The sequence below is a fragment of the Pseudomonas sp. BCA17 genome, assembly GCF_004519405.1.
Lineage (GTDB): Bacteria > Pseudomonadota > Gammaproteobacteria > Pseudomonadales > Pseudomonadaceae > Aquipseudomonas.
Map to the genome: position 1 here is coordinate 56,520 of NZ_SGWI01000010.1, position 115,343 is coordinate 171,862.

The 115,343-nt window shown below is 60.5% G+C and carries 43 protein-coding genes, 1 tRNA gene and 1 pseudogene (2 of these 45 cut by a window edge); 31 read left to right on the forward strand and 14 right to left on the reverse strand.

The features are described from left to right. Nucleotides 1-719, forward strand: the 3' portion of a protein-coding gene (locus EXW71_RS27495) for an MFS transporter (RefSeq protein WP_134660696.1). The gene continues 475 nt to the left of window position 1, outside the view; only the last 719 of its 1,194 coding nucleotides appear in the window; its start codon lies off the left edge, out of view; it ends in the stop codon at nt 717-719. Here the strand turns inward: EXW71_RS27495 and EXW71_RS27500 are convergent. Both EXW71_RS27500 and EXW71_RS27505 read right to left on the reverse strand, forming a co-directional pair. After that, nucleotides 682-954: a DUF1652 domain-containing protein gene (locus EXW71_RS27500; protein WP_123717711.1), complete on the reverse strand. Its 273-nt coding sequence runs from the start codon at nt 952-954 to the stop codon at nt 682-684. The genes EXW71_RS27495 and EXW71_RS27500 overlap by 38 nt on opposite strands. A gap of 103 nt (nt 955-1,057) precedes the next feature. Further along, nucleotides 1,058-2,554, reverse strand: coding sequence for a PAS domain S-box protein (locus tag EXW71_RS27505; RefSeq protein ID WP_123717710.1), 1,497 nt, complete (start codon nt 2,552-2,554; stop codon nt 1,058-1,060). Between the two features lie 173 nt (nt 2,555-2,727). Between EXW71_RS27505 and EXW71_RS27510 the strand changes: the two genes are divergently transcribed. Beyond that, complete coding sequence (locus tag EXW71_RS27510; RefSeq protein WP_134660697.1) at nt 2,728-3,696, forward strand: hypothetical protein; 969 nt, start codon at nt 2,728-2,730, stop codon at nt 3,694-3,696. Nucleotides 3,697-3,774: 78 nt separating this feature from the next. Continuing rightward, complete coding sequence (locus EXW71_RS27515) at nt 3,775-4,395, forward strand: hypothetical protein (RefSeq protein ID WP_123717708.1); 621 nt, start codon at nt 3,775-3,777, stop codon at nt 4,393-4,395. A 63-nt stretch (nt 4,396-4,458) separates the two neighbouring features. Here the strand turns inward: EXW71_RS27515 and EXW71_RS27520 are convergent, their stop codons facing one another. The 3 genes from EXW71_RS27520 to EXW71_RS27530 form a co-directional block, all read right to left on the reverse strand. Next, nucleotides 4,459-5,625, reverse strand: a complete 1,167-nt coding sequence (locus EXW71_RS27520; protein WP_177421609.1) for a hypothetical protein — start codon at nt 5,623-5,625, stop codon at nt 4,459-4,461. A gap of 14 nt (nt 5,626-5,639) precedes the next feature. Then, a complete protein-coding gene (locus EXW71_RS27525; protein ID WP_123717706.1) occupies nt 5,640-6,527 on the reverse strand; it encodes a nitrilase family protein in 888 nt (295 codons plus the stop codon). Between the two features lie 121 nt (nt 6,528-6,648). Further along, on the reverse strand, nt 6,649-8,592 hold the full coding sequence (locus EXW71_RS27530; protein ID WP_134660699.1) for an FAD-dependent oxidoreductase: 1,944 nt from the start codon (nt 8,590-8,592) through the stop codon (nt 6,649-6,651). Between the two features lie 261 nt (nt 8,593-8,853). Between EXW71_RS27530 and EXW71_RS27535 the strand changes: the two genes are divergently transcribed. The 6 genes from EXW71_RS27535 (at nt 8,854) to EXW71_RS27560 (ending at nt 16,106) form a co-directional block, all read left to right on the forward strand. Further along, nucleotides 8,854-9,198 (forward strand): FKBP-type peptidyl-prolyl cis-trans isomerase, encoded by a 345-nt coding sequence (locus EXW71_RS27535; protein WP_060756432.1) that lies wholly within the window; start codon nt 8,854-8,856, stop codon nt 9,196-9,198. A gap of 11 nt (nt 9,199-9,209) precedes the next feature. Further along, a complete protein-coding gene (locus EXW71_RS27540; protein WP_134660700.1) occupies nt 9,210-9,803 on the forward strand; it encodes an N-acetyltransferase in 594 nt (197 codons plus the stop codon). Nucleotides 9,804-10,286: 483 nt separating this feature from the next. After that, complete coding sequence (locus EXW71_RS27545) at nt 10,287-11,003, forward strand: MgtC/SapB family protein (protein ID WP_134660701.1); 717 nt, start codon at nt 10,287-10,289, stop codon at nt 11,001-11,003. A gap of 303 nt (nt 11,004-11,306) precedes the next feature. Next, complete coding sequence (locus EXW71_RS27550; RefSeq protein ID WP_134660702.1) at nt 11,307-11,933, forward strand: response regulator transcription factor; 627 nt, start codon at nt 11,307-11,309, stop codon at nt 11,931-11,933. 1 nt (nt 11,934) lies between these two features. Beyond that, nucleotides 11,935-15,549, forward strand: a complete 3,615-nt coding sequence (locus tag EXW71_RS27555; RefSeq protein ID WP_134660703.1) for a transporter substrate-binding domain-containing protein — start codon at nt 11,935-11,937, stop codon at nt 15,547-15,549. Nucleotides 15,550-15,683: 134 nt separating this feature from the next. Continuing rightward, entirely contained in the window at nt 15,684-16,106 is a 423-nt protein-coding gene (locus tag EXW71_RS27560; RefSeq protein WP_134660704.1) for a chemotaxis protein CheY, read from the forward strand. Here the strand turns inward: EXW71_RS27560 and dkgB are convergent. Together dkgB and EXW71_RS27570 are read right to left on the reverse strand one after the other, a co-directional pair. After that, nucleotides 16,103-16,921 carry a 2,5-didehydrogluconate reductase DkgB gene (gene dkgB, locus EXW71_RS27565; protein ID WP_134660705.1) on the reverse strand — a complete coding sequence of 273 codons (819 nt, stop codon included), beginning with the start codon at nt 16,919-16,921 and terminating at the stop codon, nt 16,103-16,105. The two genes, EXW71_RS27560 and dkgB, sit on opposite strands and share 4 nt — an antisense overlap. Before the next feature lie 263 nt (nt 16,922-17,184). Further along, the gene (locus EXW71_RS27570) at nt 17,185-18,264 is read right to left on the reverse strand and encodes a 3-deoxy-7-phosphoheptulonate synthase (protein ID WP_134660706.1); all 1,080 of its coding nucleotides are present in this window, start codon (nt 18,262-18,264) and stop codon (nt 17,185-17,187) included. Between the two features lie 604 nt (nt 18,265-18,868). Between EXW71_RS27570 and EXW71_RS27575 the strand changes: the two genes are divergently transcribed. The 6 genes from EXW71_RS27575 (at nt 18,869) to EXW71_RS27600 (ending at nt 23,471) form a co-directional block, all read left to right on the forward strand. Then, on the forward strand, nt 18,869-19,618 hold the full coding sequence (locus EXW71_RS27575; protein ID WP_134660707.1) for a carbon-nitrogen hydrolase family protein: 750 nt from the start codon (nt 18,869-18,871) through the stop codon (nt 19,616-19,618). A 19-nt stretch (nt 19,619-19,637) separates the two neighbouring features. After that, complete coding sequence (locus EXW71_RS27580) at nt 19,638-20,072, forward strand: GNAT family N-acetyltransferase (protein ID WP_134660708.1); 435 nt, start codon at nt 19,638-19,640, stop codon at nt 20,070-20,072. A gap of 203 nt (nt 20,073-20,275) precedes the next feature. Continuing rightward, the gene (gene uvrY, locus EXW71_RS27585) at nt 20,276-20,917 is read left to right on the forward strand and encodes a UvrY/SirA/GacA family response regulator transcription factor (RefSeq protein ID WP_003190387.1); all 642 of its coding nucleotides are present in this window, start codon (nt 20,276-20,278) and stop codon (nt 20,915-20,917) included. A gap of 1 nt (nt 20,918) precedes the next feature. Continuing rightward, nucleotides 20,919-22,742: an excinuclease ABC subunit UvrC gene (gene uvrC, locus EXW71_RS27590; protein WP_134660709.1), complete on the forward strand. Its 1,824-nt coding sequence runs from the start codon at nt 20,919-20,921 to the stop codon at nt 22,740-22,742. A 32-nt stretch (nt 22,743-22,774) separates the two neighbouring features. After that, nucleotides 22,775-23,335, forward strand: coding sequence for a CDP-diacylglycerol--glycerol-3-phosphate 3-phosphatidyltransferase (gene pgsA / locus EXW71_RS27595; protein ID WP_123717694.1), 561 nt, complete (start codon nt 22,775-22,777; stop codon nt 23,333-23,335). A gap of 60 nt (nt 23,336-23,395) precedes the next feature. After that, nucleotides 23,396-23,471, forward strand: a tRNA-Gly gene (locus EXW71_RS27600). 593 nt (nt 23,472-24,064) lie between these two features. Here EXW71_RS27600 and EXW71_RS27610 read toward each other — a convergent pair. From EXW71_RS27610 to EXW71_RS27620, 3 genes are all read right to left on the reverse strand, one after another. Continuing rightward, entirely contained in the window at nt 24,065-24,310 is a 246-nt protein-coding gene (locus tag EXW71_RS27610) for a phosphopantetheine-binding protein (RefSeq protein ID WP_134660710.1), read from the reverse strand. Between the two features lie 34 nt (nt 24,311-24,344). Then, entirely contained in the window at nt 24,345-25,394 is a 1,050-nt protein-coding gene (locus EXW71_RS27615) for a MupA/Atu3671 family FMN-dependent luciferase-like monooxygenase (RefSeq protein ID WP_134660711.1), read from the reverse strand. A gap of 76 nt (nt 25,395-25,470) precedes the next feature. After that, on the reverse strand, nt 25,471-31,089 hold the full coding sequence (locus EXW71_RS27620) for a non-ribosomal peptide synthetase (protein WP_134660712.1): 5,619 nt from the start codon (nt 31,087-31,089) through the stop codon (nt 25,471-25,473). 562 nt (nt 31,090-31,651) lie between these two features. Here EXW71_RS27620 and EXW71_RS27625 point away from each other — a divergent pair. The 10 genes from EXW71_RS27625 (at nt 31,652) to EXW71_RS27670 (ending at nt 48,458) form a co-directional block, all read left to right on the forward strand. Next, nucleotides 31,652-32,908: an MFS transporter gene (locus EXW71_RS27625; protein WP_256657142.1), complete on the forward strand. Its 1,257-nt coding sequence runs from the start codon at nt 31,652-31,654 to the stop codon at nt 32,906-32,908. Between the two features lie 83 nt (nt 32,909-32,991). Continuing rightward, complete coding sequence (locus EXW71_RS27630; protein WP_134660714.1) at nt 32,992-33,213, forward strand: MbtH family NRPS accessory protein; 222 nt, start codon at nt 32,992-32,994, stop codon at nt 33,211-33,213. Beyond that, nucleotides 33,213-39,728, forward strand: coding sequence for a non-ribosomal peptide synthetase (locus EXW71_RS27635; protein ID WP_134660715.1), 6,516 nt, complete (start codon nt 33,213-33,215; stop codon nt 39,726-39,728). The genes EXW71_RS27630 and EXW71_RS27635 overlap by 1 nt, the downstream gene beginning before the upstream one ends. A 43-nt stretch (nt 39,729-39,771) precedes the next feature. Then, the gene (locus EXW71_RS27640; protein WP_134660716.1) at nt 39,772-42,066 is read left to right on the forward strand and encodes a lantibiotic dehydratase; all 2,295 of its coding nucleotides are present in this window, start codon (nt 39,772-39,774) and stop codon (nt 42,064-42,066) included. Nucleotides 42,067-42,091: 25 nt separating this feature from the next. Further along, the gene (locus tag EXW71_RS27645; protein WP_256657143.1) at nt 42,092-43,447 is read left to right on the forward strand and encodes an aspartate aminotransferase family protein; all 1,356 of its coding nucleotides are present in this window, start codon (nt 42,092-42,094) and stop codon (nt 43,445-43,447) included. 47 nt (nt 43,448-43,494) lie between these two features. After that, nucleotides 43,495-44,541 (forward strand): 4-hydroxyphenylpyruvate dioxygenase, encoded by a 1,047-nt coding sequence (gene hppD, locus EXW71_RS27650; RefSeq protein WP_134660717.1) that lies wholly within the window; start codon nt 43,495-43,497, stop codon nt 44,539-44,541. Next, nucleotides 44,538-45,620, forward strand: a complete 1,083-nt coding sequence (locus tag EXW71_RS27655; protein ID WP_134660718.1) for an alpha-hydroxy acid oxidase — start codon at nt 44,538-44,540, stop codon at nt 45,618-45,620. Before hppD ends, EXW71_RS27655 begins: the two co-directional genes overlap by 4 nt. Before the next feature lie 42 nt (nt 45,621-45,662). Next, complete coding sequence (locus EXW71_RS27660; RefSeq protein WP_134660719.1) at nt 45,663-46,952, forward strand: PLP-dependent aminotransferase family protein; 1,290 nt, start codon at nt 45,663-45,665, stop codon at nt 46,950-46,952. 82 nt (nt 46,953-47,034) lie between these two features. Then, nucleotides 47,035-47,679, forward strand: coding sequence for a Qnr family pentapeptide repeat protein (locus EXW71_RS27665; RefSeq protein WP_134660720.1), 645 nt, complete (start codon nt 47,035-47,037; stop codon nt 47,677-47,679). Between the two features lie 479 nt (nt 47,680-48,158). Further along, nucleotides 48,159-48,458, forward strand: a complete 300-nt coding sequence (locus tag EXW71_RS27670) for an Arm DNA-binding domain-containing protein (protein WP_134660721.1) — start codon at nt 48,159-48,161, stop codon at nt 48,456-48,458. A gap of 208 nt (nt 48,459-48,666) precedes the next feature. On the opposite strand, the gene EXW71_RS27675 is transcribed toward EXW71_RS27670, so the two are convergent. From EXW71_RS27675 to EXW71_RS27690, 4 genes and pseudogenes are all read right to left on the reverse strand, one after another. Then, entirely contained in the window at nt 48,667-49,023 is a 357-nt protein-coding gene (locus EXW71_RS27675; RefSeq protein ID WP_134660722.1) for a type II toxin-antitoxin system RelE/ParE family toxin, read from the reverse strand. Nucleotides 49,024-49,025: 2 nt separating this feature from the next. Beyond that, complete coding sequence (locus EXW71_RS27680; RefSeq protein WP_034097264.1) at nt 49,026-49,316, reverse strand: type II toxin-antitoxin system ParD family antitoxin; 291 nt, start codon at nt 49,314-49,316, stop codon at nt 49,026-49,028. Nucleotides 49,317-49,530: 214 nt separating this feature from the next. Further along, nucleotides 49,531-49,737 (reverse strand): annotated as a pseudogene (locus EXW71_RS29190) (hypothetical protein); the annotation flags it as partial. A gap of 30 nt (nt 49,738-49,767) precedes the next feature. After that, entirely contained in the window at nt 49,768-50,085 is a 318-nt protein-coding gene (locus EXW71_RS27690; protein ID WP_218569379.1) for a hypothetical protein, read from the reverse strand. 730 nt (nt 50,086-50,815) lie between these two features. Here EXW71_RS27690 and EXW71_RS27695 point away from each other — a divergent pair. From EXW71_RS27695 to EXW71_RS27720, 6 genes are all read left to right on the forward strand, one after another. Continuing rightward, nucleotides 50,816-70,786: an amino acid adenylation domain-containing protein gene (locus EXW71_RS27695; protein WP_134660723.1), complete on the forward strand. Its 19,971-nt coding sequence runs from the start codon at nt 50,816-50,818 to the stop codon at nt 70,784-70,786. A 58-nt stretch (nt 70,787-70,844) separates the two neighbouring features. Next, entirely contained in the window at nt 70,845-85,712 is a 14,868-nt protein-coding gene (locus tag EXW71_RS27700; RefSeq protein ID WP_134660724.1) for an SDR family NAD(P)-dependent oxidoreductase, read from the forward strand. Further along, on the forward strand, nt 85,709-97,771 hold the full coding sequence (locus EXW71_RS27705) for an SDR family NAD(P)-dependent oxidoreductase (RefSeq protein WP_134660725.1): 12,063 nt from the start codon (nt 85,709-85,711) through the stop codon (nt 97,769-97,771). Before EXW71_RS27700 ends, EXW71_RS27705 begins: the two co-directional genes overlap by 4 nt. Next, nucleotides 97,768-99,177: a cytochrome P450 gene (locus EXW71_RS27710; RefSeq protein ID WP_134660726.1), complete on the forward strand. Its 1,410-nt coding sequence runs from the start codon at nt 97,768-97,770 to the stop codon at nt 99,175-99,177. Before EXW71_RS27705 ends, EXW71_RS27710 begins: the two co-directional genes overlap by 4 nt. 65 nt (nt 99,178-99,242) lie before the next feature. Then, entirely contained in the window at nt 99,243-111,575 is a 12,333-nt protein-coding gene (locus EXW71_RS27715) for an SDR family NAD(P)-dependent oxidoreductase (protein WP_134660727.1), read from the forward strand. A gap of 80 nt (nt 111,576-111,655) precedes the next feature. Next, nucleotides 111,656-115,343 carry the 5' portion of a type I polyketide synthase gene (locus EXW71_RS27720; protein ID WP_134660728.1) on the forward strand. The gene runs 3,899 nt beyond the window's last position, so the window shows 3,688 of its 7,587 coding nt (coding positions 1-3,688); its start codon is at nt 111,656-111,658; the stop codon falls past the right edge of the window.

Below are 115,343 nucleotides of genomic sequence, written 5' to 3' on the forward strand. Positions count from 1 at the left end.
CCAAGCTGGATATCAGCCTGCCGTTTATGCTGTCGGCGCTGTTGGGGGTGGGGTTTTTCCTGCTGTACTGGCGCTGGGGCGATCGCACGCTGACCACCATCGACGCCGCGCAAAAACCGGTGTCGTTCATTGCGGTAGGCCGAGTCCTGCTGCGCGACTATCGCCTGGTGTGCTTCACCCTTGGCGGCGTGCTCAGTGCCGTGGTGTTCGGCCAGTTCACCGCATGGCTTTCGCAGTACCTGGTGACAACCACGACGGCGCAATACACCTACACCGTGATCAGCGCGGTACTCACCACCAATGCCGTGGGAGTGATCGCCTTGCAGTACGTGATTGGCCGGCGTATCTCGCACCGCTACCTGAGCCAGTGGCTGGTCGCCGGCCTGGGCATGTTCATGTTGGGCTTGATTGGCTTTGCGCTGTCCACCAGCGTGCTGTGGTGGGTACTGGCAATGGCGGTGTTCACCGTGGGGGAAATCATCGTGTTCCCGGCCGAGTACATGTTTATCGACCGGATCGCCCCGGACCATTTGCGGGGCATGTATTACGGGGCGCAGAACCTGTCCAACCTGGGCGCTGCCGTGGGGCCGGTGTTGTGCGGGATGGTGTTGGCCAGCCTGCCGGCCCACACCATGTTCTACATGCTGGGGGCGTTTATCGTGGGTGGCGGCGTGTTCTATTTCATTGGGGCGTCGCTGAAGGCAAATCATCCAGCGTAAGCTTGCCCACATTGTTGCATTCCAGTTCGTAGCGCAGCTCTTCGACCATCTTTGCGACTTCTTGCGCGGTCTGCAGTCGATTGGTGCTGATCCCGGTGACCACCAGATCGACTCGACCCGTTTCGGCATCGAAGACCTTGAGGGTCAGGGACGCGTCCCGGCACAGGGTGAATTCACAGGTCAGCGGCGACAGGCCTTCTTCGATGCAGTTTCGCAGTTGAGAGAGACTAAACATGCTGGTTCCTTCAAGACATTAGTACGATGCCTTAAAGGTTATGGCTTAGCCTGGGCCGCAATAAGGTGAGTTCGCACTAGTCGCACTAGTGCATTTGCACTTTTTAAGACCTGTTTGCCAGGCGCAGTTCACCGGCAAACAGCCCGCGTTCACGGGCCCAGACAATCGCCGCACTGCGGCTGTGCACCCCCAGTTTGGAGTACACGGTGGCCACATGGTTACGCACGGTATTAGGCGCCAGCTTCAAGCGTGATGCGATCTCCTTGTCGGCCAGCCCCTCACAAATCAACCCCAGCACATCGCGCTCACGGGCGGTGAGATCAGTAAACGCCACAGTCGGTGAATTGGGACTCTTGACGCTCTTGGCGTTGGCCAGTTTCTCGATCAGGGTCTGGCTGAACCAGGAGGCGTCCTGCATCACTTCTTCGATCGCCGCCACGAGTTCAAGCTCCGTGCGTTTGCGTTCGGTGATGTTCATCAGCACCAATAGGTAGCAGGGCACGTCTTGAATGATCACGGTGTCGGCGGAGACCACGCAGTCGATCAATTCATTGCCCTTCTTGCGCACCTTGATGTCCTGGCCTTCCAACTGGCCGGCTTTTTCCAGGCAGGCAAACAGGTGTTCGGCCGCTTGGGGACTGTCGATAAAGTCGATTTCCTCGATGGCTTTGCCAATCAATTCCTCGCTGGTATAGCCGGTGATGTTCATGAAGGCTTCATTGACATCCACTACCTGGCGGTTATCGGCGCTGCACATCAGGGTTGGCACCGGCGTCAGTCGGAACGACTTGGCGAAGCGCTCTTCACTCTGGCGCAAGGCGATCTCCGCCTTGCGCCGTGGCTCCAGGTCCATGAACGAGAAGAGCATGCAGTCTTCTTCGTTCATGTCCAACGGCTGACCGGCGACGATCACCAGCTTGCTGCCGCCTTTGGGCAGCCTCAGTTCGGCCTGCATCTGCGGGATGGTTGCGCCTTCGCCCAGACGCTGAATGGCCAGGTCCTTACGCTCGGCCTGCTCCAGCACATCCAGTTCATACACGGATTTGCCGATGACCTGCTCGCGGTTATAGCCGGTCATCTCCAGAAAACCCTGGTTGACCTTGATGTAGCGCAGGTCGCTCAAGCGGCAGATCACCGCGGGTGCCGGGTTTGCATTGAAGGTTTTTTCGAAGCGCTGCTCGGCGCTGGCCCATTCGGTGGCGTTGCTGAGGATCAGCACCAGCAGTTCGGGGTTACCCGATGCGTCGTTGAGGACCAGGCTGCGCAGGCGGTGCACCCAACTGCGCTCCTCGTCGGCGGCAGGCATGACTTCCACGATGACATCGCTGAACTCTTCGCCTTCGGCCACACGGGCGAGGGGGTAGCTGTCCAGTTGCAGCGGATGGTTATTGCGATAGCGCAAGGCAAAGCGCTTGGCGTATTCCTCGGTGTTCGCCCCCAGGTCCTTGACCTCGCTGACACCGTGCATGTTCAGTGCGGCTTCGTTGGCCCAAAGAATGGTCTGGTCAACCTCGGCCAGAATCACACCGTCGGACAGCCCGGAAATGATCTGCTGCAGTTGGCGGCGGTTGGTTTCTTTGGCGAGAACGTCCTGAGTCATGATTTCTCCTGGTTTTGAGCGCATGGAAGTACGACATCCAGGCTTCAGAATAGTGCAGAACAATTTCCCGGGATGGGGTGCGAATGCACCAGGTTTACTGGTGCATTTGAACGGGGAATTCTGGCAGTGCGCTCGCCAGACTGAAACGGTCAATCACTGTCAAAGGATCGAATATGACCACTGTCTATGAAACCAATCGTTCTGCGTTTCGGGTGTCCTGGAGCGCTGTCCTGGCCGGTAGCGCGATTGCGCTGGTGACTTACCTGGTGCTCAGTGTGTTGGGCACTGCCATTGGCGCAAGTGCGGTCGACCCGATGGAGGCGGGTAACCCGTTGCGTGGTTTTGGTACGGGCGCCGGTATCTGGTTGTTTGTCTCCACACTGCTGGCAATCGCCGTTGGTGCGTTCGTCGCGGGGCGTACCGCACCGGATCGCGGTGGCCTGCATGGCGTGCTCACCTGGACGCTGACCACCTTGTTTACGACCTGGTTGTTGGCGGCACTGGCTTCCAGCGTCGTTGGCACGGCGGGCAATGTGGTGGGCAAGGGCCTCTCCGCTGCCGGCAGTGGCATTGCCGCTGTGGCGCCGGGTATCAGCGACAGCGTCAAGCAGCAATTGGACGAGCAGGGCATCCGCCTGGATTGGAACAGCCTGCAAGGTCAGCTCGACACCTTGCTCAAGCAAAGCGGCAAGCCTGAACTGGACCCGGCCCGCATTGAGCAGAAAGCTGATCAGGCTACGCAGGATGGCAAACAATCGGCGACGGCTGCCGCGACTGACCCTGCCCAGGCACCGGACGCCTTGAAACAATGGTTCGATCGGGTCAAAGCCTCCGGCGAGCCCGCTTTGAATGCCGCGGATAAAGACGCCCTGATCAACATCGTTGCGGCCCGCACCGGCAAGAGCAAGGCTGAGGCGACCCAGATCGTCGACAACTATGCCCAGGCGTACCAGCAAGCCGTGCAAAAGGTCGATGAGCTGAAACAACAGGCTGAGCAAAAGGCCCGTGAAGCCGCTGAAGTGGCGGCCAAGCAAGTGTCCCGCGCGGCGTGGGGCACCCTGGCGATGCTGTTGCTGGGCGCGGCCTTGAGCTTCTTTGTGGGACGCATGGCGCTGACTACACGTCGAGTACCTTTGGCTTAAAGCGGTTTGCGGCAAGGACGCCGCTTCGCTGAGCGCGTAAAATGCCGGCTTTTTACGCGTATCACGCAAAGGTGCCCCTTGAGCGCAGGCAAAGCCGTCGGACTGTTGTTACTCACCTCAATGCTGGCTGCTTGCGGCACCTCACCGCCACGCACACCCAATGATATCTGCGGTATCTTCCGCGAAAAGGACGACTGGTACGACGCCGCCAAAGTCACGCAAAAGCGCTGGGGCGTGCCCATCCAGGTGCCGTTCGCGATCATGTATCAGGAGTCCGGCTTTCGACAGAACGCCTTGACCCCGCGTAAATATCTGCTGTGGATCATCCCCTGGGGCCGCGTCTCCACTGCCGCCGGCTACGCCCAGGCCAAAGACGAGGTGTGGAACGATTACCGCAAAAGCACCGGCCGCAGCGGTGCGAGTCGCCAGGACTTCGACGATGCCATCGACTTTGTCGGCTGGTACATGGACAAGACCTACACCATCAACGGCGTGTACAAATACGACGCCTACGGCCAATACCTGAACTACCACGAAGGATGGGGCGGCTACCGCCAACGCACCTACGCCGCCAAACCCTGGCTGCCGCCGGTGGCCAGCAAAGTGCAGGCGCGTTCGCAGATGTACGCGGCGCAATATGCCGGGTGCAAGGATGATTTGGGGCGGGGGTTCTGGAGTCGGTTCTGGCGGTGGTTGTAAGGTCGAACGGTTTGACTGCCCCCACGCTGTCTCAACAGCACAGCGTGGGCACAGTGCTCAGGCTCAGGCCACCCAGCCCACGAGTGGCACCACCATAAGTGTGCTGAGCGCCATCGCTATTACATTGCCGATATAGGGATGAAAGTGCGCAGGCAGTCGCCCGGCAATTGCACAGGCCAGTGGCGGTGCAATCAGTGCGCCCAGTAATGCGCTTGAACCTATCACCGTCCAATTGCCTCCGTGTGTGAGCACCGCTGCGGGCACCACCGATACCAACGGAACGTAAGTTGGGTACCAGCCCCGCTTGATCCACTGTTGCCGCCAGATCACTACACCCAGCGCCGATGTCAGGGCCTGTGCGACGATTATGTGCAAGAGCAGGCCCGACCCATAAGCCGGACTGAGCGGGTTCAGGGCGTATGCGAGTAATACGCCGGCCAATAGTCCAAGGCTGGCCAGTTCATTTCCGAAAAAGGGCGCTTCAGAAAAGTCCGCCAACACTCGACGCAGGCTCCACACCATGCCGTAGGTGGGCGTCCTGGCAGGCATGGGCCTGATGGGCGCGACGTAGTCCGACCGCACCAGTGAAGGCATGCGATGGCACAGTACGAACGCTATGACACTCCCTATGGCCATGCCCAGCACATTGCCGATTACCACCGGCAAGCCCAGTGGCACGCATACGAGGTTCACGATCAAAATACACAGCGGCGTAACCAGCAGAGCCCCTGCTAACGCACCAGTGAGCGTGACCTTCCAGCCGCCACCGAACATCAGCACCATGGCCGCCGGCAATGAGACGAATGCGGCAAACGTCGGTTGCCATGTCTGGGAGTTGACGCTCCAACCCCACAACAAGTTGCTCAGCAACAGCCCCAGCAATGAGCTGGTGACCAGCCAAGGCCACAGCCCGGTACCATAAGAAATTGAAAAGCCTTGCCAGGTTTTCCCGCGCTTGCTTGCCCACCAGGCCAGGTAGGCACCGCTCAGCAAACCGAGCGAAGCAAGCTCGTGCTTGTAGAAGGCAACTTCACTGATATCCCCCAGTATCCAGCGCAGCCAGGCAGCGGGGTGGGGCAGGCTGTCGGTCATGTCGCCATAGCCTGGCCAGGAACCTTGATGACTCAGTGTTACCCAGAGCACCAGTGACGCACTCAATACACCCAGGATAAAGACCGCAGTTTCTGCTCTCGATCGGATGAGTGTTGCCTTGGTAAATAACGTTCCCATGAATTGCCCTCCGATCAGCGTGGCAGGGCAGGGTGTTGGGAATACCCGAGTATTTGATCGTAGAGATCCGTGCGTCGGTCGCGTTGCAGGTCATTGAGGTTGTTCCAGATGGGCGCACTGCGGGCGCTGGTGATATCGATATCTGCGAACAGGATTTCCTGGCGATTGGGCGAAGCTACAGCACCGATGGGCCAGCCATTGGTTCCGGCAATCAGCGAGCAACCGAGATAACGCGCGTCGCGCTCTTCACCAATACGGCTGGCAGCTGCGATAAATACGTTGTTCACATGGGCCGCAGTCATCGTCAGGTACGAAGCCATGCACTTGCCGGCGTCATCGAATAGCGGGGGTGGCGTCCAGACCCAATTATTCAGACTGCAAATGATATCGGCGCCTTGTTGGCTGAGAATGCGCGGTACTTCTGGAAACCAGATGTCCCAGCAGATCAATAAACCGATGCGGCCAATGGGCGTTTCAAACACTGGAAAACCTGTATCTCCGGGGGAGAACCAGAGTTTTTCCAGGTTCCACAAATGAGCTTTGCGATATTTGCCGATGAAGCCATCGGGACCTAACAGAACCGCTGTATTGAACAACCGCGCAGCGTCGATTTCGCTCAAGCCCGCAACCAGATACACCTGATGCCTGCAGGCAAAATCAATCCACGCCCGAACACTGACGCCGTCCGGCACCGTCTCGGCATGATCAAAGGCATCCTGGCGACTGCGAAAGAAGTATCCACAATTGGAAAGCTCCGGCAGCACGATCAGGTTGGCGCCACCATTCACCGCTTCGGTTGCCAGTGCAAGGCTTTGCTGCAGGTTGGTGGCTCGGTTGTCGATACCGACTTGAGGGTCAAACTGGATGACCGCTACGCGGGCGGGGCTGGTGGGTTCGCTCATGAAGATAGCCTCTTATTGTTATACAACCAGGAAGTGGTTGAATGTTTATAAGAAGCGGCAATTTGTTTAAATGAAAGTCAGACGGTTCCTGTTAAGCGGTAGTCTATTTCTCTTGTGCTATTTAAGTTTTATACTCTGGATAGTCTTGAATGCTAAATCCCCCATTAAAGCGTGCTTGGGTTTTATTGCAGATGTGGATAACCGTATCCAGCGCGCCTCTGAAGCAGGGCTCAGTCCAGCCGGCATCGACAGAGAATGATTCGCCGCAAAGATAAAGCCCCGAGGCGTAAGAGAAGTCTCTGTTGTATTTCATTAAACGCACCGCCTCGTAATAGGTTCCCGCGCGATAAAGCTTTGCACAACCCAGTGAGTTCTTATCATTCATCCATCGCTGGACGATCGCTTGTTCACGGCCTATATAAGGAGATATTTTTTGTTTTATGTTGCTTGATTTTAAAAGAATCCTATCAAGTTCCTCTATGCATTTGTCTACGAGTTCTTCATTGCTGAATATTGAAAGTTTTGTAGCATCATCTTCCCATGTGTAGCTGAGCAGTATGCAGTCGTAGGTGTTGCTTTCATTATAGCGATAAGTGTAAATGTCGTGGACTAAGCTGTCGGTCACGATAGTTTGTGGAATGGTTTTGTTATGTGACAGAAAGGACTTTTTAAGAGGGGCATACACTTTGCAGCTGGTTTCCCAGTGAGCTGTTTTATAGGCTGCGACTATCTCGAATGGGAGCATTTTCTGATCAAAGTTTTCGAGAAGGATTTGTGTCTCTATCAGCCAGGAAGGAAGCGTCATGACGACAGAGTCAGTATCGATAAATTTCCTCTTTACTATCTCTGGCTGTGTGGTGTTCCAATCATAATAAACTCGTGTTTTACCATTTTTAAGTTTTTTTATTTTTGTCACTGAACTATTGGTAAGCAAACCGGATGGGCTTTTTATTAAGTGTTCATACAAAGACTCATGGGTATCGTCTGATTTTATGAATAAGAGAGATTCTGCGAGCGCACCTAACCCAACGTACTTGGGTGTGTTGAAGTGAAGCCCGCCAGAGTCAACGATTTCCGTCGCATTCAGATAGGGCGAGGCTATTGGTGTTCCATCCGCATTTACACGTCCGTGGATCAATTGCAAATGACTACTGAATCCAAATATCGCGGTGCGTATGGGGTAAATTGAGCAAACGTCATAGAAAGCTCCCCAACTGCCATCACCAATCCCAATAGAATAGAAAACCGCTGACTCCTGAGCAGTCATGCCCATTCCGCCAAAATTGCCTGGGTCACTGGGGCTCCATCTGTCAATAGCTGGCATTTTCACTAAGCCGCGAAATGAAACACTTTCGTATTTTTTGACAATGGAGGCCCACATGTCTTCCCAATGTTCGGAACCATAATGCTCCGAAACGTGTAGCGTCATGCGCTCAGCAAATATTTTCCATTTTGCGAATACAGCCCCTAACATTTCACCAGGTGGCGCGGTCTTTCCGTCAGTGTTTTTCCATATGAGCATGGTGGGCTCGTTGTTACCTTCTATGCTGCCTTCTCGTAGGTATATACCAGTTGATCGAACGGCAGGACTGCCCGGGTTGGGAAAGTCTGAATGAACTAATTCAAATGCGTCAGCGTAATAGGCCATGAGTGAGCGGCCTTCTTTAGGGGGCTCATCTGACATATTGAAAAATGGCATTCTCATCGCGCCCATTTCAAAAGGGGGGCGACCGACTGTGTTGGTATTGTTGCTCCCAAGTGCTGTGAGGTGTCTGCCGCCAATGCGCTTGGATTTTTCAATTAACGTAATATTTGTGAAGCCGCACCTATGCAGTTCCCGTGCGGTTGTTAAACCTGTAATGCCTGCTCCAATAATGCAGATTTTATGACCGGTTTGAGTGGCTTGGGCAATGCCATTCTCTTGCTCTACCAATGCACGATAGTCAAAGCACAAATCTGGTGGGTTAGGGAATCTGGCTTTCCATTTATGATTGGAAGAGCGCTTCTTTCGATGATGTTCCCGGGCCACGTCCGCAGGGTAGTTGAAGTTTGAGCCTATTGTCATGGTGATAATCCCTGATCCGATATGATTGTCTGTCCATAGGTTGTATGTAGCCACTGGTGCCTGAGAATAAGCAGGAAGTGATTTTTGGCTGGGGAATATCGTGTTCTTTCGTAGGGCAATCGCAAACCGTTAAGGTGGCCCAGCACTTCCTCGCGGCTCTCTGGTCCCGTATCTCGCTCGGTGAGCTGGCCGCGTTCACACTTGCCAAACCCCGTCAATTCTGGGAAAACCCCCAACCTTTGCGTCTACAACGAGAACGCCATGAGCACTGATGAACTTCAGATCACCGACATCCGCCCCGGCACCGGCAAGGCCGTCGTCAAGGGCGCGTTGATCACTACCCAGTACACCGGCACCCTGGAAGATGGCACGGTGTTCGATTCGTCGTGGGAGCGGGGCAAACCGTTCCAGTGTGTGATCGGCACCGGTCGAGTGATCAAGGGCTGGGACCAAGGGCTGATGGGCATGCAAGTGGGAGGCGTGCGTACGTTGTTCGTGCCGGCGCACCTGGCATATGGCGAGCGTTCCATCGGTGCGCATATCAAGCCCAACAGCAATCTGCGCTTTGAAATTGAATTGCTGGAAGTGCTGACGCGGGATGACTGAAAGAGGTGGGCATGGTTGCTCAGGTGATACCGGACTGCTCCATTGAGGGCGTTCGCGTGGTTGAGTTGGGCGGTCGCGATGAAGCCGAGTTGCAACGGTTTTTTGAGCGGGCGCCGGATTACTTCATCGCCGTGAATGGCGAACCGGCGACGCCGACTGAGGCACATGACGAGTTGCAGGACTGCCTGCCCGCAGGCTGGACCTGCAGCCGGATGTACTGGCTGGGTTATCGCGATGTTGATGACCAACTGGTTGCGGTGGTGAATATTGCCGCGGATGTGCCGGCAGTCGGTGTATGGCATATCGGGTTGTTGTTGGTCGATAAGCGCCTGCATGGCACCGGCCTCGCTTACCAGTTACATGAGGACCTTGAAGCGTGGGCGGTAGAGCGCGGTGCCCGATGGCTGCGGCTGACGGTCGTCATCGGCAATATCAAGGCCGAGCGTTTCTGGCCGCGGCTGGGCTATAGGCAGGTGCGTATCCGTGACGGGGTCACGATTGGGCAGCGCGTGAACCGCGTGTCGATACAGATCAAGGCGCTGGCCGATGGGCAGGTTGATGATTACTTGGCTGTGGTCGCCAGGGATCGACCGGATGCCCCCTGAAATTGACCTGTCTGAACTTACCCTGAAGAATTGTCTCATTCACCATGTAGATACTTTCCTACGGTTTACTCCCCGGTAAACGGGGCGTAAGCTTCGCGCGTTTTCATCAATAGCGGAGACCCTCAGTGGGTACTTGTTCGAGTGACAGTTGTCGGCCGGTTTCGGTAACCGGTACATACTTGGCAAGGTAACGCGCATGCTTTCGATGCCGTTGTCTCGCCTCAGATAGCGAGAAGCGGCATCCCGGCAGCGGCCAGTCCTGGCCCTGCCCGATCCCTCTCATAGACGCTGATCAGCACCTGGCTCACCCCGGGATGCCACGCCTGCGCCCGTCTTTTGCGGTGGGCGCCCGGTGCTGCTCGATCCTTGACATCACCCTGTTCCACGCCTGTGGTATGTGGTTGATGCCAACACGCCGTACCCCGGTGCTGAAGGGTTTCCACATCCGTAAATTTGGCGGGTAATGAGCAGGGAAGAATCCTTATGCAAGCAATCAATAACATCAACCTCAACTCCCTCGTCGACACCGTGGTCAGCCTCACCGCGGCGTTTATCCTCGGCGGCCTGATTGGTTTCGAACGGCAGTACCGTCAGCGTACGGCGGGTCTGCGGACCAACGTGTTGGTCGCCGTAGGGGCGGCGATTTTTGTCGACATGGCCAACCGCCTCGGTGGTGCGGAAGGCGCGGTGCGCGTGGTGGCGTATGTGGTGTCGGGCATCGGCTTTCTGGGTGCGGGTGTGATCATGCGTGAAGAGGGCAATGTGCGCGGGCTCAACACCGCCGCGACCCTCTGGGCCTCGGCGGCGGTAGGTGCCTGTGCCGGTGCCGACCTGATCCTCGAAGCGCTGCTGGGCACGCTGTTTGTGCTGGCGGCCAACACGCTGTTGCGGCCGATCGTCAATAACATCAACCGCCAGCCGTTGGATGTGGTGTCGGCCGAAGTCACCAATATCCTCTATGTCATTGCGCGGCGTAGCCAGCAACAAGCCGTGATGGTGTTGCTGGAAGCCGAGTTGGCGCGGTGCAACTACCCGGCCAGTGATGTCGACGTGCGACCGTTCGGCAGCGAAGAAGTGGAAATCGAGGCCACCCTGGCCGCAACGTCGGTCGATGGTGATGAGCTGGATGCGCTGGTGGCGCGTATTTCCATGTCGACTCTGGTGGTGCAAGCCTTCTGGAGTCCGAGCACCACCGACTGACTCTCCCTATGAAAAACCCGCTTAATCCATGGATGGGGTCGGCTTTGTGAGGATAAGTCCTACACTCACTCAGGATTACTCCTTCAATTTGAGCATCATTACGTTGTTAAGGTTGCGCACTTACGACTGGTGGGCCCTTCGGCCCGGCTTCACAGGCTCGTGGTGTTTTCAATCGAAGGGGCCCGGCAGCGCTTGGTGATCGCCTTGGGTGTGCTCAGTGCCGTTCGTCGGCACTGTCATTTCTCACAGGTATCGAGGTCCTGCGTAATGTGAAAGGGTGCAGTGTTCGCTTAGGGGAGTTTTATGATCAAGGCGTTAATTGTGGATGACCATCCGTTTATCCGTGAGACGGTCAAGCATCTGTTGAAGCTGGAAGGCTTCGGTGAGATCTACGAAGCGGGTAATGGTGCCGATGCCATGCAAATGGCACGGGAGAAGTGCCCCGACCTGATCATCCTGGACTTGGCGATGCCCAAGTTGGGCGGGCTGGAAGTGATCAGCCGGATCAAGGCGCTGGGCTTGCCGTGCAAAATCCTGGTGCTCACGTCCTACCTGGCAGTGTTTTTTTCTACCCGCTGCATGCGTGCCGGGGCGATGGGGTTTGTTGCCAAGACCGGTGAGTTGGACGAGTTGCAGAAGGCGATCAAGGCGATCATGTCCGGTTACAGCTGCTTCCCCAGTATTGCAACCAGTTCGGTGCGCCGCGACGACTTGCAAGTCACGGAAGCGGCAATGGTGGATGCACTATCGGATCGCGAGTTGACGGTGCTGCAAAAACTCGCCCTGGGCCTGTGCAACAAGACAATCGCCGAAGACATGCTGCTGAGCCACAAGACCATCAGTACCTACAAGACCCGGCTCAAGGAAAAGCTGCGCATGTCATCGGTGGTGCACCTTTCCAAGTTTGCCCAGCGCAATCATCTGATCTGAAATGACCACCACCACGTTCACGAGGTTCGCCGCGATCTGGCTGGTGAGCCTGTTGCCCCTGTGCGCGGTCGCTCTCGATGAACCGCGCACGCTGCGGCTGTTGGGGCACTCGCACGTGGAGCACGTCAACGTGGTGTTGGATGAGGCGCAATGGCGCTGGCTGCGCGAGCGGCGAACCCTGGTGATGGGGGTGTCCGCCCCCGATTACGCGCCTTTTGACTTGACCAATAACAACGACGAACTTGAAGGGATCACACCCGATTATGCCGCCCTGATCGGGCAGCTCCTGAATGTCCTCATCGAGGTACGGCGCTACGACACCCGTGACGAAGTCATTGCGGCCCTCAAGCAAGGCGCCGTGGATTTCCTCGGCTCAGCCAATGGCTTTGAAGCGGCCGACCCGCAACTGCGCCTTTCCCGTTCCTACGCCAATGATCAACCCACACTGGTGACTCGCACCAGTGACAGCCAGGCGCTGAGTGATGACCTGGCCGGCAAGCGCGTGGCGATGCTCTATCACTATATGCCGCCCGCTGCGGTGCAGGCCTTCTACCCGCGTGCCCAGTTGGTGCTGTTTCCCTCAACCGTTGAAGCCATCGGCGCCGTGGCCTTTGGTAACGCCGATGTGTACCTGGGCGATGCCGTCAGCAGCAGTTACCTGATCAACCACAACCATATGAATAACGTACGGATGGCGGATTTCTCCGGGCTGGAAGTCAACCCATTTGCCTTTGCCGTCAGCCGTGAAAATACCCGGTTGCTGCCTATTCTGGACGCAGCACTGGCGGTGATTCCGGCGAGCGAGCAGATGGAAATCCTGCGCCGCTGGAGCGTCGGCAACCTGGGGATTGTCGGTACCGGCCGGCTGCAGTTGAGTGCCAGTGAACAACGCTGGTTGCACAAACATCCGCGGGTCAAGGTGGCGACGCTCGACAAATTCGTGCCGTTGTCGTTTTTCGATGAGCAAGGGCAATTCGAAGGGTTGAGTGCCGAAGTCTTGTCGCGTATCAGCTTGCGTACCGGCTTGAAATTCGATGTGGTGCCGGGCAGCTCAATGCCGCAACAGATCGATCAGGTCAGTATGGGCGCGGCGGATATGCTGGCGGTGGTGACCCCCAGCGTCGAGCGTGCCGAGAAGCTACGGTTTACCCGGCCTTACCTCACCAACCCCTTTGTGCTGGTTACCCGTAGCGATGAGCGTAGCCCTGTCACCCTGGAAGAGATGGTGGGCAAGCGCTTGGCGCTGATCCCGGGCAATGGCCTGCGGGATGCGATGACCCAGAACTTCCCGGGGATTGTGTTCGTCGACGTTGAGAACCCGGAGCAAGCCATGGCATGGGTGGCCAAGGGTGACGTAGACGGCGCGGTCAATTCGCTGATCAGCGCGCGCTACCTGATCGCGCGGTATTACCGCGACCGCTTGCGTATCTCCAGCACGGTCGGCTCCGAGCCTGCTCGCGTCACGTTTGGCGTCAATCGCAGTCAGTTGGAGTTGTACTCGATCCTCGACAAGGCGTTGCTCAGCATCCCGCCCCAGGAGATGGATGAATTGATCGGTCACTGGCGCAGGGAAATCCTCATCGAGGACAGTTATTGGCTGCGCCACCGCAATGCGATCATTCAGGCGTTCGGGTTGGCCGCAGTGTTGCTGGCGGTCACGCTGGGGTGGGTTATCTATCTGCGTAGCCTGATTCGCAAACGTTTCCAGGCCGAGCGGGCGTTGAGCGATCAGATCAGCTTCATGAACGTCTTGATCGACGGCACGCCGCACCCGATTTATGTGCGTGACCGGCAAGGGCGGTTGATGGCCTGCAACAACGCTTACCTGGACGTGTTTGGTTTCAAGCTCCAAGACGTGATCGGCAAGACCGTGGTGGAAACCGACACCGGCAACCTTCCGCAGGCCCAGTCTTTTCATGAAGATTACTTGCGGTTGATGGCCGACGGCGAGCCACAGATCCATGACCGCATACTCAAGGTGCCCACGGGTGAGGTGCTGACTATTTACCAGTGGATGCTGCCGTACCGCGACGGTGATGAGAAGGTGGTCGGTATGATCGCCGGCTGGGTGGATGTGAGCGAGCGTCAACGGCTGCTGGGCCAGTTGCAGGAAGCCAAGGACGATGCCGATGCCGCCAACCGGGCCAAGACCACTTTTTTGGCGACGATGAGCCACGAAATCCGCACGCCGATGAACGCGGTGATCGGCATGATCGAGCTTGCCCTGAAAAATGCCGAGCAGGGCCGGGCCGACCGCGATGCGCTGGAAGTGGCCTCGGTGGCCTCGCGCGGCATGTTGGAGTTGATCGGCGATATTCTCGATATCGCACGGATCGAGTCCGGGCATTTATCACTGGCGTTGCAGCCGGCCAGTCTGCATGAGTTGTTGGCATCGGTGGTGCGCGTGTTTGAGGGGCTGGCGCGAGCCAAGGCGCTGGTGCTGCAGGTTGAACTGGACGCGCTGAAGGGGCACAGCGTGATGGTTGACCCGTTGCGCTTCAAACAGGTGATCTCCAATTTGCTCAGCAATGCGATCAAGTTCACCGCACAGGGCCAGGTAACGCTCGGTGCCCAGGCGGTAGCTGAGGGGGAGCATTTAAGGCTGCAGTTATGGGTGCAGGACACGGGTGTCGGCATCAGTGCCGTGGATCAACAACGGTTGTTCAACCCTTTCGTCCAGGGCGGCAACAGTGAGCACTCCGCCCGCAGCGGGTCTGGACTGGGGTTGGTCATCAGTCGCAGCCTGTGCGAAATGATGGGCGGACAGTTGCACCTGAGCAGCGTGCTGGGGCAGGGCACTCGTGTGGATGTGATGTTGACGCTGGCCAGCACTGTTGCATTGCCGGCCCAGGCTGTACCGCTGGATCCGCAGACTCCGCCGGCCCGAGCACTGAGCATTCTGGTGGTGGACGACTACCTGGCCAACCGCCTGCTGCTGGCCCGGCAGTTGATCTTCCTGGGGCATCGAATCACCACGGCCGAAGATGGGGTCAAAGGCTTTGAACAGTGGCAGGCCGGGCACTTCGACGGGGTCATCACTGATTGCAATATGCCGCTCAAGAACGGCTATCAGTTGGCACAGGACATTCGTGCACAGGAGCGCGCGCAGGGCTTGGCCCCATGCCTGCTGCTGGGATTCACCGCCAATGCCCAACCCGAAGAAACCGAGCGCTGTCGGCAGGCAGGCATGGATGGGTGTCTGTTCAAGCCCACGGGGCTTGAGGATCTACGCACCGCGTTGGCGTCGCGCACTGCCGGCCTTTCTGCGCCAGAGGTGGCAGCGTTTGATTTGAGTACCCTGGCCGCATTGACGGGCGGCGATCCACGGGTCCTTGAAGAGCTGCTGATACCGTTGCTCGACAGTCTGGAGGCTGATCGCGCGCTGTTGGCGTCGCTGCAACGCAACGCCGACTTCGCCGGGTTGCACGACCTGGCCCATCGTGCCAAGGGCGGGGCGCGGATGGTCAAGGCGCATGCGGTGATTCGTGCTTGTGAAGCGTTGGGGGCGGTGTGTGAGCAGCGTGACCGTGAAGCGCTGGAGCCGGCGCTCAAGGATCTGGATGACGCGATCGATGATTTGCAGCGTGGCTTGAGTGCGTATTGCAAGCGGCCTTGACTGCAGTTGATCGTCATTCGGTGGATTTGGGATAACTCCTACGTGAAGTAGGAACATGCCTGATTTTGTCGTCGAGTTATGTCTGGAAAATGGGCGGCACTCACTGACGAGTACTGCCAGCCCAGGGGCTTGCCATGCCAAACAAAGCACTGACCATCCTGATTGCCGATGAACAGCACCTGCAACGGTTGTACATCGAAAAAATGCTCAACCAGTTGGGGTATCACCGGATCGTGCCGGTGCAAACCTTCGAAGAGGTCCAGATTCTAACGGCCATCCCGGCCGAACCCTTCGATGTGCTGATCATCAATGCCGGCTTGGCGGCCTGTGCCGACGGGCCGAACCCACAGGTCCGCCATGTACTGGTCTACGACCAGCTCGACATGGGTTCATTCGCCGGTGCAACGCCGGCGGTGCTGGTTCGCCTGCCGGGTGCGCCGGACAACGTCAACCTCGAACACTTCATGGACATCATCGATCCACCCGCGTCCCCCCAGGGGCTGCGGGTGTTGCCGTGGCTGCGAGAGTTATCCCGCCGTCCTGTGGCCGGGGTCTAGTCCCACTTCGGTGCGATGCCTTTGGGGCTGGTCAGGCGGTGACCGCGTTCGAGGCCGGCAATCTGAGCCATATCGGCAGCGCTCAAGGTCAGTTGCATGGCCTTGAGATTGCTTGCCAGGTTGGCACGCTGGGTCGATGACGGGATCACCGCGTAGCCCAGCTGCATGGCCCAGGCCAGGGCGACTTGCGCCGGGGTGGCCTGATGGCGTTCGGCAATCTGTTGGATCACCGGGTCGTTCAACACTTCGCCGTAGGCCAGGGTCATGTACGACGTGATCTGGATGCCATGGGCGCTGGCGAACTCCACCACCTTGCGGTTTTGCAGGTAGGGATGCAGTTCGATCTGGTTGGTGGCGATGTTCTCGGCGCCCACTGCGGCAATAGCCTGCTTCATCAGGTCGATGGTGAAGTTGGAGATGCCGATCTGACGTGTCAGGCCCAGGCGCTTGGCTTCCAGCAACTGCCCCATGAATTGGGCAACGGGCACCTGGTTTTCCGGCGATGGCCAATGGATCAGCGTCAGGTCCAGGTAGTCGGTCTGCAGTTTGCGCAGGCTTTCCTTGAGGCTCGGGATCAACTGGCCTTCAGCGAAATTGGCGATCCAGATCTTGCTGGTGATGAACAGCTCTTCACGCAGTACGCCACTGTCGGCAATAGCCTGGCCGACTTGCGCTTCGTTCTCGTAGATCTGCGCGGTGTCGATGGCGCGGTAACCCAGTTCCAGGCCCGTGCTGACGGAGTCGATGACCACTTGGCCTTGCAGGCGGAAAGTGCCGAGGCCGAAGGCCGGAACATGTTGTGTGGGAATAGACATCGGTAGCTCCTGAAGGGTGATAAGCAACGACGTCGAGTATCCGCCCGTCGTCCCTTCGGAAACACCGCTCGATCCGAAAAGGACTCTTGACTGCAAATCACGAATCGCCGCGTCAGCCGACTCCAGGCGTTGGCGTTAATGTCGGTAGTTAGGACTTGCTGTAGGAGCGAGCTTGCTCGCGAAAATCTCACCGGCGACACGTTCTTTCAGGCAACACGCGTTATCGTTGGCGTTTTTCGCGAGCAAGCACGCTCCAGCAGGCGTCAGCTGGCTTTGCGGTGCAGGCGCAAACGTTCGGCGGCGCTGCGCAATAACTGCTCGGTGCCGCCCCAGCCCAGGCAACCATCAGTCACCGACACGCCGTATTTCATGGCCGGGCTCAGCGGTTGGCAGCCTTCGAACAAGTGGCTTTCGAGCATCATGCCGATCAGCGCTGTATCGCCTTGCAAGCGCTGCTCCAGCACTTCGTTGAATACGGCCGGTTGACGCAGCGGGTCTTTGCCGCTGTTGGCGTGGCTGCAGTCAACCATGATGCGCGCCGCCACCTTGGATTTGGCCAGGTCGTGCTTCACCTGCGCCACACTTTGAGCATCGTAGTTCGGCCCACGGTGACCGCCGCGCAGCACCAGGTGCGTGTCAGGGTTGCCGGGTGTCTGGATAATCGCTGGATGGCCCTGGCTGTCGACGCCGAAGTGGCGGTGTGGGTGAGAAGCCGAGCGCATCGCATCACAGGCAATCGCAACGCCGCCATCGGTGCCATTCTTGAAACCCACGGGCATGCCCAGGCCGCTGGCCATTTCCCTGTGAATCTGTGATTCGGTGGTACGTGCGCCAATCGCGACCCAACTGAGCAGGTCATCGAAGTAGCCCGCAGCCATCGGCTGCAGCAGCTCGGTGGCGACCGGCAGGCCCAGGCGCAGCATTTCGCGCATCAGCTCGCGGGACAGGGTCAGCCCGGCAGCCATGTCATCGCTGCCATCCAGGTGCGGGTCGTAGGCCAGGCCTTTCCAGCCGATGGTGGTGCGCGGCTTTTCGACGTAGGCGCGGATCACCAGCAGCATCTGGTCGCTGACTTCCAGGGCCAGCTTCTTCAGATTGCGCGCGTATTCCATGGCCGATTCCGGGTCGTGGATCGAGCATGGGCCGACAATCACCAACAGGCGTGAGTCGTCGCCATTGAGAATGGCGCGCACGGCTTGGCGATGTGCGTGGACCTGTTCATTGAGGAACGGGCTGAGGGGCAACTGGTGTTTTAAATCAAGGGAGCTGGGCAGGCGCTGAGTCAGGGCTTCATTGGCGCTGTTGAGGTTCGAAACGGGCAGAGCGGCGACGGAGGAGTTCATATTCAAGGCTTCCTGGGCAAGCGGCGGGCTGTTCCCGCGCGCTGTGCCCTACTGGGGTGTTCGACAATTGGCCGTATTGGCTACGTGTGTTGGCTTGCCACCAATAGGTGACCGATCGGAGGCGGCAGGCTGTCCCGAGCGGAGCTTGCTAAATCGCCATGCGGTGGAGATGTCGTAGCGGTAATAGGTGGCGTAGTTCATGTCGTGATTCCTTTAAGTGTTCCAGAAAAGGGTGGGGCCTGAAAAAACAAAACCCCCGGTCGGGGAGCCGACCGGGGGTTAGATTTCTCTGGCAGGCGACCCCTTGAGTAGTGGGCGCCGATTTCAGGTATCAGGCGCGCCAGTGGCTAAACCAATACCCAAAATAAAAACTGACAGCTGCGCTCGAACCGCTCAAACGGGCAGCCGACACCGAGCGCTGGGCGCTGGCGGCAGGGCAAACCTGAGTGTGGGTGAGTTGCAACATGGTCTGTCTCCAAAAGATGGAGGGAGCTTACTAGAGGCGTACGGGTGGATTCAATCAGTAATTTCTATGGCGTGGGGGTAGTCACGGCTATGGGGCGCGATATGCTGATGGAACCTCGATGACTGCCCGGACGCAACCATGACTGCCTTGACGCTTGCTGCTGCTCAATCCATTTCGATTGCGGGCGATGTACCGGCCAATATCGAACGGCACTTGGCGTTCATGCAGGCGGCAGCCGAGCGGGGCGTGCAATGGCTGATATTTCCGGAGCTGTCGTTGACCGGTTATGAGCCGTCGTTGGCGGCAGCATTGGCGATTGACCCGCAGGACAGTGTGTTGGCACCGCTGCGTGACAAGGCCCGTGAACTGCGGTTGACGGTGGTAGTCGGGATGCCGATCTGGCTGGCACCGCAAGCGGGCGTGTTGATTGGTGCACTGGTGTTGGCGGCAGAGGGCTCATTGACGGTCTACACCAAGCAGCATTTGCATCCTGGCGAAGAGGTGGCGTTTGTTGAGGGGCAGGGTGGCGGGGTGTTTGAGTGTGGAGCTGAGCGGATTGCGTTGGCGGTGTGCGCGGATTTTTCCCACGCCAGCCATCCGCGCCACGCGGCGCATGCCGGCGCCAGTGTGTACGCCGCCGGCGTGTTGATCAGCGAAGGTGGCTACGCAACGGACAGTGCCTTGCTCCAGGGCTATGCTGTTGAACATGGCCTGCTGGTGTTGATGGCCAACCACGGCGGCCCTTCTGGGGGCTGGGCCTGCGCCGGTCGCAGCGCCATTTGGGACGCCGAAGGGTGCCTGGTGGCTGCGGCGCCAGGCGTTGGCGATGCACTTGTGGTTGCCCAGCGCACCGACGGCGGCTGGAGCGGCTACGCAGTAGGTCTTTGAGTTGAAGGAGTGCGACCCTATGGGGTTTCACCTGCGCGAAGCGACATCTCACGACTGCTCGTTCGCCCGAACCCTGACCTATGAGGCGATGAACCACTATTACCTGCAGTACGGTTTATCGTGGTCGGATAATGGCTTTGATACAGCCTGGGCGTGTCGAGAAAATTGGCTGGTTTGCCGAGACGAGCATGTCATCGGCTTCATCAGCCTGAGTCGCGACAGCACGGCGCTGTACATCCGCGAACTGCATATGCTCGCCGTTTCGCGTGGGCAAGGTGCTGGAGGTTGGGTGTTGGAGCAGATGACCCTGAAGGCACAGGAGCCGGGTTTACTGCGATTGACCGTGTTCAAGACAAATCCGGCCAGGCGGCTCTATCAGCGCATGGGGTTGAGCATTGTCGGTGACGAAGGCTGTTTTTGGCTTATGGAACGGGTCTGCCGGTTGCCTCGTTGATCGCACCTCTTGCCTGGGTGGCAAAACCACGCCGCACCCCCGGAAATCCTGACCATTTACCCAGCAAACTGCGCCATTTGTCTCGCACTAGACAGCGGCTATGTAGCCAAACTCTATATATATGACGCTTGCAGCTAGGTCTGCGCCTTGGTTTTTTGCTAAGGTGTTCAGCAACCTATAAGACCATATCGCGAGGTGTCTGCTTGATTAGGGTGCTAGTAGTCGATGACCATGATCTCGTTCGTACAGGCATTACACGAATGCTGGCTGACATCGATGGCCTGCAAGTAGTCGGCCAGGCCGAATCAGGGGAGGAATCCCTGATCAAGGCTCGGGAGTTGAAACCCGATGTGGTTTTGATGGACGTCAAGATGCCCGGGATCGGCGGTCTTGGTGCCACAACCAAATTGTTGCGCAGCCATCCGGACATCAAAGTCGTGGTGGTGACCGTGTGCGAGGAAGACCCGTTTCCAACACGCCTGCTTCAAGCAGGGGCGGCGGGTTACCTGACCAAGGGCGCGGGCCTGGCGGAGATGGTGCAAGCCATTCGCCTGGTGTTTGCCGGCCAGCGCTATATCAGCCCGCAGATTGCCCAGCAGTTGGCGATCAAATCATTCCAGCCCACCAGTGATTCGCCGTTTGACGCCCTGTCGGAGCGGGAAATCCAGATCGCCTTGATGATCGTGGGTTGCCAGAAGGTGCAGACCATCTCCGATAAGTTGTGCCTGTCGCCCAAGACCGTCAACACCTACCGCTATCGTATCTTCGAGAAGCTTGCCATCAGCAGTGATGTTGAATTGACCTTGCTCGCGGTGCGCCACGGCATGGTGGACGCCAGCGCCTGACATGACCACACCGTTTGATCCGAGCGCCTTTCTCTCGACCTGTAGTGGCCGCCCCGGCGTCTACCGCATGTTCGACAGCGAGGCACGACTGCTTTACGTCGGCAAAGCCAAGAACCTGAAGAACCGTCTGGCGAGCTACTTTCGCAAGACCGGTCTCGCGCCGAAAACCGCTGCCCTGGTAGCGCGTATTGCCCAGGTCGAAACCACCATCACCGCCAACGAGACTGAAGCGCTGCTGCTTGAGCAGACGCTGATCAAGGAATGGCGCCCGCCCTATAACATCCTGCTGCGTGACGATAAATCCTATCCCTACGTGTTTTTATCTGACGGCGCCTTCCCACGCCTGAGTATTCACCGGGGTGCGAAGAAGCAGAAGGGCAAGTATTTCGGCCCGTACCCCAGCGCCGGCGCTATTCGTGAAAGCCTGAGCTTGCTGCAAAAGACCTTTTTTGTGCGTCAGTGCGAAGACAGTTTTTACAAGAACCGTACGCGGCCTTGCCTGCAATATCAGATCAAACGCTGCAAGGCACCCTGCGTGGGCCTGGTTGAGCCGCAGGAGTATGCCGAGGATGTTCGCCATTCCGTCATGTTCCTTGAAGGGCGCAGTAATGCACTCACCGATGAACTCTCGGTTTCCATGGAGCAAGCCGCCAGTACCCTGGATTTCGAACGCGCCGCCGAGCTGCGTGATCAGATCTCTCTGCTGCGTCGCGTCCAGGACCAGCAAAGCATGGAAGGCGGCAGCGGCGATGTCGATGTGATCGCCGCTTTCGTCAACCCGGGCGGTGCTTGTGTGCACCTCATCAGCGTGCGCGGCGGGCGGGTACTGGGCAGCAAGAACTTCTTCCCGCAGACCGGCATCGACGAAGACGTCGCCGAAGTCATGGCCGCGTTCCTGGGGCAATACTATGTCAGCAGTCCGGAGCGCGACCTGCCGGCGGAACTGATCGTCAACGTAGTGCATGAGGACTTTCCCACGCTGATTGAAGCCATCCACGAACTGCGCGGCCGTGAGCTGGACATCAGCCATCGCGTACGCGGCACCCGTGCGCGATGGCAGCAATTGGCCGTCACCAATGCCGAACAGGCCCTGGGCGCACGTCTGGCCAATCGTCAGCACGTTGCCGCACGCTTTGAGGCCCTGGCCGAAGTCCTCAACCTGGACGAGCCACCGCAGCGCCTGGAGTGCTACGACATCAGCCACTCCAGCGGTGAGGCCACCGTGGCCTCCTGCGTGGTATTCGGGCCGGAAGGGCCGATCAAGTCCGATTACCGACGCTACAACATCGAAGGCGTCACCGCCGGCGATGACTACGCCGCCATGCACCAGGCGCTGACACGACGCTTCAGTAAATTGAAGGACGGCGAGGGCAAGCTGCCGGATATCCTGCTGGTGGACGGCGGCAAGGGCCAATTGTCCATGGCGCGTGACGTGCTCAACGAACTGGCGGTGCCCGACCTGATCTTGCTCGGCGTGGCCAAGGGTGCGACGCGAAAGGCCGGTTTTGAAACGTTGTACTTGAATGATGCCGCCCATGAGTTCACTTTGAAGGGCGACTCACCTGCACTGCACCTGATTCAACAGATTCGCGACGAGGCCCACCGTTTCGCCATTACCGGTCACCGTGCCCGGCGCGGCAAAACCCGGCGAACCTCAACCCTGGAAGGGGTGGCGGGGGTTGGCCCGACGCGGCGTCGCGACCTGCTCAAACATTTTGGTGGCTTGCAGGAGCTATCCCGTGCCAGCATTGACGAAATAGCTAAAGCACCCGGTATCAGTAAAAAGCTCGCTGAGTTGATTTATGCCAATCTGCATAGCGAATAGAATGCCTTCTCACCTCGTAGCCAGTTGTGCCGATGAATATCCCTAATCTGATCACCGTTCTACGCGTCCTGCTTATTCCGATTTTTATTTTGCTGTTCTATTTACCTTACGAATGGAGCTATGCGGCCTCCAGTTCGGTGTTTGCTTTTGCTGCCGCCACCGACTGGCTCGATGGTTACCTGGCCCGCCGCCTGGAGCAGAGCACGCCGTTTGGCGCGTTCCTCGACCCTGTGGCAGACAAGCTGATGGTCGCTGTCGCCCTGGTCCTGCTGGTGCAGGAGCACGGCAACCTGTGGCTGACCTTGCCGGCCGCGGTGATCATCGGCCGCGAGATCGTCGTCTCGGCCCTGCGCGAATGGATGGCCGAAATCGGCGCCCGTGCCCACGTCGCCGTGTCGAACATGGGGAAATGGAAAACCGCTGCGCAAATGCTCGCCCTGGTGATCCTGCTGGCCAACCCTTCGGACTTTTCGTTCTGGGTGTTCATTGGCTACGCTTTGCTGCTGATTGCGGCCGGCCTGACCCTGTGGTCCATGCTCCAATACCTGCGTGCTGCCTGGCCTCATCTGCGCACCACCGTTGAAAAGAAATAAAACTTTTTTGAATCAAGAGGTTGACGGGTTCTGATAAATCTATAGAATGCGCAACACCAAGCGGGAATAGCTCAGTTGGTAGAGCACGACCTTGCCAAGGTCGGGGTCGCGAGTTCGAGTCTCGTTTCCCGCTCCAATTATTTTTCTATAGACTTCCATTGGAGTATGTAGAAATCAAAAAAAGAGGCTTCGGCCTCTTTTTTAGTTCCATTAAAGTCTACTCTGATACATCGATAGCCACGATTTTTTAGTACATTTTTTAGTACATCAATTCGACGCTTGGTAAATCAGTTTTTAGAGATGCTTGGCACTCTGAAAACCGTACAACATTCCTTCATTCGCATGAAATGGAGTTAGTACAATGGTCCTTACCAACACGGCGGTCCGACACGCCAAACCTCGCACCAAAAACTACACCCTTCCTGACTTTGATGGGCTCGCGCTTTTCGTGCTTCCGTTATTCTTGGGCGGGCGGGCAACGTCGGATTTCGCTCGGTACCTATCCTGAGACAGCCTACGAGATGCTGGCGCTCTGCGTGATGTTGCCAGGCGGTCGTTGATTGCTCGAGAGCACGATGTTAATACCGGTATGGTTTTGCGCTGGCAACAGCATTACCAAGACAGGGCCTTTGGCCCGGTTAGTCAGGGTGCCCTGCCGATCTCCATCCAATTCCGCCTCGCCCGAGCAGGTAGACGTAGTTCTGCGCTCGGAGCGAGGGAAAGTATAGGTTAGGCTGCCAAGTACTGTTCTGATACTGCAACCGCGCAGGTGGATGCGGTTGTAAATACAAAGATCACCATTGGGTCCACCTCTTGGTCAATAATCTGGGAGATTTGAAATCCGGCTTCCACCGCCAGTAATGAATCGCCGCCGGAGTTAAAGAAATCGTCGTCTGCGGTCAGTGATGGCACTTGAGTTACTGAGCGAAAGATTTCTAATATTTTGTCTTCCAGGATCTGGATCTCGATGGTCATAACCACTTCCTTTGGTTGGTATCACGAAGTTTCGTTACAAATGGTCCATGTGGGCAACGGGTTGCTCTAACTCGGACATGTACTTTCGCAAGATGCTCAGTTGGTCAAGGCCTTCCATGACGCTTTCGTGCTTGAGGCCGAAGTCGATAAGACAGGCAATTTCATCAACACCCGCCGAATGGCAAAGATCAACCACTTGTCTTGCATAGTTCAAATCACCGATCAGTCCCGCCTCACATAAGTATCGCTGCGCGCTGTCCTTTATTTGAGCACGCACCGTTTCATGGGTTTCAGGGGCCACCCGTTGGCTGGTGCCTGCCCGATAGGGCGTCAAGGAGCCGATTAGGTAGTCTTCCAGCGCAGTTTGAGCGTCCCGCAGCGCCTGTTCACGGCTAGGTGCCAGGTAGGTATGAAGCATCAAAGTGACGTGTCCACGCCAGGCACTGCCGGTTTGCGCCAGTGCCGTACGATAGGCGCTGATTTTTTCCGCCAACTCGGGAATGTCCTGCTTGACCAGATGGGTCAAGACACTTGCTTGGGCGCGACCGGCTTCTTCAAAGGTGTCCAGAGTGCCCGACGACGAGATCCACAGTTGGAGAGGTGCGACAGGAGGAGGGAAGGTCGCGACCTTCGAAGCCCCCTCCCCAAAGGGCTGGCCCGACCATAGGTTTCTGAGCGTCTGCACGGTTTCAAATGTTGAATCGCGTCTGTGTTCATAAGCCCCGGGAGCCAGCACGAAGTCGCGAGGATTCCAGCCGGAAGCCAGCGAAATACCCACTCTGCCGTTCGACAGATTGTCGACGACGGACCATTCCTCGACCAAGCGCAAGGGGTGATGCAAAGGCACGACGACACTACCGGCGCGGATATGTACCCGCTCAGTCACCATGGCTACCGCCGCACCGAGTACCGCCGGGTTCGGGTAAAGCCCCCCCACGGGGTGAAAGTGCCGTTCTGGTATCCACACGGCGGCGAAGCCATGGGCGTCAGCGTAGCGAGCTCCATCCAGTAACAATTGATAGGTATTGCCGGTGGATTTTTTTCCGGTTGCCGCATCCGCAAAGTAAAACAGGCTGAGTTGCATGTTCAGGTCATCCTTAACGTGTTATGAGCAGCGAAATTTCAACGGGATTGCCCAGCGTTCGAGTGGTCGGTGAACGTCAACGAGCACCGCCTGCGGGCGGGAAAAATCCCTGCTCCACCCCATGGGCCACGAAGTCTGCAATCCATGATTTCGTCGGCTTGAAGTACTGGAAGCCCAATTTTTCGAGCCAGGCGTCAGTCACGGCATGCTTGAGCGCAACCGGGCGACCAGCGCCTCGGTAGGTCATCGGCAGAATCCGGCCGACGTCTTCAACCCGTGCCTTGTCGCGCCCCAATATCGGCAGCGTCTCCTCGAATTCCTGTGCTGATACCAGATCGATGTCGTACCCCAGCTCATTGAGGGTCTGGATGAACTCACCATAGGGCAGTGCGTTGGGGGTCTGGATATGGAATGTGCGACCTGCTGCCAGAGGCTGGCCGCCGAGCAGCAGAACCGCCTGGGCCATGGTGTCGGCCGGTATGAGTTGAATACGTCGCTCCGTCCAGTCGGCGGCAACGCCCAGGCCCATGACGGCGCGTACGTAGCGGCTGAAAAAGTGTGCATCGATATTTCGCTGGAATTTGCCGCTCACGGAGTTAGGTGAAACCGTGCCCACTCTGAAGACGGTCGCGTAGTCGCCTGATTTATTGAAGTCGGCGATCAAATGCTCCGCGAAAATCTTGCTGGCCGAATAGGCTTCGGTCGGTGTTTGCCCGACTTCAAGCTGATACTCGTTGATGGACCTCGCCACGCCATCCAGGCTCCGTCCCGCCACGCCGATAGTCGAAACGTGGCACAGGTTGGGCTTGGCGAGCTGTGAGCACAGCTCGATCACGCGCTCTGTGCCATCGGTGTTGACGGCAAAGAAGTCGCGCTCCAAGCCAACATGACGCACGTCCGCCGCCGCGTGTATCACTCTGTCGCACGTCGCTGTCAGTACCGAGCGTGCCTCGTCGCCAAGCCCCAGGTTCCTTTCTCGCAAGTCCCCCCTGATGCACCGTACTCGTCGGGAAAATACCGACGCATCGATCTCGGACTGGGAGAAGTACCAGGCATATTGACTGGCAAGCCGATCCTGGGCGGCCTGGTCATTCTGGCCACGCACCAGGCAAACAATTTCCAGCTGCGGATAGTTGCAAAGAAGCTCATGCAGAATATGGATGCCGAGCATGCCGGTGGCCCCAGTCAACAGCACTTGCCTGCAATGACGCCAGGTGTCGAGGCCAGCATCAATGCGCGTGAAGTCGATTTCGGGCTCGGCGGCAGCGGGCTCCACATGGGTGATGGCTTGCGGTTGCTCGTGGTGAGATTGCACGGTGTCGATCCAGCGGGCCAGCAGCTCCACGGTTCTGTGTTCGAAGACCACCTGAGGCATCAAACTGATGCCGGCCTGCCGCAAGTGAACGGTAATGGAGATCGCCAGTAACGAGGTTCCGCCGACCTCGAAGAAGTCATCGGCGACCGACTCCACTTTATAGGCCAGTACGTCCTGCCAGATTCGTGCGATCAACAGCTCCGAAGGGCTTTTGGGTGGCCGACTGTCGGTGGTGGTGCTGAAGACCGTTGGTATTCTTTTTCTGTCTATTTTTCCGTTGGCGGTGATCGGCAAGGCGTCCAGGACGGTTATCACCGAAGGCAGCATGTAGCTGGGCAGGCGTTTGGAGAGCGCCTCCTTGATGAGGTTGGACAGCTGAACCTTCTTCAGCCGTGCCCCCGGATTGTTACCGTCGGCCGACGGCTCTGACCGGAAGCTGCGCCCGGCAAGCGTGGCGAACAGATTGGCCGGATGCGCCGCTGTTGACAACACCATGTCGTAGTACCCGTCCGGATGATCCGAGCAGTTGAACGAGACGGTATAGCCACACTCGGTAGCAAGTTCACGAAGCGCTTCAGGGATGACACTGTCAGGCAGCGTCGAGGGAGTATCAGTTGAGTAGAGTTCATCGCGCCGGCGCAGATCGTCAATCAGCAGGCCGTGAGGTACACCGGTGAATGCGAAAGCAGCGTTTGTCCGTAAACGTAGATGTTTGGCCAGCTTCTCAAACGTCCAGTTTCCTGCACGCCATTCCTGCCAGTTCAACGCTGGCAAGTCATCGTTGCAAGCGGCCGAGGGTCGACTGAGCGTGACGTCATATCGATACTTGTTCATCTCCGTGGCGTGCCGTCCGCGACGGGGTTCGATGCGCGGCATCAGCCCGGTTTTTTTCGCGTAGTTGTGGAAGAAGCACGGATTGACGTTCAGTTCCGGCTCATCCTGGACAGCCTTTGCAATTCTGGGCAGCAACTCATCGTTCGTCAGTTGCGGCGCCCGAGCAGACTGTACCGAGGCGTGGAACATTTCCAACAGGCAGTAATTCCGGACATCTCCCAGGTAGATCACGCCGTCTGGGGCGAGCCGGCTGAGCAAGGCGTCCAGCACCTCGGTCAAATAGGCCATGTCGGGAAAGTACTGGCTTACCGAGTTGACCACGATGACATCGAACAGGGCCTCAAACTCAGGCAGGTTCCTGGCTTCGGCCACTGACAACTCGATGTTCGTGAGTCTGGACAGCCGGAGTTTCTGGCGCAGCTTGAGAATGACCGAGGTGGAGAAATCTGCGCCAACATAGCGCGCGCAGTGCGGTGCGAGTTCTTGAGCGAGCAATCCCGTGCCGACCCCGATTTCAAGAACATTGGGTGGCGTTGAGCGCTGCTCTGGAAGATAACGCAGGATGTTCTCAACTGTTCCGTCCAACCATTCGTCCATGACTGATGGCGCAATGGGTTGCTGATCGTAGCTGGAGTTCCAGCCGGTAAAGTCCCTCTTTCCGGACGCAGAAATTTCGTGGGTCTGGTCGAAGAGGGTGCGCCAATGCGCGACAACATCGGCGTCGAACGCATTCCGGTCCTGTTCGAGAGGTGCATCCTGTGCTGTCACACAGGCCACGAGCCGGCAATTGCTCCCGGGATCGCCGACTGCCAGCACCACGGCATTGTGAACGCCGGGCAGGCTGGTCAGCACTGCCTCGATTTCGCCTGGCTCAATGCGAAACCCGCGGACTTTCACCTGGCTGTCCAGGCGCCCGCGGAACTCGAAGGTTCGTTGCGCCCTGTTCCAGCGGCCCCGATCACCGCTGCGGTAATACTTGCGTCCACTCAACTCGATGAAGCTGGCGCGGGTTTCTGCCTCACGATTGATGTAGCCGGTGGCCACGCCTCGACCGCCAATCCAGATTTCGCCGGTTACGTCATCGGGCAGCACATTGCCGTGCTCATCTGCGATGACGACTTCAACGCCGTCCAGCGGTTGCCCTATCGGATAACCGGTGACCGGGCGTTGTTTGTCGTACAGATACAACGTGGAAAAAATGGTCGCTTCGGTGGGGCCATACGCGACGAAGACCCTGGCCTTGGGGAAGGCGTGGGACAAGGTGGCCAGCAGGTCGGCAGGTACGATGTCGCCACCGGTGATCACCACTCGAAGCGATTCATGACTGTGTGAGGCGGATTGCGACATGGACGTCAGCAGGTTTTCCATCAGTCCGGGAACGGCCTGAAAGATCGTCGCGGTCTTCAGCAGCTCGTCAATCGCCTGCAGCGAGAAGATTTCCTCCTGGGTCACAATTCGGCTCTGTCCGCCGGCCAGCATGGCGATAAACAGCTCGAAGTAGAAGACATCAAAGGTGCTTGCCGCGAGTACCAGCCCGACATCCGAAGGCGAGCATTCATGCAGCAACTGACAGGCGCGCATCGTATTGACGATATTGCCGTGGGAAACTATGACGCCTTTTGGCCTGCCGGTCGTACCGGAGGTATAAAGGATGTAGCAAGGCGATTCGGGCACAACCGCCGCGTCAATCGCGCGCAGTTGTTCTGGCGTCGGCTGGTCGTGGGCTTTACCGATGACGATACTGGGGATCGTATCGCAGCCTTTGTCTACGCAAGACACAATGATCGCCCGGGCATTGGAGTCCGAGGTAATAAAGGCACGTCGATCGTCGGGATCCGCCGGATTGATCGGGACAAATGCCGCACCCGCTCGCAGGACGGCCAGTGTGGCTACAGCAATATCGACGCTGCGCTCGACACATATTGCGACGGTGTCGCTCTGGCGCACGCCACTTTGCAGTAACTGCACGGCCAGCGCGGCTGACTGGCGGCTGAGTTGGTCAAAGGTCAATAGGCCGTGCTTGTCCGAGACCGCACCGGCGTTCGGTGAGATTTGCGCCGCGTCAAGAAACAATCCATGCAGCCCGCAGTCTGGCCAGACCTGCTCGTCTGGCGTGCCGTTCGTGGAGGACAGCTTGTGGAAGAGGGGGAGTTGGGAGATGTCCTGTTGCGGTGTCTGCACGATGCAATTGAGCAAGCATTCGTAATGGCTGGCCATTTCCCGGATCACCTGCTCGTCGAACAGGTCCAGCGCATAGTTGATCCGCAGGCGCGCGTCTGTCGGGCGCCGCCACAACGTCCATTCCAGGTCGACCCGGGCAACGTCCAGATCGACCTTCAGGAGCTCGGTTCGCGTACCTTGCAACTCAATTTTTCCGGCCTCGACGTTCTGCAGAGTGAAAAGCACCTGAAACAACGGGTTATGACTGAGCGAACGCTCCGGGTTCAGGTCTTCCACCACCTGTTCGAATGGCGTTCGTTGATGCTCCAGCGCGAGCAACGTCGTGTCTCTGAATGCCTTGAGGACGGTAGTGAAGCTGGCCTGTGGAAGAATGCGGGTGCGCAGCACGACCGTATTCACGAATAACCCTAGGACATTCTCCAGCTCCTCGACCGGTCGGTTGGCGACAGGGGTGCCGAAGACAATGTCAGTCTGGCCTGAATACCGATGCAACAGCACCTTAAGTGCGGCGCCCAGGACCATGTAGAGCGAGCTGTCATATTGCTTGGCCAAGGCTTCCAGTGATTGCACCAACTCCTGTGGAAGTGTCAGGTCAATATGATTGCCCCGGAAGTTGGCGATGGCCGGCCGGGGGGTTGCCATTGGCAATTCAATTTGTGCGAGGTCGTGGAGCTGGGTCTTCCAGAATTGCCGGCTGCGGATACCCGCTTCGCTGGCAAGCCAGGCTTTTTCGGCCGCGACGAAGGTACTGAAATCGATATTGCCGGTGGCAGGTAACGCTTGCGAGGCAAGTGCGGCGGCATAAAAGCGTTGCAGGTCTTCATGCAGGATACCCAGCGACCAGCCATCGGCGACGATGTGGTGAATCACCAGGGCCATCAGGCAGGATTCATCGTCAGTGCGGATGACAACGGCCTTGAGCAGGGGGGCGCGGCTCAGGTCAAATGGCTGCCAGATAAAACTATCCAAGCATTGCTCTGCCGATTCGGGATTGTCGATGACGGACACGTCAGCGTCGACGGCGTCATGGACTACCGACTCAGGCTGGCCGTTGTCATTGGCCTGGAAAGAAGTGCGCAAGCTGGGGTGCCTGTTGATCAACGCTTGAAATGCCTGGCGTAATGCATCCAAGTTAACGTGGCCATGCAATTTGGCGATGCTGAAAATATTGTAGGCCGCACTGTTCGGATCCATCAGGTGCAGGAACCACATGCGTTTCTGGCCGTAAGACAGGGCGGATGTATCAATATCGAGTTGCGTGTGCGGCTCAGATGTTTTCTGTGCGCTCTTTATATGCTGGGCGAGAATTCTCTCGGCCGCTGATCTTTGGTCTTTATGTGCATTAGCCTTAGAACAAAAATCCATTCGATATACCATCCATAGTCGAGTAGCTCCTGCGAATTACCATAGAATCTCATTTGCGCTAGGGTCAAGCGCAAAAAATCAATTTCATCAGCCGAGCCGGTAGTGGCGTATCGCCAAGGCTCACCGCAAGCCCCATATTACTTAGCGTTGCGGCTGTAGCAGAGCATAAAAAATAATTGAGGTTATTCGCTGATGTTCAGGTATGGGTTTGTAATGACGTTGTAACGGTAATGGGGGCATGGCAGCAAAATCAGCGCTTGCATTATAATTTTTGTGATTGAAAACAATGGGTAAGTGCTTTGTCGGGGGAGGGTGGTGGTAGTTTTGTCGCCGATTTCAGCAGCAACCGCACAGCTTGTGTGGACGTTAAAGCGGTTGTTGCCGATCGCGAAAAAAATCTTTACGCCTCCGTTTTTCCTGTGTTACCAATAAAAAATGCTGAGGAAGCTGTTGGATTCAGCCTACAAGTAAAAGCCGACGCTTGGATGAACTAAAGTTTGCCAGCGAAATAAGGGAATATAACTCCGCCTGTTAAAGCGGAAGAATGTCGGAGGCTAATTGCTTGAGTATTGAAAAAGGGTCCCTCTGGCGGGACAGAAACTTCATGTGTCTTTGGATGGGGCAGTCCGTCAGCGAGATGGGCTCGTCTATCACCAATATTATTCTTCCACTGCTCGCCATTACCACGTTGAGTGCAACTCCGGGTGAGATTGGCTTACTTCGCGCTATGGCCTCCATTGCTGTATTGCTTGCGTCAATACCTTCGGGTGTCTACATCGACAGATTCAACAAGCGAAGTTTGATGATCGTGTGCGACTTCGTGCGAGCGGCGATATTGGTTACCGTCCCGCTATTTGCATTTTACGATCAGCTTTCGATGTACTGGCTGTATGCCGTGTCCTTCTTGTGTTCCGTGTTCTCGGTCGCCTTCGGAATCGCCTATCACTCCTACTATCCGATTTTTGTGCCGCGCAAGGATTTGCCCGAGGCGAACAGCAAGATCGAAACCACGGAATCAGCCGCGCGGGTCGGTGGCCCGGGGATCGGCACGTTCATGGCGGGCTGGATCGGAGCCCCGCTCACGCTGTTATTCGATGTCGTTTCCTATATTGCCAGCGCTGTTCTCCTGAGTTTTACCAAGACTGACGAGTCGAGCAAGGTGAAGGTAACCAAAAGGCCGCCCTTGCTGCAGGAAATAGGTGAGGGATTCAAGCTGCTATATGCCAATTCGGTATTGGCGCGAACTGCGATGACGACCATTGGCTCGATGTTCTGCCTGGCCATGATGAATGCGGTTTTTTTATATTACTTGATTAGCGATTTGAAGCTTTCACCGCAAATGGTCGGTATTGTCTTTTTTATCGGTGAAGGTGGCGGGCTGTTGGCAGCTATCCTCGCGAGTGCTTTGATGCGTTCAGTCGGTAGTGCAAAAATAATGTGGTGGGTAGTCTTTCTTAGTCCGGCAGGTTTCCTTTTGGGTGGGGCACAAAGTCATCCGCTATTGCTGCCGACACTCTATCTATGTTTGACGTCTGTTCGCTTTGTATTGTTTGACATTGCCCAATATTCCTATCGGCAGTCCTCTTGTCCGCTGGAAAGTCTCGGCAAGGTGACTGCAAGTATCAGAACCTGTATCGGCATTGCGGCGGCAAGCGGGGCAATTTTCGGTGGGTGGCTGGGCAGTATTGTAAGTCCAGTCGCGAGTATATTCATTGCAACGGTATTGATGTGTGTTTCATCCCTTCCTGTAGTGTTTTCGGCGTTACGGCATACCAGAGATATTGAAGACCTTCCCGCGCTGACCCATGTAGATCGTTGATAGAGGTCGGGTCTGCAGCAAAGTTTTCCTCGTGTCGTTTTAGTTGCCAGGTTTTCCTTGGTAAAAAAGGGAGTTGAACAAGCATGGATAGCAAAAGCGTATATGGCGTTGTCATCAATCAACAAGAACAGTATTCCTTGTGGAATAACGACCGGCCGGTACCGGGAGGATGGACCTCCATTGGCGTAACCGGTTCTCAGGATTTTTGTTTGAACTGGATTCAAAATAACTGGCTGGATCAGCGCCCCGGTTTCTTGCGCGAAAACATTGCGCCGACAAAGGCACCGCCGGTCGAGGAGCTGTAATGAACAGCACCTTTGAAATAACTAATCATGTGCTCGATCTCTTGTCCCGTTATCTTGAGAATGGTGTTTGCTTGCACCTTGCCAACGAAGGATTCGAGCTGCAAACCCTTGAGTCGTCGGCCTCGCAGCCCCTGGAAGCACTGACACCGGAACTTCAGACGCACTTGCAGAGCCTGCTGCAGGAGGAAATCGGCAGGCCTTTGCAGGGCGGCACGCTATTGCCGTTGTCCTGGATTCAGCGCCGGCATTACTTCGTCACCCGGCACGAAGGCGCCGAAGTTTCATCAACAGTGCCTCATGCGTTGCGCTTCAGCGGCAAGCTGGATCGAGCGGCACTGCGTGACGCTTTGCTCCACCTTCAGCGAGTTCACCCGATGCTCCGGGCGTCCGTGCATGAAATGTACGGAGTGCTCTTTCAATGGATCGCGCCAACGGCTCAACTGACCATTGAATTCGAGGACCTTTCGCACACGCCGGTCAGTTCCCGAGAAGCACAATTGGCAGCGTTTTCACTTGACGTCATGCGCCGACCTTTTCAACTCGACCGCGGCGTGCTGATGCGCCCGGTACTGGTCAGGCTCAGTGACGAAGAGCATGTTCTGCTGCTGCCGTTGCATCATCTGATTGCTGACGGCTTGTCTCTACGCGTGATCAACGACAGCCTGTTATCGGCTTATGAGGGTTACCGTACTTCTGGTCACGCTGACCTGCCGGCGCCGAGTTCAACCTATGCCGACTTCATCCGCTTTCAACATTCTGAGCGGTCCCTGACGGAGAACGAGCGGCACCTGGACTACTGGATCAAACGCATGGCCGGCAAGCCCGTCATGCTCAGCTTGCCCACCGACAAGGCACGGCCTGCGACGCCTTCCTACAAAGGCCGTTACGTCGAACGTGTGCTTGATGAGGCTCTGACCAACGCGCTCAGTGACTTTGCAAAGAAGCAACACGTGACGCCGTTCATGCTCTACAGCGCGGCGTTTCATGTCCTGCTGGCGCGGTATTCGGGTCAGAGTGAAGTGACCTTGGGCTACCCTTTCGGCAATCGTATTCGGCGAGAGGACACCGATACCGTCGGGCTGTTTGTCAACACGCTGCTGCAACGCGTTGACGTGAGTGATGATCCCGTTACGAGTGTGTTCCTGACTCGGGTAAAGCGCGAGATCCTGCTGGGGACGGGGCATCATCGATTGCAATTCGACAAGCTGCTGGATGCATTGGACGTAGATCGCAGCGCCAGTTACCACCCGCTGTTTCAGGCGTTCATCGGTTATTACGGCCAACAGGCAAACGGGGTAAAGCCCACCAGCGTTGCGGTCAATCCCTACATTGTGGACACCGGGGCGGCGCGTTTCGACCTGGAGTTGTTCCTTCGCCCGCAAGGTGGCGAAACCGTCATGATGCTCTGGGCGCAAGATGATCTGTTTCGACCGGAAACATCCGCCAGGATGCTCGCACACCTGGACAATATCCTGAAGGGCATGCTCGCGGCTCCCGAAGAAAAGATTTCCTCGTTGTCGCTGCTTTCCGAGCAGGAATCCGGGGACCTGTTGAGGCTGGCGAGGGGAGGCGACCCGCTGCTGCCGGGCACCACGATTCTTGAACAGATCGCCGATACGTGCCGCGCTTTTCCAGACCGGGTTGCCGTGCGATTTGAGGGACAGTCGATCTCTTACCGCGAGCTGGACGCGGCTTCGTGGCATGTGGCGCGATCCCTGGCAGATCATAGGGTAAAGGCGGGCGATGTTGTCGCGGTCCAGTTGCAACGCTCAAGGGAGTTGCCGATCTGCCTGCTCGGGATTCTCAAGGCGGGCGCCGCCTACATGCCGCTGGATCCCCAGGCGCCGCAGAGTCGAGTGATGGAGATGCTCGATGATTGTTCCCCACGTGTCTTGATTGTCGAAGACAGCGCTATGGCGCCTCCCGGGGAGCTGCCTTGGGCCACCCTTTCTTCCTTGTTCACCCAGGAGCAGGCTGGTCCGGGCGATGCGGCCATTGCGCAGAGGCCGGCGAGCAAGGACCTGGCCTACGTGATCTTCACCTCGGGCTCCACGGGACGGCCCAAAGGGGTGATGAATACCCATGAGGCGTTGCTGAACCGTCTGGCCTGGATGCAAAAGGCTTTCCCTCTGCAAGCCAGCGATGTCGTTGTGCAAAAGACACCGCTGACGTTCGACGTCTCTGTGTGGGAAGTGTTCTGGCCGCTCATGTATGGCGCCACGTTGTTGATGGCCAAACCCGAAGGGCACAAGGATCCCGAGTACCTGGGGGCACTGTTCTCAAGGGAGCAAGTGAGCGTCGCTCATTTTGTCCCTTCCATGCTGATTGCGTTCGTGGCTGCCGAAGTGTTGCCGTCCTGCACTCATCTCAGACAGGTGATTTGCAGCGGTGAAGCGCTGCCGCTGCGCTTGGCCAACGCCGTCAAGCAAACCAGTGAAGCCGAATTGCACAACCTTTATGGGCCTACCGAGGCGGCCATTGACGTCACCTGGTACACGGTGACCGAAAACAGTTTGAAGGCCGGTAGCGTACCGATCGGGCGTGCCATTGATGGGCTTGAGATATTCATCCTGGATAAAAACCTCAATCTGGTCCCCCCCGGCGTTGTTGGAGAAATCCATATCGGCGGCATCGGGCTGGCACGTGGCTACATCAACCAACCGGCACTGACTGCACAGAAATTCATTCCCTCACCCTTCAGTGAACAGGGCGCGCGGTTGTACCGGACTGGTGATCTGGGAAAACACCGCTGGGATGGTCAGATCGAGTATCTGGGCCGGAACGACAATCAGGTCAAACTGCGGGGCTTTCGCATCGAGTTGGGTGATATCGAAACGGCCCTGATGCGCCTGCCGGCCATTCGCGAAGCGGTAGTGACACTCAATCAGGACATCCATGGCCACGCGACGCTGGCGGCATTCCTGGCGAGCGATGACGTCAGCGCGCAACTGATACGCCGTGCTCGCGAGGCGCTTTCATCCTCCTTGCCGGAGTACATGATTCCCTCCCTGTGGTCGGTCGTTGACGTGTTCTCGAGATTGCAGTCAGGCAAGGTCGACCGGTCCGCTTTGCCAATACCTGTCGCGTATGCCGACGCAGTTGGCGCTGCGGGGCCGCTTGAGCAAGCGACGTTGAGTGGCATCGAGCAGAGATTGGCAGCCGCCTGGGCGCTCGTGCTGGGCAGAGTGGTCACCCACGGTGACGAAGACTTCTTTCATTTGGGCGGAGATTCAATTCGCAGTATTGAACTGGTCGTGGCAGCCCGGCGAGCAGGCTTGCAACTGAGTGTGGAGAAGATTTTCCAGAACTCCACGCTGAGCAGGATGGCCCTGGTTGCCACGCCGCTGAGTGGCCCCGTGTTGATGGCCATTGCGCCATTCGGACTGATTTCAGCGGCCGTCCAGGAAGGCCTTTCCCAGGACATCGAAGACGCCTTTCCCTTGTCCCGGCTGATGACCGGACTTTACTACGAGTCGGTGGCCAGCCCGGATTACCACATCTATACAACGGCAGTGGAGTTGGAGGGGGCGTTTGTCGAGCCAATGTTCAAGCGTGCTGTCGCGCTGTTGATGAAACGCCATCCCTTTTTGAGAAGCTCCATTGATGTGTCTTCTTACCATCAACCTCTGCAGTTGATTCATCGCGACGCCGAGGTGTCGTTGGCAGTTGTCGATATCAGCGACATCGATCCGGCAGCCCAGGCCGCTTCGTTCAAGGCATGGTTCGATGAGCAGCGGACTGTCAGGTTCCAATGGGACAAGGCGCCGTTGTTTGCCATGACCGTGCATCGTTACAGCGCCTCGCGGTTCACCCTGACACTCGCCGAACCCTATCTTGATGGGTGGAGTGTCACGCTGGTCATCAGTGAATTGCTGGAGTTGTATCAGCAGCTCCTGGAGCACGCTGTGCCCGTCGTCGAGCCCGTGCGCGCACAAGGCGAGTTCTTGCTCAGGGAGGCCGAGGCGCTGGATGACCCGGACCACAAGGCGTTCTGGGCCCGACAGCTCGCGTCGCCTCATCAGGGCCAATTGCCGCTTGCCAAAGGCAGCGATTACCGCACGTTCAATGTGCCGGTCTCCAGCGCGACGTCCGATAACCTCAAGCGTCTTGCGCAATCATTGGGCGTGTCGATCAAGGCGGTCCTGCTCAGCGCCCATTTGCAAGTCATTGCCTTCATTAGTGGCCGTACTGAAGTCATCACCGGCCTGATGTCCAACAGTCGTCCGGAAACGACAGCGGGCACGTCGGCAGTCGGCATGTTCTTGAATACGTTGCCGTTGCAAATCAACGTCGCGGGCCTGACGCGCCGCCGGCTGATTCAAGCCGTGCACGCTTTCGAGGCGCAGGCGCTGCCATTCAGGAACTACCCGTTTGCGCAGATGTTGAGTGATGCCGGTATCGATAACGTCATCGATTCCACGTTCAACTACACCCATTTCAGACCTTACGAGCAGTTCGCGAACAATCAGGGGCTGAAGCTCAAGTCTATCAGGGCCACTGACCAGACTTATCACTCGTTGACCGCTCAATTCAGACTCGATGTGTTAACCCAGGGCGTCGGTCTGTTTGTTGAGTTCTCCAACACGGCGCTGTCGGAAGCCGCGATGGGGCGAATCGCTTCGTACTATGACGCGGTGTTGTCACAGCTGGCGACCGACCCTGAATCCAGTGTCTGCCCTCTGGACAGGCTGGCAGGCAGCAACGCTCATGCACTTCTGGTGTCGCCACCGGTGGAACTGGAAGTCTCCCGTCTGATCGTCGCGTTTGATCAGCAATGCGAGGCTTCACCGCAGTCATTGGCATTGCTCTGTGAGGGGCGCTCGATCAGCTATGCGTGCCTGTCTCAGTGGGTCGACAGGTTCGCCGAAACACTGCGTGAACAGCAGGTGGTGCCAGGTTCCGTCGTCGGCATCTGCGTCGAGCGATCTGCCGAGTATGTCGTCGCAGTGCTGGCATCGTTGCGCCTCGCTGCCACCTACATGCCGCTGGATCACGCCAGCCCGACCGAACGGCTGGGGATGATCCTGCATCAATCACAAGCCCGGCTGCTGATCGTGTCTGAGTCGACCCGGGGCAAGGTACCCGGTGAGATTCGTGCCGTGGCGGTTGAAGCGATGCCGGTCGATGAGCGGCGTTCCACCGCCAGCTGGCCACTGAATGCGCGGCATCCAGCGGTCTTGATGTACACCTCTGGCAGTACGGGAACCCCTAAAGGTGTCCTGTTGCACGATGAGGCCATTCTGACGCGCCTGCAGTGGTCGCGATGCCAGGAACCGAGTAAACCCTCGGACGTTTTCGTGCTGAGAACGCCAGTCGGCTTTGTCGACGGCATCGCCGAAATGTTCGATGGACTGCTCAGAGGCGTGCCTACGGTGATCTTGCCGGAACGCATCAAAGACCCGGTGGAGCTGATGAACTTCATCCAGACCCACCGAATTACCAAGTTGACCTGCGTGCCCGCCCTGGCAACCGAGATGCTCGAGTCGGGCGCCGAAGCGCGCGCCAGGCTGGCCACGCTCGATTGCCTGCACTTGAGCGGTGAATTGCTCAAAGGGGAGTTGGTGGAACAGATCCGGCAACACCTGCCGGGCGTCAATCTCATCAATTTGTATGGTTCGACAGAGGTTTGCGCGGACGCAACGGTGTTCGAGGTCCGGGAGGCTGCGGCGCTGCTGACTCCGGTCGGTCTGCCGATTCCCGGTGCACAGGTAATGGTGGAGCATGAGGGGGGCGGTTACGCACCGATCGGGACGCCCGGAGAACTGCTGGTGGGCGGTCAGATTCTTGCCCTCGGCTACTTCGGCGATGCGAAGCAGACGGCGCAGCGATTCACGCCCTCTTTGTTCAATGATGGCGGACGGGTCTATCGCACGGGTGATATTGCCGTGCTCAGTGACAGTGGCGATTTGAATGTGTTGGGCCGCGCCGACCGGCAGATAAAGATTCGAGGCATCCGCATCGAGCCCGCGGAAATCGAAGCGGCGCTGAAAACCCACGCGCAGGTTGCCGAAGCATTGACCGTGCAGCGTGTGCTGGAAGGGCGAAAAGTGCTGGTGGCCTATGTCCGCCCGGCGGCGCAGTCTGATGCGGTGGCAACTGATTCGTTGATCGAGCATTTGTCGTCGCGCGTCCTGGTGGCGGCTATCCCGGATGTGTTCATCACCGTTGAAAGCTGGCCGTTGTTGCCGTCCGGGAAGGTCGATATCAACGCACTCCCGGTTTATGGACCGCAAAGGGCCGAGGGCCGCCAGCCCGAAGGGCTTATCGAAATGGAGTTGGCCGCGCTCTGGGAGCAGCGGCTCAAGACAGCGCTGGTCAGTGTTGAGGATGACTTCTTTCAACTCGGCGGCAATTCGTTGTCCGCCATTATTCTGGCCGGCATGATCGGGCGCCGATTCGGCGTCTGCGTGAATGTGGCAGATATTTTCGACCACAGAACCCTGGCGAAACAGGCGCATCTGCTTGAGGTGAAACTGCTCGAGACCGAGGCAGCAGAACTGGCGGATGAACAGTGATCGCCGGGCAGCTGGCATCGTTTAGATAAGGATGTGAAACGACATGGAAAACTCCAAAAGTTGGCGTTGGTGGGACGATGTGCTGGTACGCGGCGCAGGCTTTGGCGCCGGTGGCGTATTGCGTCTGGCGAGTACGAGCCTAGCGGCGCAGGCTGATCGGATGGGGAGTACGCCTTTTTCCGAAGCCGACTTGAGCGACTACCGCAGGTCATTTGCGAAGGTGTCTGTCGAGCTCTCCCGGGAGCTGCAAGACATTGCCCGGCAGGACGACTTTCTACGGGCCGTCTCCTGGCAGAACCATCGTCTGCTGGACGGTGCCGTGCGTCCATTTTGCGAATGGGATCCGGCCACTCAGACAAGGCATTCCAAGCATCGCCAACGTGAAGAACTGATCGCCAACTATTGGCAACGATACTGTGTGAAGAATGACACCATCGGTTTCTTTGGCCCGTCGGGATGGGGCACCTTCAGCGACGACTCGGCCACCCGCTACACGCCGGGTGAAACGCTGATCGAGCGCCGAGAAGTGTTCTTCGAGTCCTGGGCGATCGATTGCCTGGCGGAATCATTCGAAGTGCTTCCCGCAATTCGCGAATGGTTGAAGCCGCGCCGGCTGACATTTGTAAAGATCGAGGGCGACATCAATTTCAACGGCCCCGGCCTGAAGGTCAAACTGCCGGCTCTGGAAACGGCCGTGCTGTCGATGTGTGACGGCAAGACGTCCGTTTACGATATCGAGCGCGAGTTGTCAGGCAGTTATTCCGTCTCGTTGATGGATATTCTTGGCATTCTCGATACGCTCAAGGCCAAGCGCTGGATCGTGTTGAAGATCGAATTGCCAGCCGGGGCCCACCCGGAAATATGCCTGCGCCAGTTCTTGCTGGGCATTGGCGATACGCAGTTGCAATCCTTGTTGCTGGCCAGGCTCGATGCCATGGAAGCCGCGCGCGACAAGATCGAATCGAGCGGTGACGCTACCGAGCTGACCCTGGCGCTGTCTGAACTGGATGCGCTTTTTTCCGGGTTTACCGAGACCAGCTCGACGCGGAACGAAGGCCGTACCTACGGCGGCAGGACGCTGGTCTACCACGATAGTCGACGCAATATGGCGCTATCGGTAGGCGAGGATATCAAGCAAGGTCTGGCGCCGCTGTACCTGCTGGCCAAGAGTGCGCGCTGGATTTGCTGGCGGCTGGGGACTGAGGTTCGGCAACTGCTCAGGCAAACCTATCAACGCTGTGTCGAAAAGCACGGGGCGCAATTTGACCTGACCACCATGTGGCTGGAATCGCTGGGCCCCTTGTCAAAAGTCATCGATGCGGCGCTCGACAACATTGATCAAGTCTTCCGGGCCAAGTGGGCGAAAATCATTGCAGTCGAGGATAGCGAGCGACGGGTCGAGTTCACGTACGCGCAGCTGGAGGAGCGGGTCAACCAGGAGTTTGACGCCCCAGGGGCCGGTTGGGAGGGCGCGCGCTACTTTTGCCCGGATGTGATGCTTTCCGCCGTCGACATCAATGACCTGAAATCAGGTGACTTCAAACTGGTGCTAGGGGAAATCCACCTGACAATCAACACCATGAGAAGCTCATGTTTCGTCACACAGCATCCCGATAAATCAGCGTTGCTCAAAGAGGTGGACAAGGACTTCCCCAAACCGCAGTTGCTCAATGTCCTTCCCAAGGAAAGTCCACCTCGTCTGTCGGTCCGCACCCACCCGGTGCTGTCGCGAGACTGCGATTACATGATCGAACTCAACTATCACACCGTGGATGCGGGCCGCGATCGCCTGGTGAAAAGTCGAGACACCACCATCCTCGAAGAGGACGGGCTGATCAAGATCAGGATTCCCAATGGCGAAACGTTTGATCTGGTCGACGTTTATGCTGAGCTGCTGATGGGCCGTGTGATTGATAAGTTCCAGTTGTTCTCGGACCGCGCGCACATGCCCAGAGTCAGTATCGATAAATTGGTGATTGCACGAGAAAGCTGGCGCTTCCAGGCGCAAGACCTGGAGTTCGCCAATGAAAAAGATGAGGCGCTGAGATTCATGAAGGCGCGCAGCTGGTGGAAATCTCAAAACATTCCGCGCTTTGTCTTCGTCAAGTCGAAAACCACTGAAAAGCCATTTTATGTGGATTTCGAAAGCCCGATCTTCATCAACATCCTTTCCAAGTTGATACGACGTAATCAAACCTCTGAGGCAATCAAGAACAAAGAGGTGACATTCGTTGAGATGCTGCCGGACCACCAGGATCTCTGGTTGACCGATCATGCCGGTAATAAATACACGTCGGAACTCAGGTTTACCTGGGTCGATAATTACCCGATCAAATGACCGGTGACTGACGCCAGGTCCGGGTTTGGAAAATGACTTTTACACGGAGGTGATGGGTATGCGTATTCATGAAGACGCAGGACAGGCTGACACTCAAGAGTCGTTGTTGCGAGAGGATGCTGCCTACGTCTGGCATCCTTGGGCGCCTAACCGCATAAGCACCAGTACGGTCATTGCCGTCGCCGGGGAGGGCAGCCACATCACGGATGCCAAGGGTGATCGATACCTGGATGCCAAGGCGTCAGGGATGAATGCCACGCTGGGGTACGCCAACCAGAAGATCGTCAAGGCCATAACGGCTCAGCTGGAAAAGCTGATGACCTACGACATGGTCGAAGGGGGCAATGCGCCCGCCATCGAGCTGGCGCGGGCGATTGCCCAGGTGACCGCACCGGGCTTGACCAGGACGTTTTTTTGCAACAGTGGCTCGGAGGGCATCGAGACGGCGCTCAAGGTATCGCGCCGCTATCACAAGTTGCTCAACGACCCGCAGCGATCACTGATTGTGTCGCTGAAAAACTGTTATCACGGCACCACCCTGGCCGCCTCTACGTGTGCGACATCTTCTGCCGGCGACGAACAAGGGCTGCTTCCCGCAGGGTTCGTTTCAGTGCCCGGGCCCGACTGGGAGGCCGTGCGCCGCGAAGGCCTGGCTTTGTCGCGTTCTGGGGTCGAGGCGCTCGAAGGTTTTTTTGCCGAGCATGGGAAAAACATTTCGGCATTCATCGTCGAGCCTGTCCAAGGCATTGGCGGCTACATCGTGCCGGACAACTATCTGCGGGCGGCGCGAGCGCTCTGCACCCAGTACGGTGCGCATCTCATCCTGGATGAAGTTCTGACCGGGTTTGGGCGTACCGGCAAGATGTTCGCCTATGAATATGCGCACATCACCCCCGATATCCTGATCACCAGCAAGGGCTTGACGGCCGGTTACATGTCGCTGGCGGCGGTGACCACCCATGACACGATTTTCGATGTGTTTGAACGCGAAAAGGAAATGTCCGGCTTCAGCCACGGGCACACGCATTCCGGGCACGCTTCGGCCTGTGCGGCAGGCCTTGCGGTACTGGATATTCTGCAACACGATGGCGTGTTGGCGCGAGTCCATCAGTTATCGACGGTGTTGCACGAAGCGGTCGGGGCGTGCGCCGAGACGGCAACGGTCCGGGAGATCAGATGCCGCGGATTGCTCATGGCGGTCGAGTTCGACAGTGTCCAGCGCGCCCTCTCGATCAAGAAGCACCTGCAGGACAACAAAGTACTGATCCGCCGCAGTGGTCGGAACATCATTTTTGCACCGCCGCTCAATATCGACCTGGCTGATATCGAGTACCTCGCTGCGCAGTTTCTCGACGCTGTCAGCGTCGCGTCAGCGCAATGAACGTAACAGGTTGAGTGTTGTAATCAGCAATCGGGAGGTGTCGCAACATGGATGAAGCTTTGTTTTTCGATGACGTCAGCGTCGATCATATACGCCTGTATGTGCATGATCTTGAGTCGGCCTCACTGACTCTGGGCGAGAAATACGGTCTTGCGTCATGTCATTTCGATCTTCCGGCCTGCTCTCGGGAGGCAGAGCGTTCGCGCTGCTTTTACAAGGAAGATATCTGCATTGTCCTGACCCAGCCGCTGGTGCCGTCGCATCCGGGCAGCGAGTTTTTGCGACGGCATGGCGAAGGAGTTGCGGACATTGCCTTGGCGGTGCCGGATGCCACGCAGGCCTTCACGCTGTCAGTGTTGCGTGGTGCGGTGCCGCACCTGGCTGCGCAGCAGAAAGACGGCATCGTCAGCGCTTCGATTTTTGGCGCGGGGAACCTCGTTCACACGTTTGTCCAGCGAGAAGCGTCCGGACATCGGCGTGCGCCGGGTATGCCAGGGAGAACAGTCAGCGGATTGCATGCCTTCGATCACTTTGCCGTGTGCCTGCAGGCCGGTGATCTGGCGGCAACCTGCGCCTTCTACATGCTGGCGCTGGATTTCTCCGTTCTCTATGAGGAGAAAATCGTCGTGGGCAAACAATCCATGAACTCCAAGGTGGTACAGAACAGGTCCGGTCGGGTGACGTTGACCTTGATAGAACCCGACCTGAGCTATGAAGCAGGGCAAATCGACAGTTTCATTCAGAAGAACAATGGCGCAGGCGTGCAACATATCGCCTTGCGTACAACGAATATCGTCAAGTCGGTCCAGGCCCTGGCTGAAAAGGGTGTCGACTTCTTGAAGTCTCCCAGCGCCTATTATCAGCAGCTGCCGGAGCGTCTTGAGAGCCTCAAATACGATGTCGACAAACTGATGGAGTTGAGCTTGCTGGCTGATCAGGACCATGCCGGCCAGCTATATCAGATATTCGCCAAACCCTCTGATCCCGATTGCCATTTTTTCTTTGAAATTATCGAGCGTGTCGGGGCCAAGACCTTTGGCAGCAGCAATATCAAAGCGCTGTACGATTCTGTAGAAATGAGTAGGGCGTCATGATCTCGACTCCCGTAAACCTTGCCGATTATTCGGAACTGGCGCGCCTGGCCTTGTGCGACTCGATCTGGGATTTTCTTTGCGGTGGCAGTGGCGAGGAGATCGCGCTGAGGGCCAACCGGACGGCACTGGATCGCATTTCCCTGTTGCCGCGTGTCTTGACGGGCCTGACCGGGCACAGCACGGCTTGCACCTGGTTCACACATGCCAGCGCGATGCCCGTCGCCATTGCACCGATGGCCTACCACAAGCTGTTCAATCCGCAAGGCGAACTGGCCACCGCACGAGCTGCAAAAGTCAGCGGTGTGCCGTTGATCGTCAGTACCCTGAGCAGTGTTTCGATCGAGGACATCGCCGCAGTGGGCGCTGATCTCTGGTTCCAGTTGTATTGGCTCAAGGATCAGGCTCAGGTCCGGTCCCTGATCAAGAGAGCCGAGGATGCCGGCTGCAAAAGCATCATGGTAACGGCCGATGTGCCGCTGATGGCGCGGCGTAACCGTGACTTGCGTAACGGATTCGCCTTGCCCGCTGATGTGCATGCCGCCAATCTAACGCCGAGTGCGCATCTGCATGCTGTTTCGCATACCGGCAGTGCCGCCACTTCCGCTGTGGAGCGGCACACCCGGGAAGCCTTTCTTGCGGGCTTGAGCTGGCGTCACATCGAGCAACTGCGCGGCATGACGACCTTGCCCATTATCGTCAAGGGGGTCATGGACCCTCGTGATGCGCGCCAGGCTTTCGAAAGCGGTGCTGATTGCGTCGTGGTTTCCAACCACGGCGGTCGACAGTTCGATGCTGCCCCCGGAGCGCTGGAGAGTCTGGCGAATATTGTCGAGGTGACCCCGAACGAATGTTCCGTACTGTTTGACAGTGGAGTCCGCACCGGTAGCGATGTTCTGAAGGCCATGGCACTGGGCGCTGATGGTGTATTGCTGGGGAGGCCGGTCCTGTGGGGCCTGGCCGCGCAAGGTCAGCCTGGCGTGGAGCAGGTTCTCGCGTTGCTCAAGGATGAACTGCTGGACGCCATGGTCCTGGCCGGATGTCATTCACCCGCTGACGCCAAAGCGCTGGTTGTAGGGTAAGTCGGCTTTTTGCGTTCAATTTCAAAGGATGGAATCTGCACAATGAATCTGAATCTGGACGATCTGCACACCAGCGTCACTGACCCGGCGCTCAACTCCATGAACTTCCTCAATGAAGTGGCCGAGCGATATCCTCAAGCCATTTCCCTTGCCGCTGGCCGTCCTCACGAGGATTTCTTTGAACTGGAGACAGTTCATCGAGCCATTCGTGTGTTTACCCGTTATCTGACTGATGACTGCCAAATGAGCGAGGAGAAAGTACGGCGAACCATTTTCCAGTACGGACCTACCGCTGGCATCATCCAGGGACTGATCAGCGAGCACCTGGCCATCGACGAAGACCTGCAGGTTGACCCGCACGCGATTGTGATCACGTCGGGATGCCAGGAAGCAATCCTGCTGACATTGCGCGCACTCTGTCGTGACCCCGGTGATGTGCTTCTCGCCATCAATCCGACCTATGTCGGACTGACGGGAGCTGCCCGCCTGCTCGATATTGAGGTAGTGGCGGTTGCCACCGACGCGACCGGCGTTGATTTCGCTGACTTCAAGGCAGTCGTCGCGGGCTTGCGTGCTCAAGGACGCAAGCTCAAGGCCTGTTATGTGATGCCCGACTTTGCAAACCCCTCTGGGGCGAGCATGAGTCTGGAAACGCGTCAGGCGTTACTGGCATTCGCGGCTGATGAAGCGCTGTTCCTCATCGAAGACAACCCCTACGGCTACTTCCACGGGGATGGCATCAGACTGCCGACGTTGAAGGCGTTGGATAAAACCCGCCAGGTTGTCTACCTGGGGTCTTTTTCGAAAACCATATTTCCCGGGGCAAGAGTTGGCTTCGTGGTCGCCGACCAGCTCATTGAGCCCGCGGGCACAGCCGGTTTGCTGGCTGATCAAATCGCCAAAGTCAAAAGCATGGTGACGGTCAACACGTCCCCGATTGTGCAAGCCATCATCGGCGGGCAATTGATCGAGCATCGGCTCAGCCTCTCTACCGCGACACGTGATCTGCGCGGCATCTACGAGCGCAACAGGATGGCCGTGCTGGCTGCCCTGGCAGAAAAACTGGGGGGGCATGATTTACCCGTCAGTTGGAACATCCCAGCGGGCGGATTTTTTCTTGTGCTGACGGTACCGTTCGCGGCTGACGAAGCAGCCCTTGCGCAATGTGCGCATGAGTTCGGCGTCATATGGACGCCCATGACCCATTTCTATCTGGGAGAGGGCGGGGCGAACCAGATACGTTTATCTATCAGTGCCTTGAGCCCCGAGCAGATAGAGGATGGTATCGAGCGTCTGTCGCGTTTTATTCGGATGAGGATCGAACGTGGGTGAACGTTGTGTTGGACAAATTATTAATCGCTCGTTTTCGATCCTATAAGGGGTTGATTTTAAAAGATAAGGATTGAACGTCATTATGAATGGTTTTATCCATCGGGACAGAAAGATGGAAAAAAATGAATACAGTGGCATCAAGGTTGTCGGTGCTGAATTTTATAATTGTGATTTTTCACAAGCTGACTTGAGTGAGGCGCAATTTATCGACTGTAAATTTTATGATTATGACACTGAGTTGGGTTGCAATTTCAGAAGTGCATCTTTAGCGAGAGCTGTGTTCACAAAGTGTGATCTTACAATGTGCAGCTTTAATTTTGCAAAGGCGCTAGGCATAGAGATGTCTGGTTGCAAATTGCAAGGTGCCGATTTTTCCAATACAAGTTTTATGAACATGATTACAGACAAGAGCTGGTTCTGCCATGCTACGATTACGGACTGTAACCTCTCATACGCGATTTTTTCGAAGGTGATACTGGAAAAGTGTGAGTTGTGGGGCAACAGATGGGTTGGAACAAATATTAAAGGTGCGAGTTTTAATGGCTCAGATCTGTCAAGTGGGGAGTTTAACTCGTTTGAGTGGGAGCATGCGGACTTTAGAGGGTGCGATCTAAGGAACTCAGAGCTAGGGGTGCTTGATATTAGAAGAGTAAGTCTTGACAGGGCAAAGTTGGATGTTGAGCAAGTTTGCAACTTGGCCAGAGCGCTTGGGGTTGAGGTGGTGTGAGCACTTGAAAGCGTGGAATATCTCGGCTAATGGAAGCGTCATTTATGGAAACGATCTTTTCTCAAATCAGCGATCGTCTGAACAATCGTCGATTTACGAAATTCGTCAATTGGCCACGGATAGAGTCCAGTGGCTTGGCTACTTTTTTCGCCATTGATACACGCTGAAAACAAGTCCAGAATTAAGTCTTTTCCTGCTCCAGCAAGAAAAGAAACCCCTTAGATTACCAGATGCGAGTCTCGTTTCCCGCTCAAATTATTGTTCTACAGGCTTCCATTGAAGTATGTAGAAACCCAAAAAAGAGGCTTAGGCCTCTTTTTTCGTTCCAGTAAGTTCTTCTTTAAGCCACTAGCAGCCACGATTTTTTAGTACATTTGTTAGTACATTAATCCGGCGCTTGGTAGATCATTTTTTCGTGGGACTCGCCTCTCTGGAAACCGTACAAATTTCCTCTATTTAAACGAGACGGAGATTGTACGATGGCTCTCACCAATACGGCTGTCCGGCACGCCAAACCCAGAACCAAGGACTACACCCTCCCAGACTACAACGGCCTCGCTCTTTTCGTGAATACGAAAGGCGCCAAGTGCTGGCACTTCCGCTTTTTCTGGGCGGATAAGCAACCCCGTATTTCTCTCGGTACCTATCCTGAAATTAGCTTACGAGATGCTCGCGCTCTACGTGATATTGCCAGGGCCCTGGTCGCCAGAGGCATCGATCCGCGTATCTATCGGCAGCTGGAGCGTAATGTTAGGCGCCTGGCCACGGAAAACGCCTAAGAATCGGTTGTTCAGCATTGAAGGTGGTACGCAAAGTTGAACATCGTGTTTCTGGTCGTGGGTCTCGATAGTCCGGTCGGACCCAGCACCTCCCGCTTCAATTGGCCGCCGAGTCGGCTGACAGCGAGGGCGCTCAGGTTGAGATGTAGAGGGGGGCGCCTTGCCTTCGCTGTTCATGGCCAGTTAAGTCGTTGGGCCAGGTCGGTGATCAGTCATTAGGCAAGTGCAACTGCACTTCCATGGCGTCATGAAGGAGTCTGACGACCTCGATCACGTCGTCGATTGCCACACGATAGAACACGATATGCCGTGGGCTTTTGACCGTTCCATGGGTTTGTTTGGCCTGCTGGCGTGAATAGATGAGGTGATAGCTGCGAAGGCCCGATGCAAGCTCATCGCGGTCGTGGCTGCCAATGCGGTAAGGCGTGTCGGCAATCGCTTGCAGCGCCGCGAGGATCAGTGCCTGGTAGCGCTGGCGTGCTTGATCGCCGAACTGCGTCTGGGAGAGCCTGAGGATGTCGACAATGTCGGCGCGCGCCGCGTTGGAAATCCGATACTGCGGCATGCTCAGTGTTTCTCACGCGCGGGGAGGGTGGCCTCCAGGCTCAAGCCCTCGAGGTAGTGCTCCAGATCCCCTTCGTTCAACTGCGTGAAGTGCCCGTGCTCAAGATCCATGATGCCGATCGAGGTCGCCTGACGCAGGGCCTCAATTTTGGCGGTGTCTTCGGCGACGCGCTGCTCCAATAGACGCAAACCTTCTCGCATTACTTCGCTGGCATTCTGATAACGGCCGGACTGCACCAGGTCCTGGATAACCTGTTCCTGGTGAGGGGTGAGCACAACGTTTCGCGTCGCCATAATTAGCTCCAGCTCTGGGCAGACAGGGTCTTTCGACCATTGGCATATTATGCCATTTTACCTGCGAACACATAGTTTGGGATTTGTATCTGACGGACTGGGTCGTACGGGGTCATCCTTCGCGCCGAACAGCGCGTGCTAACCCGGACTGCATGCGCACAAAGTCCAAAAAGGCTGTTGCAGGCGGACGTCGGGGGCAGCTTGATTGGTGTGGGCCTTGGGCCGTCAGCTTGGCCAAGCCCTGTTTGATGTGTCCGGCATTCTCACCGATCGTGTGAAGCGAACCGTGGACATTGTCGCCAGTGTCCGCCACACCCTGGCGCTCAACCCTCAAGGTCAATTCCATCAAGGCCGCCTCTAAGGCGAGCTGGTTTTGGTACAGACACTCAAGGACATCAGGTAGCGAGTATTCAGTGGGCATCGTTTCGACTCAGGCTCCATGCGCTCCCCCTCAATCCAGCCTGTCGCACACGTGGTCAGCTTCGATAATGGTTTCGCCCAGGGAATGAAAATACGCACGCCAGAACTCGACCGCTTCTTGCGCTGTTTCCCGGTCTTTCACGCATTCGATCTCGAAAACATCGGTGCCTTGCAGTGGTGTGGTTTCTCGCCAGACGCGTAATGCCGGGTCGGGTGTTTCCTGTATGCGCTGCAGCAAACTGCTTTCGCGATCCTTGATTTCGTCGAGCACGTAGTCGACGAACAGGCAGTAATTTTTTGGCGTGCAGACGCCAAAAATATGAAAACGATCCGTGTTGGGAGTGCTCATGAATGTCATCCTTTTCCATGGTGGCAGTGTGCCGTACACCGACTGGCGCGTAAATCGTTAGCCTAATACCGATCTGGAAAATTGCCATTGCGAATGTTTTTTGAGGGGGGAAAGTCAGCTTTTAATCTACGAAACTGGTGGGGCAGAGCCCCGTCGGGGGGGCTGTCTGGTCGGTCAGTATCCGGTTGGCCGTCTGTCCTTCATTTGTAAAGTATTCGAATCTGGATTTGACAGGTCATCTCTTCCTACTAGGCTGGTACCGGTATTCTGTAGGAAGAGGTCCAGACCTGCAGGCGCAAGCGAGAAAATACGATCTCAAGTGGTGCGAGTCTACAATGGCGCAAGGTATGCATCATTGTCGCTGGCAAGCCTCAGGCACTCACTGGTAAAGGGAGTTACTGTGTTCAGGAACACGGATGTGTTGGTCTTGCTCCTCACTGAATCTACATTGAACAGCCCAAATTCTTGCCGCCGCAGCAAGGCCGAGGGCTGCTTTCCGCTTTTCTCTCTCACGGGCAGGCGTCTGTGGGTTTGTCACAAGCGTCCCTTCGAGGACGGTTAGCTTGCGCAGCAACGCGCCCCTCAATCTGCACAAAAAATCCGAACAATCCCCGGTAATCGACTGAAGGCTTGCACGGCAAGACGCTTACATGTGCGTGCCGCGTTGACGGGATGACACGGATCAAAAGCCGCCGATGACGTCGGCCCAACCTGACAGGGAAGTCGCGCAGTGTCAGACAACAACTCAACACATGACGGTCCACAAAGCACTCCGCCCGCAGCGCAGCCCGGTGATTGTCTCCAGGAACGCGCGATCATTGCCGGCTGGAACGATACTCACCACGAATACCCGCTGGACCAGTACCTGCAGCAGCTGATCGAGCAACAGGTGGAACGCAGCCCTGACGCCGTGGCGGTGCGCTTCGACGATCAAAGCCTGAGTTTTTGCCAGTTGAATCGCCGAGCCAATCGCGTGGCCCGTTACCTGCGCGAACTCGGCATCGGCTCCGACAGCCTGGTCGGCGTGCAGATGGAGCGCTCGCTTGAGCTGATGATCGCGCTGCTCGCCATTCTCAAGGCCGGTGGCGCCTACCTGCCGCTGGACCCGGGTTACCCCGAGGAACGGCTGGCCCTGATCATCGACGACGCCTCGGTCACCGTAGTACTGACGCAACAGCGTTTTGAGCAGCGCCTCAAGTCCCATGACGTTGTAGTGCTTTGCCTGGACGATCCCGCGAACGAAGTGCTGCACGAAAACGATGCCAATCCGGCGTCCATCAACCGCCCTGATGATCTCGCCTATGTGATCTACACCTCGGGCTCCACCGGTCGGCCCAAAGGCTGCATGTTGCCGCACAAGGCGATCTGCAACCGGCTGCTGTGGATGCAGCGCCATTACGCCGTGGGGCCGGCTGACCGGATCTTGCAGAAGACGCCTTTTACCTTTGATGTGTCGGTGTGGGAGCTGTTTCTGCCGTTGCTCAGCGGTGCTTGCCTGGTCATGGCCAGGCCGGAAGGCCACAAGGACGCCCACTATCTGGTGGAGATCATCAAGGCGCAGCGGATCACCATCTGCCACTTCGTGCCGTCCATGTTGCGCTTTTTCCTCAAGCACCCGGCGGTTGGCGAATGCCGGTCACTGAGCAAGGTGTTCGTCAGCGGCGAAGCACTGACCCATGACCTGCTGCTTCAATGTCGTTCGCTTCTGAGCGCGCAATTGCATAACCTCTATGGCCCGACCGAGGCAGCGGTGGACGTCACCTGGTGGCTCGCCGAACCGCGTGAAGATCAACGGGTGCCTATCGGCCGGCCCATCGACAATATTCAAATCCATATCCTCGATGCCGGGTCCAAGCCGGTGCCGATCGGCCAGACTGGCGAGCTGTGCATTGGCGGCATCGGCCTGGCCCGGGGTTATCTCAATCGGCCCGAGCTGACGGCTGAAAAGTTCATCCGCGATCCGTTCTCCACTGAACCCGACGCCAGGCTTTACCGCACCGGTGACGAGGCGCGCTTCCTCGACAATGGCGAGATCGAGGTGCTTGGGCGTTTCGACTCGCAGGTCAAACTGCGGGGTTTTCGCATCGAGCTGGGCGAGATCGAAAACACCCTCAAAAGCCATCTGTCGATCAGTGATGCGGTGGTGCTGATCAAGGATCCCGGCTCCGAAGATCCCAAACTGGTGGCCTATGTCGTCGCCGAGGGATTGGACAAAAAGGCGGTGCGTGATTTTGTAAAATCCCGCTTGCCGGAGTACATGACGCCGAATCAGGTTCACTTTGTCGAGCAGATCCCGGTAACGCCCCATGGCAAGGCGGACCGTCAGGCGCTGCTGGCCGGTGACGGCCTCTCGTCAGTCGGTTCACCGGCGCCGGCTGTGGATCCCCAGGCACTGACGGCCTGGCTGCAACACTATTTTATCGAGGCGCTCGGCATCAATGAGCTGGCGGTTGACGACGATCTTTTTGATCAGGGCGCGACCTCCTTTACCCTGGTGCAAGCGGTCCATAGCATTCATCAGCAGTACCAGGTCACGCTGCCGGTCGAGATGTTCCTTGAGCAACCGACCATCGCCGCCGTCACGGCCTTTATCCTTGACGCCAAGGGTGTGACACCCGAGCAGGCGCCGCTGGTGGAGGCCGCGCCGCCACCACAGCCAACAGCCCAGAAACTGATCCGGCTGGAGCGGGTGCGCTTTGATCCGCGTGCTTATCAGCGAACCGACGACGCTTCACCCGCCAGCCTTGAACGGCTGGGCTGCCTGCTCTCGTTATTGCGCGAAGTGACGCTGGAGGGTGAGGGTAAATACCTCTATTCATCAGCTGGCGGCCTCAACGCTGTCCAGTGTTATGTGTATGTCGCCGAGGGGCGGATCGGGGGGCTGCCGGGCGGCGCCTGGTACTACCAACCACGCCTGAACCGCCTGTTGCCTGTCAGCGTACCGGCCAGCCTCGACCCGCAGGCCCTGCGTGCGCAGCAGCGCGCGCAACTGGCCGAAGCCGGTTTTGCGCTGTTTCTGGTCGCCGAAACCGCCGCCATCACGCCGCTCTATAACCATGCCGCCCCGGCGCTGCTGGTGCTGGAAGCCGGTTATATCGAGCAGATGTTGCTGTCGCACCAGGCGGACTTCGACATCGCGTTGACCCCGGTCTATGGCGTGGATGTGGTGACGATTGCCGAGCTGTTCAAGTTGCGGCCGAGCCACCGTTTGCTGCATTGCCTGATCGAAGGTGACGCGCCAGCCGTTCTGACTGGTCAGCCCGACCTCTTGTTCGCCGACTTCCTGGCAGAAAACAACAACGGTTTTGACCTGCCGGGCAAGGAGGCGCTGGAGCAACTGCACCGCCAACAACTGCAGATTCGCCATGATCTGCCGGAGCAGGGTGACCGCGTCATCGAACTGCCCACCGCACCAATCAGCACCGACGCGCTGCGCCTGCGGGCCGCCAAGCGCCAGTACGGCGGCGAGCCTCTGAGTGTGGCGCAATTGAGCCGGTTGTTGAGCCTGTTGAAGGACGGACAGGGCAGCGGTCACCTGTACAACGCCGACGCCGCACTGGACCTGAAGATCTACCTGCACCTCGCCGGGCCGACCGAGCACGGCCAGGAACACTGTCCGCCCCCCGGCATTTACCGCTACCACAGCGACAGCCACAGCCTGAGCCGCATCGGCGAAGGCGATCCGCTGGCGTTCAACGGCAGCTATACACCGTTCAACCGCAAGCATGCGCAACAGGCTCGGTTGCGAATGTTCATCATTGCCGGTCGCTCAGCGGCTTATGGCGATGAAAGTCGCTATTTCAACCTGCTCCAGGCCGGACGAATCGGCCAGTTGCTGCTGGAAAAACAAACCGAATTCGGCATCGGGCTGTGCCCCATCGGCTCGATGTACTTCGATAAAATTCGCAGCGCCTTTGACCTGCAAGAGGGTGACGAACTGCTGCACAGCTTCGTCGGCGGCACCGTCAGCCAATTGCTCCCGATACGCTGGCCACGGCTTGAGCTCCACAGTGGCAGCCGAGTCGCCGCCGAGCCGGTGAGTGATGGCGCGCTGGCGATCATCGGCCTCAGCGGTCGTTATCCCGGCGCTGCCAATGCACAAGAGCTGTGGCAGAACCTCAGTGCCGGGCGCTCGGCGATCAACACCGTCAGCCGCGAATCGCTGCTGTATGGCGACGACATCAGCGCGGATTCACCGCAATGGGCAGTCGGCGCACTGGCCGACAAGCAGCTGTTTGATCCGCTGCTGTTCAAGATCACCCCCGCCGAAGCGAAGACTCTGGACCCACAAGAGCGCCTGTTCCTGCAAACGGTCTGGCATTGCCTGGAAAACAGCGGTTATACCGCTGCCGGTCTGCGGCGCAAGGCCGAGCGAGTCGGTGTGTTTGTCGGCGCGATGTGGGGCGATTACCAGCACCATCAGCCCGGCGAACAGGGCGAGCGAACCACCTCGTTTCTCTCGGCGATTGCCAACCGGGTGTCGTTCTTCAACGACTTCAATGGCCCCAGCGTCGCATTCGACACCTCGTGTTCATCCGCAATGACGGCCCTGCACTTTGCTTGCGCGAGTATTCGTCAGGGGGAATGTCAGGCGGCGATTGTCGGCGGCGTCAACCTGATCAGTCATCCCTCACACCTTGAGCTATTGACGTCGCTGGAGCTATTGTCCGGCAATGGCCAGTCTCACCCGTTCGGCCTCAACGCCAACGGCTGGGTCGCGGGCGAGGGCGTCGGCGCGCTGTTGATCCGACCACTTGAAGACGCCAGACGCGACGGAGACCCGATCCTCGGCGTCATCCGCGCGACGGCCATCAGCCACAGCGGCAAGACCTTTCGCTACGGCACCCCGAGCGCCGACAGTCAGGCCGCGTCGATGCGCCGGGTGCTGCAACAGGCGGGCCTACCTGCCGAGGCGATTGGATACGTGGAGGCCGCAGCCCCCGGTGCCAGTCTGGCGGACGGGGCCGAGTTTGCGGCGATCAACAAAGTCTTCGGCAGCCGCCTTGGCGATACACCGCTGAAAGTCGGGTCGATCAAGGCCAACATCGGCCACCTCGAATCGGCGTCGGCTCTGTCGCAGATCACCAAAGTACTGATGCAGTTCAAACACCGGCAGATAGCGCCGACCCTCGGCTGCAATCCGTTGAGCCCCCTTGTTGGACTTGAGAACAGCAACCTTGCCATCGCCGACACGTTGAGCGAGTGGCAAGGGCCGCAACGTGCATTGATCAACGCCTTCGGCGCCAGCGGTTCCGGTGGTCATTTGATCCTTGAAGCGCCACCACCACAGACCACAACATTGAAGACTGTCGGGCCGTGGCTGTTTCCCTTTACCGCCGCCAGCCGTGCGCAGCGTGATCAACTGATGGCGGCATTTGCCAACGCTCTTCAGGCAGGACGCCTGGGCGACGCCAGCCTCGGCGATATCAGCTACACCCTGTGCGTCGGCCGAGCGCCACTGGGACATCGTCTGGCACTGGTGGCCGACAGCGAAACCGAACTGCTGACGCTGCTCAACAATGGTCAGTCAGCGCCGCCAGGCACCCTCGCCAGAGCGGCACAACCGGCTGCTATCGAACAGGATCTGCGCGGCCTCGACCGCGATGCCCTGAACGCCATCGCCAGCCGCTGGGTCGCCGGCGAAACCGATCTGGCCGAGATCGTCCGGCATGACGCTCGTCGAGTGGCACTGCCGGCATACCCCTTTGCAACCGTTGATTGTCATATCGCGGCCTCCGCCAGAGACGAAGCAGCACCACCGCCTGCGCGGGATGACGCGCTGCACACTGCGCTGGAGGGCTATCTCAAACAACACTTTTCCAGCGTCTCGGCGATTCCCGAGAGCAGCCTCGACAGCCTTGAAAGCTTTGATCGCTACGGCTTGACCTCGCTGATGATCACCGCGCTCAACCAACGGCTGGCCGAGGCGTTTGGTGCGTTGTCCAGCACCCTGTTCTTCGAACACCAGAGCATCGGCGCACTGGCCGCTTATTTTGCTGCCGAACATCCGTCGCGCAGCCGGCAACTGCTGGGGATTCAGGCGCCCCTCAAACAGGCTACCCAGCCCGCCAGAACCGCACAACGCCCCGACACTAACCGACGCCAGGAGCGCGACGAACCGATTGCGATCATCGGCCTGGCCGGGCGTTTTCCCGGTGCACCGGACGTCGACAGCTTCTGGGACAACCTGAAAAACGCGGTCGACAGCATCAGCGAGATCCCCGTCGAGCGTTGGCAGCACCAGCATTACTACAGCCGCGACCGCCGCCTCAAAGGCAAGATCAACACCAAGTGGGGCGGCTTTATCGACGGTGTAGACCGCTTCGATCCGCTGTTTTTCAATATTTCGCCGCGCGACGCCGAGCGCATGGATCCGCAGGAACGGATCTTCCTCGAAACCGCCTGGCACACCCTCGAAGACGCAGGCTACGACCGCGCCGCATTGCAACGTCACTACCAGGGAAACATGGGGGTTTTTGTCGGCGTGATGCACGGCGAATACCTGCTGTACACGCGCTCTGCCGCCGCAGACTGCGCCGACGATGCGGTGGATTCATCGTTCGGTTCGATTGCCAACCGCGTGTCCTACGTCTTCGACTGCAACGGCCCGAGCATGGCCATCGACACCATCTGCTCGTCCTCGCTGACCGCGCTGCACCTGGCCGTCGAGAGCCTGAAACGCGGCGAGTGTCGGGTGGCGCTGGCCGGTGGTGTCAACCTATCGTTGCACCCCAACAAATACTTCATCCAGTCGCAGCTGACCATGTCCTCGACCGATGGCCGCTGCCGCAGTTTCGGCGAAGGCGGCGATGGTTTTGTACCCGGCGAAGGCGCCGGCGCGGTGTTGCTCAAACCGCTGGCCCAGGCGCAGGCCGATGGCGACAACATCTACGGCGTCATTCGTGCGACCTCGGTCAACCATAACGGCAAGACCCATGGCTACACCGTGCCGAGCCCGAATGCCCAAGGCGCAATGATCGCCGAGTCTCTGGAAAAGGCCGGTATGAATCCCCGCGAGCTGAGCTATATCGAAGCTCACGGCACCGGCACCGCGTTGGGTGACCCGATTGAAATCAGCGGTCTGCAACAGGGCTTTGCCCGACGCAGCGCGGCCCTCGGCAGCGAGCCGGGATTGGCGCAGCAGTGCGCCCTCGGCTCGGCCAAATCGAACATCGGCCATCTGGAATCGGCAGCCGGCATCGCCGGGATCGCCAAGGTGCTGCTGCAACTTAAGCACCGCCAACTGGCGCCGTCGCTGCATTCGAGTCGGCTCAACCCCCGAATTTCCTTCAGCGATACGCCGTTCTACATTCCCCAGCAACTGCAAGCGTGGCGCCGGCCGCTGCTCAATCTCGATGGCCGCGAACGCGAATATCCACTGGCCGCCTCGGTCTCGTCTTTTGGCTCTGGCGGATCGAACGGCCATGTGATCATCCTCCAGTACGTGGCGCCGGAGCGGGACGAGGCGGTTGTCGGGCTACCGGCGATCATCGTGCTGTCGGCCAGAACCCCGGCGCAGTTGCAACAGCAAGTCGAGCGTTTGCAGCAGTTCCTGCAACGACGCGACCTTGAGGGCGAGCCGCCGCGCCTGGCGGACCTGGCCTTTACCCTGCAACAGGGCAGAGAAGCGCTGGAATATCGCCTGGCCTTCAGCGTCGTCTCGATCAGTGAGCTGCAAGACCGCCTGGCGCAGAGCCTGGCGCAACTGCTCAAGGCCCCGGAACACTTTGGTTGCTTCGACGGCCTGCATCTGGGCCGGGTGCAAGACAACAAGGCGGCCATGGCGGTGCTGGCCCACGATGAGGACATGGCGGCAACGCTGGCGGCCTGGGCCGACAAAGGCAAATACCAGAAGTTGCTGGAGCTGTGGGTCAAAGGGCTGACGTTCGACTGGGCGCTGCTGGGCACCTCCATGGGCCTGGCCAGACGGATCAGCCTGCCGGGTTATCCCTTCGCCCGTGAACGGATCTGGGTGTCCGGCGATTTCCATTTTCCGCCTCAGGCCGAGCAGCTTGGCGAGGCCCGCTTGCACCCGTTGCTGCACCGCAACGTCTCCGATCTGTCGCAACAGAAATTCAGCTCGGTGTTCAGCGGCCATGAGTTTTTCCTGCGCGATCATCGCGTGCGCAACCAGAAAGTGCTGCCCGGCGTGGCCTATCTTGAGATGGCGCGAGAAGCCATCAGCCGCTCACTCGGCGAGCTGGCATCCTCCGGCACCGTGAGTCTGTGCAATCTGGTGTGGTCGCAACCGCTGATGCTCAGCGAGCAGGGCGATACACCGGCCACCGTCGACATCCACATCAACAGCGTCGAGCCACAGCGACTGACCTTCGACATTAGCGAACAGCAACAACAAACCCTTTGTTGCCAAGGCGAAGCGGTATTGCTGCAAAACGCGCCCGAACCGGCTGCATCGCTGGCCTCCATGCAAGCCGCCATCAAAGGCCATCGCCTCGACGCCGAGGCGCTGTACCGCGTTTTCGACAGCATCGACATCCACTACGGCCCCAGCCACCGATCGGTTCGCGAACTGCGCATTGACGGCGACCAGCTGTTGGCAAGGATCGAACTGCCGCAGTCCCTGAGTGCCGGCCACACGCAATTTATCCTGCACCCGAGCCTGATGGACGGCGCGTTGCAGTCGACCGTGGGCCTGCTGGTGGCCGATCAGCTCGATCAAGGTGCAGCACCGCAACTTGGGCAAACCTGGGTGCCGTTTGCACTGGCCCGGCTAGAGCTGAGCGGCGCGGCACTGGGTGAACAGACATGGGCCTGGGTGCGGCCCGGTGCCGAGAGCACGGAAGCGGGGCAGTCGGTTTTTGATATCGATATCTACAATCAGCAGGGCGAGCATTGCGTCGCCCTTCAGGGCTTTGTCCTGCGGGAAATGAAAGCGCCGTCGCCGCTGGAAATGATGCTCGACGACCGCCCGCAGACCGACTGTTACCTCGTGGAAAAATGGCGCAGGGTCAGTCCTCAACCGTTGTCGCCAAGCAGCTCCCGGCTGTTGCTGATCGCCAATGATCCCCAAGGCCAGCAACAGTTGATCGCCCGCTACCCGCAGGCCGCTTCATTGTTGCTGGACGGAAGCGAATCCATCGAAACACTCACCGGCCTGCTGCGCGAAGCCGGCCCGGTAGAGCATCTGTTGTGGCTGGCGCCGACCGCGTCAGTCGATGACGCCAGCGCCGACGGCATGATCAATGCCCAGCAAGCCGGCGTACTGAGCTGCTTCCGCTTGATCAAGGCGCTGCTGGCGTTGGCACTGGACCAGCAGCCACTGGCATGGACGGTCATCACCCGCGCCACGCTGACAGTGTTCGGCGAAGCCAGCCCGCTGCATCAGGCCGCCACCGAACCGGTGGCGCCCGCTCACGCCAGCCTCCATGGGCTGATCGGTGTGATGGCCAAGGAATACAGCCATTGGCAGGTGCGGCTGGTGGACCTGCCGGCCGGCGACAGCTGGCCGAGTCTGGATCCGTTGTCGTTGCCCGCCGATCCGCGCGGCGACGCGCTGGCCTGTCGTAACGACGTCTGGTATCGCCAATCCCTGGTGCCTTGCCTGGCGCCGACCGAAGCGGCTGCCGCCAGTCTCTACCGCGATGGTGGCGTGTACCTGGTCGTTGGCGGCGCCGGCGGTATTGGCCGCTTGTGGAGTGAACACCTGATCCGCAGCCGTGGCGCTCAGGTCATCTGGCTGGGGCGTCGCGAGCAGGACCGCCAAATCGATGCAGCGATCAGCGAACTGGCCCGGTTTGGCCCGGCACCACGCTACATCAGCGCCGACGCCGGCAACCACGCCGCGCTGCAACAGGCGGTGAAGCAAGTGCTGGCCGAGCATGGCCGGATTCACGGGGTGATCCACGCGGCGATCCAGCTTGAGGATCAAAGCCTGGCACGCATGGATGTGCAAAAATTTGTCGCAGGCCTCGCCGCCAAGATCGATGTCTGCGCACGTCTGGCCGAGGTGTTTGAACACCTGCCGCTGGATTTCATGCTGTTCTTCTCGTCGTTGCAAAGCTTCACCAAGTCGGCAGGCCAGAGCAATTACGCCGCCGGCTGTACCTTCAAGAACGCCTTCGGCCACTCTCTGGCGCAACAACGCAGCTACTCGGTGAAAGTCATCAACTGGGGTTATTGGGGCGAGGTCGGCTCGGTGGCCAGCGACGACTATCGGCGCCGGATGGCCGAGGTTGGCCTCGGTTCAATCAACGGTGAGCAGGCAATGGCGGCGCTGGAAACACTGCTCGGCGCGGCTGATGACGGCGCGCCGCTCAGCCAGTTGACCTTCCTGCGTACTTCGCAGCGGTTGAGTGACACCTTCAACCACCTGGCGCTGGCCCAACATCCTGCCGGGCCTTTCGGTGAGTACGGCGAAATGCGTCCGCCTGCCTATCCATCGCTGATCAGGCGAATGCAGAAGAATCTGCGGGTGGACAATCAGCAGGTTCGCAGCGCAACCGCGCAGGTGCAGGCGTACAAGGCGGCTATCGACGAGCAGCAGGTCCGCTTGCTCTACGCCCAGTTGCAGCATCTGGGCTGGTTCAGTCGCGAGCGCGAATCCGTGGCTGAAATGACCCAACGCAGCGGCTTGTTGCCGATGTATCAACGCTGGCTCGACAAGAGCCTGCAAGAGCTGGCCCAACGCGGCTACGTGCAGCTGGAGGGCGACAGCTGCCGTGTCACCCACCCGCAACCGCTGGCGGTAGAAGCCCTGTGGCACGAATGGGATGCACAAAAGTCGGCCTGGCTCGAACACCCCAGCCTGAAAGCCGAAACACTGCTCGCCGAAGCAACCCTGCGTGTATTGCCGCAGATTCTTGATGGCCGGATCGCCGCCACCGACATCCTGTTTCCCGACGCCTCGATGTCCATGGTCGAGGGCATCTACAAGCACAATCCGGTGTCCGACTTCTTCAACGAAGTGCTGCTCGAAGCCATGCTCGAATTTGTCAGGGCCCGCCTGGAGCTGGCGCCACAGACGCCGATCCGGATCCTGGAAATCGGCGCGGGCACCGGTGGCACCAGCGCCCGCGCTTTTGAAAAACTGCGGCCGTATCAGGCGCAGATCGCCGAGTACTGCTACACCGACGTCTCCCAGGCGTTCCTGATGCACGCGCGGCAGGTCTATGGCCCGCAGACCCCCTACCTCAGCTATCAACTGTTCGACGTCGACAAGCCGCTGGCAGCACAGGGCATCCAGCCTGGCGCCTATGATCTGGTGATCGCCACCAACGTCCTGCACGCTACGCAAGACCTGCGCCGGACGATGAAAAACGCCAAGGCCGCGCTCAAGCATAACGGCCTGGTATTGATCAACGAGATTGCACGCAATGGCCTGTTTACCCACCTGACTTTCGGCCTGCTCAAGGGCTGGTGGCTGTTCGATGATCAGGACCTGCGCTTGCCCGGCGGCCCGGCGCTCGCGCCCAGACAGTGGAAGCAGGTGCTGGAAAGCGAAGGCTATCGGCAGGTGTATTTCCCGGCGCTGGCCGACCACGACCTTGGGCAGCAGATCGTCATCGCCCAGAGCAATGGAATGGTCTGGCAGGACCGCAGCGATAAAATCGAACCGGTCAGAATGGCGCCTGTCAGCCGGGCAAAGGTGACCGCTCAGCAGGCACCGCGAGCGCCACAACTCAGCGTCATCGCAGCACCGATGGCCGAAGTTAGCAGCATGCAGCTCAAAGCCGAGACCGTCCGCTACCTCAAGCAGGTCATCGGTGGTCTGTTCAAGATCGCCCCCGAACAGATCGACGCCCGCGAAGCGCTGGAAACCTATGGCATCGACTCGATTCTAGTGGTGCAACTGACCAACCTGCTACGGGACAAACTGGCGGGGATCAGCAGCACGCTGTTCTTCGAATACCAGACCGTCGAAGCACTGGCGGATCATTTTGTCGCCACGCAGAAAGACCGGCTCAGGACGCTGCTCGGACTGGATCAGACAGCGGTAATCGTGCAGCCATCCGCAGTCGAAAGCGTCGAACCATTGATCAATCCGGGCAAGTCGCGCTTTACCGCCAAGGCAGCCGATAACACGCCGGAAATGGCACGCGGTTCAGACGTGGCCATCGTCGGTCTGGCCGGGCGTTACGCCAACTCCGACAACGTTCGCGAGTTGTGGCAGCACCTGAAAAATGCCGAGAATTGCATCGATGAAGTGCCTGCGGATCGCTGGGACTGGCGTCAGTACTTTGATCAGGCTCCGGGTACGGCGGGCTGTATCTATACCCCGTGGGGCGGCTTCATCCGCGAAATCGACAAGTTCGATCCGCTGTTTTTTCATCTGTCGCCCCGCGAAGCACTGAAAATGGACCCTCAGGAGCGGCTGTTCCTGGAAGAGGCCTATCACTGCATCAGCGACGCCGGCTATACCCCGGCACGCCTGGCCGAACGGCATCGGGTCGGGGTGTTTGTCGGCGTGATGAATGGCACCTACGCCCGCCAGTCCAGCTACTGGTCGGTGGCCAATCGCGTGTCGTATCAGTTCAATTTCCAGGGTCCGAGCCTCGCGGTGGACACCGCCTGTTCGTCATCCATTACCGCGATTCATCTGGCGCTGGAAAGTCTGCACAGCGGGATCAGCGACTGTGTGCTGGTCGGCGGGGTCAATCTGGTGGTCGACCCCGTGCATTACATGGGCCTGAGCGAGATGAAGATGTTGTCCTCGGGCCGCCAGTGCAAGGCGTTCGGCGCCGATGCCGACGGCTTTGTCGGGGGGGAGGGCGTGGGTGTCTTGCTGCTCAAACCGCTGGCTCAGGCCGAGGCGGATGGCGACCGGATTTACGGCGTGATCAAAGGCAGCATGATCAATGCCGGTGGCAAAACCAACGGCTACACCGTGCCTAATCCCTTGGCCCAGAGTCGGTTGGTGATCGATTCGCTGGCAAGGGCCGGGGTCGACGCCCGGGCCGTGAGCTACGTCGAGGCCCACGGCACCGGCACCGCGCTGGGCGACCCGATCGAGATCGCCGGTCTGGCCCGGGCCTTCAATAGCGGCGTGCCAACGCCCGTCAGACAGTACTGCGCCATCGGCTCGGTCAAATCCAATATCGGCCATTGCGAAAGCGCCGCCGGCATCGCCGGTATCACCAAGGTGCTGCTGCAACTTCAACACCGCCAATTGGTGCCGTCGCTGCACGCCGAGGCACTTAACCCGGAAATCGATTTCGCCAACAGCCCGTTTGCCGTGCAGCAGTCGCTGGGCGAATGGTCGCGGCCGCAAGTGCTGATCGATGGCGTATTGCAGACGTTCAAGCGCATTGCCACGGTGTCCTCCTTCGGCGCGGGCGGCGCCAATGCCCACGTGGTGATCGAAGAGTACGAAGACCGCAGAGTGCCGCCAGCGATTGCCGTCAATGAGTGGCAACCGGCGATCATCCTGTTGTCGGCCAAGACTCGCGAGCAGTTGCTGCAACAAGCCAGTCTGTTGCTGGACGCGCTTGCGCAGGACGCACTCGGCGACACCGATCTGCCGGCGCTGGCCTTTACCTTGCAGGTCGCTCGTGAAGCGATGGAGCATCGCCACGGCTGGCTGATCAGCTCACAGGCGCAGTTGAACACCCGGTTGCGGGAATTCATCGACAACGGCGGCGCCCAGGCGCGTGGTCGGCTCAAGCCTGACGCTCAGGCGTCGAGCGCCGATATCGGCGGCTGGATCGAGCGCGGCGAACAGCAACAGCTGCTCGACGCCTGGCTCGGCGGCGCCACGCTGGATTGGCGCCTGATGTACCCGCAGGGCACGCCCGCGCCGCTCAGCTTGCCGGGTTACCCCTTTGCCCGCGAGCGCTACTGGCGCGAACCGCAGCAAGCGGTCGTGTCGGCCATCGCGGGCGAGCAACGGCTGCACCCACTGCTGCATTGCAACGTGTCGGACCTGCGCGGCTTGCGTTACCTGACCCGGTTCACCGGTGACGAAAGCGTGTTGGCCGAGCATCAGGTCAACGGGCAGGGCGTGTTGCCGGGTGCGGCGATGATTGCCATGATCCACGCGGCATTGACCGACGCCCTGGGCGGCGCGGTGCCTGCGGACAGGGCGCTGGTGATCCGCAGTCTGGCGTGGCTCCAGCCGTTCAGCGTTGACACCGCCAACAACGGCGAGCTGTTCCTTGAACTGTCGGTGCAAGCAGAGGGCGACTACCAGATCGGGATTTGCTCCTATGACCGCGCCGGCCAGTTGCAGCTGCATTGTCGGGCTTTGGCCCTCATCTCCGTGGTCCAGGCCGCCCGGCTCGACTTCAACAATGTCGGCGCCCAAAAAGTGGACGTCGAGGCCTGCTACCAGCGTTTTGCGGCAATGGGCATCGACTATGGCGTCGGTCATCGCCGGTTGCAGTCGCTGCTGCGTCAGGACGATCAGGCGCTGGCGCGGGTCGGACTGCAAGCCCCGGCGCTTAACGCCGGTTTCGCCCTGCATCCGGCGCTGCTGGATGCCGCCATGCAAGGCGTGATGGCCTTGCTGTTTGATGAACAGGGCGAGCGCCCGGCGCTGTTGCTACCCGACGGGCTGGGTGAATGCGTGTTGTTTGCCGACTGTCCGGCGACCTTGCAGGTGCAGATCCGCAGCGCAGGGACCACGCCGGGCGGCTATCGCTTTGATCTGGCGTTGTTCGACGACAATGGCCAGTGCTGCGCGATGCTGAATCAGCTGTCGTTCAAGACCGTTTCCGGCACCCGTCCGGGCGCCAGCAGCGGACTGCTGTGTCACAAACAATGGCTCGACGCTCAACCGGCCGGCGCGACAGCCGCACCGGGGCTTGTTCAGGTGCTGTTGACGCATGCGTTTTCCGGCTTGATGGAGTCTCTAGAGGCGCAGGGTATCAGCAGTTTCGCCTTGCCAGAGGGGGACTATCAACACGCCGCACTGGCACTTTCCGAACAGCTCAAACCTTTGCTGCGCACCGCCCAACCCTGCCTGATTCAACTGCTGATTCCGGCTGACGATCCGCACGGTTATCGCGGCCTCGGCGGCCTGTTGTGCAGCGTCAGTCGTGAACAGCCGGCGCTGATCAGCCAGCTGATTGAAGTGGCACCGGGGCTCGACACACAGCAGTTACTGACGCAATTGTCAGCCGAGGCCGCTAACCCAGGCGAGCGCCAACTGCGCTATCTGGCCGAGGCCGGTACATTGCGCCGTCAGCAACTGAGCTGGCGCCACCAGCCGCTGGATAACGCTCCCGCGCCCTGGCGGCCAGAGGGTGTCTACCTGATTACCGGTGGTTTGGGCGGTGTCGGCACGGTCATGGCGCGCGCTATCATCGCTGCCGCGTCTCAGGCCCGTGTTGTGCTCTGTGGCCGCACGCCAGCCGATGCACCGTCGGTGCTCGACAAGCTGGCGCAACTGGGCGCAGGCGTTGACTACCGCACCGTGGATCTGGCCGATGCCGATCAGGTCGAACGCCTGATCACTGACATCGTTAGCCGTCACGGCGCATTGCACGGGATCATCCATTGCGCCGGCATCACCCGCGACGCTTTGCTGGCAGACAAGCCCAAGGCGGACTTTGCCGCCGTGTTCGCCGCCAAAGTTGACGGCGTGCACCATGTCGACCGCTTCAGTGCCGGCTCGGCGCTGGATTTCTTTGTGCTGTATTCCTCTATTGCCAGCGTCATGGGCAACGCCGGGCAGACCGATTACGCCGCCGCCAACGGCTATCTGGACGCCTTCGCCAGCCTGCGCAATCAACAGGTCGCAGCCGGCACCCGGCACGGGCGCACGCTGGCGATCAACTGGCCGCTGTGGCTCGAAGGTGGCCTGCACATGAGTGATACGGCGCGGCGCCTTCTGGCGCAACGCACCGGCATCGAAGCGATGGCCAGCACCACCGGTATTCAGGCGTTCTATCAGGCGTTGCACAGCGACGAAGACCAACTGATGGTGCTGGCTGGCGACACCGAAAAACTGCTCGTGCTGCTCAGCCATGAACCGGCCCCTGTTGTAGAGGCACCTATAGACGGTGAAAACCTGCTGGCCTGGCTGCGTCAGATGTTGGCCAAAACGGTGAAGATCGCCCAGTCGCGACTGGATAACGACGTGCCGTTTGAACAGTACGGCATCGATTCGCTGATGATCATGGAGATGACCGCTGCGCTGGAAAAACGCTTCGGCGCGTTGTCCAAAACCCTGTTTTTCCAATACCCGAGCCTGCAAAGCCTGGCCGATCACCTGGCGACGCGGCAGCCACCAAAAACGGCACAGGCGCCATTGATAACCCAGCTGCGCAGCCTGCTGGCGGATGCCTTGAACACGCCGGCGGAGCAGCTCGATGATCAGCAATGTTTCGAGGACTATGGCATCGACTCGTTGCAGATCCTCGACCTCACGCGCCGTCTCGAACAACGCTTTGGAGCGCTGTCAGCGGCGCTGCTGTTCGAGCATTCCAGCCTCCGGGCCCTGGCGAACCACCTGGCATCCAGAGAGACCACAGCGGTTGCCGAACCCGTCGCCACACCTCGTGATCAACAGCGCCGGCTGTTCGACCAACCTGCGCAAATTCGCCAGCCGACCGCGCCACAGCGCGACGATGTCGCCATCATCGGCATCGCCGGGCGCTACCCGGACGCCGACAACCTTGAAGCCTTCTGGCACAATCTCAGCCAGGGCAAAAACAGCATCGGCGAAATCCCGCCTGAACGCTGGGACTGGCGCGGCTACTACAGCACCAACCGCAGCGAGATCGGGGTGCACAACAGCAAGTGGGGCGGCTTTATTGAGGGCATCGATCAGTTCGATCCGCTGTTCTTCAATATTTCGCCGCTGGAAGCCGAGCTGATCGACCCGCAGGAACGGCTGTTTCTGCAAACCGCTTGGGCGGCCATGGAGGACGCTGGCTACAGCCGCCAGCTTGGCGCCGAGCAGGCCGAAAAGACCCGGCAGGTCGGCGTCTATGCCGGCGTGATGTACAGCGAATACCAACTGCTGGGCGCCGAAGCCAGCCTGCGCGGCGAGCGCATGGGCTTTGCCGGGTCCAGCGCGAGCATCGCCAATCGGGTGTCGTTCTGCCTCAACCTGCAAGGCCCGAGCCTGTCGCTCGATTCGATGTGCTCCAGCTCACTGACCGCCATCCATCTGGCCTGTCAGGACCTGCACAGTGGCCGTACCGCGATGGCCATTGCCGGTGGCGTCAACCTGACGCTGCACCCCAACAAATACCTGATGCTCAGCAGCGGCCAGTTCATCTCCAACCAGGGCCAGTGCGCCAGCTTCGGCGAGGGCGGTGACGGCTATGTGCCGGGCGAGGGCGTGGGCGTGGTGATCCTCAAACGCCTGGCGGATGCCGAGCGCGATGGCGATCAGATCTACGGGCTGATCAAGGGCAGCTATCTCAACCACGGCGGCAAGAACACCGGGTACAGCGTGCCCGATCCACGAGCGCAGCAGGCCGCAATCAGCGGTGCGCTCAAGGATGCGCAGGTTGATCCTGCGGCCATCAGTTACATCGAGGCCCACGGCACCGGCACCCGTCTGGGCGACCCGATTGAAATCGCCGGCCTGGCCAATGCCCTGGGTGAGCGCACGCCCGCGCAGACCTGCTGGATCGGTTCGGTGAAATCCAACATCGGTCACTGCGAAGCGGCTGCCGGCATTGCCGGCCTGACCAAGGTGCTGTTGCAGCTCAAACACGGGCAGATCGTGCCCTCGCTGCATTCGCGCACGCTCAACCCCTTTATCGATTTTGCCGCAACCCCGTTCGAGGTCAACCAACACCTGCGCGACTGGCCGCAGCCGGTTCAGGGCGGTGAGCCGATGCCGCGCATCGCCGGGATTTCCTCGTTCGGCGCGGGCGGCTCCAACGCTCACTTGATCGTTGCGCAGTACCCACAGGCCAAGCCTTTACCCGGTCATGACGGCAAGCCCGAAATGATTCTGCTGTCTGCCCGCGAGCCCGAGCAATTGCGCCAGATCGCCAGCCGTTTGCTTGCCAGACTGGAGCAGTCGCCGGCGACTGACAGCCTGGCCGCCATTGCCCACACCTTGCAGGTAGGTCGCGAGGCGATGGAGCATCGTGCGGCGTTCATCGCGTCTTCGACGGCAAGCCTGCTGGATGCCTTGCGCGCTCTGGCCGGCGGCGACAGCCGTGGCTGGATTTGCGGTGACACGAACGCTAGCAGCGACCACGTCGAACAGTTCAAAAACCGCTTCCCGAGCCAGTGGCGCGAGCAGTTGGCCAGGCTGTTTGCCAACGGTGAGCAGCAACAATTGTTGGCGCTGTGGAGCGCGGGGCTGCGCATCGACTGGGCTGCGCTGTGGGCCGCCAGCGGTGAACAACGCCAGCGCATCAGCCTGCCAACTTATCCCTTCGCCACCAGCCGCTATTGGGCACCTGTTGGCGCCAATCGCCTGCCTTCGGCAGCGGCGGTCTTGCATCCGTTGCTGCACCGCAACAGCTCGACCTTCGACCGCCAGCAATTCACCAGTGACTTCAGCGGTGACGAGCCGTGGCTGCGCGACCATGTGGTGAACGGGCGCAAAACCCTGCCCGGTGCGGCCTGCCTGGAAATGATCAGGGCCGCGGTGACGCATTCGCGGGAGGACGGCGAGGCGCAGCCCATGGTCATCGAGCGGCTCAACTGGCTGGCGCCGCTGACGGTGGAATCCGCACCGCGCCGCCTGCGGGTCAACCTGGAGCGCGTAGACGGTCAGCTTGCGGTGACGTTGCTCGGCGATGACGGCGATCAAGTGCATTGTCAGGCCCGCGTGATCACGGATGTGCAGCCGGTGGCCGAGCGACTGGATCTGGCGCACTGGCGCGACCGACCTTGGCAACGGCGTCTGGACGGCGGCGAAGTCTATCGACTGTTCGACCAGATGGGCCTGACCTACGGCGTCAGCCATCGTGCTATCCGCCAGTTATTGATAGCGGAGCAGGGCGGCCAGCGCGAAGTGCTGGCGCAGTTGAACCTTGAGGGCGTCCATCCCGACGGCGACTGGTGGCTGGAGCCCGGCATGACCGACTGCGCGTTGCAGGCCGCCATCGGCATGTTACTGCCGCTGAACGATAGCGCCGCCGCACCGTTGTCACTGGTGATGCCGTTTGCCCTGCAACGGCTGGAAATCATCGCGCCGTGTCAGCGGCGGATGTGGGCCTTGTTGCGCAGCGACCTTGCCGACAATCCCGCTGGCCGGATCACTATCGAGCTGTGTGACGATCAGGGACAGCTCTGCGCGCGATTCACAGGATTGAGCTCAAGACCGCTCACGGCGGGGCCAAAAAAACTGAAGAAAACACAACAGCTATTGGCGCCGATCTGGTCAGTGGTCGATGGTGTGATCAGCGAACGGGAGGAAGTCCAGGGCGCGATGCTGATCTTCGGCGCGACCCCGGCTCGTGAGCAGACGCTGGCTGAACTCTATCCTCAGGCCGCACGGTTGGACGACTCGCAGCCCGACTACGAAGCCGAACTGCACGCCCGGCCCGGATTGACCGACGTAATGTGGCTGGCGCCGTCCGACGACAGCGACGCTGACCCGGTCGCGGCACAACAGCACGGCGTCGTCGCGCTGTTCCGGTTGATCAAGGCGCTGCTGAACCAGGGCTACGGCCCTCGGCCACTGCGCCTGACCCTGATCACCGATCAGGCGATCAGTATCCGCCCCGGCGAGTCCTGCCGTGCGACTCACGCGGCGGTGCATGGCCTGGCGGGCTCACTGGCCAAGGAATATCCGCACTGGACCGTGCAGCTCGCGGACCTGCCAGACCCGCAGTTGTCCCTGTTGCCCGCAGCACCGTTCGCCGGCATCGCTTCTGGTGAACTGCTGGCGCTGCGTCAGGGCCAATGGTGGTTCCGCCAACTGGCGCGGGTGAAGGCCGACACAATGCCAGCCCGTCTGCCGGTGTATCGCGACGGCGGCGTCTATCTGGTCATTGGTGGTGCCGGCGGGATTGGCGCGGTCTGGAGCCGCCACATGATCAGCCAGCATCGCGCCCGGGTGATCTGGATCGGTCGCCGTGCGCGGGATGCGCAGATCGAAGCCAAGCTGGACGATCTCATCGCCATCAGCCTGATGCATGACGCCCCGGCGCCGGTTTACCTGCAAGTCGACGCCGCCGACGAACAGCAACTGGCTGCGGCGAAACAGCAGATCACCGAGCGGTTTGGCCCGATCAATGGCGTGGTGCATTCGGCGATTGTGCTCAAGGACCAAAGCCTGGCCAACATGGACGAGCAGACCTTCACCCGCGTACTGAACGCCAAGGTTGCCACCAGCGTGGCCCTGGCCCGCACGTTCGGGAACAGCGCCGACGCGCTGGATTTCGTGCTGTTTTTCTCCTCGATGATGTCCTTCAGCACGGCTGCCGGCCAAGGCAACTACGCAGCGGGCTGCACCTTTGCCGACGCCTTCGCCGATCAACTCAGGAGCGAATGGTCGTGCCCGGTCAAGGTCATCAACTGGGGGTATTGGGGCAGCGTCGGCACGGTGAGTGACGCCCGTTACCAGGAGCGCATGAGCGCGCTTGGCCTGGGCTCCATCGAACCCGAGGAAGGCCTGCGCGCACTCGATCAATTGCTGGCGGGCGAGCTGCACCAGCTGGGGCTGTTGAAGCTTTTGCAGAGTGACGAAATCGACGGGCTCGACAGCCTGGCCGGTTTGCTCGGTCACGAACACATCGCGCTCTCCGCGCACACATCCGGCGCCATGGCGGCGATGCAGGACAGGTTAGGGGAAAGGCTGGCGGCGTTGGCAGCGATCACGTAACGCCCCAGAGAAACAATCCATTTCACCCACAGCAGACGCGTCACAGGGAAGTTGAAGCATGCAAACAGCCGCAGATCAGACCACCGCCGCCGCCTCCGACGAAATCGATGCCCTGGCGCGCCACCTACTGGCGAGCCAGTTGCAGGCGCTTGGGCTGGCTGGCGCCGAGGACCTGCAATGCCTCGCGATGCAGCACGGCCATGTCACGCCGGATTATCTGCACCTGTGGCTGGCTGAAAGTCTCAACTACGTCGCCGGTATCGAAACCGACGCTGCCGATTCGCTGTGGCAGCAGTGGCACGAGCGCTTGCCGCTCTGGCGCCAGGACCCGGATCTGGCCGCCAGGGCGCAGTTGCTCGACGCCTGCCTCAAAGGGCTGCCGGCGCTGCTGCGCGGTGAGCAGACCGCGACTCGCGTGCTCTTTCCTGATGGCTCGATGACGCTGGTCGAAGGCGTTTACAAGAACAACCGGATTTGCGACTACTTCAATCAGGTGCTGATCGAGGCAGCGCTGGCCTATATCGAAAGCCGTCCAGCGGGCGCCGAACCGCTGCGCATTCTCGAAGTTGGTGCTGGCACGGGCGGCACCACGGCGGGCTTGCTGGCGGCGCTGGCACCCTGGCGGTCGCAGATCGGCGAATACTGCTACACCGATCTGTCGCGTGCGTTCCTGCAACACGGCGTCGATCAATTTGGCCGTGATAACCCGTTTCTGCAAACCCGACTGTTCGATGTGTCGCGCCCGTGCGCCGAGCAGGGCATTGACGCCGACCACTATCATCTGGTGGTGGCGACCAATGTGCTGCACGCCACCCCGGAAATCCGCCAGACATTGCGCAACGCCAAGGCCGTGCTGCGCAAAGGCGGATTGCTGATGCTCAATGAAATCAGCGAAGCGTCGCTGTTCACCCACCTGAGTTTCGGTCTGCTCGAAGGCTGGTGGCTGCACCGCGATGGCGCCCTGCGCATTCCCGGTTGCCCCGGACTTTCGCCGGCAGGCTGGCAGGCGGTGCTGGAGCAAGAGGGCTTCAGCCCGGTGTTGTTCCCGGCCCGGCAGGCACATGACCGGGGCCAGCAAATTATCCTGGCCGAGAGCGACGGCATCGTCCGTCAGCCGGTCGCCCGCAACGAACGGCCAGCAGCATCGCCCGTCGATAGCCGCGTGCCTCAAGACAGGTTCACACCGAAGCAGGAAGAGACCGCCCCGGACGGCTGGCGGCACCGGGTCGCCGACTACCTGCGCAATCTGGTCAGCACCACGTTGAAGATCCCGGTCGAGAAGATGAGCCTGTCGCGGCCGCTGGAAGACTATGGCCTGGACTCGATTCTGGTGGTCCGGTTGACCCATGCGTTCAGCGAACATTTTGCCGCCATCGACAGCGCATTGTTTTTTGAAGTGCCGACCCTGGCGGCGCTGACCGAGCATTTTATTCAGCATCGCGGCGAAGAACTTGAAGCGCTGTTGGGGAAACCCGAGGCTGACGTGCGCGAGACAACGGCAGACACCACCCGCCTGGAAAAAGCCGCGGTGCCGGTCGAGAAGGCAGAGGCCAGCCACATCGCCATTATCGGTCTCGACGGCCGTTATCCCGGCGCACAGTCGATGGGCCACCTGTGGCGCAACCTCGCCGACGGCCATTGCGCCATCGACGAAATCCCCGCCGAGCGCTGGGACTGGCGGCGTTACTTTGCTGCGGAGAAGGGCAAGTCCGGGCATCTGTATACGCGTTGGGGCGGCTTTATCGAAGGCATCGATCAATTCGATCCGGCGTTTTTCCGCATCTCGCGCACCGAAGCCGAACGGATGGACCCGCAAGAACGGCTGTTCCTGCAAGTGGCCTATCACAGCATCGAAGACGCGGGCTACAACCCGGCGACCCTGCATCAACAGGGCGAGGTCGGAGTGTTTGTCGGGGTCATGAACGGCAGCTACAACCCCATCAGCAACTACTGGTCGATTGCCAACCGGGTGTCTTATCAGCTGGACCTGCAAGGCCCCAGTTTCGTGGTCGACAGTGCCTGCTCGTCATCGCTGACCGCGATCCACCTGGCGGTCGAGAGCCTGGGCAGTGGCAGCTGCGACGTGGCGATTGCCGGTGGCATCAACCTGATCATCAATCCACAGCACTACCTCAGTCTGTGCGAAATGATGATGCTGTCGCCCGGCGAACACTGCCGCGCCTTTGGCGATGATGCCGACGGCTTTGTCGATGCCGAAGGCGTCGGCGCGGTAGTGCTCAAGCCGTTGCACAAGGCGCTCGCCGACGGCGACCGGATCTACGGAGTGATTCGTGGTGGTGCGATAAACGCCGGGGGCAAGACCAATGGCTACACCGTACCGAGCGCCGGGGCCCAGCAGCGTGTGCTGGAAAAAGCTTTGGCACGGTCAGCCGTCGATGCCAGCCGCATCAGCTACATCGAGGCCCACGGTACCGGCACCGCGCTGGGCGATCCGATCGAGATCAGCGGCCTGAGCCGGGTCTTTGCCCATAGCGACGACGCCCGCTGCGCCATCGGCTCGATCAAAAGCAATATCGGCCACTGTGAAAGTGCTGCCGGTATCGCCGGGTTGAGTAAGGTCCTGCTGCAACTGCAACACCGCCAACTGGTGCCATCGCTGCATGCCGCGCAACCCAACCCGAGCATTGATTTCGAACAGACCTCGTTTCGCCTGCAACAGCAACTGGCGCCCTGGACCGCCAATGGTGCGACACGCATAGCCGCCATTTCCTCGTTTGGCGCAGGCGGTGCCAATGCTTCGCTGATTGTCGAGGAACACCTCGGCGTGACCGACACACGCCCGGCGATGCCCGGCCCCTGGCTGATCCTGTTATCGGCACGTGATCCGCAACGCTTGATGGAATCGGCGTCGCGCTTGCAGGCTTTTCTAAACAAAGAGCTGGACACTGAACAGCCGGAAATGGCCGACCTGGCGTGGACCCTGCAGACCGGGCGCGAAGCGATGGCCGAGCGGTTGGCGCTGCGGGTAGATTCCATTGCCGATGTGCAGCGTTGTCTGGCGTCGTGGCTGGCAGGCGAAGCGCTAGACAACGTGTTCCACGGCCATAGCGATCCTTATGACCCGACGATGGATGAACCGACTTCGCGGCCAATCGATCACTGGCTGCAACACCAACAGTTGACCGAACTGGCGACAGCGTGGGTGCAGGGCGAAGCCATCGACTGGCAGCAGTTCTATCTCGACAAAGCGTATCGACGCCCTGAGCGGATCAGCCTGCCGGGTTATCCCTTCGCCAGAAACAGCTACTGGATGCCGGGGCTGGCACATCCACCAGCTGACGCGGCCCTCGTCGAAACGCCCATTGAGCAGGACCTGACCGATTGCTGCTACCTGCCGCGCTGGCAGGCTCAAACTGCAGACGAGCAAGCCACAGTGCCAGGCGTCGGAGCGGTTGTGCTGGTGACCCTGGGCGAATCCACCTCTGCGACCGGGCTGCTATGGGCGGCATTGGCCGAGCATAATCAAGGCAGCCGGAATGTGCTGCGGATCGACGGCGGTATTGGCGCCACCACCGAATTGGCGACAGGCCATTGGCATTGCGGCGACGATGATCCGACAGGCTTCGCGCACATTCTGTCGGCCCTCGGCCCGGTGGCGCAGATCTTGGTGATCGGCGCGCAAACGGCCAACCACATGACGCCATTGGCGCTGGCCGACAGCCTGCAACACCACGAGTTACCGCTGCTGCGGCTGTTCAAGGCGTTGCAAACGGCAGCGGACGACGCCAGCTCGACCGACTGTTTCCTGTTGTCCTTCGGCCGCTACTCCTTTGCTGGTGCGCCGCAACGGGGCAATCCGCTGGGGGCCGGCATGGCCGGGCTGGGTTACGCCATGGCCCAGAGCGAACACCGGGTGCACCTGCGCACTCTGGACCTCAATCTCGACGAACTTGAAACGCCACACAGCCGGCAACGGCTGCTCGCACAGATCCTTGCCGAGCCTGCTTCGCCGCGCGGTGAGCTGATCAAACTCAGCCGTGGCGAGCGCTTTATCCAGCAGTTGATCCCGCTGGCGCTGCCGCCGACCCACACCAGCACGTCGGCGCTGCAACAGAACGGGGTGTACCTGATCCTCGGCGGCAGCGGCGTGATCGGTCAGGTGATCAGCCGTCAGTTGATCGAGGACTATCAGGCCCGGGTGATCTGGCTCGGGCGCAAACCTGCCGACAGCGAGCAGGTACAGCACAGCCTGAAGGCCGAGCAGTTCCGGGGCAGGGTCGATTATCTTCAGGTCGATGCGACAGATCTGGTGCAATTGCAACAGGCCGTGGCACTGGTCAATCAGCGTTACGGGCGAATCAATGGCGCCGTGTTCTCTGCAATGGTCTTCGACTTCGAGAACAGCATCCAGCACACCACCGAGGCGCAGTTCCAGCAGATTCTCGACATCAAGAGCCGTGGCAGCCTGCATTTTTATCAGGCGCTGGTCGGGCAACCGCTGGATTTCCTCTGCTATTTCTCCTCCGGGCAGGGCTTTGCCTTTTCCGGCGCGGCCAAGCTGTCGGCCTATGCCTGCGGCATCACCTTCGCCGACGCCTTCGCCGAGGCCATCGGGCCGACGGCGGGTTTCCCGGTCGGCGTAATCAACTGGGGCTTCTGGCGCGCTTCGCTGCAAGCGCAGAAGGTCAGCCAGCATCTGGACGCGCTTGATGACGATGAGGGCTTTGCCTGTTTCAGCCGCTTTGTCGCGCAGCTGTCCAGCGGTTCGCTGCGTCGCCTGCTGTGCCTCAAGGCCTCGCCGGCGGTGCGTCAGTTGATGGCCGTGCCCGAGGGCCAGCAGTTGCGGCTCGATCCAATGGTGCTGGTGCCAGAAACGGCGCCGGGCGTCGAACTGGAGCCCGCCGAGCGCGAGCGGTTGCAGCAGATCTTTGATCCGCAGACGCTCGATCAATCGATTGCCGTGCTGCTGTTGATCCAGTTGCAGACCTTGGGCATCTTCACTGGGCCCGGTGCCCACAGCGCTGAAGTCTGGCGCCAGCAGGCCAGGATCAGCGAGCGCTATCGGCGCTGGTGGCAGGAATGCCTGGCGATTCTGGTGGAGCACGGTTACTTGCAGCAGCACGGTGAGGTCTTTGCCGTGGCAACGCCTGTTGCCCGGACGCCACACGCCGCGATTCTGGCCGCCTGGAAAACCCAGCGCGATCACTATTTTCAGGACCGCGAACGCCGGGTTCAAGTGACGCTGATCGACGATTGCCTGCAGCAGTTGCCGCAGATTCTCACAGGCCGGATTCAGGCGACGGACCTGCTGTTTCCCGACGGTTCGATGGACAAGGTCGAGGGCATCTACCAGCACAATACCCTGTCGGACTTCTTCAACGAGCAATTGGCATCGCAGGTGATCGCACACGTGCGGCGGCAGGTTCTGGCCGAACCGGGGCGCCCGGTGCGCATCCTGGAAATCGGCGCCGGCACCGGCGGCACCACCGCCGCGCTGCTGGCTGCGCTGGAACCGCTGGCGGGGCAGATCGGCGAATACTGCTACAGCGATCTGTCCCGGGCATTTCTGCAGCACGGGGAAGCCCGCTTCGCCGCAGGCCGACCTTACTTCACCACGCAAATTCTCGACATCAGCCAGCCCGCGGAGAGCCTTCAGCCGTATGACATTGTCGTCGCCACCAACGTGCTGCACGCCACCGCCAACATGCGCCGCACCCTGGTCCATGTGCGGTCGCTGTTGCGCAGCGGCGGCCTGCTGGCGCTGAATGAACTCAACCGCAAGACCACCGCCGCGACCGCCACCTTCGGCCTGCTCGATGGCTGGTGGTTGTATGAGGACCCGGCGCTGCGAATCCCCGGCTCGCCGTTGATCGCCGAGCAGACTTGGCTTGAGCTGTTGTGGAGCAGCGGCTTTGAACAGGTCGATCTGCACATCCCGGCGCAAATCGCCCTGGGTCAACAGATCATCACCGCCCATGGCGATGCACTGACCCTGCAAGTCTTTGAGCCGCAACGGCCCGCCACGTCCGCACAAAACAAGGAGTTTACGTTGAACCAGCATCCTGCCAGCGGGCCCGGAGCGTCCGTGGACGTTGCAGACAGACTGCAACAAGTGATCATCGAGGCCCTGGGCAAAACCCTCAAGGCCGACGGCCAGAGCATCGCGCTGCGCACGCCGTTTTCCGATTACGGCGTGGACTCGATTCTCGGGGTGGGTTTCGTCAAACAACTGGGCAACCAGTTGGGGATCAAGCTCAACAGCGCGATCCTGTTCGAACAGGCCACGGTGAGCAAACTGCACAGTTACCTGCAAAAATCTTATGGCCCGCAGATCGAGCGGGCGCTGGCCGAGCCATTGGCGGCAACCGCCGCGCACGGGCCGCAGACAGCTGCGGCACTGATCAAGCCGGTCATGGCGGCTGCGCTGGCGGGTGAAGAAGAATCCCCGAGCACACGTCCGCAGACCCGCAACACCGGGCGAATTGCCGTGATCGGCATGGCCGGGCAGTTCCCCGGCGCCGATAACGTTGATGAGCTGTGGGACAACCTGCTGGCCGGTCGCAACGGCGTGCAGGCGCTGGGACCGGACTATCTGCAATCCCGTGCCTACAGCGCCGACAAGCAACCCGGCAAAAGCTATTGCAATCGCGCCGGCATCCTCAAGGACCGCGACTGCTTCGATCCGCTGTTTTTCAACCTCACCCCCCACGAAGCGGAGTCGATGACCCCGCATCAGCGGCTGGTGCTGCAAGAAAGCTGGAAGGCTCTGGAAGATGCCGGGTGTAACCCGATGACCCTCGCCGGCGAGGCGGTCAGCATCTATGTCGGCGCCGAGCCGGGGGGCTATCACCACGACTCCTTTACCGGCAGCTCCGAGGCCATCGTCGCCTCTCGCCTGTCGTACTTCCTCGACCTCAAAGGCCCGGCGATGGTGGTCAACACCGGTTGCTCGTCTTCCGCGGTGGCGATCCACCAGGCCTGTGAAAGCCTGCGCCACGGTGAAAGCCGCCTGGCACTGGCGGGCGGGGTGTATGCGCTGCTGGATCAACGCGGGCTGATCAGCCTGTCAGCCATCGACATGCTCAGCCCCAGCGGCCAATGTCATGCGTTCGATGCGGCAGCCGACGGCACGGTGATTTCCGAAGGCGTGGGCATGGTCGTGCTCAAACGCCTGGAAGACGCCGAGGCCGCTGGCGACCCGATCTACGCCGTGATCGAGGCCTCGGGGGTGAATCAGGACGGCGCCAGCAACGGCATTACCGCGCCCAACGGCGACGCTCAGGAGCAATTGCTGCGCGACACCTGGCACAAGTTCGGTGTCGATCCTGCGCAGATCAGCTACGTCGAAGCGCATGGCACCGGCACCCGGCTGGGTGATCCGGTCGAGGCCAACGCATTGATCCGTGCGTTCCGCGCGTTCACCGATGCCCAGGGCTATTGCGTGCTGGGCAGCGCCAAGGCCAACCTCGGTCACGCGGCGGCGGGGGCCGGGGTCATCGGTCTGATCAAAGTCCTGCTGTCGATCCGCCAATGCACTTTGCCGGTCATGCCGGGCTTTGCACAGGTCAACCCGCTGATCGAACTTGAACACTCGCCGTTCTACATCAACCGTCAGGCGCAAGCCTGGCAGGCCAGTGGCGGCGAACGTCTGATCGCGGCACTCAACTCCTTTGGCCATAGCGGCACCAATGCGCATCTGGTGATTGGTGAATACCAAACAACCCACAGCACAGACCAAGACGCAACGCCACCGGCAGTGAGCCGGGTTATTCCTTTGTCCGGCAAAACCGCCGCCAGCCTGCGCGACAACGCCCGGGCGCTGGCGCACTGGCTGGACAAGACCGACCCGCCGCTGAGCCACATTGCCTTTACCTTGCAGACCGCCCGGGAGCCGATGCGGGAGAGGGCGGCGCTGGTGGTCAGTGATCTCGCGCAACTGCGCATTCAACTGGCCCTGCTGGCCAATGGCGACGCACTGCCTGTGGCGGCGGACGACAACGGCCGGCTGGCCAGTGAGTGGGTCGCCGGCAGCGACATCGACTGGGCCGCGCTGTGGCCGACCGGCTCGGCCAAGCGCATTCACCTGCCGCCTTACCAGTTTGCCAAAGAGCGCTACTGGGTCGATCAGACGCCGCAGCCCATCGTCGAACAGGACACGCCCGAAGACGCAGTGGATGAACCCGCCAACGGCCTGTTTCTGGCACGTCCCGTGTGGCAGGAGCCGCTGGGGGCAAGCGCTGATGCACACGATGACATCGGCCAGCGCCTGCTGTTGTGGGTTGGTTTCAGCAGTGCGCAAGTGGCACAGTTGCAAAGCCTGAGCAACGCTGCTGGCGCAGGCGTGCGCGGTGAAATTCTGCCCTGCACCAGGACCGCACCGGCAGCACGTTATCAGGAACTGGCGATTGCGCTGTTGCTGCGGTTGCAGACGCTCAAGGGCCGGGTTCACGTTGAACTGATGATCGCCGAACAGGCACCGGAGCACTTGCTGTACGCCGGTCTCGACGGCTTGCTGAAAACCGCGTGCTTGGAACAACCGGCACTGAGTGCCCGCTGCCTGATGATCGAGGTCGAGCCCGACCAGCCATTGTCGGCGACTCAGCTCGCACAGCTGACCACCACACTCGGCGAAAACCGCCGGCGCGCCAGCTCGGTGTTGCAACGCAGCGGCCAACAAGGCGAGTGCCAGGAACTGCAATGGCAGGAACTGGCGGACGATGTCGCCGCCCGCCGTGAGCACGACCGCATCATCTGGAAAGATCACGGCGTCTACCTGATTACCGGTGGCGCCGGTGGCCTGGGGCTGATCTTTGCCGACGCGATTGCCGAGCAATGCAGCGACGCCACCTTGATCCTGATTGGCCGCTCGGCCCTCGATGCGCGTCAGCAGGCGCGATTGCAGGCCATTCGTGATGCCGGCGCGGTGGTCATTTATCAGCAGGTCGACCTGACCGACGCCGAAGCGCTGGCGCAGTTGATCGACGACATCTGCACCAACCACGGCGGCCTCAACGGCGTGCTGCATGGCGCCGGGATCAACCGCGATCGGTTGCTCGCGCATAAAACCGCGCAAGACATGGTCGAGGTGTTTGCCGCCAAAGTGATCGGCACCGAACTGCTGGACCGTGCGTGCCGTCGGCTGTACCTGGATTTTTTTGTGCTGTTTTCATCCTGTTCGGCGGTGTTGGGTAGCATCGGTCAGTCGGATTACGCCGCCGCCAACGGCTTCGTCGATCACTTTGCCGGGCTACGCAACAAGCGCGTCGAACAGGGCTTGCGCTTCGGCCACACGCTGTCGATCAATTATCCGCTGTGGCGCGATGGCGGCATGCAGGTCAGCGCCGCCGACCGTGCGCACATCCGCCACAAGACCGGTATGGCGCCGATGCAGTCGGTGCATGGCATCCAGGCGTTGCAACTGGGGTTGAATGCCGGCCTGGAACGGCTGCTGGTGATCGAGGGCGATCTGGCGCAGATTCGTGCGCACTTTGGCGCCACCGAAGAAACCGACACTGAGCCAGCACTGATGTCGGCCCCGGTCGCGGTCGAGCGCACGCGGCTCACTGCCGCGATTCTCGAACGACTCAAGGCGGTGTTCTGTGCCGTTACCAAACTGCCGCCCGACCGGGTTGAAAGCGCTGCGCCGCTTGAGCAGTACGGTATCGACTCGATCATGATCACCCGGCTCAACAAGGCGCTGGAGGACGTGTTTTCGGCGATGACCCAGCTGCGTCCGGCAGAACGCCTGTTGTCGAAAACGCTGTTTTTCGAATACCACAGCCTGGACGCGCTGACCGGTTATCTGGTGGCCGAACATCACCGCGCCTGCCTGTTGTGGAGCGGTCTGGCCGACGTTCCCGTGCCAATTGCACCGATTGTCACTCAGACCACCCAGGCACCTGCGGCGATGTCAGCCGCCGAACCCATCGCGATCATCGGTATCAGTGGTCGTTATCCGCAGGCCGCCAATCTCGACGAATACTGGCGCAACCTCAAGGAAGGTCGCGACAGCATCACCGAGATTCCGCCGCAACGCTGGTCACTTGAGGGCTTTTACGTCGACTCGGTGTCCGAGGCGCTGAAGCAGGCTCGCAGTTACAGCAAGTGGGGTGGCTTCATCGACGGCTTTGCCGATTTCGATCCGCTGTTCTTCAATATCTCGCCGCGTGAGGCGGTCAACATGGACCCGCAGGAACGGCTGTTCCTGCAATCGTGCTGGCAGTCGCTGGAAGACGCGGGGATCACCAAGGCCGATCTGGCCGAGCAGTATCAGGGCAACGTCGGGGTCTTTGCCGGCATCACCAAGACCGGCTACAGCCTCTATGGGCCGGCGTTGCGGGAGCAGGGGCACATGGTCTTTCCGCGCACCTCGTTCGGCTCGACCGCCAACCGCGTCTCTTATGTGCTGGACCTCAACGGGCCGAGCGAACCGGTGGATACCATGTGTTCCTCGTCGCTGAGCGCGCTGCACCGGGCCTGCGAAAGCCTGCGTCGCGGCGAGTGCCGGATGGCCTTTGCCGGCGGGGTCAATCTGTACCTGCATCCCTCCAACTACGTTGAATTGAGCGCCGGGCAGATGCTCTCCAAGGACGGTCGCTGCCGCAGTTTCGGCGAAGGCGGCAACGGCTTTGTACCGGGTGAGGGCGTCGGTTCAGTGCTGCTCAAACCGTTATCCCGGGCGTTGGCGGACCGCGACAACATCCACGCGCTGATCCGCGCCGTGGCGGTCAATCACGGCGGCAAGACTAACGGCTACACCGTGCCCAATCCCCAGGCCCAGGCTAAGGTGATTCGCCTGGCCATCGATCAGGCTGGGCTCGATGCCAGCAAGATCAGCTACATCGAGGCCCACGGCACCGGCACTGAGTTGGGCGACCCCATCGAAGTGAGCGGCCTGAGCCAGGCCTTTGCGCTTGATGGCGTCGAGCTCGGCCACTGCGCGCTGGGTTCGGTCAAAGCCAATATCGGGCACCTGGAAGGCGCCGCCGGTATCGCCGGCGTCAGCAAGGTCATTCTCCAGCTCAAACACAAACAGCTGGTGCCAAGCCTGCATGCCACCACCCTCAATCCCAACCTGACGTTGGACGCGACACCGTTCTACCTGCAACAGACGCTGCGCGATTGGTGCCCGGCAGGCGATGGGCCGCGTATCGCCGGGGTCTCATCCTTTGGTGCTGGCGGTGCCAATGCCCATGTGCTGTTGCAAGAGCACGACGAGTATCGCGAGTTGCCAACCGCCAGCGGCGCCGAAGTGATTCTGCTGTCGGCCCGGGACGGCGAACGCCTGCGCGACTATGCGCAGGCGCTGCTGGCCTATGTGGTTGCCCGGCCATCGCTGTCGGGCGCCGACCTGGCGAACCTGGCGTACACCCTGCAAACCGGTCGGGAAATGATGGCGGCGCGGCTGGGCCTGGTGGTCGATTCGCCTGCCGCGCTGGCGACGCAATTGCGCAGGTTTATCGAGCGTGGTGCCGAGCCGGACGCAGGCCTTTACGTCGGCGACATCCAGCGTAAACAGCTCTGCGCCCAAGCCGATGCCGAGCTGGCGCCGGTGATTCGCCGTTGGGCCGAGAGCGGCAAACTGCACAAGCTGCTGGAGCTGTGGGTCAACGGCGAAGTCGTCGACTGGACACTGCCGCATGCTCTGCGGGCCGGGCCGCTGCCGTACCGGATCAGCGTGCCGGTCTATCCCTTTGCCCGCGAGACGTTCTGGTTACCGGGTATTGAGCCTGTGGCGACGCCTGAGACCGTTAGCGCTGAGGCTGCGGCTTCCACCTCAAGCGACCACCTGAGCTATCTGGCACGCTGGCAGGCCGACGGGCAGGGCGGCGAACCCATGACCGCCGAGCACCGTTGCGTGCTGATTGTCGGCGATGCGTCGATCCGGCCAGTGGCAGAGGCGATCACCGCGCACTACCTGCTCAGCGCCGGTTTTACCACGGGTGCAGGCCGGGTGATTCGTCTGGAGCCCGGCACACAAACGGTGTGCCTGGTGCCGGATCACTGGTCGCTGGACGTCGCTGATCCGCAAGCGCTGGAACACTGCCTGAGCGCTTGTCCTGCCATCGATTGCCTGTATTTCTTCGGCGGCAACGCCCAGGCCACTGACTGGCAAGCGCAGCTCGACAGCCCGAAAACCAATGAAATCCTGCTGCTGCGGTTGATCAAATGGCTCAAACAGCACAGCCCTTGCCAGGCGATCGACAGCTACATCATCAGCCAGGACAACTTCGACATCAGCGGCGAGCCAGTCAGCGCCGTGGGTGGCGGCCTGACGGGCATGGCCTACGCGATTGCCCAGGGTGAACACCGCTTCCGGGTACGCAACCTGGATGTCGACAGCCGTGAGCTGGCCGACCACCGGCGCCGGCCAGGCTTACTGCGCCAGGTGCAGGGCGAGGACGGCCTGGCGCGGGGCGAGGTACTGTGCCTGCGCGACGGCGTGCGTTATCGCCAGCGTATTTTCAACCTGAGCTGGCAACCCCAGGTGCCGTTGGCCGACGGCCGCTTTGTCACCCCGGCGCTCAAGCGGGGCGGTGTCTATGTGATTCTTGGCGGCAGCGGCACGGTGGGCTCGATCATCAGCCGCTACCTGCTGGCCGATTATCAGGCCCGGGTCATCTGGCTGGGACGCAGCGGCGCCGCCGATCCCAAGGTGCAACAACGGCTCGCGAACTGCCTGCAACGCGTTGACCGCACGGTCGATCCGGCGCAGTTGCACTACCTGCAAGCCGATGCCAACGACGCTGCATCGCTGCAACGGGCCATGGCGCAGATCAAACAGCGCCATGGCGCGATCAACGGGGCGATTTTCTCCGCCGTGGTGTTCAACCATGAAGATCCGATCACGCGCATCGCCGAACCGCAGTTCGACGAAATCCTGCAAGTGAAAAGCCGTGGCGGTATCGAGTTCTACCGGGCGCTGGCTGATGAGCCGCTGGATTTCATGTGCTACTTCTCGTCCGGGCAAAGCTTTGCCTTCTCCGGCGCGGCGCGGTTGGGGGCCTATGCCGCCGGCATCACCTTCGGCGACACGCTGGTGCGCAGCCTGCGTCGGCACGCGGCGTTCCCGGTGGGTGCGATCAATTGGGGGTTCTGGCTGTCATCGCTGACCGAACAACAGGCGGCGGACCCGTTAGCGCAACCAATGAGCCGCCACGCCGGGGCCCTGGAGGACCGCGAGGGCTTTGGATGCTTTGCCCGTTTTGTCGAAGCCCTGAGTCACGGCCAGCTCGATCAGGTGCTGTGCATGGCCGCTTCGGCGCCGGTCCAGCAGTTGATGCAACTGCAACCGCAGCCCATCATCCTTGGCCAGACCGGCATTCAGTCGCCCGACGATGGCTTTGAGCGCTACCGCATCGCTGCCGCGCCGTTGCTTGCGGCCCATGATCCACTGCCGTTTGACCAGGCCATGGCCGGGATGACGCTGGTGCAACTGCGTCGCATGGGCCTGTTCACCCAACCGGGGCAGTTTCAGGACAGCGAAGTCCTGCGCCGTCAGGCCGGCATCGGCGAGCACTATGGCCGCTGGTGGGCGACCAGCCTCGAACTGCTGCAACAGCAGGGGCTGGTGCAGCGCCGGGGCACCCAGGTCGCGGTCACGGAGCAAGTGGATTCTCAGCCACTGGAGCAACGCTGGTGCCTGCTCAGGGAGGAGTTGATCGCCGTGCCGCAACGCAAGGCCCAGGTGCAGTTGGTTGACGCCTGCCTGCAACAGCTGCCGGCGATACTTGGCGGACGAACCCAGGCCACCGATGTCATGTTCCCCAACGGCTCGATGGACAAGGTCGAGGGCGTCTATCGCCACAACGCCTTGTCCGACTACTTCAATCAGGTGGTCGCAGGCGTGGTGCAACAGCACATCGAAGCGCTGTTGATCCGCGAGCCGCAGCGGCAAATCCGCATTCTGGAAATCGGTGCCGGCACCGGCGGCACCAGCTCCATCGTGCTGCCGGCGCTGCAAGCGTGGCGCGGGCAGATCGCCGAGTATTGCTACACCGACATCTCCAAGGCGTTTTTGATGTACGCCAGGAAAACCTATGGCGAGGCCAATCCGTTCCTCACCTATCAGGTATGGAATGTCGAGCAACCGCCGCAAGCCCAGGGTCTGGAACTGGGCAGTTATGACATCGTGATCGCCGCCAACGTGCTGCACGCCACCGGCAGCATTCGCCGCACGCTGACGCATGCCGGTGCGTTGCTGCGCCGTGACGCGATGGTGGTGATGAATGAAATCAGCGACCGCTCGCTGTTCGCCCACCTGACCTTCGGTCTGCTCAAGGGCTGGTGGCTGTACGAAGACCCCGAGCTGCGCATTCCCGGCACACCGGCTCTGTATCCGCAAAGCTGGGCCAGCGTGCTGGGCGAAACCGGCTTCCACAGCGTCACCTTCCCGGCGCAATGCGTCCATGGCCTTGGCCAGCAGATTATCGTCGCGCACAGCGATGGTATGGAGCGCGTGGCGGTGCTGGATCAAATCGAAAAACCACTCGGCAGCCCCGCACCAACCCTGCAAACGGTGCCTGCGGCAACCGGCAGCGGCCGCGAGGTGCTGACCGCGTTGGTGCTGGATGGCCTGGCCAAGACGTTGCAACTGGAGCCCGGTCGCATTCAGGCGGATCAGCCATTTGCCGACTACGGCATCGACTCGATCCTTGGCGTGAGTTTTGTCAGCCACATCGGCGAGGCCCTGGGCACGGAGCTAAACACCGCGTTGCTGTTCGACTATTCGTCGCTGCAAAGCCTGGTGGACTACCTGCTCGGCCAATACCCGGCCCAATGTGCCCGGCTGGGCGGCGGGGCAGCACAGCCTGTTGTGCCTGAGCCACCGGCATCTGACCAGCGACTTGAGGCGGCATTTTTGTGCGGCGAACTGGCAATCGATGAATTGCTGAAAATCATCAACGACAGCACCACGGCAAACCACGGCACCGCGCAGGCCACGGCGGGGAAAGGACAATCATGAGCAGCCAAGCATTTCAATCCATCATCGCCCGGCTTCAACAGCGCCAGATCACCGCTGACGAAGCCCGGCAGCTGCTGCAACAACTCAAGGCCGGCGCGCAGGCCACAACAGAAACACCGTCAGCCACTCGCCCGAAGGTGCATGACGAGATTGCCGTGATCGGCATGTCGGGGCAGTTTCCCGCCGCCGACAACGTCGAGCGCTTCTGGCACAACCTCAGCACCGGTGCCGACGGTGTGGTTGAACTGGGCGAGCGTTATCTGGACGCTGAGCGCAGCTATTCGGCCGAGCGTCAGCCCGGCAAGACGTATTGCAAATGGGGCGGTGTCCTTGAGCAGCGCGATGATTTCGATCCGTTGTTTTTCAATATTTCGCCCCGCGATGCCGAGTCGATGAACCCGCATCAACGGCTGATCCTCCAGGAAAGCTGGAAGGCGCTGGAAGATGCCGGCTACAACCCGAAAAGTTTTCGCGACCAGTCGGTGGGCATCTTTGTCGGCGCCGAACCGACCGGCTATTTCCACGAAACCTTTATCGGCGCCTCCGACGCGATCATTGCTTCGCGCCTGTCTTACTTCCTCGACTTCAAAGGCCCGGCGCTGGTGGTGAACACCGGTTGCTCGTCCTCGGCCACGGCCATTCACCTGGCCTGCGAAAGCCTGCGCAATGGCGAGGTGGACCTGGCGCTGGCCGGCGGTGTGTTCGCCACCCTCGGCGAGCCCGGCCTGATCAGCCTGGCGCAAATGGACATGCTCTCGCCAACCGGGCACTGCCATACCTTCGATCAGCGCAGCGACGGCATTGTGCTGTCCGAGGCGGTAGGCATGCTGACCCTCAAGCGCCTGTCCCAGGCGCTGGCCGACGGCGACCCGATCTACGGGGTGATCTGTGCCTCGGGCATGAACCAGGACGGCGCCAGCAACGGCATTACCGCCCCCAGCGGCCAGGCCCAGGAACGGCTGATCAGCGAGTTGTATTCGCGTTTTGGCATCGATCCGCGGCAGATCAGCTACGTCGAGGCCCACGGCACCGGCACACCGCTGGGCGATCCGGTCGAGGTCAACGCGCTGGCCCGGGCTTTCCGCCAGTTTACCGACGACACAGGTTATTGCGCGCTGGGCAGCGCCAAGGCGCACATCGGCCACACCTCGGCGGCGGCCGGCGTGGTCAGCCTGATCAAGATCCTGCTGTCGATGAAGCACCGCCAGTTGCCAGGGCTGTTGAATTTCGAACTGCTCAACCCACGGATCGAACTGGCGGGCTCGGCGTTTCATATCCATGCCGAACCTCGGGAATGGCTCGGCAGCGGCCCGAAAATGGCGGCGCTCAACTCCTTTGGCCACAGCGGCACCAATGTGCACATGGTCATCCGCGAGGCGCCCGAAGTCGCCGCCGCCCCAGTCACCGACGAGGCGCGGCCCTGCCTGCTGCCACTGTCGGCACGTACCGCCGACAGCCTCAAACGCTATGCCCGCCGCGTGCGTCAGGCACTGCTGGACCCGGCACTGCGCCTGCCGGACCTCGCTTACACCCTGCAAACAGGGCGGCTGGCGCAGGCGCATCGGTTGATCTTCCTGTGTTCCGACAAGGACCAGTTGCGCCAACAATTGAATGACTGGCTGGACGGGCGTTCGCCCCGACATTGCTGGTCCGGGCAGATCGACACGGCTGAACGTGCGGACATCGAGGTGCCTGCCATTGTCGATCAAACGAGCCTGCAACCGCTGGCCGAGGCCTGGGTCATGGGCGGCAAACTCGACTGGGCCGAATTCAATCGTCAGCACCGTGGCGATGCCCGCCGTGTGCACGCGCCGGTCTATCCGTTTGTCCGGCAGAACTTCTGGATAGCGCCCGCGCACCGTGGCGCGGCGGGAGGCGAAGCTCAGGTCGGGCCAGGCATTACAGAACGCAATCTGCATCCGTTCCTGGCGCGAAACACCTCCGATCTACAGCGTCAGCGCTTCAGCAGCGTGTTTGATGGCGAGGCGTTTTTCCTCAAGCAGCATGTGGTCGGCGGGCAACGGATTTTTCCCGGTGTCGCGCATCTGGAAATGGCCCGGGCGGCGGTGGTGATGGCCACGGCGGGGCGGCAGCCATCGTTCAGTCAGGTGGTGTGGCTGCGGCCATTGATCATTGGCGCCCAGCCTCGGCAGGTCGATATCGAGCTGACACTGGAAGACGATGAGCAGATCCGCTTCGAGATCTCCAGCCGCGAGCTTGATTTGTTGACCGGGCAAGCCAAGGGTGAACCGCTGCTTCACAGTCAGGGGCTGGCCGGATTTGCTGAAACATCGGCGCCGCAACAGGTGGATCTGGCGGCGCTCAAGGCACGGATGACCGGCGGCCAGTTAAGCGCTAAGCAGTGTTACGACGCCTATCAGGCGATGACGTTCGAGCACGGCCCGGCCTATCAGGGCCTGCAAGCGGTGGACCTCGGGCGGGGCGAGGTGTTGGCGCAACTGTTGCTGCCCGCCTGCCAGCGGGACAGCCTGGAGGACTATGTGCTGCACCCGTCACTGATGGATTCGGCGCTACAGGCGGCCATCGCCCTGAGTCTCGGTGCCGAGGTGGTGCTGAGTGAAGACGAGCGGCAGCACCTGCCGCCGTTGACGCGCCCGACACTGCCGTTTGGCCTTGAAAGCTTGCAGATTCTGGATCGTTGCAGCGAATCGATGTGGGCCCGGGTGAGCTACGCCGAACGCCGCGACGATCAGCAGACCGACAGCGGTTTGCAGCGCTTGAACATCGAGCTGTTCGATCAGCAGGGCAAGCTTTGTGTGTTGATGCAGGGTTTCACTTCGCGCGTGCTGGGAAACCCGACCGAACCGGCAACCAGCGACCAGCCGCTGATGGAAACCCTGCTGTTCCAGCCACAGTGGATTGACGAGGTGCCGCCATTGGCTCAAGCGCCGAACTTCAGCCAGCGCCTGATCCTGCTGAGTGGCTTTGATTCAACGATCACCGCCGAGGTGCAACAACTGGCCGCTGGCTGCTGCACGGTGCTGGACGTTCCCGAGCAGGATTGCGCCGTTGATTATCAGCAGACGGCACTCGCGCTGTTGCAGCAAATCCGGTTGCTGCTCGGTGCGGGCGGCGGACGGCGGTTGCTGCAGCTCGCCGTGCATAACCCGAATGACGACCGGATAATCGGCGGCCTCGCGGCGATGCTGCGCAGTTTGCAGCTGGAAGTGCCGGACGTGACCGGCCAGGTGATCGAGCTGGACGAACAGCAATCACTGGTGCAACGGCTAGCGGACAACGCCGCTGCCGGCGATGTCGGGATTCGCTACCAGGCGGGTCGTCGCCAAGTGCAACACTGGCGTCCTTGCCCGGCGGTCGATCTGGCGATTGACGCTCCGTGGAAGGACCGTGGTGTGTACCTGATTACCGGTGGCCTCGGCGGCCTCGGCCGGCTGTTCGCCCAGGCCATCGCCGCCAGTGTCAGCGATGCCACCTTGATTCTCACTGGCCGTTCAGCGCTGGCCCCGCACCTGCTGGCCGGAATTGACCCGGGCCGCAACCAGATCGAATACCGCCAGCTGGATGTCAGCGACGCCGAGGCGGTGCAGCGCCTGATCGACGGGATTGTCGCCGGGCATCATGGCCTCAACGGCGTGTTGCACAGCGCCGGGGTGATCCGCGACAGCCTGCTGATTAACAAACAGGATGACGAACTGAAACAGGTGATGGCGGCCAAGGTGGCCGGCACCCGCAACCTGGACCTGGCCACCGCCGGATTGGCACTGGATTTCTGGATCTGTTTTTCCTCCGGCACCGGCGTCGTCGGCAATGCCGGTCAGGCTGACTACGCGGCAGCCAACGCTTTTGTTGACCGCTACGCCGTGTATCGCAACCAATTGACCGCCCAAGGTCTGCGCCGTGGTCAGAGCCTGGCGATCAACTGGCCGCTGTGGAAAGAGGGCGGCATGCAGGTCGATGAAGCGACCGCGCAGCAGATGGCGCACAGCACCGGCATGGTCGCCATGCCGAGCAACGCCGGGATTCACGCCCTGCGCCAGTGCGTTGCGTTGGCGTTGCCGCAGGTGCTGGTGATGCACGGTCGGCGTGAGCCGATTACCGCGTTGGTCAGCGGTGCCACCCATGTCTCAATGCCGCAACCTGCCCCGCAGGTTGCCCCCAACAGTGACGCACCATTGACCGAAGCGCTGCACCGGGCATTGATCGAGCTGGTGTCCACGCAGATGAAAATCCCCGCTGGCGAAATCCGGCTCGATGTGGAGTTCAGTCAGTACGGCTTCGACTCGATCAGTCTGACCACGCTGGCCAACACCCTGAAACAGCAATGGCGGCTCAATCTGGCGCCAACGATCTTTTTCGAACACGCCACGGTCGGCCGTTTCGCCGCGTATCTGGAGCGCGAGCACCGCAGCGCATTGGACGCCAGACTCGCGCCGCAAATAGCGGCGCCGATAGTGCTGCCCCGGCAACAACAGCCGCAGGCAGCAACAGCCCCGCGCTCGCTGCCAACCGCCAGCGTTGCGCTGGCCAAACCGTCTGCCACTGAGGTTGACGATGACATCGCGGTCATCGGTGTCAGTGGCCGTTTCCCAATGGCCGATGACGTCGAGCAGTTTTTCCATAATCTCAACGACGGACGCGACTGCATCAGCGAGATTCCCGCCAACCGCTGGGACTGGCGCCAGTACTACGGCGATCCGCACCGCGAGGTCGACAAGACCAACGTCAAGTGGGGCGGCTTTATTCACGGCGTCGATCACTTTGATCCGCTGTTCTTCGCCATCTCGCCACGCGAAGCACAATTGATGGACCCGCAGCAGCGCCTGCTGATGACGTACGTGTGGCTGGCCATCGAAGACGCCGGCTACGCCACCGCTGATCTGGCGGGCAGCGACACCGGAATTTTCGTCGGCACCGGGGTGACCGGCTACAGCAGCCTGATCGCCAAGGCCGGCGTACCGGTCGAAGGCTATAGCGCCACGGCGATGGTGCCCTCGGTCGGCCCCAACCGCATGAGTTTCCTGCTGGATTTCCACGGCCCCAGCGAACCGGTGGAAACCGCCTGCTCGTCGTCGCTGGTGGCGATCCACCGCGCGGTCCAGGCGATGCGCAGCGGTGATTGCCGGATGGCGGTGGTCGGCGGCGTCAACACATTGATCGCGCCCGAGGCGCAGATCAGCTTCAGCAAAGCCGGCATGCTGGCGCTGGACGGGCGCAGCAAGACTTTCTCGGCCCAGGCCAACGGCTATGCCCGTGGCGAAGGCGTCGGGATGATCGTGCTGAAAAAACGCGTCCAGGCCGAGGCCGATGGCGACCACATCTATGCGCTGATCCGCAGCACCGCGGAAAACCACGGCGGCAAGGCCAACTCGCTGACGGCACCCAACCCACGGGCCCAGGCCGAGCTGCTGAAGTCGGCCTGGCGCAAGGCCGGGGTCGATCCGCGCAGTGTCGGCTACATCGAGGCCCATGGCACCGGTACGGAGCTGGGCGACCCGATTGAAATCAACGGCCTGAAAATGGCCTTCCGCGAACTGGCCGAAGAGCTGAGCAGCGATGCGCCGGGGCAGGGCTATTGCGGCGTCGGTTCGGTGAAGTCGAACATCGGCCACCTGGAACTGGCGGCCGGGATTGCCGGAGTGATCAAGGTCCTGCTGCAACTCAAGCACAAGACCCTGTTCAAGAGCCTGCACTGCGAACAGCTCAACCCTTATATCGAACTCGACGACAGCCCGTTTTACGTGGTCCAGCAAAGCCGACCCTGGGCCGCCCTCAAGGACCGCCACGGCCATGAGTTGCCGCGTCGGGCGGGTGTCAGCTCGTTCGGTTTTGGCGGCGCGAATGCGCATATTCTGCTGGAGGAATATTGCGCGCCACAGCAAGCTCGCAACGAAGCGACTTCAGGCGTACGAGCGTTTCTGCTGTCGGCTAAAAACCCGGAACGGCTGCGTGAGTCTGCCCGTCGCCTGGCAGATTTCATCGCCACCGCGCCTGCGCAAGACCCGCGCTACCTCGATGATCTGGCGTATACGCTGCAAGTGGGCCGCGATGTGATGCAGGAGCGGGTGGCGCTGTTGAGCGATTCCCTGGGCGATCTGCAACGCCAGCTCGGCGACTTCGCGGCGACTGGCAAAGCGCTCTATCGCGGCACCAGTGAGGGCGATAATCCGGCACTGGCGCTGTTTCGTCAGGACGAGGACATGGCCGCCGCGCTGGCGGCCTGGATCGACAAACGTAAGTACCACAAGTTGCTGGAACTGTGGGCCCAGGGCCTGACGATCGACTGGCGTCAGTTCTACCGTGACGCTCGGCCGATGCGCCGCCTAAGCCTGCCAGGTTATCCCTTTGCCGAGGAGCGCTACTGGGTCACGGACCTTGCCAGCGGCCAGGTGGCCAGCCCTGTTCAAGGAGGCATGTGGCTGCACCCGATGCTCGAACGCAATACCTCGGACTTTTATCAACAGCGTTTCAGCAGCCGTTGGCAGGGTGACGAGAGCTGGTTTGCCGACCATCAGGTCGACAGCCGCAACACCATGCCCGGCGTCGGTTATCTGGAAATGGCCCGGGCGGCGATTGCCCGGTCGCTGGATGCGCAGGTACTGGATGCCGGCTCGCTGCAATTGAAGAACATCGTCTGGCTGACGCCTTACACGCCGACTACGCAAAACAACGAACTGCATATCGAATTGACGCTGGAACAACAGAAAGTCGACTTCAGGATCTACTCGCAAGCTGACGGTGTAGTGTTGGAGCACTGCAAGGGCAGTGCGCAGGTGATCCCGGCAGGCCATGTGCAACCGCTGGATCTCGACACTCTCTGCGCCGCGCCCTGGCAGCGCAGCCTTGAAGCGGCCGCGCTGTATCCGCTGTTTGAAGCGATGGGCATCCACTACGGTCCCGGCCATCGCGGTGTTTCGCGTCTGTGGCTGGGTGAGGGCCGGGTATTGGCCCGGCTTGAACTGGCGCCGGGGTTGTTTGACGGTGATTGGGTGCTGCATCCGGGCATGCTCGATTCCGCCGTTCAGGCTTCGATTGGCCTGCTGCAAAACCGCGATGGGACTGGCGAGACGCTGTTGCCCTTTGCCCTTGAGCAACTGAACGTCTTCGGGCGTTGCCAGCCGCAGATGTGGGCACTGATCAGCGTCGATGGGCGCAATGCGGGTAGCGCGGTGCAACGGATCGATATCGATCTGTGCGATGAGCACGGGCAGATTGCCGTGGCGTTACGCGGGTTCAGCTCGCGGCCCATTCGGACCGGGCGTGAACGTCCCACCGATCAGTTGCTGCCGGCGGGCCTGAGCCTGCTGGCGCCTCAATGGGTTATCGCCGATAGCCCGTCGATGTCAGCGAAAGCGTTGCCCACGTTGGCCATTGGCGCATCCAGTGAGCGCCATGACTGGCTGGCCGGGTTACATCCACAGATCGAGTTTTTGCCGTCGCCGTCATCCACTATCGATGGGATCGCCGCCCAGTTGTCGGCCTGCGCACCGTTCCAACGCCTGATCTGGCTGGCGCCAGCGAAGCACAGCACGCTGATGCTGTTCCGCATGATCAAGGCGCTGTTGCAGCTGGGTTTGGCCCAACAAGCGTTGCACCTGCAACTGATCTTCACTGCCAGCATCGCCCTGCGTCCCGACGAACCGTTGGTGCCGGAGCAGGGGGCTTGTCATGGCCTGGCCGGGTCGTTGGCCAAGGAACAGGAGCAATGGCGGGTTGAGCTGATCGATCTGCCAGCGGACGGCCAACCGCTGCCACAGACAATGCCCGAGCCAACATTGCCCGCTGAATGCCTGGCCTGGCGTCAGGGTGAATGGTTTCGCCAACGCTTGTTGCCGCTGACCGAGGGGGCGCCAACAGACGCTGGCGCTGTGCATTACCGCGAAGGCGGCGTGTACGTGGTGATCGGCGGCGCCGGTGGCATTGGCGAAGTTTGGACACGCCATTTGATCAGCCATTGGCGTGCGCAAGTGGTCTGGCTGGGCCGCCGCGTGGCTGACGATCAGATCAATCAAAAACTCGCGACGCTGGCGCAGTTTGCCCGCCAACACAATGCGGCGGCGCCGCTGTATCTCCAGGCCGACGCTACCGATGCCGGGCCACTGACACGGGCCAGGCAGCAAGTGGTCGAGACCTGCGGGCCGATCAATGGCTGGGTGCATTCGGCATTGGTGCTGGGCGATGCGCGGCTTGCGCAGATGGACGAGGCGCAGTTCAGCGCCGTGTTCGACGCCAAGCGCCTGACCAGTCTCGCCATGGCCCAGGTCTGTACGGCGGCGGACAACCCGGTGTTGGACTTCGTGCTGTTTTTCTCCTCCATGATTGCCTTCAGCCGAGCCGCCGGCCAGGGCAACTACGCCGCTGGCTGCGCCTTTGCCGACGCCTTTGCCGCGCAGCTCGGTCAGCACGGTCCATGCCCGGTCAAGGTCATTAACTGGGGATATTGGGGTTCGGTGGGCGTGGTTGCCGATGCGGGTTACCGGGCGCGGATGGCGGCGCAGGGCCTGGGCTCGATTGAACCGCAAGAGGGCATGGCGGCGCTGGACCGGTTGCTGGCCAGTCCCTTGCCGCAGTTGGGGCTGATCAAGTTGCTGGAGCCGATGGCCATCGCCGGCATCGACAGCGGCTGGCAGCTCGATTGCTACCCGGCGCAGGAATCACTGGCGTCCGATGACTGGGCGCAGGTCGTTCGGCACTGCGCTCCGGCGCCGCAACATCACCCGGCGGCCAACGAGATGAACCGGCTGTTGCTGGCGCAGACCTTCGCCTGCCTCGGTGAACTGGCTGCTGGCGGACCGCTGACCGAGCAACGGATCGCCGCCGAGCCGGCCGTGGCGGCCAATCTGCAAGCCCATCCGTTCTACCGTCGCTGGCTGCGTGAAAGCCTGCGCTTGTTGACTGAGAATGCTGATATCGACGCACACGGCCAGTTGTTGTCGGCCCTGCCTGAGCCGGCAACGCTCTGGTCGCAATGGCAACAGGCCAGCGAGCAGTGGCGCCGCGACGCCGATCTGCACGCTCAGTTGCAATTGGTGCAAACCTGCGCCCGTGCGCTGCCGGCGATCCTGCGCGGCGAGCAGCCGGCTACCGGGGTGATGTTCCCCGACGGTTCGATGGCGTTGGTGGAGGGCATCTACAAAAACAACCGGGTCTGCGACTACTTCAACGCCGTGCTCGGCGAGGTGGTGGCCGATGTCGCTCGCCGTCAGGCGCAGAGCGGCAGGCCGTTGCGGATTCTGGAAATCGGCGCCGGCACGGGCGGCACCACCGCCGGGCTGATCGACACGCTGCGCCCGTGGCAACAAGGGATCGGTGAATACTGCTACACCGACGTGTCCCAGGCGTTCCTGCGCCATGCCGAAACGCATTTCGCGCCCCAGGCGCCTTACCTGCGCACGGCGATTTTCGATGTCGGCCAACCCTGCGCCGAGCAAGGCATCAGCCTGCAACACTATGACTTGATGATCGCCACCAACGTGCTGCACGCAACGCCGGACCTGCGGCGCACGCTGCAAAACGCCAAGACCGCGCTGCGCCAGGGCGGCCTGCTGTTGCTCAATGAAATCAGCGACCGTTCGATGTTCACCCACCTGACCTTCGGCCTGCTCGAAGGCTGGTGGTTGCATAACGACACGCCGCTGCGCATTCCCGGATGCCCCGGCCTGTATCCCGAGCGCTGGCGGCAACTGTTGCAGGCGCAGGGCTTTGACAGCATTGCCTTCCCGGCCTCGGCCAGTCATTCGTTGGGCCAGCAGATAGTCGTCGCCGCCAGCGATGGTGTGGTGTGCCTGCCGGCGCAGGGTGGCGCTGTCGTGGCGAACGTCGAGCCGCAGGCGCCACGCCCTGTTGCGAAAGCAGATATCGATGAAGAAGTGTTGGCGGGGCAGTGTAGGCAACTGATCACCGAGGTGCTGTCGAAGCTGGTGAACATGGCACCTGAGCGTTTGCAGCGCGACACTGCGTTCGATCGCTACGGCATCGACTCCATCTTGCAGATCAGCCTGATTCAGGCGCTGGAGAAAAGCACCGGCGAGCTGTCGCGCACCATTCTGTTCGAACACAACACCATCAATCAGCTGACGAATTACCTGCTGGCCGAACATCGGCCTGCGCTGACCAGCTATTTTGCACCCGTGCAGCAGGTTGAGCGGTCGGTGGCAGTGCAGTCGGTTGCGCCGCTCGCGGTCAGTCGTCACGCCCCGGTCAGGCCCGCGCCGCAACCGTCAACCAGCGTTGAGGCGCAGGCAGCGAACCGCGACATCGCGATTATCGGGGTCAATGGCCGCTACCCGATGGCGGCTGATCTGGACGCCTTCTGGGACAACCTGCGCAACGGTCGCAACTGCGTCAGCGAGGCCGATGGTCAACGCTGGTCAATGGCCTCGAACGGCGATGAGCGCTACTACGGTGGCTTCCTCGAACAGGTCGAGGCCTTTGATCATTGCCTGTTTGGCATCGGCGACGCCGACGTGCAGCACGTTTCGCCAGAGCTGCGGCAGATGCTCGAAGTGGCCTGGCTGACCTTCGAGAGCGCCGGTTACAACCGTGATGCGCTGGCCCGGTTCCAGCAGGGCGATACGGCGGCGGTTGGAGTGTTTATCGGTTCGATGTACAACCCGTCGCCGCTGCGCGAGAGCGATCCTGCGCATGCGGCGATCACGGCCAATGTCACCGACTGGCAGATCCCCAACCGGATTTCCCACTGTTTCGATCTCAAGGGCCCGAGCCTGGCGGTCAACACGGCGTGCGCCAGTTCGATGTCGGCGATCCACTTGGCCTGCCAGAGCATTTTGATGGACGACTGTGCGATGGCGATGGCTGGCGGCGTCAACCTGATCCTCGATCCGTCCCGATACCAGACCCTCAAGCTGGCCAGTTTCCTCGGCAGTTCGGACCTGAGCCGCGGCTTCGGCCAGAGCGACGGCATGCTGCCGGGTGAAGGCGCCGGCGCCGTGCTGCTCAAACCATTGGCGGCGGCAGTGGCCGATGGCGACCGGATCTACGGGGTGATCAAGAGCTCCAGTGTTAATCATGGCGGCGGCAAACTGATGTACTCGGCGCCCAACACCCGCCAGCAAACCCGCTTGATCGCCGAGACCATCAAGCGCGCAGGCCTGCAACCCGCGCAGATCAACTATGTTGAAGCGGCGGCCAACGGCTCGGAACTCGGCGACCCGATTGAAGTGGCCGCGTTGAAAAAGGTCTTCGGTGAACTGCCGCCCGGCAGCTGTGCGCTGGGCACGGTGAAGTCCAATATCGGTCACCTTGAGGCGGCGTCGGGAATTTCCCAACTGACCAAAGTGTTGCTGCAACTGCAACATCAGCAGTTGGCGCCTTCGATCAATGCCGAACCGCTGAACCCGCATATTCGCCTGGAGGGCAGCGCCTTTTATTTGCAACAACACGCTTCGCCCTGGACGGCTGATGGCTACGGTCAGCCGCGCCGTTGCCTGATCAATTCTTTTGGGGCTGGCGGAACTTACGCCAGTCTGGTGGTCGAGGAGTATCAGGAGAGTCGGGCAACGTTCAGAAACACAGGCGGTGAGCAACTGTTGATTGTCGCCGCAGCCAGCCGGGGCAGCCTCTTGGCCTATTTGAAAAAACTCCAGACCTTAATCGATGCGAATTCGACTTTCGATCTGTCAGATCTGGCCTACAGTTTAGCCCTGCGTGAACACCGTCTGGCCCACCGCGCCGCGTTGGTGGTCGGCGACAAACAGCAACTGCGGGCACGCTTGCAATTGCTGTTGGCGGGCACACCAGATAGCGGCTGTTGGCTATCACCGGTTGATGGCATTGAAGAGGGCGAGCCTGGGACCGCGTCGGGGTCACTGATGCAAAGGGGCGAAGCCTGGAGTCGCGGTGCCGGGCTGGATATCCCGGCGCTGTACCCGAGCGGCGGCAATCGAATGGCGCTGCCCGGTTATGAGTTTGAGCATCCACTGGCGTCGCCGAAATCCGGCAGAACGCCACCCGCGTTGTTCTCCAGCGAACTGTATCGGCGCATCAGTTGCGGCGAGCTGGACGCCGCACAATTTGAACGACTGCTCACCACCTCAAGCAATGAACAGGGAACGTTATGAGCCAGATACAAGACACCGACACACCCACGCAAAGTGACGCAGTCGCCGGTCAACACGCGTACAAGGCCGCCCATCCGATTGCCGCCAACGTGAAAATGAAAGACGGTTTTCCGGTCATGCCTGGCAAAATTCCCTTGCTCGGTCATGTGCACAAGATCGGCAAGGATGCGCTCGGTGAATTGCGCCAGGCCGAGGCCACGTGCGGGCCGATCTTCTGGACCTACTTCGGCACCCAGTTGCCGGTACTCCAAATCCTCGACGAGGCCGGCCTGGCGATCCTGCAGAACAAATACACCGACAATTCGTTCCTGCGCGAACAGATGCCGGTGATTACCGGCGAGGCCATGAACGCGTTCGATGGCCCGCGCCACCGCAATGCGCGGCGCGCCAGTACCGATGCGTTTACCCCCAAGGGGCTGACCCGCGCCCAGGTCGGCCAGTTCATCGTGGAAACCATCGATCAACGGCTCAAGCACTGGAGCCGCGAGAACAAACTGGCGATTTTTCCGCAGACCAAGGACATCGCCCTCGAAGTGGTATTTCGCGTTCTGGGTATTGAAACCCACGAGCTGGAAGTGTGGCGTCACCAGTACGAAGAGTTTTTCCTGGGCATGATTCCGTTGAAGGTCAACCTGCCCGGTTTCCCGGCCTGGCGTTGCCGCAAGGCGCGGGGCTGGCTGGAGCAGCGGGTGGCGCAGATTGTCGCCACCACACGGGCCAACAATGACCACGACAGTCTGGTCGGGGCGATGATCTTTGGCCGCGATGACCACGGCAACGGCATGTCCGAAGTCGAACTGGTGCACAACATCCTCGGCCTGGGCTTTGCGGGCTCGGAAACCACCGCCGCTGTGATGGCCTGGTCGGCGCTGATGCTGTCGCAGCATCCGCACGTCTGGCAGCAGTTGTGCGAGCAGGTCGCGGGCCTGGACAGCATGCCCGTTACCCACGAGGAACTGGTCAAACAGGTGCCGCTGGCCGAAGGGATATTCCGCGAAACCATGCGCCTCTATCCACCGGCACCGTTTGAAATGCGCAAGGTGCACACTGCGTTCGAATTGATGGGCCACACCATCCCGGCCGGGGTGATGGCCGGGGTCAGCCTGCTGCATGTTTCACGCAACCCCGAACGCTACCCCGATCCCGACAGCTGGCGGCCGGAACGCTGGCTGGGCCTGGACCGTGCGCTGAACCAGGTGGAAACCTGCCAGTTCGGCGGCGGTCCGCACGCGTGCCTCGGGCGACATGTCGCGGCGCTGGAAATCACCCTGTTTATCGCGATGCTGGCTCGTGAGCTGGGGCCCAAGGGCCTCACGCCACGGCTGGTGGGCAAGATGCCGCCGCCGGCCTATCTGCCATTTTTGCGGCCCTCGAACAAAGCCTTCCTCGACTTCAGCGGCGCCTGATCGGGCAGGGCGCACAGCATAATTCGGTATTGCAGCACTATCAGAACCAGGGATTGGAGAAAGCAGTGGACAGTAAAATCAGGGTTCTGCACGGCAAGATCCAACGGCAGGAAATCAGCATCGAACAAGCGGCGCTGGAATTCGAGAAGCTCAGGTTCGACGCTCGCCACGATGCCGCACCGCGTCTGATCGAGGCGCCCCCGGCCAGCGCCGGACTGATCGCTGCCGCTGTCTATCGCCATGACGAGCCGTGCCTGCGCGATCACCAGTTCAATCGCCAGCAGATCCTGTTGGGGCTGACCTATGCCAGCCTGGCGCTGGAGCACGGCCTGGGTCAGCTCGCCGACGGCGAAGCGCTGCAACTGAAAAAACTGACGTTTGCCGCGCCGATGGCGCTGGCCGCAGGCGAGCAGCTTGAAGTGGCGATCCGTGCCGCTCAGCCCGGCTTCGAGGCGGTATGCCGGCGCACGCCGCTGGCGCCCTGGCAGGTGGTGGCTAGCGGCGAATTGTCGGCGGTCGCTGTCGAGCGCCAGCACGTGTTGCCAGCTGAACTGATGGCCAGTATGACGGCGGTGGAACTGACGTCGATCTACCAGATCAGTGAGCAGATCCACATTGGCGAGAGCTATCGCACCCTGCAAGCGCTCTACCAGCAAGCGGACCGCAGTCAGGCGCTGTCACGGGTGTCGCTGAGCGATGCGCGCCAGTACGGTTTGCATCCATTGCTGATCAACAGCGCTTTCCTGACCATCGTTCCACTGCTGGCCGGGGAACAACTTGCCAGTCATTACATTCCCCTGGGCATCAAATCCCTGACGTTTCATCAGCGCCAGGCACCGGCAACCGGCTGGATCCAAGCCCGTCTGGTAAAGAACTCCGGCGAACTGGTGTTGTTTGACGCCGAGCTGTATGGCGACGACGGCGCATTGATTGCCCAATTCAATGGCTGCTCGTTGAAGCGGCTGCGCGGTGCCAGTCTGGTTGATCAGGCTGAGCCGCACGCCGTTGAGATTGCAGGCAGCAGCGCTGCGCTCGAAGACTATTTGCTGGCCCAGTTGCACGCCATCGGCGCCAGTCAGGTCGGTAAAAAACAACGCCAACGCAACCTGATGGACCTGGGGCTTGAGTCCATGCAACTGGTCAATCTGGCGCAGCGAATCGCCAGCGCAGCGCTGATTGAGCTCGAACCCACGGTGCTTTTTGAATACCCGAGCATCGCTGAACTGGCGACGTTTCTCTGGCAGGAGCACCGCGCGGCGTTCAACCCGTTGCTCGGCGAGCAGGGCAAGACGAGCGAGGTTGCCCCGGTGACTGAACCCGGCCTCATGACCGAGCTTAGGGCTGAACAGCCGCAGACCGATATCGCCATCATCGGCATGCACGGGCAGTTCGGCGAGGCCGCCGATCTGGATCAGTTCTGGCGCAACATCTGGCAAGACCTTGAACTGATCAAACAGGTGCCGGCGGACCACTGGGACATCGCGCCCTGGTTCGATGCCGATCCCGAGGCCAAAGACAAAACCTATTCGCGCTGGGGCAGTTTCATCGACGACGTCGACAAATTCGACGCCGGCTTTTTCAACATGTCGCGCCGCGAAGCCCAGTGGATGGACCCGCAAGTGCGCCTGCTGCTGCAAAGCGCCTACAGCAGCGCCGAGAATGCCGGGGTGATCCAGCGCTTGCGCGGCAGCAATACCGGGGTGTTTATCGGTTCGTGCTTCAACGAGTACGTCGACAAGATCAGCGAACTCGGCCTGCCGATGGACCCGTACATCGCCACCGGCAGCGGCACCATCGCGGCCAACCGGATCTCATTCTGGTTCGACTTCAAAGGCCCGAGCCTGATGTTCAACACCGCCTGCTCGTCGTCGCTGGTCGCGTTGCACGCTGCCTGCGTGGCGTTGCGCAACGGCGAGTGTGGGATGGCCTTTGTCGGTGGCAGCAACTTGCTGCTGTCGTCCTGGCATTACCGCTATTTTTCGGCGATCCGCGCGCTGTCACCGACGGGGCGTTGCCACACCTTCGACGCCCGCGCCGACGGCTATGTGCCGGGTGAATGCGTGGCCACGCTGCTGCTCAAACCGCTGGCACAGGCACTGGCCGATGGCGACCCGATCCATGGTGTGATCAAGGGCTCGGCGGCGCTGCATGGCGGTTACACACCTTCGCTGACGGCGCCAAGTGTGGCAGGCGAGGAAAACGTGATCGTGCATGCCTGGCAGAACGCAGGGATCGATCCGCGCACCCTGAGCTACATAGAGGCCCACGGCACCGGCACCCGACTCGGCGATCCGATCGAGATCAATGCACTCAAACGCGCCTTTGCGCGCTATACCGACGACCGGGGCTTCTGCCATATCGGCTCGGTCAAGGCCAACATCGGTCACACCGAGGGCGCAGCGGGCATCGCCGGGGTGCTCAAGGTGTTGCAGCAGATGAAACACAGGAAACTGCCGGCGCTGGGGCATTTCAAGGAGCAGAACGCCCACATCAAGCTCGAAGACTCGCCGCTGCTGATCGACACCGAGGGCCGTGACTGGCCGGAACAAGACACACCGCGACGAGCTGGAATCAGCTCCTTCGGTTTTTCCGGCACCAACGCCCATGCGGTGCTGGAGGAATATCGCGAGCAACGCGCGTTCGCCACGCATCAGGGCCAGCAGGTGCTGGTGCCAGTGTCCGCACGCAATGAACAACGTCTGCAAGAGCAGGTGCTGCGGTTGCTGGACCACCTGAAGCAACACACGCCGGACCTCGCCGCACTGGCGTACACCCTGCAAACCGGGCGGGAGGCGATGGCGGTGCGGGCGATTTTTACGGTCGACAGCCTTGAACAGTTGCAACACCAACTGCAAGCCTGGATCGCGGGCGAGCGCGGTGGCGTCGTTGCCGCGCCGGTCATGAGCGCCGAGCAGGCCCTGGCTGCCGCTGACCTGCGGCAACTGGCAGCGCTGTGGCTCGCGGGTGCTGACGATGAGGACACTATCGACTGGGCGCAGCTCTATAGCGCGAACCGGCATCCTGCACGCATCAGCCTGCCGTGTTATGCCTTTGCCAAGGAACGCCACTGGCTGGAAGCACCGACGATACCCGCCGTGGCAGAAGGCACGTTGCTCACGTACACCGAGCAATGGCTTTCGGTTGAGGAGCCGGTTGGGGGGACCGGGATCAAACGGGTGATCTGCCTGTTGACTGAGCCTCGTCTACGCCAACAACTGGCCCGCGAAATCCAAGCCCTGAGCCCGCACACCGAGCTGGTATTTATCGCTGCCGCTGACGCCAATGGCCGCGACGAGGAGGGCCATTACCGCGTTGCGGCGCACGACCCGCAGCAGTTGCAGCAAGGACTGCAACAGGCGCTGTCCGCTCACGGCGCAACCCGGATTCTGTATCTGTGGGGCATGGATGATCGACGCTGGATCAGCGACAGCAGCCCAATAGTCGCCTTGCTCAAGGCCATGGCCGCCACCGCAACGCCCATCGACCGCTTGCTGCTCGCTGGGCGGGCGGGCGATGTGCTTGAACGCTGTCACCTTGAGTCCTGGATCGGCATCGAACGCTCGCTTGGCGCGGTGATGGATTGCCCTGTCGAAGTGGCCATCGACTTGCCGCACCGTGACGCCGACGACAGTCGCTGGCTGCGCCGTGTGTGGCTGCAACTCAGCGGCAAAGCGGCCGGTAGCAGATTGTACCAGGACATGCTGAGCCTGCGGCCTGTCTTGACGCCGACCCTCGCCGAGCCCACCGTCGAGCCGCTGACGCTGGAGCAACTCAATACGCTGCTGATCACCGGTGGACTCGGCGAGCTGGGCTTGCTGCTGGCGAGCGAACTGTCGAACCAGGCCAGGCACCGCAGCAGCGGTCAACTGCATCTGCTGCTCAACGGTCGCTCGCCATTGTCGACGGCCACACAGGCGCGAATCGATGCGCTGAGCCATGAGCGTTGCAAGATTTTCCATGTGCAGGCCGATTGCGCCGACCGTATCGCGATGACGGCTGCATTGGCCGAGATACTGCCGCAAAGCGGGTCCATCGACGGCCTGATCCATGCCGCCGGCCTCAAGGCCAGCGGCAGTGTATTTGTCAGTTCGGCGGCTGATTTCAACGCGGTGCTCAACGCCAAGATCAAGGCCACGCAGGTGCTGGGCGAGGTGCTGTCGGCGCAACCGCTGGCATTGATCTGCCATTTCTCCTCAAGCTCGGCGTTGCTGGGGGATATGGGCGCATGCAGCTACGCAATGGCCAACCGTTTCCAGCAGGCCTATGCGCGTTATGTCCAGACCGGGCGCACGCGGCGGGTCGTGGCGATCAACTGGCCGCTGTGGCGTGATGGCGGCATGGCGGTGGGCGAGCGCGAGTCGACCGAGTTCTACCTCAAGTCCAGCGGCCAGCGGATGCTGGAAAGCACCGAAGGCCTGGCATTGCTGCGCCGGATTGTCAGCAGCGACGTCGAGCAGGTATTGGTGCTGGCCGGGCAACCGGCGCGGTTGCAGCAGATGGTCGCCGGGATCAATGAACCGACACCAAAAGCCACAGCTGAAACACCGTCAGTAAGTCCGGTACGCAACCCCGCGCACAGCCGTCCCGAACTCAAGGGTTTGAGCCTTGAGCGGTCGCTGCTGTGGGACCTGCGGGAGCTGGCGAGCCGGCCGCTGAATGCCGAACGCCAGACGCTCGGCGAAGACACCAATCTGGCCGATTTCGGTTTCGACTCCATCAGCCTGGCGGAGTATGCCGGTCTGCTGAGCCGGCACTTGGGCCTGAGGTTGACCCCGGAAGTGTTTTTCAGCCATTCGACCCTGGCAAAACTCGCTGCACATCTGTTGGCGCAGCATCGGCAGGCGGTTGAGGCCTGTTACGACAGTGCAGCGCCAACCGCGCCTGAGCCGGTGCGAGTGCCGACCAGCAACATCACCTCAAGCCCGAACGCCGACACCATCGCCATCATCGGCATCAGTGGTCGCTTCCCCGGCGCCCGCACGCCCGATGAGCTGTGGCAACTGCTGGCCGAAGGCCGCGACCTGGTCGGCGAAATATCGGCTGAGCGTTACGACTGGCGCGAGCATTATGGCGACCCGCGTGAGAACCCGGCCAAGACCCGCTGCATCTGGATGGGCAGCGTGCCGGGGATCGGCGAATTTGATCCGCTGTTTTTCGAGATTTCACCGCGTGAGGCAAAAAACCTCGATCCCCGACAGCGTCTGCTGTTGCAGGAGTCCTGGAACGCCCTGGAAGACGCCGGTATCGGCCCGCGTCAGCTGGCAGCGCAGCGAGTCGGCATGTTCGTCGGCGTCGAGGAGGGCGACTTCCAGCGACTGGCCGGCGAGGAGAGCCTGACCTCCAGTCATAACGGCATTCTGGCGTCGCGGCTGGCGTACTTTCTGAACCTCACCGGGCCGACCATGGCGATCAACACCGCCTGTTCGTCGGCGCTGGTGGCGCTGCATCAGGCGGCCTCCAGCCTGCGTAACCACGAATGCGAGATGGTCATCGCCGCCGGCGTCAATCTGATCTTCTCGCCAGACGCCTTTATCGGCATGACCCAGGCCGGAATGCTGTCGCCGGATGGCAAATGCTTCACCTTCGATCACCGGGCCAACGGCATGGTGCCGGGCGAGGCAGTGTGCTGCGTGTTGCTCAAGCCGCTGTCCCGGGCCGAGGCCGATGGCGACCACATCTACGGGGTTCTGCGCGCCAGCGGCATCAACTACGACGGCAAGACCAACGGCATCACCGCGCCCAGCGGCGTTTCCCAGCAACGCCTGCTGGAAGACGTTTATCGCCGCGCCGGAATCGACACCCAGGCGGTGGACTACATCGTCACCCACGGCACTGGCACCCAACTGGGTGATCCGGTAGAAATCAACGCCCTCAACGATGCGTTCCGGGGCAATACGGCGGGCCATTGCGCGCTGACCTCGACCAAGACCAACCTGGGCCATACTTTTGCCGCCTCGGGGCTGGTCAGCGTCATCAGCCTGTTGCAGGCGTTGCGCCACGAAACCATTCCGGCCAGCCTGCATTGCGAGCAGGAAAACGACTATATCCAGTGGCAACAAAGTCCGTTCTACGTCAACAAGGCCAACAAGGCCTGGCCGCAGGCAGGACGCGACAGCGAGCGAATCGGCGCGGTCAGTGCATTCGGCATGAGCGGCACCAACGTCCACGTCGTCTTGCAAAGCTACAGCCCACAGCACGATGACGCGGCGCTACGGCGACCTTGCTACCTGCTGGTGCTCTCGGCCAAAACAGCCGAAGCCTTGCGGGAAAAAGCCGCGCAATTGAACGTGGCGCTGGAGCAGGGCGGTTACCTTGATCAGCAGTTGCCGTCGATCAGCCATACGTTGCTCGAAGGCCGGCACCACTTCCGTTATCGCCTGGCCTTGGTGGCGGCGGACCTGGAAGAAGCGCGCTACGGCCTGCAACGTTATCTAGCCGGCGAAAAACGGCCCAACCTGTTTGGCGGCGAAGTCGAGCGCGAATTTGCCCCGCGCAAAACCGTTGCGCGTTATATCGAGCAGTTGCTGGACGACAGCCTCAGTGCCGATGAAAACGAGCTGCGCGAGCTGTTGTCAGGGCTGGCGGACTGTTATCGCCAAGGCTATGACATCGACGGTCGGCGGCTGTTTGTGGCGACGCCGCCGCGTGTATCGCTGCCGGGTTATCCGTTTGCCCGCGAGCGTTATTGGCCCGAAGTTCGTCAGCTCTCACAGCCCGATGCTGGCTCGGGTGTGGCGCGACTGCACCCGTTGCTGCATCGCAATATCTCGACCTTGGCACGTCAGTGTTTTGTCAGCCGCTTCAGCGGTCGCGAGACGTTTCTGGCCGATCACCGGATCGGCGAGCAGTTGATTTTCCCCGGCGCCGCTTATCTGGAAATGGCTCGCGAAGCGATTGTCCGGGCCAGTGAACTGCCAGCGCAGCACATCACGTTGCGCAACATGGTCTGGTTGCGGCCACTGGCCTTTGCGGTGGCCGGCGATACTCGCGAGGTCGAGCTGTTCTGTGAGTTGACGCCCAGCGCCGGTGACAGCCTGTCCTTCAGGATTTACAGCTTCGATGGCACTGCGCAGCAACTGCACGCTCAGGGCGACGCGCTGCTGGCAACCGTTGCCGCCGCCACGCCGCCAGCGCTAGAGCTGGCGCAACTGGCGGCTGCCTGCAACCTCGGCGAGCGCAGCCATGAGGCGCTGTATCGCGACTTCGATGCCATTGGCGTGCATTACGGCAAAAGCTTTCGCGCGGCCGGGCAGATCCACATGGGTCGCGACCGGGTACTAGGCCAGTTGTCCGGAGCAGCGCTTGATCCGAAGATGGACGGCGTACTGCTGCCTCCGGGCATCCTTGACAGCGCGCTGCACATCGCCGCCTCGCTGGGCAGCGGGCAACAGGCTGCTGCCGAACCGGCGCTGCCGTTTGCCCTGGAAAGCCTGCGCCTGTATGGCTCGGTCGAACAATCGCTGCGCCTCGGGCCGCTGACGGTAATCGCGACTCGACGTGCAATGCCAGACGGCGCGGCAATTGAGAAAATCGATCTGCAGATCTGCAACCACGCTGGCGAATGCCTGCTGCAACTGGAGGGCTTCAGCTCGCGCCGGACCGGCGCTGAACAGACACCGGCCCAGGTCACGCCGCAGCCCGGCGAAGCCCTTGGTCGCCTGATCCGCACCCCGTTCTGGCAGCCCCTCGACAGTCCCGGCGAAGCGCTGCCGGCTGATGTTCGGCCACACCTGTTGCTGTTGGGACTGCCGGATGCGGTGGTGGCCGAGTTGCGTCGGCAGTTCGGCGGTCAGGTCAGCGTCTTGCCCGGTGCGCCGGGCGAAACCAGTGCAGCGATTTACCAGACGGCGGCGCTGGCGCTGCTCAAGTCCTTGCAGCAACGGGACGCCAAGGCGGGCGACTACCTGCAACTGTATGTCGGCCAAGGCCAGGATGACCTGCGCCTCAGTGCACTGGATGCGTTGCTGAGTACCGCGATGATTGAAAACTGCGAGTTGAAGGTCCGACTGGTGGCGGTGGACCCTGACATGGGCGACACGGCGATGAGTCTCGTGATCGCCGAGCAGAGCCGCTTCCATTGTCAGCAACGGGTGCGGATCTTCGCCAATGGCAGCCTCTACGGCAGTCAGTGGCGCGAGCTGGCCGCAGAATCGGCGCAACACCCTGAGCCGGGTCCATTTCGCGATGCCGGTGTCTATGCGATCACGGGCGGTGCCGGCGGTCTCGGTCTGATCTTCGCTGAACAGATCGCCAGCAGTTGCCGCAACCCGGTGCTGTACCTGGCCGGGCGCTCGGTCCTGAGCTCGCCTGCGCAACAAAAGTTCGAGCAACTGGAAGCGCTCGGCGCCCGTGTGCTTTACCAGCCACTGGATGTCAGCGACACAGCGGCCGTCAGGCAGTGGATTGACGGCATTTACGCCGAACAGGGCGCCCTGCACGGGGTGATCCACAGCGCGGGGGTGATCCGCGACAGTCTGATCATGCACAAGTCCGCCACTGACTTCGAACAGGTGCTGGCGGCGAAAGTGGCCGGTATCGAGGCGCTGGACCGGGCCATCGGTGAGCGGCCACTGGATTTTCTGCTGTGCTGTTCTTCCCAGGCGGCGCTGGGCAATCTGGGGCAGGCGGACTATGCCTGCGCCAATGCCTGGATGGACGCGTTCATGCACTACCGGCAGAACCTTGCTGCCGACGGCAAACGCAAGGGGCGCTCGCTGAGCATCAACTGGCCGCTGTGGCGCGGCGGCGGCATGCGCCTGGCGCCGGTGATCGAGCAGCAGATGCGCGAGCAGTTCGGCATCGTGCCCATGCCGCTGGAAGAAGGTATCGACAGCTTGCGGCAACTGTTGACGCACTCGGTCAGCGCGCAGGCCTGGGTGGTGTATGGCGAGTCATCGCGGCTGGCGAGCATTGGCCAGACAACGCCTGCTCAACCTGCGGCAAAACCAGCGTCGCAACAGGCAAGCGCAACGACGAGCCTCAGCGACAGTGAACTGCGAAAGCACATCGAAACCTTTGTCACCCGGATCATCGCCAAGGTCACCCAGATCGACGCAGCGAAAATCCATCCGGCGGAAAAATTCGAGGTCTATGGCTTCGATTCGATCATGGCGGTGGGCGTGACCAATGAGCTGGAAAAACACCTCGGCTCGCTGCCCAAGACCCTGCTGTTCGAGCACGTCAACATTGCCGGCATGGTCGATCATTTCGCGGTGAAATATCGCGACCGGTTTGCCGCGATGTTCGGTGGTGATGAGCCGCAGGCGGCGCCTGCGCCGGTCGTCCAGGCGCCTTCAAGTGAGCCAGTATTCAATCGTTTCGCACCTGTCACGCCTGCCTCCACTGTGCAGGTCGAAGACAGCGACCTGGCGCAATACGTCGCCGTGATCGGCCTGGGCGGTTATTACCCCGGCGCGGACAACATGGACCAGCTGTGGCAGAACCTCGCCAACGGCGTTGACAGCATGAGCGAGTTCCCTGCCGAGCGCTGGGACCACAGCAAGCTCTACTACAAGAACCGTGACGTGCTGGGCAAGACCACCTGCATCAACGGCTCGTTCATCAAGGACGTGGACAAGTTCGACTACAGCTATTTCAAGATGCCCAAGGTCTATGCCGATCACATGTCGCCGGAAGTCAGGCTGTTTCTTCAAGCGGCGGTGCATACCTTCGAAGACGCCGGCTATTCGCGTGAAACCCTGCAAAGCCGTTATGGCGGCAACGTCGGCGTGTTGCTGGGCGCCATGACCAACGACTATCACTACTACGGCTTCGAGCACAATTTGTCCGGTGGCGCCATCGCCTCCGGTTCGGGCATGGCCACCATCCCGATGACCGTGTCTTATTTCTACGGCCTGACCGGGCCGAGCCTGTTTATCGACACCATGTGCTCGTCGTCCTCGACCTGCATCCACACCGCGTTCCAGATGCTGCGCCACGACGAGACCATGATGGTGCTGGCCGGCGGCCTGAACCTGATGTACCACCCCTATACGGCGGTCAATACCTCACAGGGCAACTTCACCTCGATCACCTCCGAGTCGGTCAACAGCTATGGGGTGGGCGCCGACGGCACGGTGATCGGCGAAGGGGTCGGGGCGGTGCTGCTCAAGCGCCTGGACCGGGCGATTGCCGAGCGCGATCAGATCTACGGCGTGATCAAGGGCTCGGCCATCACCAATGCCGGTGAACGCAACGGTTTCAACGTGCCCAACCCGGACCTGCAAACCCTGGCAATCCGTCAGGCGATGGAGCAGGCCAAGGTGCACCCGTCGTCGATTTCCTATGTCGAAGGGCATGGTTCGGGCACGCGGCTGGGGGATCCGATCGAAGTACTGGGGCTCAATAATGCGTTCAGCCGCGACACCGACGACAAGCAGTTCTGTTACCTCGGCTCGATCAAGTCGAACATCGGCCACCTGTTGGCCGCATCGGGCGTGGCCGGGCTGACCAAGACTCTGTTGCAACTCAAGCACGGGCAGATTGCGCCGTCGATCCATTCGGGCCTGCTCAATCAGGACATTGATTTCGCCGATACGCCGTTCATGGTGCCGCAGCAGTTGACGCAATGGCGGCGCCCGGAGCGCGTGATCAACGGCGAAAAACAACAGTTTCCACGCCGGGCCGGACTCACCTCGATTGCCGCCGGCGGCATGAACGCGCACATGATCGTCGAGGAGTATCCGCAGCCAGCGGACAGCGCCGGGCAGATTGTCGATGACCGCCTGGTGTTTGTGTTTTCGGTGCACAAGCTCTCGGTGCTGGTGGAAAACCTGGCCCGTTTCAGAGACTGGCTGGCGAGCAGCGAGGCGTTGCTGGCACAGATCGCCTATACGCTGCAGGTTGGCAAGAACAACCTGCGCAACCGCTTGGTCATCCGCTGTGACAGCCGACAGGCGCTGCTGGACGCGCTGACCGCCTGTATCGACGGGCGGTACGGCAGCACGACGTTCTACCGCTTTCAGGAAACCGATGTGGCGCAGTTGCCAGACACGGACGGCCCATTGACATCGCTGCTGAGCCAGTGGCTGAGCGGCGACAATAATGTCGATTGGGCAGGCCTGTATGGCCAGCAGCCGCAGCGCATCAGCCTGCCGGTCTACGCCTTCGAAAAGAACCGCTGCTGGTACACCGAGCCAGGCTACGAGTCGGCAATCATCAATCCACTGTCATTCACCCGAAAACTGCACCCACTGGTGGCCGAGAACTGCTCGACAACCCAACCGGGCGCGCTGTTTCGCACCGACTTCGTCCCGGCGCAATTGCTTGATTACGTTTACCGGGCGCCAGAGGGGCAGCGTATCAGCGCCTTCAACTTTGCCGACGTCGCGCTGGCGATGCCGGCGCTGGTGTCGCGGTTTGACGGGTGCACGCTGTCGGTGTCCTGCGCGTTCGAGCACTTTATCGCCGACTGGGCGACGGTCAGCGGGCTGGCGTACCGCTTGCTGGAAATTGACGAAGGGCAGCTGGAGCTGGAGTTCGATGTGCGGCGTCAGGGCGAGCAGTCGGTCAACCTGGGCTTTGCCCTGATCAACCCGTTGACCGGCAACGAACCCGCACTGGCGCAGTCGTTGCTGGACGCGGCCAGTGAACTGTTGAATGGGCGGTCGGGGCACAGTGGCGCTGCCGATGTCAGCCGGCGACTGGCGCAGGCCGGTTACGATTTTTCGCCCTATCTCGACAACGAAGGCGAGCGGGTCATCAGCCGCAGCGGCTTGTTGCTGGAAGGCCGGCCACCGGTCAATCGGCACAATCACCATGCCGACACTCTTCAACTGTCGCCGTATCTGGCGACCACCCTCGACAAGGCGTTTTACCTGTTGCTCGAAGAGCTGGGGCTGCCACAAGGCCGGGTCATCGTGCGCAATATCGAGCAGCTGTGTTGCTACGAGCAGCCTGCTGGCCAGTTCTCGGTGATCCTGACGCGGATCGGGCTCAACGCTGATGCATTGGCGTTCAGCGTGCTGGTGCTGGATGAGCAGGCGCGGATTTGCCTCAAGGCTGATCGGGTCAGCCTGCATCTTGGCGCGCAGGAACTAGCCAATATCCGCCACGATCACCACTGGCTGGCAGGGACCGTTGCAGCAGTCGTTCGGCCATTGTCTGAGCCGACGACGCAGCCTGTCAGCACCCGTTTGCCAGCGCAGGACGGTGATGGCGAATCCGCCCTCAGCGAGCGGATTCTCGCGTTTATCCAGCAAGAGTTGCAGCACAAGCTGGGGTTTGCACCGCAGGAGATTGGCGAGTCGGCCCAAGTTCATGATCTGGGGCTGGACTCGATCATGGTGGTGCAACTGACGGACAGCGTGAACAAACGCTTCGGCACCAAACTGATGCCAGACCTGTTTTATGAAAAGCAGCAACTGGGCGAGCTGGCGGCAAAGCTGCAAGCCGTCTAGAAACCATTCAATTGATCTGAAGAGTTGACCCGGCAGGCGATGCCGCTGGGTAAACCAGGACGGTAAGGGCATTCAGAACAATGAACAACACCACGTCGAACGATGCACATGACATCCGCTTGCCTAATCAGCGGCCCACTCAACAACACCCGACCACGCCGGCGCCACGCACCCGGCGGCAGATCGGTGAACCAACACAAGGCAGCGCGCCATCGCCAGCGCCGACTGCCAGCGTGGCGATTGTCGGTTTTTCCGGGCGTTTTCCCGGTGCCGACAACGCCGAGCAATTCTGGCAACTGCTGATGGAGGAGCGCTCGCAGATCAGCGAGCTGCCGTATTGGCATCTGCCGGGCATTGCCGAGCGTGCTCACCTGCGCGAGACATTCACCTGCCCGGGCGGTTTCATCAATGACCCGACCGCGTTCGATGCCGACTTCTTCAAGATATCCGCCCGCGAAGCCGAGGCCATGGACCCACAGCACCGGCTGGTGCTGGAGCAGACCTGGGCCGCTTTCGAAGACGCCGCCATCTGCCCGCACAACCTGCGTGGCAGCAACACCTCGGTGTTTATCGGCGTATCTTCCGCCGACTACAACGGTCTGTTGGCCCGTTCCGAAGCCGGTGCGCACGACGCCACGGGCAATGCGCATTCGATCATCGCCAATCGCATTTCCTACCTGTTCGATTTCCATGGCCCCAGCGCGCCCATCGATACCGCCTGTTCCAGCTCGCTGGTGGCAATACACAAGGCTGCGCAGTCGATCCTCAACGGTGACTGCACGGTGGCGGTCGCCGGTGGGGTCAATCTGTGCTTTGAACCGATGGTGTTCATTGGTGCGGTCAAGGCCGGCATGCTCAGCCCCACCGGGCGCTGCAAAGCTTTTGCCGCCGATGCCGACGGCTATGTGCGCGGTGAAGGCGTCGGGGTATTGATCCTCAAGGATTATCAGCAGGCACTGGCCGATGGCGACAACATTGTCGCGACGATTATTGGTTCGGCGGAAAACCATGGCGGCCACGCCAACTCGCTGACCGCGCCCAACCCCAGAGCCCAGGCCGACCTGATCAAACAGGCCTGCCGGGGCATCGACATCAACAGCATCGGTTACATCGAAGTCCACGGCACCGGCACACGCCTGGGCGACCCTATCGAAATCAGCGGACTCAAGCAGGCCTTTGCCGAACTGGGCGCCAGTGCCGGGCAGCGCTGTTACCTCGGCTCGGTGAAAACCAATATCGGCCACCTCGAATCCGCCGCCGGCATCGCCGGGGTAATCAAGACGTTGTTGGCGCTAAAGCAGGGTTATCTGCCCAAGAGCCTGCACAGCGAACAGCTCAATCCGTATATCGATCTGGCCGGCAGTCCGTTCGAGGTCCTGCAGGCTGGCCGGGAGTGGCCGCAATTATCCGACAGCCAGGGCAACAAGGCGCCGCGCCGGGCGGGTGTCAGCTCGTTCGGGTTTGGCGGGGCCAATGTTCATGTTGTGCTGGAGGCGGTTGGACTTGTTCCTGCGCTGACGGAACACGGGGTCGCCGCGACGATATTTCCGCTGTCTGCCAAAACCCTCGAAGCGCTGCAGTCGCGGGTTGAGCAGTTGATCGATTTTCTGCAACGCCAGCCTCAGGTGGTTCTTGCGGATCTGGCCGCCAGCCTGCAACTGGGTCGCGAGGCGATGGAATACCGACTGGTGATTGTGGCGAACAGCCGCGACAGTCTGTTGAGCCAACTGCATGCCAGCGGCCCCGGCGAAGGCGGTAAGCCTGCCAGCAAGATTGCGCCGGACGAGGTGCTTCGGGCCCTGCAACAACAAAATATCGACAGCGTGCTGACGCTGTGGCGCCGGGGCGCAACCGTGGACTGGCGTCAGCTGTATCAACAAAGCCAGCCGCGCCGAATCTCGCTGCCGACTTACCCCTTCAGCCGCGAGCGGTACTGGATCAGCGAATCTCCTGCGCTCGAGCGCACGGGCGAGGCGTGGCTGCATCCACTGGTACAGCGCAATACGTCGGATCTGGCAGGACAACGTTTCAGCAGCCGGTTTGACGGCAATGAATGGTTTTTTGCCGAACATCGGGTCAGTGGTTTGAAGATCCTGCCGGGTGTGGCTTATCTGGAAATCGCCAGGGTGGCGCTTGAACTGTCGCTGGCCAATGAGCGCGCAGTGGTTCGCCTGAAGAACATCGCCTGGCGCCGACCCATGCGCCATGACGGCGGCGAGCTGGCCATCGACATCGAGTTGGCGGAGCAGGACAACGGCGAGATTCGTTTTGAAATTCGTGGCACGCCGGCCGACGGCCCGAGCTATTGCGCCGGTGTGGCGACGGTCGGAGCCGCCGAGAGTCTGGCGCCGCTGGACCTGCAAGCCATCGCTGCCGCCACGACCGAGCAACGACTGGCGCCCGCGCAGTGCTACGAGATTTTCGGCGACATGGGACTGGAATACGGCGATCACTTTCGCCAGATCGGCGCGTTGCAGGCGGGCAACGGCCAAGTGTTGGCCAGGCTGGTATTGGCGGACGAAGGCACTGAGCGCGGCCTGTCTCCCGGCTTGCTCGACTCGGCGTTGCAGGCCGCATTGGGGCTGGCGTTACTGGAGCCGAATCAGCCGCACCAACAGCGCCAGCCACTGGTGCCGTTTGCGCTGGACACGGTGATTTTTGGCGACCTGAACCTGCTCAACCAGCCCTGCCATGCGTGGGTGCGCTACAGCGCCAGCCATCATCCGGGGCGTATCAATAAACTGGACGTGGACATTTGCGATGAGCAGGGCCGGGTGGCACTGCGCCTGCAAGGCTTCTCGTCGAGACGACTTGAGCCGGCAGCCACGCCGATGCTGACCATGACACCGGTCTGGCGCGATAAAGAACTCGTCCATACGGCTCATCGAAACTTCACCCGGCAGGTGATGGTGTTGGCCGGTGATCAACCCGTTGCGCTGGACGAATTGGCGGATCGCTGCCGGGCACTGGCTGGCAACAGTCGGCAGATCCACATCGAGCGGCTGCCCGTGCTATCGGATGACCCCGCAGTCGCGCTGCCATTGCTGGCGGGTTTCCTGATCAACCTTTTGAAAACCTGCCCTGCGGACACGCTGGTGCAACTGGTTTTTGCCGACCTTGATGAAACCGCCCCGGTCTTCGCCTCGCTGTTGGCGCTGCTGAAGACCGCAAAAAACGAAGGACTGATCGCTGCCGTCCAATCAATCGAAGTGCGCGGTAGCCTCTCGCCGCAGTGGCTGATCGACAATTGCCAGCAGGACGATGAGCGGGTGCGTTACCAGGGCGGTAGCCGTCAGGTGGCATCCTGGCAGGAGACGTTGCTGCCGGATGCTGACGCCACGCCATGGCGCGATGGCGGGGTCTACCTGCTGACCGGTGGCACAGGCGGCCTGGGCTTGTTGCTGGCCGAAAGCATCGCCCGGCAGGCACGGGGCGTGAGGCTGGTCCTGGCCAGCCGTTCGGCCAGTCAACGTTCAGCCGAAGTCAGCGGACGAATCGAGGCGATCAAGGCACTGGGTGCCGAGGTGCAAGTTGAAGCGCTGGACGTCGCCGACCCACGCGCAGTCGAGGCGCTGATCGCACGGTGCGAGCAAGCGTTCGGCACGATCAACGGGATTTTCCACTGCGCCGGCATCACCCGCGACAGCTTGCTCAAGAACAAAAGCGAGGCCGATCTGACGGCGGTGCTGGCACCCAAGGTGGCGGGCGTACTCAACCTGGATCGCGCCAGCGCGCATCTGCCGCTGGACTGTTTTGTGCTGTTCTCAT

Excerpts from the sequence above, each read along its gene's own strand:
- EXW71_RS27580 (WP_134660708.1), top strand. The coding sequence starts at position 19,638 with ATGGGGTTTCACCTGCGCGAAGCGACATCTCACGACTGCTCGTTCGCC.
- uvrC (WP_134660709.1), top strand. The coding sequence starts at position 20,919 with ATGACCACACCGTTTGATCCGAGCGCCTTTCTCTCGACCTGTAGTGGC.
- pgsA (WP_123717694.1), top strand. The coding sequence starts at position 22,775 with ATGAATATCCCTAATCTGATCACCGTTCTACGCGTCCTGCTTATTCCG.
- EXW71_RS27520 (WP_177421609.1), bottom strand. The coding sequence starts at position 5,625 with ATGGGAACGTTATTTACCAAGGCAACACTCATCCGATCGAGAGCAGAA.
- EXW71_RS27535 (WP_060756432.1), top strand. The coding sequence starts at position 8,854 with ATGAGCACTGATGAACTTCAGATCACCGACATCCGCCCCGGCACCGGC.
- EXW71_RS27570 (WP_134660706.1), bottom strand. The coding sequence starts at position 18,264 with ATGAACTCCTCCGTCGCCGCTCTGCCCGTTTCGAACCTCAACAGCGCC.
- EXW71_RS27510 (WP_134660697.1), top strand. The coding sequence starts at position 2,728 with ATGACCACTGTCTATGAAACCAATCGTTCTGCGTTTCGGGTGTCCTGG.
- EXW71_RS27710 (WP_134660726.1), top strand. The coding sequence starts at position 97,768 with ATGAGCCAGATACAAGACACCGACACACCCACGCAAAGTGACGCAGTC.
- dkgB (WP_134660705.1), bottom strand. The coding sequence starts at position 16,921 with ATGTCTATTCCCACACAACATGTTCCGGCCTTCGGCCTCGGCACTTTC.
- EXW71_RS27575 (WP_134660707.1), top strand. The coding sequence starts at position 18,869 with ATGACTGCCTTGACGCTTGCTGCTGCTCAATCCATTTCGATTGCGGGC.
- EXW71_RS27540 (WP_134660700.1), top strand. The coding sequence starts at position 9,210 with ATGGTTGCTCAGGTGATACCGGACTGCTCCATTGAGGGCGTTCGCGTG.
- EXW71_RS27550 (WP_134660702.1), top strand. The coding sequence starts at position 11,307 with ATGATCAAGGCGTTAATTGTGGATGACCATCCGTTTATCCGTGAGACG.
- EXW71_RS27640 (WP_134660716.1), top strand. The coding sequence starts at position 39,772 with ATGGAAAACTCCAAAAGTTGGCGTTGGTGGGACGATGTGCTGGTACGC.
- EXW71_RS27700 (WP_134660724.1), top strand. The coding sequence starts at position 70,845 with ATGCAAACAGCCGCAGATCAGACCACCGCCGCCGCCTCCGACGAAATC.
- EXW71_RS27620 (WP_134660712.1), bottom strand. The coding sequence starts at position 31,089 with ATGGATTTTTGTTCTAAGGCTAATGCACATAAAGACCAAAGATCAGCG.
- EXW71_RS27670 (WP_134660721.1), top strand. The coding sequence starts at position 48,159 with ATGGCTCTCACCAATACGGCTGTCCGGCACGCCAAACCCAGAACCAAG.
- EXW71_RS27630 (WP_134660714.1), top strand. The coding sequence starts at position 32,992 with ATGGATAGCAAAAGCGTATATGGCGTTGTCATCAATCAACAAGAACAG.
- EXW71_RS27665 (WP_134660720.1), top strand. The coding sequence starts at position 47,035 with ATGAATGGTTTTATCCATCGGGACAGAAAGATGGAAAAAAATGAATAC.
- EXW71_RS27675 (WP_134660722.1), bottom strand. The coding sequence starts at position 49,023 with ATGCCGCAGTATCGGATTTCCAACGCGGCGCGCGCCGACATTGTCGAC.
- EXW71_RS27705 (WP_134660725.1), top strand. The coding sequence starts at position 85,709 with ATGAGCAGCCAAGCATTTCAATCCATCATCGCCCGGCTTCAACAGCGC.
- EXW71_RS27530 (WP_134660699.1), bottom strand. The coding sequence starts at position 8,592 with ATGACAATAGGCTCAAACTTCAACTACCCTGCGGACGTGGCCCGGGAA.
- hppD (WP_134660717.1), top strand. The coding sequence starts at position 43,495 with ATGGATGAAGCTTTGTTTTTCGATGACGTCAGCGTCGATCATATACGC.
- EXW71_RS27500 (WP_123717711.1), bottom strand. The coding sequence starts at position 954 with ATGTTTAGTCTCTCTCAACTGCGAAACTGCATCGAAGAAGGCCTGTCG.
- EXW71_RS27615 (WP_134660711.1), bottom strand. The coding sequence starts at position 25,394 with ATGCAACTCAGCCTGTTTTACTTTGCGGATGCGGCAACCGGAAAAAAA.
- EXW71_RS27690 (WP_218569379.1), bottom strand. The coding sequence starts at position 50,085 with ATGAGCACTCCCAACACGGATCGTTTTCATATTTTTGGCGTCTGCACG.
- EXW71_RS27545 (WP_134660701.1), top strand. The coding sequence starts at position 10,287 with ATGCAAGCAATCAATAACATCAACCTCAACTCCCTCGTCGACACCGTG.
- EXW71_RS27505 (WP_123717710.1), bottom strand. The coding sequence starts at position 2,554 with ATGACTCAGGACGTTCTCGCCAAAGAAACCAACCGCCGCCAACTGCAG.
- EXW71_RS27635 (WP_134660715.1), top strand. The coding sequence starts at position 33,213 with ATGAACAGCACCTTTGAAATAACTAATCATGTGCTCGATCTCTTGTCC.
- EXW71_RS27655 (WP_134660718.1), top strand. The coding sequence starts at position 44,538 with ATGATCTCGACTCCCGTAAACCTTGCCGATTATTCGGAACTGGCGCGC.
- EXW71_RS27525 (WP_123717706.1), bottom strand. The coding sequence starts at position 6,527 with ATGAGCGAACCCACCAGCCCCGCCCGCGTAGCGGTCATCCAGTTTGAC.
- EXW71_RS27555 (WP_134660703.1), top strand. The coding sequence starts at position 11,935 with ATGACCACCACCACGTTCACGAGGTTCGCCGCGATCTGGCTGGTGAGC.
- EXW71_RS27660 (WP_134660719.1), top strand. The coding sequence starts at position 45,663 with ATGAATCTGAATCTGGACGATCTGCACACCAGCGTCACTGACCCGGCG.
- EXW71_RS27680 (WP_034097264.1), bottom strand. The coding sequence starts at position 49,316 with ATGGCGACGCGAAACGTTGTGCTCACCCCTCACCAGGAACAGGTTATC.
- EXW71_RS27610 (WP_134660710.1), bottom strand. The coding sequence starts at position 24,310 with ATGACCATCGAGATCCAGATCCTGGAAGACAAAATATTAGAAATCTTT.
- EXW71_RS27560 (WP_134660704.1), top strand. The coding sequence starts at position 15,684 with ATGCCAAACAAAGCACTGACCATCCTGATTGCCGATGAACAGCACCTG.